Source organism: Deltaproteobacteria bacterium (assembly GCA_035063765.1).
Lineage (GTDB): Bacteria > Myxococcota_A > UBA9160 > UBA9160 > PR03 > CAADGG01.
This window is the reverse complement of the sequence record JAPSFT010000001.1, coordinates 1-110,255: the sequence shown is the minus strand read 5'-3', so window position 1 is coordinate 110,255 and position 110,255 is coordinate 1. Positions and strand designations below refer to the sequence as shown.

Here is a 110,255-nt window from a genome sequence, read left to right as displayed (position 1 = left end):
GAGGGGGTCGAGGCATGGCCGACCTGGGAGCGCGTGCGGCGGGCGCTCGCGGCGCGCGGCAGCGACGTGCGGCCGATCGAGTTCGCCCGCGGGGTCGTCGTCGCCGAGATGCAGACGGACGAGAGCAACGAGGCGCTGGTCGAGCGCCTGCGCCGAGCGGTTGGCGACTCGCTCGGGGTCGCGGTGGCGGCCTCGGCGCCCGGAACCCTGCGCCTGCGCATGGTCGCAGCGGCGTCCCCGGCGCTCGACGTGCCGGGGTCCGAGCCCGCCGCGGCACCTTCCTCCGACCCAGCCCCGGCGCCCGCCACGGACCCTGCCTCTCCGCCCTCTCCGTGACCCTCCGGCAGGGTTCGCGGATTTGACGAACCGCACCCAAAACGGTATCGACTGCGCCACGTTAGGCGGCTTTCTGGCACGTAGCTCAGTGGGAGAGCACTACCTTGACACGGTAGGGGTCGGCGGTTCAATCCCGCCCGTGCCAACCACGGCCTCCCTTCGGCTTCCCGCGCTCCCACGGACATCGAAGAGCCCCATCCCATGACCCTGCCGCGTTCATGAGCGAGATCTCGGTCCGCCTGCCGGACGGCAAGACCCTCGCCGTGCCGGAGGGCTCGACGATCCTCGCCGTGGCGGAGCGCATCGGCCCGGGGCTGGCGCGCGCCGCGCTCGCGGGCCGCGTCGACGGCCGCCTGGTGGACCTGCGCCTGCCGCTCGCGGGCGACTGCGCCGTCGAGATCGTGACCGCGCGCGACCCCCAGGCCGGCGAGGTGATCCGGCACTCGGCCGAGCACGTGATGGCCGACGCCGTGAAGCGCCTGTTCCCGAACGCCCAGATCGACGTCGGCCGCAGCGACCACAGCGAGAAGTTCCAGTACGACTTCCTGGTCGAGCGCCCCTTCACGCCCGGGGACCTCGAGCGCATCGAGGACGAGATGCGCCGCATCCTCGCCGAGGGAGCCACGTTCACCCGGGAGGTGGTGGATCGCGCGGAGGCGAAGGCGCGCTTTGCGGGCCTCGGCGAGCACCTGAAGGTGGCGCGCATCGACGACATCCCGCACGGCGAGCCGATCACGATCTTCCACCACGGCGGCTTCCAGGACCTGTGCCGCGGCCCGCACGTGCAGCGCGCCGACCAGATCGGCGCGGTGAAGCTCGTCGAGCTGGCCGGCGCCTACTGGAGGGGCGACGAGCGCAACCCGATGCTCCAGCGCGTCTACGGGACCGCCTTCGCCACCCCGAAGGAGCTCGACCAGCACCTGGCGCGGATCGAGGAGGCGCGCCGCCGCGACCACCGCCGGCTCGGCCAGGAGCTCGACCTCTTCCACGTGGACCCGCTCTCGCCGGGCTCGCCCTTCTTCCACCCGAAGGGCGTCGTGCTCGTCAACGAGCTGGTCGGCTACGTGCGGAGCCTGTACCCGAAGTACGGCTTCCAGGAGGTGATCACGCCGCAGCTCTTCCGGGCCGAGCTCTTCAAGACCTCGGGCCACTACGAGAACTTCGGCGACGACATGTTCCGCTTCCAGGGCGACGAGGAGGAGGAGCTCTTCGTCAAGCCGATGAACTGCCCCGGCCACTGCGCCTTCTACAACACCGCGAAGCACAGCTACCGCGAGCTGCCGCTGCGCTACGCGGAGTTCACGCGACTGCACCGCAACGAGCGCTCGGGGACCCTGCACGGGCTGTCGCGGGTGCGCTCCTTCGCGCAGGACGACGCCCACGTCTTCTGCATGCCCGAGCAGGTCGAGCCGGAGCTCGCTCGCTTCTTCGAGATGCTCCGCGAGGTCTACGGCGCGCTCGGCCTCGACGACGTCCAGGTGTCGGTGTCGACGCGGCCCGAGCGCTTCATCGGCGCGCCCGAGGACTGGGACCGCGCCGAGCGGCTGCTGGTGCGCGCGGTCGAGGCGGCCGGCTACGCCTGCGGCATCAAGGCCGGCGAGGCGGTCTTCTACGCGCCCAAGGTCGAGTGCGACTTCCGCGACGTGATGGGCCGCACCTGGACCCTCGGCACGATCCAGGTCGACATGTCGGCGCCCGAGCGATTCGACCTGCGCTACACGGGGAGCGACGGCCAGGAGCACCGGGCGGCCATGCTGCACCGCGCGATCCTGGGCTCGCTCGAGCGCTTCCTCGCGATCTACCTCGAGCACACGGCGGGCGACTTCCCGCTCTGGCTCGCGCCCGTCCAGGTGGTGGTGCTGCCGATCGCCGAGCGCCACGCGGCGTGGGGCGCGCGCGTGCGCGACGCGCTGGCCGCGCGCGGGCTGCGCGCCGTCCTCGACGAGCGCAACGAGAAGCTCAACTTCAAGATCCGGGAGGCGGAGACGCAGAAGATCCCGGTGATGGCCGTGGTCGGCGACCAGGAGGTGGCGAGCGGGACCGTCACCCCGCGCCGCCGGCACGGCGCCCAGGGGGCGGCACAGGCGCTGGCCCTCGACGCCTTCGCATCCGAGCTCGCGGCCGCGGTGGCCGAGCGCCGGGCGAGGGCCTGAACCGAACCGTCCCGCGGAGGAACGCGCATCCGATTCCCCAAGCGAGGTGAACGCGACGTCCGGCCCGAGAGCGCCGAGCGTGTCAACGAGCGCATCCGCGCCCGTGAGATCCGTGTCGTCGACGACGACGGGTCGCAGCTCGGCGTGATGACGCCCTGGGACGCGCTCCAGAAGGCGCAGGAGCGCGGCCTCGACCTGGTCGAGGTGGCGCCCGGAGCCAATCCTCCCGTGTGTCGCATCATGGACTACGGGAAGTACAAGTACGAGCAGAAGAAGAAGCAGGCGGCCAGCAAGGCCAAGGCGCATGCCGCCACGCTCAAGGAAGTGAAGTTACGGCCGCGCACCGACGACCACGACCTGGATTTCAAGGTGCGGAGCGCGCGGCGCTTCCTGATCGAGGGCGACAAGGTCAAGGTGACGCTGATGTTCCGGGGCCGGGAGATCGTGCACACCAGCCTGGGCTTCGAGCAGCTCGATCGGGTGAAGGCCATGCTGGCCGACATCGCCAACGTCGAGAGCACGCCGCGGCTCGAGGGGCGGTTCATGTCGATGATCCTGGTCCCGAACCGCGACGCCATCGCACGCCTCGAACGGGCCCGGCAACAGGCCGACGGGACCGGGTCCGGCGAGCCGGGTGCCGGCGGGACGGAAGAGCAGGGAGCGCCGGCCGCCGAGCCGGCGCCGGGAGAGAACTGATGCCGAAGATGAAGACGCACCGGGGAGCGGCCAAGCGCGTGAAGCGCACGGGCACGGGCAAGTTCGTCCGCTCCCAGAAGGGGATGAGCCACATCCTCACCAAGAAGAGCTCCAAGCGGAAGCGCCACCTGCGCGATCGGGTGGTGGCCTCCGCGGTGGACCAGAAGCGGCTCGAGAAGCTGCTGCCGGGCTGAGCCCGGCGGCGCGAGCCGGCGCAAGGAAGGGTCGAAGCATGCCGAGAGTCAAGCGGGGCGTCGCGAAGCGGCGCCGGCACAACCGGATCCTGAAGGAAGCCAAGGGCTATTTCGGCTCGCGGCACCGTCTGTTCAAGGTCGCACGGGAGACCGTCGAGCGGGCCTGGACCTACGCGTACCGCGACCGCAAGCAGCGCAAGCGCGACTTCCGCAGCCTGTGGATCACGCGCATCAACGCGGCGGCCCGCGAGCACGGCCTGTCCTACAGCCAGCTCATGGACGGCCTGCGCAAGGCCGGCGTCGAGATCGACCGCAAGCACCTGGCGGAGCTGGCGGCGGTGGATCCGCAGGCGTTCGCGGCGCTGGTCCAGCGGGCGCGCGCGAAGACGGCCTGACCGGGACGGGCGTGGCGGCCGAGCACGCGAGCCTCGAGGCGCTCGAGGGGCAGGCGCGCGAGGCGCTGGCCGGGGCCTCGAGCCTGCCGGCGCTGGCCGAGGTACGCGCGCGCCTGCTCGGCAGGAAGAGCGCACTCGCCGCGGCGCTGCGCGGGATCGGGCAGCTCTCGCCCGAGGAACGAGCGCGCGCGGGCGAGCAGGCCAATGCGATCAAGACGCGCATCGAGGCGCTCGTCGAGGCGCGCCGCGCCGAGCTCGAGCGGGACGCGCGTGCAAGCGCGCTCGGAGCGCCGCGCCTCGACGTCACGCTGCCCGGCTGGCGCCCGCCGCGCGGTGCGCTCCACCCGGTGACCCGCGTCGAGCGCGACGTGGTGGCCTTCTTCCACGGGCTCGGCTTCTCGGTCGAGGAAGGGCCCGAGGTCGAGAGCCAGTGGAACAACTTCGAGGCCCTCAACATGCCCGCCGACCACCCGGCGCGGGACATGCAGGCCACCTTCTTCGTCGAGGGCGGCCACGTGCTGCGCACCCACACCTCGCCGGTCCAGATCCGCACCATGACCGGTCGCACGCCGCCCTTCCGCTTCATCGCGCCGGGCCGGGTCTACCGCTGCGACCGCAGCCCGCGTCACTCGCCGATGTTCCACCAGGTCGAGGGCTTCATGGTCGACGAGACGGCCTCGTTCGCCGACCTGAAGGGCATCCTCTACGCGTTCCAGCGTCACATGATGGGCGCCGACGTCGAGCTGCGCTTCCGCTCCTCCTACTTCCCCTTCACCGAGCCCTCCGCCGAGATGGACTACCGCTGCCGGATCTGCGCGGGAGCCGGCTGCGCCACCTGCTCGCAGTCGGGCTGGATCGAGGCCGGCGGCTGCGGGATGATCCACCCGGTCGTGCTCGAGCACTGCGGGATCGATCCCGAACGGTGGCAGGGCTTCGCCTTCGGCATGACGCTCGACCGCGCCGCGATGCTGCGCTGGGGCATCCCGAACATCCACCTGCTCTTCGACGGCGACGCCCGCGTGCTGGAGCAGGTCTGATGCGCGTGCCGCTGCGCTGGCTCGCGGAGTGGATCGCGCTTCCGCCCGAGCCGGAGCTGCTGGCGCGGCTCACCCAGGGCGGGCTCGAGGTGGAGGGCGTCGAGCGCGTGGGGCCCGACCTCTCGGGCGTGCGCGTGGGGCTGGTCGTGAGCCGCGAGCGCCACCCGAACGCGGACCGGCTCGCGCTCTGCCGCGTGGACCTGGGCGGCGGCGAGCCGGTCGAGATCGTCTGCGGTGCCCCGAACGTGGCGGCGGGCCAGAAGGTCGCGGTGGCTTCACCCGGTGCCACGCTCCCCGACGGGCGCAAGCTCGAGAAGGCGAAGATCCGCGGCGTCAGCTCCCACGGCATGATCTGCTCGGCCCGCGAGCTGGGCCTCGGTGACGACCAGGCCGGGATCCTCGTGCTCGATCCCGCGGCGCCGGTCGGCGCGCCCCTCGACCAGGTGCTGGCGGCCGGCGATCGCGTGGTCGAGATCGCGCTCACCCCGAACCGCGGCGACTGCGCCTCGCTGCTCGGGATCGCGCGCGAGGTGAGGGCGCACTTCGGAGGCGCCCTGCGCGTGCCGCCCTCCGAGCCGCCCGAGGCCGGGGCGCCGGCGGCCGGCTCGTTCCGGGTCGAGATCGCCGACCCGGAGGGCTGCGCGCGCTACGCCGGGCGGCTCGTGCGGGGGGTCCGGGTCGGCCCGAGCCCGGCCTGGGTCCAGGAGCGACTCCAGGCGGCCGGCCTGCGCGCGATCAACGTCGTCGTCGACGTGACGAACCTGGTGCTGCTCGAGCTCGGCCAGCCGCTCCACGCCTTCGACGCGGCGCTCCTGCGCGGCGGCGTCGTGCGCGTGCGGCGCGCGGTCCCCGGCGAGAAGCTCGCGACCCTCGACGGCGAGTGCCGCGCGCTCGAGCCGGGCGACCTCGTGATCGCCGACGCCGAGCGCGCGATCGCGCTGGCGGGCGTGATGGGCGGCGCCGAGACCGAGGTGGGCGAGCGCACCCGGGACGTCTTCCTCGAGAGCGCCCAGTTCGACCCGACCCGCGTGCGCCGTACGGCGCGCCGCCTGGGCCTCCACAGCGAGGCCTCCTATCGCTTCGAGCGCCAGGTCGACCGCGAGGGCGTGCACCGCGCCTGCGACCGGGCTGCGCGCCTGCTCGCCGAGCTGGCCGGCGGCCAGGTGGCGCCAGGGGTCGTCGAGGCCGCCGGCGCGCCGCTCGAGCCCGTGCCGATCCTCGCGCTCGATCCGGCGCGCGCGAACCGCCTGCTCGGCACGGCCCTCACGCGGGAGGAGATCGTCGCGCTCCTCGCGCGGGTGGACGTCGGGGTCGAGGATCCCCACGCGACGCCGCTCCGCTGTCGGGTCCCGAGCTTTCGCAACGACCTGCGCCGGCCGGTGGACCTGGTCGAGGAGATCGCCCGCATCCACGGCTACGACCGGATCCCGACCACGATGCCGAGCGAGCGACTCGCTCCGGTCGAGGAGGCACGCGCGCGCGTGCTCGCCGGCGCCGCCCGCGACGCGCTCCGCGCCGCGGGGCTCCTCGAGTGCATGACGCTGCCCTTCACGAGCCCGGCGGCGCTCGACGAGCTCGGGCTCGCCGGGGACGACCCGCGCCGGCGCCTGGTGCGGGTGCAGAACCCCCTGACCGAGGAGGAGGGCGCGCTGCGGACCACGCTCGTGCCCTCGATCCTCGCCGCCGTCCGCGGCAACCGGAGCCGGCAGCTCGAGCGGGTACGCCTCTTCGAGCTCGGCGCGACCTTCCATCCCCGGGCGCCCGGCGAGCTTCCCGAGGAGCGGCCGGAGCTGGTGGCGGCGATCGCGGGGAGCGCCGACGGCCTGTGGCAGGCGGGCCCGCCCGTCCCCGTCTACTTCGAGCTGAAGGGCGCAGCAGAGCAGGTGCTCGAGGCCCTCGGGCTCGGTGCCCGCTTCGAGGCCGGCGCCGGCGCGCCCTGGTGGCACCCGGCGGCCAGCGCCAGGATCGAGGTGGGGGGCCGCGTGGTCGGAGGGCTCGGCGAGCTGCATCCCGACGCCGCCGCCCGGCTCGGGATCGACGTCCCCTGCGCCGTGCTCGTGCTCGACCTCGCGGCGCTCGCCGCCGCACGGCCCGAGCCGCACCGCTTCGAGGAGCCGTCGCGCCATCCGCACGTGCGCCGGGACCTGGCCGTCCTGCTCCCGCACGGCGTGGCGGCGGCCCGGGTGCTCGAGGCGATCTGCGCGACGGCGGGCCCGCACCTCGCCGAGGCGGCCGTCTTCGACCGCTACGAGGGCCGCGGCGTGCCCGAGGGGCGCGTCAGCGTGGCCTTCCGGCTCGTGTTCCAGCGGCGCGATCGCACGCTCACCGACGCCGAGGTGACGCGGGCGCTCGAGCGGGTCGTGGGCATGCTGGCAGACCGCTTCCAGGGCGAGCTGCGACAGGGAGGCGACTGAGGTGGGGGACGACTCGATGGGAGGGCGGACCATGACCAAGGCCGAGATCGTGGAGCAGATCTACGAGCGGGTCGGCTTCTCGAAGAAGGAGTCGGCGGACCTCGTCGAGAAGGTCTTCGAGATCATCAAGGAGACCCTGGAGCGCGGGGAGAAGGTCAAGATCTCCGGTTTCGGGAACTTCGTGGTCCGCGAGAAGAACGCCCGCAAGGGCCGCAATCCCCAGACCGGCGAGGAGATCCTGCTCGAGGCGCGGAAAGTCCTCACCTTCAAGCCCAGTCTCGTGCTAAAGAACCTCCTGAACGAGGACAACCCCGAGCTGGCCGGCTCCGACGACGAGGAGGACGACGAGGAATAGCCGCGGAAGGGCGGGCTCGCGGAGGGGGGCTGCGAAAGCGATCGACGGGACGGGTGAGCCGCGCGGAGCCGGACGCAGGGGATCCGAAGAGGGGAGGGGCGCTTGGAAGGTCCTGCCCACGTGACACCGACGGGTGGCCCGGACGCCGCCGACGGGACGGCGCCCGAGAAGCGCTACTTCCGGATCGGCGAGGTGGCGAGGATCACGGGCGTGAAGCCGCACGTGCTCCGCTACTGGGAGTCCGAGTTCCGCTGGATGGCGCCCGCCAAGTCGCGCTCCAAGCAGCGCATGTACCGCCAGCGCGACATCGAGGTGGTCCAGCTCCTGAAGCGCCTGCTGCACGAGGAGCGCTTCACGATCGCGGGCGCGCGCAAGAAGCTGCGCGAGATGGGCATCCACCGCGCTCTCGACAAGCCGCAGCTGGACCTGGGCCTCGAGGTCGAGCCGATCGAGAGCCTGCGGCGCGTGCGCGAGGAGCTGCGGGCGATTCGCGCGCTGCTCTAGGCGGGCGGGGCCGGGCGGATGACTTCGCTGCGCCATCGGGTGCCGAAGGCGGCCGGCGGGCGCTCTGCGTGAGGCCGCCCGGCCGCTCGACCCCCGCGCTCGCCGGCGGCGCCGCGCTGGTGGCCCTGCTCGCCTGGCAGGGCCACCGCGTCGAGCATGCGTTGCCGGCCTTCGAGCGCGTGATCGCCGAGCTCGGACCCTGGGGACCGATCGGGCTGGCGCTCGCGATCGTGCTCCTCGGCCCGCTGCTGATCCCCGATTCGGTCTTCGGGGTCACGGCCGGCGCCTGCTTCGGCCTCGGCCTCGGGAGCGCCGCGTACTTCGCCGGTGCCTACCCGATGTGCCTGCTCGTGCAGTGGGCGAGCGGCCGCTGGCTCGGCGCTCGGGTGCTGCGGCTGCTCGCCGCGGAGCCGCGCCTGCGCGCCGTGGTCGCTGCGGCTCGTGAGGGAGGCCCGCGCCTCACCTTCCTGATCCGCCTGCTCCCGGTGAACCAGGCGCTGCTCAGCTACGCCCTCGGCGCGGCGGGGGCCCCGCTCCGCTTCGCCCTGCTCGGCAACGTCGCCATGCTCGCCCACATCCTCCCGACCGTGTACGTCGGCGCCGTCGCCGCCCACGTGACGCGGATGGCGGCGAGCCGTCACCGCGAGTGGGAGACCGGGGGTGTGCTCTTCGTCCTGGGTCTCGTGGCGTGCGTTCTCGTCACGATCCAGGTCACGCGCCGTGCCTGGGCCGCGATCGAGGCCAGGGAGCGCGCCGCCCCGGACGCCGCTCCGCGCGCACCCGCCGGGGCCTGAGGCCGCGCGCCGCCGCCCCGGCCATCGACAGCCCCGACCCCCGCCCGCTACACCCTCCCCGAGTCGGGCCGTAGCGCAGCCTGGTAGCGCGCCTGAATGGGGTTCAGGAGGTCGCGGGTTCGAATCCCGCCGGCCCGACCAATGCCTCCGGAACGAGCCGAGCGCGGCCGTTCTCTTGATCCCGCGCCTACGCGCCAGTCTCATTGCCAGTGACGATCACGTCAACGCTGCAATCGAGCACTTGGAGAAGCGAGATCAGCTGGTTCATGGACTTCCGGGTATTCGTCGTGTCGAGTAGGCGATAGAGCTGCGGCACGGACGTCTTGAGCCGTCGGGCCAGCTCGCGGCGGCTGAGGCCGCTCTCGTCGACGCGCTTCTTGGCCTCCACAGTGAGTTGATAGATGAGGAGGTCGCGGAGGTAGTTGGGATCCTCGTTGTACTCGAGCACCTGGTCGAGATGCACGGATCCTTCGTCACCGGACTCCAGGACGTAGGTGAAGGCCTCCCTTCCCAGCTCCTGGTCCACGTAGGCGTCCGCGACCCTGTCGGCCGAATTCGGCTGAGGCTCGGCCTTCACGTAGGGGAAGACGTAGGTGTCGCCGGAGTAGGTGACGACTCGGAACTCGCCCTTTCGGTTGTTCGCTTCGACCTTGCGGATCTTCACAGTGCGCCCTCGTTGTCGAGCTCGCGGATCAGCCGGCGGACCCTCGCTGTGGCCCGGCCCTTCATGGGCTGCCAGTTGTCCAGGTCCCATTTCACCACGAGCTTGCCGTCCCGGTAGACATGCACGTGGCGGGGGCTGTGGTCCCCCTTCCAGGTAAGGAAGACGTGGCCTCCCCGGCGGACCTTAGCCACTGGCAGATGTTACCAACAGTGGTATCGGTTGCAAGCTTGGACCGGAACGAGTGCAGGTGTCACCTGGCCACCCGGGTGGCTTCCTGCGTGGCCCGATCGGGCGGGGCGTTGGCCGGTGAGCCTCGCCGGACGCTACTCCCTTCTCGGATCTCGCCCACCCGAACCCCGGTGAACACGAGGAGTCGCACGGCAGCCAGGGCGGCCGGAAGCTCCGACTGCTGGCGCCGGGGGTCCTTGCCGGCCTCGCAGGACTCCTCCAGCCCCTTCCGGGCCGCGCCCCGGCGCGTCGGCTCGGCCGCGGAGAGGAAGCGCTCCCGCCGGTTCTCGGGATCGCGCCGGATGCCGCAGTCGCGCTCTCGCGGGGCTGCGGCGTCGACGGTACGCTTGTTGCGCTTCGCCATCCGACGTTCCTTCGCTCGCGACTTCCTTCGGTGAGTCGGTTCGCGTTCCGGGAAGGCCCAGGGCCAGCAATCGGGGCCGATTTCGATGATGTGGAGGCGTTCGGAGGCGTCGAGATGAAAAGCGGAGACATGCGAGAGGAATCGCACGCGAGCGCAACGTATCGCATTACTGCGTATGCCGATCGGGCGCGATGGGGTTCAGGAGCTCGCGGGTTCGAATCCCGCCGGCCCGACCAGCCACCGCCGTTGCCTCGGACTCCAACCCGGTCGTGACGTCGTTCCAGGACCAGCTCGATCGCCTCGGGGTCTCGCCGCGCAAGCGGGAGGCCCTGCTCCGTAACCACGCCTATCTGATGCCGAACCGGGTCGAGGCCTGGACGGGCGCCGGGATCCCGCTCGTGATCGGGCGGCGCGAGGGCTACCGGATCTGGGACGTGGACGGCCACGAGCTCCAGGACCTGCACCTCAACGGCGGCACCTACAACCTCGGGCATCGCCACCCCGGGATGCTGGCGGCGCTCGCCGGCGCGCTCGAGACCCTCGACGTCGGGAACCACCACTTCCCCTCGGAGGCGCGCGGCCGGCTGGCCGAGCGTCTGGCAGCCCTCACCCCGGGCGACCTCCACTACTCGGTGCTCACGCCGAGCGGGAGCGAGGCCAACGACGTGGCCATCAAGTCCGTGCGCCATGCCACGGGACGGCGCCGGATCGTGTCGCTCGGGGCGGGCTTCCACGGCACCTCCGGGCTCTCGGGCGCGGCGGGCAACGACGCCGACGCGGCCTTCTTCCTCTCCGACCACCCCGGCGAGTTCACGAAGATCCCCTTCGGCGACCTCGACGCCGCCGAGACGGCGCTGGCCCCGCGCGACGTCGCCGCGGTCCTGATCGAGCCGATCCCGGCGACCTTCGGCTTCCCCGTCCCGCCCCCGGACTACCTGCCGGGCCTGCGGGCGCTCTGCGATCGCTACGGGACCCTGCTCGTCGCCGACGAGGTGCAGACCGGACTCGGCCGTTCGGGGAGGCTCTGGGCCGTCGAGGCTTTCGGCGTGGAGCCCGACCTCCTGATCTCGGGCAAGGGTCTCGGCGCCGGTCTCTACCCGATCGGCGTCTGCGTCCTCGGCCGCCGCGCGGGCCGCTGGCTCCACGAGCGCGGCTGGGGCTACGTCTCGACCTTCGGCGGCTCGGAGCTCGGCTGCGTGGTGGCCCTGCACGCGCTCGAGCTCTGCGCCTCCGAGCAGACCGCGCGCAACGTGGCGGAGATCTCCGCCCATCTCGCGAGCGGCCTCGCGGACCTGCGCGCCCGCCGCCCCTACCTCTGCGACGTGCGCCAGCAGGGCCTGATCGTGGGCCTCGGCTTCGACGACCCGAACGGCGGCCTCCGGATGGCGGCTGCGCTCTACCAGGTGGGCCTCTGGGCGATGTTCGCAGGCTTCGACCGCCGCTATCTCCAGTGGAAGACGGGCCTCCTCGTCGACCGCGCCTACGTGGACGAGGCGCTCGACAAGCTCGAGACCGCGGTGAAGCGTGTCGCGGGCTGAGCGCCCGGCCTTCTACGCGCAGCCCGAGGCCGAGCAGATCCGCGGCCTCGAGACCCTGGCGCGCGAGGCCCTGCAAGCCTGGGCGCTCGGGGACGCCGGCCTCGCGCCCGTGGCCTACCGCGAGAACATGACCTTCCGCGTGGAGGCCGGCGCGCGCGGCCGCTTCGCCCTGCGCATCCACCAGGCCGGCTACCGCAGCGACGCCGAGATCGCGAGCGAGCTCGCCTTCATGGGCGCGCTGCGCGAGGGCGGCGTCGCGACGCCCGAGGTCGTGGCGGCGCGCGACGGCGCGCCCTTCGTCCGGGCGACGAGCCCGGCCGTGCCCGAGCCGCGCCAGTGCGATCTCTTCGAGTGGATCGAGGGCCGGCCGCTGCGGGCCACGGGAGCGGCCCTCTCGCTCCCGGACGAGGAGCTCGCGCGCGTCTACGCCGACGTCGGACGCCAGGCGGCCTCGATCGCCAACATCGCCGAGGCCTGGCAGCGCCCGCCGGGCTTCACGCGCCCGGTCTGGGACGCCGAGGGGATCTTCGGCGCGACCGCCCAGCTCGGCGACTGGCGGCGGCTCGCGCGCCTCGCGCCCGCGCAGCGCGCGCTCCTCGACCGCCTGGCCGAGCGCCTGCGCACCGACCTCGCCGCCTTCGGCCGCACCCCCGACCGCTTCGGCCTCTGCCACGGCGACTTCCTTCCCGAGAACCTGATGCTCGGCGACACGGGCCTGCGCCTGCTCGACTTCGACGACTGCGGGGAGGGCTGGACCCTGCTCGACTTCGCCACCGCCGTCTTCGACCTGCTCGGCGAGCCCTCCTTCGACGCCTGCCTGGGTGCCCTGGTGGCGGGATTCCGCGAGCGCCGCGCGCTCGCCGAGGAGCAGCTGGCGCGGCTGCCCACGTTCCTGCTCGCGCGCGCGCTCAGCTACCTCGGCTGGAGCGCCACGCGCTCGCACCTGCGCAAGGCCGAGGAGATCGCGCCGCGCCTGCTCGCGGCGCTCGAGGCCTTCGCGCCGGCCTACCTCGGGGAGAGCGGATGAGCGCCCGTCCGCCCGGCTACTACGAGAGCGCCCTGTGGCTCTACGCCGACGCCACGAGCTACGCGCCGGGCGAGACCGCCACCTTCTTCGTCTCGAGCCCGCGCTCGGACGCGCTCACCTGCACGGTCTCGCGCGCGGGCGCCGCCGAGCAGACGGTGGTCGAGCAGGGCGGCATCCACGCCGCGCCGCGGGAGGTGCCCGCGGACGCCTACCGGGCCGGCTGTGGCTGGCCGGAAAGCTTCTCCCTGCGCGTCGGAACGGACTGGCCGAGCGGGTACTACCGGGTCCGGCTGCGCGGGGGAGATCTCGACGCCGAGCACTTCCTCGTCGTGCGCTCGGCGAACCCGGGTGCGCGCGCGCGCCACGTCCTCGTGCTCGCCACCAACACCTACCAGGCCTACAACAGCTGGGGCGGCAAGAACCTCTACGGCAACGACGCCGCCTTCACCGACGGCCCCAACCAGCTCGTCCACCGCCCGGCGCCCGCGCCCGTCGTCGCCTGGGATCGCCCGTACTCGCGCTGCCTCCTCGCGCCGCCCGGGCCGGCGCGCATCCCGACGAGCCGCCGGCGCGGGATGGGCCAGGCCCTCGGTCTGCCCGATGCCGCGGCGGCGCTCGCGGTGGCGGGCGCCTCCCTCTGGGACCTGCCCGCCGGCTTCCTCCACAAGTGGGAGCAGCAGTTCGTGGCCTGGGCCGAGCGCCAGGGGATCGCGCTCGACTACCTGGCCCAGAGCGATCTCGATGCGAGGCCCGATGCGCTCGCCCCCTATCCGTCGTACCTGAGTGTCGGTCACGACGAGTACTGGACCTGGGAGGAGCGCGACGCGGTCGAGGCCTTCGTGGACGCGGGCGGTCAGGCCTCGTTCTTCTCCGGCAACGCGGCGTTCTGGCAGGTGCGCTTCGAGCGCGATGGCCGCGAGATGGCCGGCTACAAGTTCACGGCGCCGACCGACGATCCCGTCCTCGGCACCCCGCGCGAGCGGCGCGTGACGAGCCTGTGGTCCGACCCGCTGATCGGGCGGCCCGAGACCGCGATGACCGGCCTCAGCTTCGCGCGCGCCGGCTATGCGCGGGTCGGCTACGCGCTCTCGCGTGGTTCGGCCGGCTACACGATCCATCGCCCGGAGCACTGGTCGCTGGCCGGGACGGACCTGTTCTACGGCGACGTCCTCGGCGACGACTTCGCGCTCTGCGCCTACGAGACGGATGGCTGCGACTTCCGCTTCGAGAACGGGCTTCCGGTGCCGACGGGGGTCGGCGGGACGCCCGAGGACTTCGAGATCGTCGGCCTGGCCCCGGCGACGCTCGGCGAGCCGGCGCACACGCCGGGCGAGGGGCTCCTCGGCCGCGACGACGCGCGCTTCGTCGCCGATCGCGTCTTCGGCGGCGACATCGAGCGCGCCCTGCGCGGCCATGCTGCCTTCGGCAGCTTCCGCCGCGGGCGCGGGGAGGTCTTCAGCGCGGGCACCACCGAGTGGCCCTGGGGCCTCAGCGCTCCGGACCCCTTCATCGACCGGATCACGCGCAACGTCCTCGAGCGCGCCGCAAAGAGCGGAGCCCCGCGAGAGCGCCGGGCACGCTGAGCGCCCGCGCGCGCCGCTCGGCGGCCCAACGGCCCACGATCTGCACTACGGTCGGGTCCGATGCGAAGGGACACGCCCTTCGGGGCCTGGGTCGAGACCGACGTGCCGCCCCGGCTCGACGCGCTCGGCTGGTCGCGATGGCACCGCCTGTTCGTGATCGCGCTCGGGGTCACGTGGATCCTCGACGGGCTCGAAGCGAGCCTGATCGCGAACCTCGCGCCCACCCTGCGCGATCCGCGCGCGCTCGGGCTCTCGGCCGCCGAGGTGGGCTTCGCGAGCTCGGTCTACCTCGCGGGCCAGGTCGCCGGAGCGCTCGTCTTCGGCTACCTGACCGATCGCCTCGGCCGCAAGCGGCTGTTCCTCGTGACGCTCGGTCTCTACCTGGTCGCGACCGCACTCAGCGGGCTCGCGCCGGGCTACGGCGTGTTCCTCGTCTTCCGCTTCTTCGCCGGCGCCGGCATCGGGGGCGAGTACTCGGCGATCAACTCCGCGATCGACGAGCTCGTGCCCGCACGCATCCGCGGCCAGGTCGATCTCGCCATCAACGGGAGCTACTGGGTCGGCGTCGGCCTAGGCGCGGGGCTCACGCTGGTGCTGCTCGATCCCGAGCTGCTCCCGGTCGGGATCGGCTGGCGGCTCGTCTTCGCGCTCGGCGCAACGCTCGGCCTCGGCATCGTGCTCGTGCGCCGCCACATGCCCGAGAGCCCGCGCTGGCTCCTCAGCCACGGCTACCTCGCCGCGGCCTCCGAGACCGTCGATCGGATCGAGGCGCAGGTCCGTGGCCCCGGCGCCGGACGCCGGAGCGAGGTGGCGCCCGTGCGCGTCCGCGTGCACGGCCCCGTCGGCATCCCCCACCTGATCCGCACGCTCGTCCGCCGCTACCCGCGGCGCACGATCCTCGGCCTCGTGATGATGCTGGCGCAGGCCTTCCTCTACAACTCGATCTTCTTCAGCTACGGCCTGATCCTCGAGGCCTTCCACGGGGTACCCGCCGGCGACGTCGGCAAGTACGTGATCCCGTTCGCGGCCGGGAACTTCCTCGGCCCGATCCTGCTCGGGCGCTCCTTCGACCGCTGGGGGCGGCGCGTGATGATCCCCGCGACCTATGCGCTCGCGGGCCTGCTCCTGCTCGCGACCGGCGGGCTCTTCGTCGCCGGCTTCCTCGACGCGCTCACGCAGACCCTCGCGTGGTCGCTCGTCTTCTTCTTCGCGTCGGCAGCCGCGAGCTCGGCCTACCTGACGGTCAGCGAGCTCTTCCCGGTCGAGCTGCGCGGGATGGCGATCGCCGTGTTCTACGCCTTCGGCACGCTGGTCGGCGGCGTCGGGGCGCCCGCGCTCTTCGGCGCCCTCGTCGACACCCAGGACCCGAGGCAGCTCTTCGCCGGCTACGCGCTCTCGTCGGCGCTGATGATCGGCGCGGCGATCGTGGCGCGCGTGCTCGGCGTCGACGCCGAGCGCCGCTCGCTCGAGGAGCTCTGCGCCGAGCCCTAGCCGCGGGCGCTCCCGCGCTCTCTGCCGGCGTGCTCCTCGTGCGGGCGGGCGGCGCGGCGCCGGTGCCGGGCCGGCAGGTCGGGCGCGTGCATCCGCTCGCGGCTGTGGGCCCGCTCACAGCGCGCGCTCGCGCGGCGTGCGAGCCTCCTCGATCGAGGAGCCTCGTGGATGGCCCGCGATCACCTGATCCTGCTCGCCGTGCTCGTGGCGGCCCTCCTGCTCGCCGTCGCCGACCTCGCCCGGATCGGTGCCGGGCCCGAAGGGAGCGGGGTCGTGCACGCCGGCACGCACGCCGCCCCGGATCCCATGAGCGCTCTCGACCCGATCCGGGCTCGCACGCAGCGCGAGCGGTCGGCCGCGAGTGGCCTCGCGGTGGCCGGGCGGGAGGCGGACGAGCCGCCGGGCTCGCTGCCTTGAGGCGGCGGGAAGGGCGGCTCGGTGAGACGCTCGAGGCATCCGTCGTCGAGGGGCCGGGGGGCTCCTCAGGGCGGCCACCAGCGGTCGAGGGCGAGCACGAGCGCGATCGAGGCGGCGCACGCGAGCGCGGCCCCCGCGAGCGGCACCGGTTCGGGCGGCGCCGCGGGCGGCCGTCGCGAGGACGCGACGATGCCGGCCAGCGCCGCGAGCGCGATTGCCACGCCGAGCACCGGCGTCAGCGGGAAGGGCGCGTGCTCCCGCTCGAGGCGCCGCCGCTCCTCGGCGATCTCGCCCGGCGCGTGGGGCTGCTCCTCGAGACGGCGCAGCTCGGCGGCGATCCGGCGCTCGTGCTCGGGCTCGAAGGTCGCGGCGTAGACGGGATCCGCGAGCCAGCGCTGCTCGGCGCGCTGTAGGACGCCGTGGGCCGCGGCGGCGGCGAGCGCGGCGGCCGCCACGATCGCGATGCGCGTTCCGCGTCGCGGAGCCGCCACCCAGACCCCGATCCGCGCGCCGAGCCGGTGCCCCGCCACGAAGCTCGCCGCGACCAGCACGGCGCTCGCGGCGGCGACGAACGCGGTGCGCCCCGCGCCGAGCAGCCCGTGGAGGGTGCGCCCGTCGCCCGCGCCGTAGTGGACGCCCGTCGCCAGGTAGAAGAGCCCGTGGAGGACGAAGAGCAGGCCGATCGCCGTGGCGAAGAGGCCCGCGACGCCGCGCCGCCCGCGCACGAGCGCGAGCAGCGCGGCGCCGAGCGCGAGCTCGAGCGCGATCCCGCCGAGGTCGATCGCAAGCGTGCCGCCGAGGGACAGGGCCGTGCACCCGAAGGTCACGTAGCCGCCGCCGAAGAGGAAGAGCCGCAGGCCGGTGAGCCGGCAGCCGAACGCCTCCGCGACCGCGCCGTGGCCGAGGGCCTCGTGGAGCACGAGGCCCAGCCGGCTGGCGGTGAGCCCGACCAGCGCGAGCAGCGCCGCGAGCCGGAGCGCGTTCAGGCGTCCCGGTCCGTCGCCGGCACCTTCGTGAAGTCCGCCGGGCGCTTCTCGAGGAAGGCCCGGAGCGCCTCGACGTTCTCGGGCGAGCCCACGCGCACCCGGAAGGCCGCGTCCTCGCGGGCGCGCGCCGCGCGGATCCCGTCGCTGCGGACGGCGAGGAGCAGGCGCTTGGTGTAGCGGAGTGCGCCGAGCGGCTGGGCCGCGATGCGCGCCGCCAGCGCCTGGAGCTCCGGCAGCAGCCGCGCGCGCGGGAGCACGCGGCTCGCGAGCCCGAGCTCGCAGGCCCGCGCGGCGTCGATCCACTCTGCGGTGTAGAGCAGCTCGGCGGCGCGCTGGTGCCCGAGCTGGAGGGGGAGCAGGAAGCTGCTGGCCGCCTCCGGCACCACCCCGAGCGGTACGAAGGGCGCCCGCAGCCGCGCCTCCTCGGCCATCCACACCACGTCGCAGTGCAGCAGCAGCGTGAGCCCGATCCCCACGCCGACGCCGTTCACCGCCGCGAGCAGCGGCTTGTCGAAGGCCACGAGCTCGTCCATGAAGCGCGGGAAGCCGGGGCCCTCGCTGCCGCCCGGGGGCTTCGCCATCTCCCCGAGGTCCTGTCCCGCGGAGAACGCTTCCCCGGCACCGGTCACGACGACGCTGCGCACGCGATCGTCGGCGCGCGCGTCGCGCAGCGCGGCGGCCCCTTCGTGCCACATCGTCTCGTCGAAGGCGTTCTTGCGCCGCGGGCGGTTCCAGGCGAGCGTCAGCACGCCCTCCGCGAGCGTCTCCAGCACCGTCTCGCGCGCCACGCCGCCCCCTCCTCCTTCGAGGTGGAGCAGCGTAGCGGCGCGCGAGAACGGGCGCCGCTCAGGCGCCTTCGCGGGTGCGCGCGAAGTCGGCGCCGTACTCGGGCGGAAGCGTCAGCACCTCGCGCGGGAAGCGCTCGACGAGCATCTCCACCACGTCGCGCACCGACACCACGCACACCGGGCGACCCGCGCGGTCCACCACCGGAACGTGCCGGAAGCCGCCGACGCTCATCTTGTTGAGCACCCACGCGATGCTCGCGTCCTTGGGCAGCGACTCGGGATCCCGGGTCATCACCTCGGCGAGGGGCAGCGTCGCAGGATTGCGGCCGCGGTCCACGATCCGCAGCAGCACGTCGCGCTCGGTGAAGATCCCGACGACGCGGGTCTGGTTGCTCCCGTCCTCGGTGACGAGCACGCAGCCGCGGTGCTCCTTCTGCATCGCCCGCATCGCCTGGGTGACGGTGTGGGTGGGCGAGAAGAGGAGGGGGAAGCGGGTGGGCAGGTGTCGGGTCGGGGCGCGCAGCAGGCTCGCGTCGAAGCGGTTCGGCGCGGCGGACTCGCTCTCGAAGTAGCCCTCGTCCTCGGAGAAATCGTCGTCGTGCGGGGGGTTCGAGGCCATGATGCTCTCCCGTCGTTCGTCGATGGGCCCCAGCATACCCCTTCGAGATGACGTTTCGCCCACCCAAAGCGAGGTCCGTGGCCGCGGGGTACGCTCCCGCGCCGCGGAGGAGGGGGACGATGGCCGCCAAGCCGCTCGCGGAGCTCTTCGAGCGGCAGGCCCGGCGCTGGGCGATCGCCGGTGGGGCCGGCATGCCGGCCTCGCGCGGCGCCGTCGTCTCGGTGTCGCGCCAGCCCTGGGCCGGCGGCGACGCGGTGGCCGAGCGTGTCGCCGGCTGGCTCGACTACGGCCTGTTCGGGCTCGACGAGCTCCGCGAGCTGGCGCGCGACCCCGATCTTCGCGACCGACTGGTCGGGCCGCTCGCACCCGAGGTGCGTGCCGCCATCGAAGCGCGCACGCGCGCGGTCTTCGGCGATCTGGACCCGGCCGAGGCCCGGGAGCTGGCGGGGGTCGTGGCTGCGCTGGGGGAGCGCGGGATGGCGGTCGTGGTCGGGCGCGGGGCGATCCCGATCCTGCCGCGGGAGCGGACCTTGCGGGTGCTCGTCGTGGCGCCGCACGAGGAGCGGGTGCGGCGGCTCGGGGCCGGGCGCGGTCTCGCGCCCGGCGCTGCTGCGGCCGAGCTCGCACGCGAGGACGCCGGGCGCCTCGCCTTCCTGCGCGATCGCCTCGGGGTGTCCGGGGACGACCCGTGCCTCTACGACCTCGTCCTCAACACCGGGACGCTGGCCACCGACGCCGCCGCGGCGCTGGTCGTCGAGGCGGTCCGGCGGCGCTTCCCGCCGGGGGCCGAAGGCGGCTCGTGAGCCGCCGCGAGGTCGGCGGGACTGCCCCGTGAACCGCGGCCCGGCTTCGCGCGTAGAACGATCGTGGAAGCGAGGGCGATCGAAGGCTCCCGCACCCATTCGCGCCCGACCGGAGGGACCCATGGCCACGAAGCGTTGCCCCTACTGCGCCGAGGAGATCCAGGCCGAGGCGATCAAGTGCCGCTGGTGCGGGAGCCGGCTCGGCGGCGGCCCGCGCGACCCGGGCGAGTGGCACCGCGGCCACGGCGAGCGCAAGCTCGCAGGCGTGTGCGCCGCCTTCGCCCACAACCTCGAGCTCCCGGTGACCGCGGTGCGAGCCGTCTTCGTGCTCGCCACGCTCTTCCTGCACGGGATGGGCCTGCTCCTCTACGCGGCCTTCTGGTTCGTGCTGCCCGACGGACCGGGCCAGCGCTCGGCCTTCGATCGCGTCCTCGACGTGGTTCGCGACCTGCTCGGTGACCACGGCCGGCACCGGAGCGGTCCCGCGGTGCGGCGCGACGATCGCGACGGCCAGCCGGACGAATGGAGTCCGACGAGGAGCTGATGGCGGCGGTGGCACGAGGCGACGAGCGGGCGCTCGGCGCGCTCGTGGACCGCCACGCGGCGCGCATCCATGCGCACCTCGTGCGGATCTGCGGCAGCCGCGACGATGCCGACGACCTGCTCCAGGACACCTGGCTGCGGGTCGCGCGCGGCGCGCGCACCTGGCGGCCGGATCGGCCGGTGCGGCCCTGGCTCTACGGGATCGCCTCGCATCTCGCCACCGATCTGTGGCGGCGGCGCGCGGTCCGCACGCGCGCCGTTGCCGCGCGGGCGCACGAGCCGTCGCGGCCCGCCGAGTCCCCGCTCGAGGGGCTCGCGCTGCGCGAGCGCGTGGCGGAGCTGCCCGAGCGGCTCCGCGAGGTGGTGTGGCTGCGCTTCTACGCGGGGCTCGACGAGGCCGAGATGGCCGCCGCGCTCGGCATCCCGCGCGGAACCGTGAAGAGCAGGCTCCACGGCGCGCTCCGCGCCCTGAAGGACGGCTGGGAGGACGGGACGTGAGCTGCGAGACCGTGCAGGCGGCGCTCGACGAGGCCGCGGTGGAAGCTCCTGGCATGCGCGCACACCTCATCGCGTGCGCCGCATGCGCGGCGCACGCGCGCTTCCTGCACGCGCTCGCTGCGGCCACCGCGAGCCCCGCTCCGCCGCCGTCCCCGGGGCCCGAGCTGCTCGCCCGCACGCGGGTGCGCGCCGTGCGGGCGCTGCGCGCCCATGCGCCGGCGCCCGGCGGCGGCGCGTTCCGGCGCGAGCTCGCGGGCGCCCTCGCGGTGCTCTCGGTCGGGCTCCCGCTCGTGCTCGCGCACGCCTGGCTGGTCGCCGAGGGCGCTCTCGCGCTGCTCGGCGGGATCCTGCCGCCGCTGCTCCTCGACGGGCTCGGCGTCGCCTACTTCGGCTCGCTCGCCCTGGCCGTGGGGACGCTCTACGCGCTGGTCCCCCTCTGGCTGGCCACGATCCGGAGCGCACGTACGCCAGGTGCCGGCGTCCTGGAGAGTGGAACATGAGCGACCTCGACCTGCCCGTTCCCGGCGAAGCACCCGGCACGCAGCGCTGCCCCTGGTGCGCCGAGACGATCCGCGCCGAGGCGGTGAAGTGCCGCTTCTGCGGCTCGGCGCTCGAGCCCGGCTCGATGCGCTTCGTCACCGAGCCGTGGCTGCGCCCGCAGGAGGGCCGGATGCTCGCGGGCGTCTGCGCGGGCCTTGCCGAGCGGTTCGGGATCTCCGTCACGCTCGTGCGCCTCGCCTTCGTGCTCGGCGCCTTCTTCACCGGCGGCATCTTCGTGATCCTCTACCTGGCGCTCTGGCTCGCGATGCCCCCGGAAGGCCGTAGCAGCTAGGAATTCCAGGAACTTCAGCGGTCAACTTGCGAATCCCCCCGCGCTGCCCCAAGCTGCGGCGCCGGGGGGGGCGAGGTGGAAACCGCAGGCGCGGAGCTGCGCGGCGCGCGCCGGCGCATGGTGGAGCGGCTGGCAAGCGGCGGGGTGCGGGATCGGCGCGTGCTCGCCGCGCTCGAGTCCCTTCCGCGACACCAGCTCGTGCCCGAGGCCCTCCACGCCCAGGCCTATCGGGACCACGCGCTGCCGATCGGCGACGGCCAGACGATCTCGGCGCCGTCCACGGTCGCGCGCATGAGCGAGGCGCTCGAGCTCGCCGGGCGCGAGCGGGTGCTCGAGATCGGCACCGGCTCGGGCTTCCAGGCGGCGGTGCTCGGCATGCTGGCCGAGCGGGTCGTCTCGATCGAGCGGCTGCCGCGGCTCGCCGCGGCGGCGCGGCGCGCCCTCGACCGGCTCGGGATCCGCAACGTCGTCGTCCACCTGGGGGACGGCTCGCTCGGACGCCCGCACGACGGCCCCTACGACGCGATCGTGGTGACGGCCGGCGCGCCAGACCTGCCGCGCCCGCTGCTCGCGCAGCTCGCGCCGGGCGGGCGCCTGGTGGCGCCCGTCGGGCCGCGCGGCGGGCAGCGGCTCGTGCGCGTGCGGCGCACGGGTGAGGGCCGCCTGCGCGCCGAGACGCTCGGGCCGTGCCGCTTCGTGGACCTCGTCGGCCGGCACGGATGGGCCGCGTAGCACGGGCCCACGCGGCGCTCGCGCTCGCTGGCCTCGCCGTGCTGGCCGGGAGCGCGGGCTGCCGCTCGAGTCCGAAGGGCGCGGGCCCCGGCGCCTGGTACGTGGTCCGTGCCGGCGACAACCTGTGGCGCATCTCGCAGGCCACGGGGACGCCGGCCGAGGTGATCCGGCGCGTGAACCGGGTCGACGACGTCCGCACGCTCCAGATCGGCCAGCGGCTCTGGGTCCCGAAGGGCGACGGCCGCACCGGCGCTCCGGCGGTGAGCGCCGCGGCGTCGCGCGGCCCCGACACGCTCGAGCGACGCGAGGGCTGGGGAGGCGACTGCTCGGACGCCGCCCGGGAGCACGGGCTGCGCTTCGAGTGGCCCGTGCTCGGCACGCTCACCTCGGCCTACGGCGAGCGCCACGGGCGTCCCCACGACGGGATCGACGTCGCCGCCCGGCGCGGCACCCCGATCCACGCCGCGGAGGCCGGCAAGGTCGTCTACGCGGGCGACGAGCTCGGCGCCTACGGCCGCGTGGTCGTGATCAAGCACCTCGGGAGCTGGGCTACGGTCTACGCCCACAACGACGACAACCTCGTCGAGGAGGGGGACTTCGTCGAGCGGGGCGATCCGATCGCGCGCGTCGGGCGGACCGGAAACGCGACGGCGCCGCACCTGCACTTCGAGATCCGGCGCAGCAATCGCCCGCGCGACCCGCGTGTCTGCCTGCCCTGAGCGTTCCCACGAGAGAGGAGCCCCGTGCCCGACGCCGTCGATCTGCGCGCCTTCGTCCGCGACGTTCCCGACTTCCCGAAGCCCGGCATCCTGTTCCGCGACGTGACGCCGCTGCTGGCCGACGCGCGCGCCCTGGCCGCCGCGGTGCACGGCCTGGTCGAGCCCTTCCGGGGGCGTGGCGTCCAGAAGGTGCTCGGCATCGAGTCGCGCGGCTTCGTCTTCGGCCCGCCCGTCGCGCTGGCGCTCGAGGCCGGCTTCGTGCTGGTGCGCAAGGCCGGCAAGCTCCCTTGGAAGACCCGGCGGGTCACCTACGACCTCGAGTACGGTAGCGACACCGTCGAGATGCACGAGGACGCGCTGCGGCCCGGCGAGCGCGTGCTCGTCGTGGACGACCTGATCGCGACCGGCGGCACCGCGGCGGCAGCCGTGCAGCTCGCACGCGAGGCGGGCGCCGAGGTGGTGGGCTGCTCGTTCCTGGTCGAGCTGACGGCCCTCGGCGGCCGGGCGCAGCTCGGCGTCGAGGACGTCCAGGTGCTGCTCCGCTACTAGAGCCGGGGCGGGGCGCCTGATCGACGGGGCGAGCCGCGGTATCCTCGCGGGCCGCGGCGCCAAACCATCCACGGCCGCCCAAGGAGCTCCGACATGCTGCGCGCCCGCCCGCTCCCCGCCTTCCTCGTGCTCGGCCTCGCGCTGGCACCGCTGCTCGTCGCCCCGCCGGCCGCCCGGGCCGCCGAGGCCAAGCGCTACGGCGCCGAGGGCATGCTGCTCGGCTACGACGAGGCCCGGAGCGTCTTCAAGGTCAAGATCACGAGCCCCAAGGTGTCGGGCGGCTTCGGCAGCGGCGGCGTCGCCGGCAAGCCGGCCCCGGGCCTGAAGAGCGGCGAGGAGCTCGAGCTCGAGGTGGTGCCCGAGGGCAGCGTGCTCAAGCGCACCGTCATCAAGGCCTCGAAGGGCGGCGGCCTCGACAACAGCGGCACCAAGGAGGGCTTCAAGTCGGCGGTCGCCGCGATCCCCACCGACCGCGCCGTCGTCTTCTCCTTCGAGCCGCGCGAAGGGGATCCCAGGTATCTGCTCAAGATGGTCCAGATCCGCATGTCGCCCGAAGAGATCCAGAAGCGCCTGCGCGAGATCGGCCTCTCCCAGGAGGAGATCGACGAAGCGCAGCGCACCAACACCGAAGGCGCGAACTAGAGCGGCGCCGCGATGACGGCCGAGCGCGACGGTGCGAAGGTCCGGCTGCCCCCGCCGCTCGTGTACCTGCTCGCCCTGCTCGTCGCTGGCGGGCTCCACGGGATCGTGCCCCTGCGGCTTCCGCTCTCGCCCGCCGCGCGGGCGGTGGGGGCGATGCTCGGTGCGGCGCTCGGCGTCGCCTTCCTGGCCGGCGCGCTCGGCCTCTTCCGCCGCACCGGCCAGGACCCGAAGCCGTGGAAGAGCACGCCCTCGATCGTCTCGAGCGGCGTCTACCGCCGCTCGCGCAATCCCATGTACGTGGGCATGGCGCTGCTGCTCCTCGCGATCGGCTGGGGCTGGGGGAACGGTTGGGTCCTGCTCGCGATCCCGCTCGTCCTCGCCATCGTCTACGCGACGGCGATCCGTCACGAGGAGGCCTACCTCGAGGCCAAGTTCGGCGACGAGTACCTCGCCTACAAGCGCTCGACGCGGCGCTGGCTGTAGCGCAGCGCGAACCGCGTTCAGCGCGGCCGAGCCGAGACCGGTCCGCGTCTACCGACCCTTCTGCAGCCGGTCGCAAGGCCCAGTGAATCGCCCGCCGACGAATCCCCGGGCGACCATGCTGCCGGTCGCATCGTCGATCACGTAGAAGCCCTCGGGAGCCACCTGCGCGGGGCACCCCGGCGGCGTGCGCAGGTTCACGAAATGGCCCTCCACACGTACGATCCAGAAGGGCGCCGTGCTTCCCGCTCGCCCGATGTCGTCCCCACGGACGCACTCCAACGCCGTGATCCGGCGCACGCCCGCGGGCGCGGCGCTGCCGCCGGCCCCGACGAGATCCGCGACCGTCGCGGCCGTCAGGCGCGGGTGCAGACCCGGCGCGATGGAACCGGTGTAGTCGTCACCCGCGAGCGCTGGCGCTCCGAGCACGAGTAGGGAGCCGACCCGCAGGGCGGCGAGGAGGAGACCAGGCACGGCGCACCCCCGTCACCTCTTCGACGCACGGGAGCGTCGTTCCGACTCGAACTCGAAGGAACGAGTCCACAAGCTGATGGGCGCTGCCTTCGGCTCCGTCCCCTTCGCTCACCCGAGAGGGATCGCCACGAGGATCGTTCGCAACGAGTCCCCACGGTCGCTAGCCTTCCCGCCTCCCGCCCCCGTAGCTCAGATGGATAGAGCAGCGGTTTCCTAATGGGCTCGAGTGTCTGACGCATCTCTGCGTCTCTACTCGACTTCCTGTGATTCCGCGGGGTTGCGCATCCCCTCGCAATGGCCTTACATGGCCCGGTGTGGCGACGAATGAGGGGAGTCCCCCCAGTAGTCCCCCCACCTGAGCGATTCGCCTCGGGGCTAGGCCGGCCAGCCGAACGGGAGCCGCTCCGCTCCCTGCCCCGAGGCTCCCACCGGAGCGCCGCGAGGAGCAGCGGCAGCGTGTCCGACCCGGAGATGCGACGGCTCCGCCGGATGGCGGAGAGCATCGGCCGCTTCCGCGGCCGCGCGCGAACGGCAGCGGCCTACCAGGCGCTCGGCCAGGCGATCGAGACCGGCGCCTCGCGCGCGACCGTGCTCGCTGCGCTGCGCGCGCTAGGCGAGGAGATGGCGGCCGAGCTCGGCCGCCTCCACGCGCAGGGCGACGATCGCGCGGCACGCGAGCGCCTGGCGCTCGAGGTGCTGGGCTCCGAGGCAACCGACCGCCAGAAGCTCCAGCGCGTCCAGCGCGCGATGGGCTGGCAGCGGCCCCGCAAGCGCGACCCGCGCGAGCTCATCGCCGCCTACCGCGCGCTCACGCAGGGGCAGGGCATCGTGCGCCTCGCGATCGAATCCGGCCCGCGCGCTCCGCTCGAGGTGGGCGTCCCGGGCTGCCCGCTGGCCCCAGGAGCCGCGATCGCCAGGCTCCGCGAGCTCTACGCGGCGAACAGTGAGAGCGCGCTCCTGGCGGCGCTCCACGCAGCCCGGGACCACGACCCGACACCTCGGAAGCCGCTGCCGCCGCGCGCACGATGAAAAAGGTGGCACCAAGTTCTGACGTGCACGCCGCGCGCAATCGGCGCAGTGTGCGCCCATGCCCCGCGACACTCGACCGATCATCGAGCGCGACCACGACCGCGCGACGCTGTCCATGCGCGGGGTAGAGCGCGTGTACGGCCTGTCGCGCGCGTACCTGGGTGAGCTGATCCGCCGCGGCGAGATCCCCGGCGTCCGGCGCGGGCGCGCGATCCGCGTCCTGCGCGTCGACGTCGAGGCGTGGTGGCGCCGCGAGGCCGCGCGCACGACGGCGCGCGCCGAGGCCGTCGCCGAGCGCGTGCTCGAGCGCGAGGCGAGGAGCGCGGGCTGAGACGAGTGACCCCGCCGCGGCGACGAGACCACGGCGGGGTCGAGGACACGGATGCAGGTGCCCGCAAGTGTAGCGCCGCCCCCCGACCGCGCGATCCCGTCGCCGGCGGAGTCCCTGCTCGGCGGCCTCCTCGTGGGGGGCGACCCCGAGCGGGTGCGCGAGGCGCTCGCGATCGCGACGCCCGCGGACCTCGCCGACCCGCTCCTCGCGCGGGTCGCGCAGGCGATGCTCGACCTGGCCGACCGCGGCGACCCGATCGACCTACCGACCCTACACGCCGCGATGTCGCGCGAGTCCACGGGCGACGCGCACCGTGCGGCGGTGCGGCTCGCCGAGCTGGCCGATGGCGCGGCGACGGGTGCGCACGTCCTGGCGCACGCGCGCGCCGTCCATCGCGAGGCGCTCGAGCGCCGCGAGCGGCTCCTGGCGGCGCGGCTCGTCGAGCCCGCGACGCCCGACGATCTGCGCGAGGTGGCGCGCCGGGAGCTCGGCGCGATCGCGTCGGAGCTGGGCGCGCAGGAGCCGCGCATCCGGAGCTACGTCGAGCTGGTGCCCACCCGCGAGCAGCTCGCCACGCTAGCCGCGGCGCCCTCGATCGTCCCCGTCGCGACGCATGTCCTCTACCCCGGCCTGACGACCGTCTACGCGGGGCAGACAGGCATCGGCAAGACGACCTCGATCGTCCGGGTAGTCGTGGACCTGATCTACGGCCGCGAGCCCTGGACGGGCCGCCACGACGGCCGCGACCCGATGCGCGCCCTGATCGTGAGCAAGGACGACACCACCTTGTCAATCGTCCGCAAGCTCGCCGCGCTCGCCCCGGACGGCGCATGGATGGACGGCCGCGTCGCGATCATCGGCAAGGAGAAGCGCGCGCTCCCGCTCGACGATCATGGCGTGGAGGTGCTCGGCAACACGATCGCGGACGGCCGCTACGACGTGTTCGTGATCGACCCCTACCAGCACTTCTTGCCGCCGGGACTGACCGTGAACGACGACGAGGGCGCGCGCCTCGCGATCGATCAGCTCGACCGGATCGCCGAGTCGCTCGGCCCGTCGGGCGTCCTGATCCACCACCCGCGCAAGCGCCCGCCGAAGGCGAAGCCGGCCGCCGAGCTGACGAAGGGCGAGCGGATGGAGGAGATCCGCGGGAGCGCCGTCCTGGCGCAGCTCGCGCGCAGCGTGGCGACCCTCTGGGAGATCGAGCCGGGCGTGCGGATGCTCGACGCGGTCGTCAACGACGTGCCCCCGCTCTCCGAGCTCTACTTCGCGACGGCGACCCACGGCGACCGTGTGATCCGCTGGGAGCTGGCCGGGCCGCCGACCTGCGCCGAGGCCGAGGCGCTCCGGGCACGCCTGCTCGACCTCGAGTCGGGCTCCTACACCGTGACCGACCTGGCGCGGCACCTGTTCGAGATCGCGCCCGAGAGGAAGCCCTCGGGCAAGCGCCGCACGGACGCGAAGGCGCTCGCGCGCCGGATCGCCGACGAGCTGCCGGATCGATTCCGCCTGCTGCCCGAGAGCGGCCTGGAGGTGCTCTGATGCTGGAGTGTCCCGCGTGTCCCGAGGTGTCCCGGACACTCGGGACACCCCCGGTGTCCCGGTGTCCCGAGGTGTCCCCTCCTACGGAGGGGGGACACTCGGGACACCCGAGCCGGGCCACCCAAGAGGGGGAGGTGTCCCGGCGTGACGACGCCCACCTGCCGCTCGTCGAGTGCTGCGCCTGCGACGAGCCGACCTTCCGCCGCCGGCACCCGCAGCTCGGGGCGCCGGTGCGCTGCACCCGCTGCGAGGCCCTCGAGACCGACCGCCTGCGTGGGCTCGCCGCCAGGCCGAGACCCCAGCCGCGGCGGGCCGGCGGGCGCAGGCAGATCGAGGCGCTCATGCGCCAGAGGGAGACACGCCATGACCGATGACCCGACGCCCCCCCAGGAGCCGACCCCGCCGCCGGTCGACCCGGGCGCCAGCGTCGCGCCGACGCTCGCGGCGGCGCTCGTGTCCGCCCTCGGCGAGCTCCGCAACGTGGCCGCCGACGCCCGCGCGGACGTCCGCACCGACAAGGGCAACTACTCCTACGCCTACGCGACGCTCGGCCAGGTGCTCGAGCTCGCGCGCCCGGTGCTCGCGCGGCACGCGCTGGCCATCGTGCAGATACCGCTCGTCGCCGACCCACGGAGCGCGGGCGTGCGCACGATCGTGCTGCACGCATCGGGTGCCGCGCTCGAGACGGAGCTCCTGCTACCCGTCACGCGCGCTGACGCGCAGGGGGTCGGCTCGGCCCTCACCTACGCCCGGCGCTACGCCTTGGCGGCGCTCCTTGGCATCGCGACCGACGACGACGACGACGGCCAGGCCGCCTGCGCGCCGCCCTCGCGGCGCTCGGCCGAGGCGCGCGAGGAGCGCGAGCCCCGGCGCCAGTCGCGCGCGCCGGAGCGGCCGGCGCGCAGCGGCGGCGCCGAGCGGCGCATCAGCGACGCGCAGCGTAGGCGCCTGTTCGCCGTCGCTGCCGAGGCCGGCACGGCGCAGGGCTTCGACCGCGCCGACGTCGAGGCGCGCGTGCGCGCGCTCCTCGCGACGCACGGCTACGAGCACTCCGGCGACGTGCTCGCGCGCGACTACGACGCGCTCGTGTCCGCGATCGCGGGCGCCTTCACCGACGGCCCGGGCGCGGCGGCCGCCAGCGAAGGGAACCCGTTCGACTGAAGGAGGGCCACGCGAATGCTCGCGCTCCTGGCGTGCCGTGATAGCCTCTGCCGTCAAGCAGCCGGCCGCGGTGGCGTGTCGCTCCCGGGAGGGAGCGACCCGGCCGCGGATCGGAAGCCGCCGCGAGGGCGGCGCCCGGGAGGGCGGCGGACTCGCGGGGCCGACGCGATGGGCTCGGGAGCCCAGCCCATCGCGACCCGAGGTAGCGAGACGACCCCGCGCGGGGGACCGCGCCGAGGAGCTCGCCGCCGGCGGGACGAGGGCTCCAGGCGCACCCTGCGCGCGATCGCGACTCCGCACCCGGCCTGGCGGCCGGCCCCGAGCGCGGCGAGCACAGCAACCCGCGCCGCAGCTCACCGAACGAGACTCATCCAATGAGCCAGCCTGGCGGGCCTCCGGCCCGGGGTAGCGTGGCGCGTCGCGTCTTCACGCTCGAGCTCGGCGAGCGAGCGTCGGGCGACACCGAGCGCGTCGTCGAGGCCTCGCTCTCGAGCGAGGAGCCGGTCGAGCGGGCGTACGGGCGCGAGGTGCTCCGGCACACCCGCGAGGCCGTCGACCTCTCGCGAGCGAAGCGGGGCCTGGCGCTCCTCTTCGCGCACGATCCGCGCGAGCCCATCGGTCGCGTCGAGGCGATCCGCCTCGAGGGCCGGCGCCTGCGCGGGCGCCTGCGGTTCGGGAACGGGCGCCGCGCCCGTGAGCTCTTCGCGGACGTCCTCGAGGGCCTCCTACCGGAGATTTCGATCGGGTACTCGCTCGACCAAGTCGAGCGCCAGGAAGGCGAGGAGCGCGACACCTACACGGCAACCAGGTGGACGCCGTTCGAGGTGTCGCTTGTGGCGATCGCGGCCGACCCGACCGTGGGCATCGGCCGCGCGCAGGAGAGGATCGAGATCATGGAACCCAACGGAAAGACTCCCGCGCAGCTCGAGCGCGAGCGGATCGCCGAGATCCGCGCGGTGGCGGAGCGATGGAACGTGCGCGAGCAGGGCGAGCGCGCGATCAACGAGGAGTGGGCGAGCGGCGACTTCAAGGCCTGGACGCTGAAGAACGCCGTGCCGCCCGCCAAGCCGCTCGAGATGCCGACCATCGGCATGGGCGGGCGCGAGATCGAGCGCTACTCGCTCGTGCGCGCGGCGAAGGCCTTCGCCTCGCGCGACTGGCGTAGCGCGGGCCTCGAGCTCGAGGCGTCCGAAGCGGTCGCGAAGCAGCTCGGCCGCGAGGCGCGCGGGTTCTTCGTTCCGCCGGACGTGCTGACGGCGCCGCAGGCGCGCACGATCGAGAAGGGCGGCGGCGCGGCGGGCGCGGCGCTCGTCGGGACCGAGCTCCTCGCGGGCTCGTTCATCGACCTCCTGCGCAACAACGCGGCGGTGCGGGCCCTCGGCGCGACGATCCTCCCGGGGCTCGTCGGCGACGTCGACATCCCGCGCCAGAGCGGTGCGGCCTCGGCGCAATGGCTCGCCGAGGGCGGCACGGTGACCGCCTCGGACTCCGGCTTCGACGCGGTCTCGATGACGCCGAAGACGGTCGCTGCGCGAACGAACGTGACGCGCAAGATGCTGCTCCAGGGTACGCCGGCCATCGAGCATCTCGTGCGCAACGACCTGGCGCTCGTCCTCGGCCTCGCGGTCGACCTGGCCGCGATCGCGGGCTCGGGCGCCGGCAACCAGCCGCTCGGCATCCTCGGGACGACGGGCGTCGGGAGCGTCGCCATCGGCGCGAACGGCGGGCCGCCCACCTGGGCGCACGTCGTGGCGCTCGAGCGCGAGGTCGCGGCGGACAACGCCGACGTGGGCTCGCTCGCCTACCTCACGAACGCGAAAGTGCGTAGCAAGCTCAAGACGACGGAGAAGGCCACGGATACCGCCGAATTCGTGTGGGAGCACCCGGCGGGCACGCTGCCCGGGTTCGGGCTCCTGAACGGCAGCCGCGCCGCGGTCTCGAACCAGGTGCCCTCGAACCTCGTGAAGGGCTCGAGCGGCGCCGTCTGCTCGGCCATCATCTTCGGCAACTGGCGCGATCTGCTGATCGGCGAATGGGGCGTGCTCGACGTGACGACTGATCCGATCACGCTCGCCGACTCGGGCGGCCTCGTGCTGCGCGCGTTCTATGACGTCGACGTGGCGGTCCGGCACCCCGAGTCGTTCGCGATCCTGACGGACGCAACGACCACCTGAGCGCGTCAGGGCCACCCGCTCGCGCCGGCTGCCCCCATCACGGCCGGCGCGGGCGGGTGAGCTCGAGAGGTACACACGGATGCAATGGGATCTGCCGCGGCTGCGCGCCGCCTACGAGACGCCCGAGCCGGTGCTGATCCCGCTGCGCGAGCTCGGCGCACTCCTCGAGCCCGAGCACCTGGCGGCGCTCCTGGCGGGCGGGCTGCGCCTCTACGGGGCCCTGCTCCCGCTCGAGGCGGAGCCGGTGCGCGCGGTCGAGGCACACGAGCTCGTCGATGCCTGCATCGACCTCGTCGCGCGCGAGAAGGGGGCGGAGCTTCTGGCCGACCCCGCAACGGCGCCGCGGCTCGGCGCGCTCCTCGCGCGCGGCCGGCTCCATTGAGGAGCAGCGAGGGCGGGTCCTTCCTGGGGGTTCGGAAAGCGGGTACGCGCGCGCGCCGGCTAGGCCTAGGCGCCGGCCCGCGAAACCCGTGTCCGTCCGTCCGACGCGAGGGGGTGTAGACCATGCGCCAGCGTGAGGCCGCGACGGCCCTCGGCATCAGCGAGCGGCACCTTCGGCGCCTCCTGGCCGACGGCATCGTGCGCCCGATCCGCACCCGCGAGGACCTGGCGGCGGCCCAGGCCGTGCTCGAGGCCCGGGCGCGCAGCCGCGAGGACGCGCGCACGGTCCGGCTCCGGGAGTGGACGCGGCTCGCGAAGGAGAAGGCCGACGCGCAGGCGATGGCGAACGAGCGGCTCCGCAGCGAGCTCGTCGGCGCGCAGGCCGCGCGCGAGGCTGTCGCCGGCGCGAGGGCGCACGTCGCCCGGCACCTCCGGGCGCTCCCTGCGCGGTGGGCCCCGCTGCTCGTAGGCCTCGCATCGGTGCCGGCGCTGCAGGCCGCCCTCGGCGAGCTCGTCCGCGAGGCGCTCGAGGCGCTCGCGACGCCGCCGCGCCCGCGGCTCGTGGCGCGCAAGCGGAAGGCGCCGTGACGATGGAGCTCAGCGGCGAGGACGTCCGCCGGCTCGCGGCGGGGCTCCTCGAGCACGCCGTGAACGACGCCATGCGGCCTCCCGGGCCCGCCGCGGCGGAGGCCGCCCGCGCTGCGGCGCTCGACTTCCTGCGCGGCCCGCGCTGCGAGTTCTGGTGCGCGGCGCTCGAGCTCGACCCGGAGGCGATGCGCGAGCGCTTGCAGGCGCGAATCGAGGGGCGCTCCTAGTGCTGCGCGAGGCCGCGGCGGGCGAGCTCGGCGTCGAGCGCCTCGCGCGCCGTGCGCAGCAGCAGGCGGACCCGGTGCTGCGTCCACGCGAAGGGCGCCTCGGCCCAGTGTTCGCTCGCGAGGAGTGCGATGCCCGTGTCGGCGCGGCCCGGGCCCGGCCAGGCGACGTAGTGCTCGATCACGCGCCGCTGCCAGGGGTCGAGCGTCTCGAGGCAGCGGGCGAGCGTCGCCAGATCGGCGAGCGCCGCGGGCTCGCGCACGGTGCGTCCGCCCTGGATCGCGGCGCGCGGCACGAAGGCGAGCTCCCGGCGCCAGGCGCGTCCGCAGCGCGCGCAGCGCATGACCCATGCGCGCCCGCGCGCGCTGTGCACTTCGTGGCGCTCCTCGCCTCCGCAGGTGCAGCGCGCCGCGAGCAGATAGCCGCGCACGGCGGCGGCATCCTGGCTCCGCGGCGCCGAGAGACCCGCGCGCAGGCGGTGGTAGCGCCACACGGCCTGATCGGCGTTCAAGCCGCACCCCCCGAGCCCGAACGTGCCGGCGCACCCGAGATGCGCGCAAGGGGGGTTGCTGGGCTGGGCCGTTTCTGACGTAGCCTCTCACCCGACGGGTGCCCGCGGATGCGGCGCCGAACGAGGAGCAACCATGAAGGCGAAGCCGAAGGGCGCGAAGTACCGGAACCTGACCCGACGCGGGGCCGTGGTCTACTTCGAGGCCGTGCTCGACGGCCAGCGCGTGCGCTTCTCCACCGAAGAGGCCGACTGGGATGCGGCGGCGGCGGTGCGGGATGCCTACTTGCGGAAGCGGGCGGAGCGCGCCGGCCGCGAGGCCGCGCACACCTTTGGCGCCCTGGCCGAGCGCTACCTCAAGGAAGCGACCGGCCACCTGTCGGGCACGACGCGGGACGATCGCGACCGCGTGCTCGGCGCGGACGGTGAGCTTCGCCGCTACTTCGGCGCGATGCGCGCGAGCGACATCCGGCGCGCGACCCTGCTCGACTGGTGGTATCGCGAGGTGGAAGGCCGCGGGCGACACGAGCGAACGGGCCTGACGCTGCTTTCCGCGCTCTCGGGCGTGTTCGGCTACGCCGTGGACCTCGAGCTGATCGACGCGAACCCGGTCGACACGTTCCGGGGGACGCTCCGCCGGCGCCGCCGCTCGAAGCGGGGCCGGGCCGAGGCCGCGCAGGGCGGCAGCATCCGGCCGATCGAGGAGCCGGCGCAGCTCGGGGCGCTGGTGACCGCCTCGCGCGTGGAGTACGAGCGGCGCTTCGGGAACGGGCGCCCCCGGCGCGAAGCGCAGGCTTCGCACGTCGCGACCCTGCTCATGCTCGACGCTGGCCTGCGCGCTGGCGAGGTGGCCGGGCTTCGCTGGCGGGACGTGCGCTGGGGCGGGGACCCTGACGACGTGACCCGGGCGCTCGTGATCCGCGCGAGCGTGGCCCGGGGCAAGTACGAGGAGGCCCCGAAGAGCGGCCGAAGCCGGGAGGTGGCGCTCTCGCGCCGCCTGCGGCGGCTCCTGCGGGAGTTCTACGTGGCGCAGGGGCAGCCGGAGCCCTCAGCCCGCGTGCTCCCGGGCTACATCCACCGCAACTACCAGGGGCGGCACTTCGAGGGGATCTGCGCTGCCGCCGGGCTCGCGGGCCGAACGCCGAAGGATCTTCGCGATACGTTCGCCTCGCAACTCCTGACCGCGGGCATCCAGCTCGGGTACATCAGCGGCCAACTCGGGCATCAGGACGTGGCCACGACGGCGCGCCACTACGCCACCTGGGCCGGCGCCGGGGCCTACCGCCGGGCGCTCGAGGTGGAGCCGGGAGAGGTCCCGGCGGACCTGATCGCGCGAATCGAGGCGATCGAGTCCCCCCACAAGTCCCCCCACCTCGCGAAAACGGACGGAGCGTCAGCATGAGCGCTCGCGCCAAGTGCCCGACTTTCGTTAGGTTCTGGACTTCCGCCCCCGTAGCTCAGATGGATAGAGCAGCGGTTTCCTAAACCGCGTGTCGGCTGTTCGAGTCAGCCCGGGGGCGCCATCTGGCCGCCATGTGCCCGCCCGTCTGCCGCGGCTACGGGAGCGGGTCACAGGGCTGGGCGGCACCGCCCGGGATCTCGAACGGCTCGAAGCCGCCCCCTCTCACGAGCGTGTCGCACAGGCCGTCGCAGAAGCTGTCGATGCCGCCGTCGTCGAGGAAGGTCGTGATCTGGCGCACCTCGGCGGGGATCTGGAGCGTGCGGCCGTGGGGGTCGCAGGGCGAGCCGACGCTGCGGTTCACGAGCGGGGGGGCGAAGGCGGCGAGGGCGGGATCGGAGAGGTCGCCGTACATGCCGGCGTCGTACCAGGTGGTGGCGCCGACGAAGTGGGGGTCGCTCGGGTCGAGCGGCGGCGCCACGTCGGGGATGCCGGCCCGATCCGCGACCGAGGAGCCCTCGTCGCTCCGGGTGTCGGCGAGGTTCGGCAGGCCGAGCGTGCGGATCGCGATCTCGCTGGCCTCGTTCGAGACCACGCCGTCGAACTCGGCGACGGCGTAGAGCAGGTCCTTCGCCGCGCCGCTGCCGGGGAGCGGGGCGCGGGTCACGTGGTGCAGGTAGCCCGAGGGCTCCGCCGAGTCCCAGAGCTCCTCGGCGAGCCCGAAGAAGAGGGCCTGCACCATCGGGTCCGGGTTCAGGAGGTTCAGCGCGAAGTCGATCAGGCCGATCGCGGTCGAGCGCTGGATCAGGATCGAGAAGTTCGCGGCCGGCACGTCGAGCGCGACGTTGCCGACGTCGGGCGAGGTGGCCGCGAACCAGGTGCCCATGATCCCGCCGAGACTGATCCCGAAGTAGTCGAGCCGCTCGTTCGGCTCGGCGAAGACCTCGCGGCCGTCGGGGGTCTGGAAGGCGGGATCGCCGGCGAAGCGGCCCTCGCGCAGCATGCGCCCGAGCACGAGCGCGTTGGTCATGCCCTGGCGCAGCCGGTCGGGCAGGGCGCCGAAGTTGTTCGGGTCGAGCAGGATGGCCTGGAGGATGAAGTTGTCGAACAGGTGCTCGATCGAGAAGTCGTGGCTCGAGAGCCCCAGCCAGTCGGTCGCACCCGCGATGCGCAGGAAGTCCGGGCCGCCGTGGGCGAGCTCGATCGCGCCGAAGCCCTGCGGCGCGTCCACCACCGAGGCGCCGTTCCCGAACAGACCGTGGCCGGTCACGATCGGCCGCAGGGGGGGCGTGGCGGGGTCGAGGACGGCGCAGGGGATCGTGATCGCGAAGGGTGCGTCCATGACACCCTGCGGCTCCGGGAGGCCGTCCCCGTCGGCGTCGACGAGGCGGCCGCCGGTGGTCGGCTCGAGCAGGGGGTCCGAGGAGAGGAAGAGCGGGACCTGGAAGGTTCCGCGCAGCTGCCGCCAGGTGCGTGCGCCGGGCGCCGCGCAGTCGTGCGCGATCGAGACCTCGCCGCTCGCGCCGGGCGCGGCGAGCGGGAACACGGTGAAGGTCGGGCCGGCCTGGGCCTCGAGCCACGCGAAGGCCTGGTCGCGCATCGCGAGCATCGGGCCCGTGAGCTCCGCGTCGCTCTGCACCACGAAGTCGAAGGCGAGCACCAGCTCCGAGCGCCGCACGCCTGCCCGCCGGAGCCTTCGGAAGAGCCGCTCCATCGCGGGCCGGCGCGCCTCGAGGGCGGGGATGTCGCTCGGCCTCCCGTCGCGCAGCGCGGCGAAGGCGGGCTCGGCCTCGACCGGCGTCCCGTCCGGGTGGACGAGGTTGCGCATCGCCACGACGTAGCGGTGGCCGCCCTTCAGCGTCACGCCCGGGCGCAGGAAGAGCACCTCGCGCGCAGGCGACGGGCCGGCGGCGGCGCGGGCGTCGCGCTCGATCCAGTGGAGGACGGGCTTCATGCCGGCGCTGGCGTCGAGCAGCAGCGTGGGGCTGCGCCGGCCGAGCGACGTCTCGCCGTAGCTGCGCGAGTCGGGGAGCAGCCGCGAGGCGCCCGAGAGGGCCGGGTCCACGCCGCCCGGGAAGTGCATCAGCACCTGGACGCCGGGGCTGAAGCCGTCCTGGCCGCCGAAGGCCGCCGGGTGGAGCGGCTGCGAGAGGTCCGGCAGGGAGCCCTCCGGGTACTCGACCCGCACACCGGTCGCCGTGTCGGCGGCGACCAGGAAGCGCGAGGAGGGGAAGGGCAGCAGGCACTCGACGTCGTTCAGGATCTCGCACCGGTCGGGCCGATCGAGGGCGATCCGCTCGAGCGAGGTCCGGGCCGTCATCGGGACGCGCAGGAAGAAGAGGAAGCGCACGACGGCGCGCGCCTCGAGCTCGTAGGCGCCTGCGGGAAGGCCCGGAAGGCTTCCGGCCGCGGTGTGGCGCGGCTCGAGGGTGAGACCGCCGCCGGCGAGGTCGAGGACGGGCTCGCCGTCGAGGAGGACCTCGAGCGACTGCACGCGACCGAGCAGGGGCAGGTGGAGGCGTACCGCGAGGGGCTCCTCGCCGGCCAGGGAGAGGAGGCCCGGGGCGGGCGACAGGAAGCCCAGTCCGAAGACCCGGAGGAGGCCCTGGGGGTGGCAGCCGGTGGCGAGCAGGAGCAGGAGCAGGGGGGCGGCGAGCAGGGTCCGGGGGCGCATCGGGAGCTCCGGGAAGGGGGTCATGGGGGCCGGCCTGGGCCGGAATCGACCCGACGGTAACCAAGGCCCGGGCGGCGCGCGCGGGGCGGCCGGGCCGGGCTCAGGACCCGAGCTCGCGCAGCTCCACCGGCCGCCGCTCGCGCACGGAGCGCTCGGCGGCAACGCCCATCGCGACGGCGAGCGCCCCGTCCTCGACCGAGACCACCGGCCGCCCGCCGCTGCGGATCGCGTCGCGGAAGGCCAGGTGCTCGAAGAAGGTGGCGCCGTGGTGGGCGCCCGAGCCCGCGAGCCCCGGGTCGGGCGGGAAGGCGATCGTCGCGGGCTCGTCGCGGTCGCGCCGGGTGAGCACGAGGCGCTGCGCTGGCACGAAGGCCTCGGCCTTGCCGGCGTCGCCGGTCGCGGCCACCTCCATCTCGTGGGTGGAGTGCTCGGCGAACATGCACAGGTCGAGCAGCGCGCGGGCCCCGCCCTCGAAATCGACGATCGCGAAGGCGTTGTCGAGGATGTCGGGGACCTCGCCCCCGTAGCGCTCGTCGCGGTGATTCACGTCGGCGCCGCCCGAGGCATAGACCCGCAAGGGCCGCTCGCGCGCGATCAGGTTCATGAGATCGAAGAAGTGGCAGCACTTCTCGACCAGGGTGCCGCCCGTGTAGCGGGCGAAGCGGTTCCAGTCGCCGACCTTCGGCAGGAACGGGTAGCGGTGCTCGCGGATCGCCAGCATGCGCAGGCGTCCGATCGCGCCGCCGTGCACCTCTTCGACGAGGCGCGCGAGCGGACGGACGTAGCGGTACTCCATGCCCACCCAGACGATCCCCGGGTGGCGTGCCGCTGCCTCGACGACGCGCTTGCAGTCGCCGACCTCGGTGCAGAGCGGCTTCTCGACGAGTACGTGCTTGTGCGTCGCGAAGACCGCGCGCAGCACCTCGTGGTGGGTGTGGTTCGGCGTGGCGACCACGACCACGTCCACCGCTGCGCGGCGCAGGAGCTCGCGGTAGTCCGCGTACTCCTCGACCGCACGCCCCGCGAGGGCGCTGCGCGCCCAGCCGCGGCTGGTCTCGTGGGGATCGGCGATCGCCGTCACCTCGACACCGGGCAGGAGCGCGAGGCTGCGGATGTGCTCGCAGCCCATCATGCCGGTCCCGATCACCCCGTAGCGCAGCGTTTCGCCCGCCAACGCTCGTCTCCTCCGGCTGCTCGCCGGCAGGGGTGCGCGGGCCGGGCGGAGGACGAGCCTCCGTCCGGCCCCGTACGGTCACTCGGCCGGCGTCTCCGCCGCCGGCGGCGTTGCCGCCGCGGGCTTCACGATCTCGAGCAGCTCGACCTCGAAGGCGAGCGTCGCGCCGGGCGGGATCGAGCCCGGGAAGCCGCGGTCGCCGTAGGCGATCTCGGCCGGGCAGATGATCCGGGCCTTGCCGCCGACCTTCATGGTCTGGAGCGCCTCGGTCCAGCACGGGACCACGCCGCCGAGCTTGAACTGGGCGGGCTCGCCGCGCTTCACCGAGCTGTCGAAGACCTTGCCGTCGCGCAGCGTGCCGGTGTAGTGGACCTTCACGCTGTCGTCGGGGCCAGGGGAGGCGCCGCTGCCCTCCTGGATGGTGCGGATCACGAGCCCGGAGGGCTTCTTGACGGCGCCCGGCTCGGCGGCGGCCTGGGCGGCGAAGGCCTGACCGGCCTCCTTCTCCTTGGCGGCGGTGGCCGTGGCCCGCGTCTCCGCGAGCGTGCGGATCCGGGGGCCGAACTGGTCGAGGGGCACTGCCGACTCCTTGCCGGCCAGCTCGTCACGCAGCCCGGCCACCACGAAGTCGACCTCCTCGGGGCTCAGCGCGAACGGCTCGAGGTTGCGGGCGACGCTCACGCCGAGCGCGTAGAGCGTCTTCTCGTCGTCGGTGCCGGGCGCCTTCTCGGCCTCGGCCGGCGGGGCGAAGGCCGCCGCCAGCGCGAGCAGCAGAGCGGCCACGAACGGGCTGCGATGGGTCATGGGATCCTCCAGGGCGGCGGAGAGTAGCGGCGGGCATTGCCCGGACCATGGGAGGGAGGGCGAGCGTCGGCCGCCGGATTGCCCGCCTCCCCGCGACCCCCGAGACTGCGACGACCCCGAGGAGGTCCCCGATGCGCATGCTCTCGCTACCCGAGGCGGCCGCGCTGCTGCGTCCCGACGACACCCTGGCGGTTCCGCTCGGGCCGGGCCAGCCCGCGGCGTTCCTGCACGCGCTCTCGGCGCGCGACGACTGGCGCGGCCTCACGGTGTTCGGGGCGCTCCTGACCGATTTCTTCCCGCTCTTCACGCGCCCGGGTGTCACGCTCCACTCGGGGTTCTTCGGCCCCGTCGAGCGCGCGCTGCGCGCAGCCGGCCACACGGTCGCCTTCATCCCCGCGGACTTCCGGCGCTTCGCGCACCTGGCCCGCGCGATGGCGCCGCGCGTGATGGGGACGACCGCCGCGCCGCCCGACGCGGGCGGCTGGCTCTCGCTCTCCCTGCACGCCGGCGCCACGGTCGAGGAGCTGCACCGCTGCGGCCGTGACCCGGGCCGGCTCCTGGTGGTCGAGGTGAACCCCAAGCTGCCGCGCACGCTCGGGCTGCCGCCCGCCCACCGCCATGCGCTCCACGTGGACGAGGTCGACGTCGTGGTCGAGAGCGATCGCGACGTGGTGGCGCTGCCGGTCGCGGAGCCCGACGAGGTGGAGCGCCGGATCGCCGGGCATGCCTGCCGCTTCGTGCCCGAGGGCGCCACCCTCCAGACCGGGATCGGCGGCGTACCGGGACAGATCGCGCGCCTGCTCGCGGCCGGCAGCGGCGGCGACTACGGCATCCACACCGAGATGTTCACGGACGGGCTCATGGAGCTGTGCCGGAGCGGCAAGGTCACGAACCGCAAGGGTCTCTTCGACGGGATCTCGACCGCGACCTTCGCCCTGGGCTCGCGCGCGCTCTACGACTGGCTCGACGGCAACGAGTCGGTGCGCTTCCTGCCCATCGACCAGACCAACGATCCCGCCCTGATCGCGCGCAACCGCCGCATGATCTCGATCAACGGCGCGCTCTCGGTCGACCTGCTCGGCCAGGTGGTGGCGGACCGGATCGGGGACGAGGAGTACTCGGGGATCGGCGGCCACGAGGAGTTCGTGAGCGGCGCGGGGTTCTCGGAGGGCGGGCGTTCGCTGATCTGCCTGCCGTCGAGCGCCCGCACGCGGCACGGTGTGGTGTCGAGGATCGTGCACGGCTTCGCGCCGGGGGCGTCCGTCACGACGCCGCGCCACCAGGTGGACGTGATCGTGACCGAGTACGGTGCGGCCGAGCTGGCCGGCCGCACGGTCGCCGAGCGGGCGCGCGCGCTGATCGAGGTCGCACACCCCGCCGTGCGCGCCGCGCTGCGCGGGCAGCGCCGCGAGCTGCCCGTGATCGAGGCCCCGGCGGAGGGCGCGGCGGTCGCGGCGGCGAAGGGCGCGGGGCGATGAGCGGCGAGCCCGATCCGGAGCTGCCGCCCGGCTACGCGCGCGCGCTCACCGCCGTCGGCAGCGCCTCGCTCGCCGGGCTCCAGGGCCTCGAGTGGGCGCAGCGCCGCCTCCACCCGCCCGACGCGCCGCGCCTGCGCCAGCAGCTCGGACCGCTGCGCGACCGGCTCGCGGAGGCGCAGGAGGCCTTCGGTGCCGCCGAGGTCCCGCCCGCGCTCGTGCCCTTCCACGAGCAGCTCGCGGCGGGCGCCGCCGAGACCCTCGCCGCGCTCGCGCTCTTCCTCGACCCGGGGCCGCCGGCGGAGGCAGTGGCGCGCGTGCTCGGCAGCCTGCGCCGCGGCTGCCGGGCGCTCGAGGCCTTCTATCCACTGCGCGGCGTGCTCCCTCCGATCGGCCGGCACTTCGTCGAGCCGGGCTGGCACGGGCGGCTCGCGGCGCTCGATCCGCATCCGGCGCCGGCCTTCGGCGCGGGCGTGGGCCTGCACCGCGCGGGCTCGGACGGCGATCCCGAGGCGCGCGGCGGCTTCTCGCTCTACGTGCCCGAGTGGCTCGCCGGGGAAGCGCCGCGGCCCCTGGTGGTCGCGCTCCACGGCGGCGCGGGCCACGGCCGCGACTTCCTCTGGACCTGGCTGCGCGAGGCGCGCGGCCGGGGCTTCCTCCTGCTGGCGCCGACCTCCGTCGGCTCGACCTGGTCGCTCGAGGCGCCCCCGAGCGACGCCCTGCGGCTGCGCTCGATGGTGGACTGGGTGTCCGCGCGCTGGCCGGTCGACCGCGGGCGGATCCTCCTCACGGGGCTCTCGGACGGCGCCACCTTCACGCTCCTGGCCGGGCTCGACGAGGACGCGCCCTACACCGCCCTGGCACCGGTCGCGGGCGTCCTCCACCCGCTCAACCTCGCGAGCGGCAACCTCGGGCGCGCGCGCGGGCGCCGCGTCTTCCAGGTGCACGGCGCGCTCGACTGGCTCTTCCCGCCCGCGCTCGCGCGGCTCGCCCGCGACGAGCTCGAGCGCGCCGGTGCGGCCCTCGTCTATCGCGAGATCGAGGATCTCTCGCACACCTACCCGCGCGAGGTGAACGGCGAGATCCTGACCTGGTTCGACCCCTCCCTGGTGCCGCCCGCCGCCTGACTCAGGCCCGCTCCCCCGCGACGATCGCCTCGAGCTCGGCGAGATCGCGGACCACCCAGTCGGGCCGCGCGCCGGGGGTGCTCGCGCGCGCCGCGCCGGGGTCCGCGACCCGGCGCGTGATCCAGACCGTGCGCAGGCCGAGCGCCGCGGCGCCCTCCACGTCGGCGCGCAGGTCGTCACCGACGTGGATCGCCTCGCCGGGCGCGACACCGAGCGCGTCGAGCGCCGCGGCGAAGAGCTCAGCGCGCGGCTTGCGGACCCCGACGTCGTGCGAGATGGCGAGCGCATCGAGGCGCTCGCGCAGGCCCGTGCCGGCGAGGATCCGGTGCGCCGCGGGGCTCCAGCTCCAGTTCGAGCACAGGCCGAGCCGCACGCGCCCGCGCAGCCGGTCGAGGACGGCCGGGTGGTGCGCCGGCGTGCGCGCGATCCCGACCAGGAGGTCCATGTGCGCGCGGGTCAGCGCGTCCGCGAGCGTGCCCTCCGGATCGGACGCGCCGAGCCGCGCCAGCAGGTGGGCGAAGCGCAGCGGGGTCGGGAGCTCGCGTCCCTGGCCCCAGTACGCGGCCCGCAGGTCCCGGTCCACGGCGGCGAGGGCGGCGGCGAAGTCCTCGAAGGAGATCGACAGGTGGGGTCGCAGCGCCGCGTGGACGGCGCCGGCGGTGGTCGGCAGCTCGCGCCCGGCGACGGTGAGGCGCGGCAGGTCGGCGAGCGACAGGTCGACCAGCGTGTCGAAGAGGTCGAGCAGGACGGCGCGGATCAGAAGCCGCCCTCCCGTTCGACCCAGGCGCGCTCCTCGGGCGTCGAGGCGCGTCCCAGGGCCGGGTTGCGGTGCGGGAAGCGCCCGAAGCGCTCGATCACCTCACGGTGCCGGATGGCGTAGTCGAGGAAGCTCGCGAAGCGCGCGCGTGCCCGCTCCGGGGCGGCGGCGGCGAGGAGCCGGAAGCGCTCCACCGCGAGCTCCTGCGCCTTGCGGTCCTCGGCGTGCTCGAAGGGCAGGTAGAGGAAGACGCGCTCGCACAGGGCGAGCGCGAGGTCCTCGCCGCGGGTCAGGGCGGCGCGTGCGTGCGCCAGCGCACGGGCGTCGCCGGCGAAGGCCTCGGCCCGGCCGCGCTGGAGGTTGCGCGAGAGCTGATCGAGGAGGAGGACGAGCGCGAGCCGGCCGCGCGGGCTCCCGGCCCAGTCCTCGAGCCGGCCGGCGCAGGCCGCCTCGTGGAGCGCGCCGAAGCGGCGGCGCAGCTCGCCGTCGAAGGCCGCGTCCTTCGCGAACCAGCGCGCCTCGAAGGCGGGCGCGGCCAGGCCGTCCCCGTCGAGCGGCCCGAGCCAGAAGGCCAGCAGCTCCTCTGCGCGCGTGTCCATGGCCTGCCGAGGGTGACCGGCTTCGCGCGCGCGGGCCAGCCGGCATAGGATCGGCCCGGGCATCCGTCCGAGGAGGAGGCGCGCCTTGATCGAGCTCGAGCGGGTAGGGCGGCGCTTCGGCGAGGTCGTGGCGGTGCACGAGCTCACGCTGCGCGTGGCGCCCGGCGAGCTCGTGGCGCTGGTCGGCGGCTCGGGCTCGGGCAAGACGACGACCCTCAAGATGGTGAACCGCCTGGTGGAGCCGAGCCACGGCGTGGTGCGCATCGCTGGCCGCGACGTCCGCACCCTGCGCGCCCCCGAGCTGCGCCGCCGCATCGGCTACTGCTTCCAGCAGATCGGGCTCTTCCCGCACCTCTCGGTCGCGGAGAACGTGGCCGTGGTGCCGGAGCTCCTCGGCTGGGAGCGCGCGCGGGTGCGGCGGCGCGTCGCCGAGCTGCTGGCGCTGATGGAGCTCCCGCCCGAGCTCGCCCGGCGCCGGCCGGCCGCGCTCTCGGGCGGCCAGCAGCAGCGGGTCGGGATCGCGCGCGCGCTCGCCGGGGAGCCCGAGGTGCTGCTGATGGACGAGCCCTTCGGAGCCCTCGATCCGCTCACCCGCGACACCCTCCAGCAACGCTTCCAGGAGATCCGCCAGACCCTCGGGATCACGACGCTCTTCGTCACCCACGACCTGGCGGAGGCGGTCCTCCTCGCCGACCGGATCGCGGTGCTCGCCGGGGGGCGCCTGCTCCAGCTCGGGACCCCCCGCGAGCTCCTGCGGGCGCCCGCGGATCCCGTCGTCGCGCAGCTCGTCGCGACGCCGCGGCGGCAGGCCCGGGCGGTCGAGGCCCTGCTCGGGGACGCCCGCGCGTGAGCGAGCTGCTCGGCGAGCTCCCGCGCTACACCGCGGCGCACCTCCAGCTCTCGCTCGCGGCGCTTCTGATCGCGACGGCGGCGAGCGTCCCGCTCGGGGTCTGGGCCAGCCGGCAGCCGCGCGGGGGGCGCGTACTCCTGGCCCTCGTGGGCGCCCTCCAGACGATCCCGAGCCTGGCGCTCCTGGCCTTCATGGTGCCCGTCCTCGCCGCGCTCGGGGGCTGGAGCCTGCGCGTGCTCGGCTTCGCGGTACCGGCGATCGGGGTCGCCCCGGCGCTGCTCGCGCTCTCGCTCTACGGAACGCTGCCGATCCTCCAGAACGTCGTTGCCGGCCTCGCGGGCGTCGATCCCGGCGTGCGGGAGGCCGCCCGCGCGATGGGCATGACCGGCCGGCAGCGGCTCTGGCGCGTCGAGCTGCCGCTCGCGCTGCCGGTGATGATCGCGGGCCTGCGCACCGCGGCGGTCTGGGTGGTGGGGACCGCGACCCTCGCGACCCCGGTCGGCGCGCCGAGCCTCGGCCACTTCATCTTCAGCGGGCTCCAGACCCGCAACTACGCGGCGGTGTCGCTCGGCTGCGGGGCCGCGGCCGCCCTGGCCTTCACCCTCGACCGGGCGATCCGCCTGCTCGAGCGCGGCGTGGCCGGGCGCCGGCGCGGGCTCGTGGCCGCCGCGCTCGCGGGCCTCGCGCTGCTCGCCGCCGCCGCGAGCCTGCCGCGCGCGGGTGGGGGAGGCGCGGCCGCGAGCGCTCCGGCGCCGGTCGTGATCGGAGCCAAGACCTTCACCGAGCAGTACGTGCTGGCCGAGCTGCTGGCCGGCTGGATCGCGCGCGAGACGGGCGCCCCGGCGCGGGTGCTGGGCTCCCTCGGCTCGACGGTGCTCTTCGACGCGCTGCGCGCGGGCGAGATCGACGCGTACGTGGACTACACCGGGACCCTGTGGGCCACGGTGCTCGGCCGCAGCGGGCCGCCTCCCGCCCGCGCCGCGATGCTGGCGGAGGTGCGCCGCGCGCTCGCGGAGCAGGACGGGGTCACGCTGGTCGCGGCGCTCGGCTTCGAGAACGCCTACGCGCTCGCGATGCGCGGCGATCGCGCCCGCGCGCTCGGGATCGCGACCATCGCGGACCTGGCGCGCCACGCCCCCTCGCTCGCGATCGGCGCCGACTACGAGTTCCTGGAACGCCCCGAGTGGCGTGCCCTCGTCGCCGCCTACGGGCTCGCGTTCCGGAGCGAACGCAGCATGGACCCCTCGCTCATGTACGACGCGCTCGCGAGCGGGCAGGTCGACGTGATCAGCGCCTTCTCGACCGACGGCCGGATCGCAGCCCGCGGCCTCGTGCTGCTGCGCGACGAGCGGGGCGTGATCCCGCCCTACGACGCGGTGGTGCTGGCGGGCGCGCGGCTGGCCCGTGAGCGTCCCGAGGTGGTGCGTGCGCTCGCCGGGCTCGGGGGTGCGATCGACGCCCCGACCATGCGGCGCCTGAACGGCGCGGTGGACCAGGGCGGCCGCTCGCCGCGCGCGGTTGCTGCCGCGTGGCTGAGGGCGCGCACCCACTGACGCTGGCGGAGACCGAGCAGGCAGAGGCTGAGGAGCAACAGCGCGGCGGGTTCGGGCGTCGCGTGCGGCCTGTGCCCGGCCGTCAACGCGGCGCTCTCCGGTGCGAAAGCCGCTCGCGGCGCCAGGCTCACGAACTGCGCCTCCGCCGCAAACAGGTCCCAGCCGGGCGCGGGCGTTGCCGGGCCGTGCGCTGCGGGGGGCGCCACCGCCAGGCAGACGATGAGCAGGACCCCTGTGACGATCCGACGCGCCACGACGCTCCCCTCGCTACCGGTCCCGCTCCCCCCATCGGCGGAAACGGGCTCGGAACTGAGCGCGATGAGGGGGCCATCTGCGCGCGCAGGAGGCGGAAGGGGATCAGCAGGGCCCGAGCGGGGGGGGGGAACCCTCAGGCAGTCCGGTGCCGGGGTGCGGTCAGGGCCACGAGCGCGCAAAGGAGCGCGACCGCGGCGTGCGCCGGCGGCACGTCGGCGGCATTGGCGACTACGAAGGCCGTGAGGGCGGATGCCGCCGCGACGGCCGGCGCTACCCAGAGCATCGGCCGCACCTCGCGACACAGGTTGCGCGCCACGAGCGCCGGGAGCACCAAACATCCGAGGGTGTAGATGAGACCCGAGGAGCGGATCGAGAGGCCGATCGCGAGCCCGAGCCACAGCGCCACGCCGCGCAGCCAGCGCCGGGCCGGGATCCCGACCGCCGCCGCCATCTCCGGGTCCATCGCGAGCAGCCGGAGCCGGTCGCTCCAGCACGCAGCCCCGAGCATGCTCGCTGCCGCCAGGGCCGCGAACACCGCGAGTTCCCCTTCGTGGGCGCCGATCAGGGTCGAGAACATCAGCCGGTGCACCTCCTCGAGCCCGTGCGGGCTGTGCGCGAGCAGCAGCACCGGCAGGCTCGCAGCGGCGAGGAAGATCCACGCCGTGCGCGCCTCGGCGCCCGCCGCACCTGCGCGCCGCGGGCTCGCGGTCAGCAGCGCCGTCGTCACCGACGCCGCCACCGCGGCGACGTCGGCGGCGGCGCGCGATTCGAGCCACGGCCAGTGCGCCGCTGCGCCGAGCCCGGCGCCCCACAGCAGGGCTGCGATGCCGAGCGTCGAGGCCTGGCCGATCGCGGCGCCGAGGAAGACCTGCTCGCGCGCCACCACCCACACGCCCACCAGCGCGAGCAGCGCCGCCAGCGCCGTTCCCGCGAGATACGTGGTCTGGAACAGCGCCCAGGACTCGAGGAACGATTCGATCACGCGAGGCCCGCCAGCGCCGATCCGAAGGCGCGCCGCAGCTCGGGCCGGCCCAGCATCTCCTCGCGTGGCCCGGCGACCACGGTGCCGGCGTCCACCAGCGCGAGGTGGCTCGCGCGCCGCGCGGCCAGCGCGAGCCGGTGCGTGACGAAGAGCACCGTCACCCTCCGCTCGCGTTGGAGCGCGTCCACGACCTCGAGGAAGGCGTCCTCGCTGGGCGGATCGAGGCCCTCGGTGGGCTCGTCGAGGATCAGGAGGGCGGGCCGGCGCACGAGCGCCCGCGCCACCAGCGCGCGCTGCCGCTGGCCGCCCGAGAGCGACCAGTAGCTGCGCTCCTCGAGCCCCGCGAGGCCCGCGCGTGCGAGGGCCTCGGCGAGCTCGCCAGCGCGCGCGCGAGGCAGGCCGACCCGCCCGAGCGTCACGAACTCGCGGACGGTCGTCGGCAGCGTCGGGCTCAGCTCGCAGCGCTGCGGCACGAAGCCGATCCGCGCCAGGCTCGCGCGCTCGGGGTCGCGTTCGAGCCGCCCGCCCTGGAGCGGCAGCAGGCCCAGCACGGTGTGGAGGAGGGAGGTCTTGCCGGCGCCGTTCGGGCCGAGCACGAACCAGCTCTCGCCGGCGTGGACCTCCCAGTCCACGCCGGCGAGCACGCTGCGCCCGCCGTGGCCGATGCGCGCGCCGCGCAACGCGAGCACCGGCATCAGCGCGCCCCGACCAGCGCACGCACGTTGAAGTCGACCGTCGCCAGGTAGTCGTCGGTGCCCGGACGGCTGCCGGTCTGGTGGGCGAGCTCGACGATGCGCGCGCCCGTGCGTTCCGCGACGAACTCCGCGTGGCGCGGCGAGAAGTACGGGGTAGACAGGATCAGATTCACGCGTTCCGCCTGCATTTGCTCGACCACCTCCTGGAGTTGGCGCGTGGTCGGCGCGATGCCCGGCAGCGGCTCGAGCGCGGCCACCAGCTCGAGCCCGAAGCGCTCGGCCAGGTAGATCCACGCGCGATGGTCCTCCACCGCCTTGCGCGGCGGCCCGGTCCCGATCGCACCGAGCCAGCCCCCGAGCGACGCACCCGCCTCGGCGACCAGCGCCGGGAGCCGGCCTGCCTCGACGGCGGCCGCGATCTCGGCCGGCGTGCGCTGCCCCGCGAGCTCCGCGCCCACCAGCCGTTCGACGAGCCGGGCAGCGAACGCGTGGTAGCGCGCGGCGAACGCGCGCGCCTGGTCCGGACGCAGCGCCGAGAGCCGGTCGCGGATCGCGCCCGCGACGCGCAGCCCGTTCAGCGGATCCGGCAGGTAGTGCGGGTTCCCGAACGGGTGCACGTCGCCCATCGAGCGGTCGACCCGGGCCTGCGGCACCTCGCGCGGCACGATCGCCGTCGAGGCGTCGAGGGAGCCTGCGGCGCCGCGCTGGATGCGGGGGTTGCGGGCTGCGCCGAGCAGGGGGGGTAGCCAGCCGCTCTCGAGCCCCATGCCCACACGGATCAGCAGCTCCGCCCGGTGCAGCTCCTTCACGAAGCTCGGGCGCGGCTCGACGAAGTGGACGTCCTGGGGGCCCTTGGCGAGCGAGGTGACCTCGACCGCGTCGCCGCCCACCTGCCGGGCGAGGTCGGCGAGGTCCGGGGTGGTCGCCACCACCCGCAGCGCGTCGGCGCGGGCGCCCCCCGGCGCGAGCATGGCGACGAAGAGGATCGGAAGCGCGAGCTGTCGCAGGGTCATGGCGGCCTCCTAGTACGCGTGCGCCGCGTGGGCGCCGAACAGGAACTCGATCCCGGCCCACACGGAGAGCGCGTCGTCGAGCTCCGGGCCTTCGGTCCAGTCGTAGTTGGCCTGCAGGCGCAGGCGCGAGAACTCCGAGGGATGGAAGACCAGCAGCGGCGCGATCCGGGTGCGGTCGCTCCGGAACGGGTCGTCCTCGCGCGAGGCGAAGACCGGCGCGCCGTCGTCGAGCGAGCTGTCCTGGTCGAAGTCGTGGCCGCTGCCGCCCGCGTGCTCGACGCGGAAGCCAGCGGCCCAGTTGCGCCGGAAGCCGTAGAGGAGCTGCGCGTAGAAGCCCCAGTCCTCGAGGTCGTCGCTGCCGACCCCGACCAGGTCCTGGCAGTCCTCGTCGAGGCACAGGTCGAAGCCGTCGGCCTCGTAGCGGCGGCCCATCAGCTCGGCCTGGAAGGTCACGAAGGGCCAGCCGTGTTCGGCGCTGAGCGGACGCCACTTCACGACGACGTCGCCCCCCACGATGTGGGTCCTCCCGTCCGGCCCGGTCGCGTTCGGGCCGGTCACGTAGGAGACGCCGAGCTGCGCGCTCGTCGTGTCCGAGAGGTCGACGCCGTTCACCCAGCGCGCCAGGTAGAGCAGGTCCTTCGGCGAGCGCACGTCGACGTCGGCGAAGGGCCGCCCCCCGATCGGGCGCTCCTCGAAGGCCTCGTCGCTGGCCAGGAACGAGAGCATCGTCTCGCCGTTGGCGTTCTGCGCGCCGAGGTGGACCTCGGAGAACCACGGCACCGGGAGCAGCCAGCCGAGCCGCACGCCGGGCGCGCGCAGCCCGTCTTCGCCGAAGAAGCGCGTGCTCACGACGGGCTGGTCCATCCAGTCCCACTGGTGCGGGTGCTGGGGGTTGATGCGGCCGAACTCGGTGAAGAAGTGCCCCATCTCGAGCTGCGCGCCGCGCTCGTGGAGCCCGAAGGGCAGGCTCGTGGTGGTGACGAACGCCTCCTCGAGCTCGAAGCGCGATTCGCCCTCGGGATCGATGAAGTAGACCAGGTGCGCCTCGCCCGTGAAGTACGGGTCGACCGCGCCCGCCATCGAGAGCTCCGCCTGCTGCAGCGTGAAGCCGCGCCGGCGCGGGTCGTGGCCGCCGCCCTCGAGCAGCCCGAGCTGGTCGTTGGTGGCGTCCGACCAGCCGGCCGCGGCGAGCACGTCGAGCGAGAGGTCGAGGAGCTGGAGGCGGCCGCCGCCCAGCGAGAGCAGTGCGCCGTCGGGGGGGGCGCCGGCGATCGGCGCCGCCCCGGCGGGCGCCTGGGCGCCGGCCGCGCGCGCCTCGTCGCGCGCCGCGCGCACCTCGTCGGCGAGCGTCTCGACGGTGCGGCGCAGCTCGGCGTTCTCGCGAGCGAGGGCGTCGAGCTGCTGCTGGATCGTGGGCGGCACCGGCTCGGCGGCGCCGGCCTCCGTCGCACAGGAAAGGCACAGGAAGGCAATCGACAGGTGGAACGCGGAGCTCCGCATGGTCCCCTCCGGCGCGCGCCGTCATGCCGGCGCGCGCACGATGCGGGCGGCCGCGGCCACGCGCTCGAGGGCGCGACGCACGCGGTCGCCGGATGACTCGTGACGGGATTCGAGTCAGGCGATCGGGGACGGTGGGCCGCGGGGCGGACTCGGGAGACGCGTCTCGGTGGATGGAGCCGCCGGCGTGCGGGCCGCGTCGAGGCGGAGCGCCGGGAGGGCGAACGGCAGCGAGGCGATGCCGGGCGGCGCCGCCCCGGCGCGGGTCGCGCTCGTCTGGCAGGCGGGGCAGCCGGCGCCCCCGTGGGCCACGTCCGCCGCCGTGGCGTGGCCGGTGATCGTCTGCGCCGATGCTTCGGAGACGCCGTGGTGCTGGTGGAGCGGCGCGCCGAGGGCGAGGAGCGCGGCCGCCGCGAGCGCGGCTGCGAGCCGTCGCTGTGTGGCGCGCTCCGTCATTCCCTCGCGTCCGCTCGCCGCGGCGGGCGTCGCGCTAGCCGATCGCGCGGCGCAGGCGGCGCTTGAGCTCGAGGGCCTCGGGCGGAAGCCGGTCGTCGGGCGTGCCGAGCAGGAAGGCGTCGAGCCCACCGCGCTTCTGGACGGAGCGCAGCGCGCGCGTCGAGACGCGCAGGCGCACGGAGCGGCCGAGGCCGTCGGAGAGCAGCGACACGCTCTGGAGGTTCGGCGCGAACGTCCGGCTCGACTTGCGGTTCGAGTGCGAGACGTTGTGGCCGAACGACACGCGCGTCCCGGTGAGCTCGCAGCGGCGGGGCATCGGGGTCTCCTACTTCTTCTTGCCGTAGCGGCGCCGGAACTCGTCGACCTTGCCGCCGCGCGCGGCCTCGCGGAGCTGGCCGGTCCAGAACGGGTGGCTCACGGCCGAGACCTCGAGCCGGATCACCGGGACCTGCTCGCCGTCCACCTCGCGCGTCTCGCTCGAGCCCATCGTCGAGCGCGTCGTCCACTCCGTCCCGCTCGCGCTGTCGACGAAGATGACCTTGTGGTAGTCGGGATGGATGCCGGGCTTCACGGCGCGCTCGCTCCTACCAGCTCGACTTGCGCACGCCCGGGAGCTGCCCCGCCAGCGCGAGCTCGCGCAGCGCGATGCGGGAGATCCCGAACTTCTTGTAGTAGGCGCGCGCGCGGCCGGTGATCGCGCAGCGATTCTTCTTGCGCGTGGGGCACGAGTTGCGCGGCAGCTTCGAGAAGGCGAGCTGGGCGGCCAGCTTCTCCTCGATCGAGACCTCCGGGTCCTGGAGCTTCTGGCGCAGCTCGGCGCGCTTGCCGGCGTGCTTCTGGATCAGCGCCTTGCGGCGCAGGTCCCGGTGCACCTGGGAGGTCTTGGCCATCGGCGATCGTCCCTCGTGAAGAGCAGGCTCCGGCGCGACGGGTCCCGCCGGGGCGCCTGTAGATAGCAAAACGATCGCGCCGGCCCAGGGCCCCGGCACGCGATCCCGGGGCCGGGTCGTGGTCCCGGGACCGGGAGGGGTCATCCCGGCCGGGGCCGGAGCACGAGGGACACGAAGAAGCCCGCCACCGAGACCAGCACGATCGTGCCGCCGGCCGCCAGGTCGAAGGCGTAGGCGGCGGCGAGGCCCAGGACGCCGGCGCTCGCCCCGAGGGCCATCGCGAGGGCGAGCTGGGCCCGGTAGTGGGTGGCCCAGAGGGTCGCGGTGGCGGCGGGGACCACGAGCAGGGCCTCGACCAGGATCACGCCGACCAGCCGCACCCCGATCACCACGGTCACGGCCAGGAGCACCAGCAGCCCCGTCTCGAGCGCGGCCACCGGGTGGCCGTAGGCGCGCGCCACCTCCTCGTCGAAGGCCAGGAAGAGCAGCGGGCGGAAGCTGATCGCGAGCGCCGCCAGCACCGCCGCGCCGGCGGCCGCAAGCAGCGCGAGCTCGCCCGGCGTGATCGCGAGCACGTTGCCGAACAGGTAGCCGAAGAGGTCCTGCTGGTAGCCCCGGCGCAGGCTGAAGAGCACCACCCCGAGCGCCAGCGAGCCCGAGAAGAAGATCCCGATCACGGCGTCCTCGGACAGGCGCCCGCTGCGCGCGAGGCGCGCGATCGCGAGCGCCACAGCCACGGCGAAGACCGCCGCCGTCCCGAGCGGCGGCCAGCCGAGCACGACGGCGAGCGCGACGCCGCCGATCGCCGAGTGCGAGATCCCGACCCCGATGAAGGCCAGCCGGCGCAGCACGACGAAGAAGCCGAGGGCGCCGCACACCAGGCCGATCGCCGCGGCGGCCAGCAGCGCACGCTGCATGAAGGCGAGCTCCAGCATCAGGAGCGCGGGTCCGCGGAGGGCTTCGAGTGGTGCGCGAGCTCGCCCGCCAGGAAGTCGAACTCGCAGTGGTAGGCGGCGCGCAGCGCGTGGCTGTGGACGACGTCGTCCGGGTTGCCGTGCACGTGCATCGTGCGGTTGATGCAGATCAGCTCGTCGGCCACCGAGGCGAGCGCGAGGAGGTCGTGGGAGACCGCGAGCACGGTGGTGTCGAGGCCGCGCAGCAGCGCGTAGAAGGCCTGCTCGGCCGGCAGGTCGAGGCCGATCGTGGGCTCGTCGAGGACCAGCAGGCGCGCGCCCGCGCAGAGCGCCTGGGCGAGCATCACGCGCCGCTGCTCGCCGCCCGAGAGCCGGCCCACCGGCCGGCCCGCGCGCTCGAGCAGGTCCACGCGCGCGAGGGCGCGCTCCACCGCCTCGCGGTCGCCCGCGCGCAGGCGCCCGCGCCGGCCCATCGCCACCACGTCGCGGACGGTCGCCGGGAAGCCCGGGGCGATCATGTGTCGCTGGGGCACGTAGCCGATCTCGCCGCGCGCCGCGCCCGGCGGCCGCCCCAGCACCTCGATGCGCCCGCGCGCCACCGGCAGGAGGCCGAGGAGCGCGCGCAGGAGCGTCGTCTTGCCGGCGCCGTTCGGGCCCACCACGCCGACGAACTGACCCGTGCCCACCGCGAAGCTCACGTCCTCGAGCACGAGCCGGCCGTCGCGGAGCACGTCGACGTGCTCGAAGCGGATCGCGACCTCGCTCATGAGCTCCCGCCCAGCGCTCGCGCGAAGGCCCGGGCGTTCCAGCGCAGGAGCCCTTCGTAGCCGGCTCGTTCAGGATCCGTGGGGTCGCCGTTGGGATCGACCAGTATGGTGGTGGCGCCGAACTCCGCGGCCAGCGTGCGCGCCACGCGCGGGTCGAGCTGCGGCTCGATCAGGATCGCGCGCACGCCAACGGCGCGCGCCGCCGCGACCAGCTCCGCCAGCTCGCGCGGGCCCGGCTCCTCGCCGGGGGCCTCCTCGATCACGCCGATCTCCTCCAGCCCGTAGCGCGCCCCGAAGTAGCGCCAGGCGGCGTGGAAGGCCACGTAGGCGCGGCGCGGGCCCGCGAGCACGGCGCGCAGGTCGCGATCGAGGCTCGTGAGGCGCGCCTGGAGATCGGCGAGCCGCGCCGCCGTGTCGGCGGCGTGCGCGGGATCGAGGTGTTCCAGGCGGGCGGCGATGGCGGGCGCGAGCACGTCGCGCACCCGGAGCGGGTCGAGCCAGACGTGGGGATCGGACCCGCGCGACGCCGCGCCCGCCGCGGGCAGCGGCGCGAGGTCCGGCAGCTCGAGCAGCACGAGCGTCTCGACCGGGCGCCCGCTCGCGCCGAGCAGGCGCTGCGTCCAGCCGTCGAGGCCGCCCCCGACCGCGATCAGGAGCGCGGCTCGTGCCACCCGCACGACGTCGCCGGGGCGCGGATCGAAGGTGTGGGGGCTCGCGCCGGGCGGCACGAGGGTCGAGACGGTGAAGTGCGCGCCGGCGAGCTCGCGCGCGATCATCGCGATCGGCTCGATGGTGGCGACCACGCCGAGCGGCGGCGGCGGCGCGGCGTGCGCCACGCAGACCCGGGCGGCGAGCGCGATCGCGAGGAGAGACAGACGACGCAACCGACGTCCCCGTTCTTGCGTGGCAGGGGGGGCAGGATAGCGGTGGGGGGATCAGCGGCCCCGCCGGGCCAGCCGTTCGAGCGCCCCGAGCAGGTCGGGCGCGGGGCCCCGGACCGGCGCGAGGGGATCCTCGCCGAGCCGGCGCAGGCGCGCGAGCGCGTTGCGGATCGTGAAGCGCCGCGGGTCGAGGCGCGGGCCGAGCTCGCTCCAGCGCAGCGGCATCGAGACCGGCGCCCCGGGCAGCGCGCGCACCGAGAAGGGCGCCACGAGGAGCTTCCCGTGCCCGTTCTGGCCGGTGTCGACGTAGACGCGCCCGCCGCGAGCAGCCACGCGCCGCGCGAGCGTCGCGATCCCGGGGTGGCGCGCCACCACCTCGCGCGCGAGGAGCTCCGCGAGCGTGCGCGCCTTCGCGAAGGTGAGGCGCCCTCCGAGGGGCACGAGCACGTGCAGACCCGCCGAGCCGCTGGTCTTCGGGAAGGCCGGGAGCCCGATCTCGCCGGTGAGCCCATGGAGGGTACGTGCGATCGTGACGACGTCGCGGAAGGGTGCGCCCTTGGGGTCGAGGTCGAGGATGCACCAGTCGGGATGCGCGAGGTCGGCGACCCGGCTCGCCTGCACGTGGAGCGCGATGGCGCCGAGGTTCGCGACGTAGAGCAGCGCGTCCACGTCGTCCACGACGAAGAAGCGGATCTCGCGACGGCCGTGCTCGCTCCAGAGCCGCTCGCGCCGCACCCACGCGGGCGCCGAGGCGGGCGCGTCCTTCTGGAAGAACGCCTTGCCCGTGATCCCGTCCGGGTGCCGGACGAGCGTGAGCGGGCGGTCGCGCAGGTAGGGCAGGAGCCAGGGGGCGATCGCGCGGTAGTAGCCGAGCAGGTCGCCCTTGGTGAGGCCCTCGTCCGGCCAGAAGGTCTTGTCGAGGTTCGTGAGGACAAGCTCGTGTCCGGGCTTCGGTTTCGTGCTCTTCTCCTTCGGCTTCGCGGGACCTTCGGGCGCCCGCCTCGCGGGCCGGGCGGCGCATCGATCCCGGCGGGCCTCTTGTCCTCGCGCAGGCGCAGCAGGACGGGCTGGCGCAGGCGCCCGTCGCGGGTGCCCTCGGCGTAGCGCACCTCCGCCACGACGCGCGGCTCCACGACCGGCTCGGCGATCCGGCCGGCGCGCTCCGCCACCTGCGCGCCTACCGTTCGCTGCGCGAGGGATGAGCGGCGGGGGGAGCGCTCGCCCGGCCGGCCATCACCCGGTGATCGCGACCAGCAGGTCGAAGGCGCTGACCACGCCACGCAGCGCCCCGTTCTCGACGACCAGGAGCCGGTGCACGCGCCGCTCGCGCATGCGCCGGGCCGCCTCGGCGAGCGTCGCCGCGGGTGAGACCGAGAGCACCTCCCGGCTCATCAAGCGCGCCACCGGCACCACGCTCGCCGCGGCGGGCAGCGCCCCGATGTCGCGGTAGTCGTCGACGTCGCTGAAGAAGGCGCCCGCAGCCGCTGTGCTCGGGCGCTCGGCCTCGAGCCGGCCGAGGTCGCTCTGGGAGAGGACGCCCACCACGCGCCCGGCCTCGTCCACCACCGGCGCGCCGCCGATGCGGTGCGTGGCGAGCAGGCGCTCGGCCTCGCGCGCGCTGCTCTCGGGGCGCAGGGTCACGACGTCGCGCTGCATCACGCTCTCGACGGATCGCTCGGGCATCACTCCTCCGCTGGCTCCCGGGTCGGGTGCAGACGGCGGGCGAGGGAACGCGCCCGGGTCCGCCAATCCGGCTGATGGGTCTCGATGACGATGACGCCCGCGCGCGGCGGCTGGTAGTGGCGCTCGCTCCAGGCGAGCAGCTCCGGGCCGGCATCGGAGGGATCCCGGCCGGCGGCGGCGCGCGCCGCAAGGCGCGCGAGGGTGGTCTCGTGCGGGCAGCGCGCCTCGACGAGCACCGGCTCGATCCCACGCCCGCGCGCCCAGGCGAGCGCGGCCGCCCGGTGGCGCTCGAGGGCGTAGGTGGCGTCGAGGATCGCGATCCGGCCCGAGGCCGTGATCGGCTCCGCCCGTTCGAGCAGCGCCTGGTAGACGCGCTCCTTCGCAGCGCTGTCGTAGAGGCCCCGTGCGGCTCCGCCGCGCGCGGTGGGAGCGAGCCCCGCGAGCGCCTTGCGCACCCGGTCCGACGCGACGACGACGCCTCCGGCGGTGTCGGCCATCGTCTCGGCGACGCTGCTCTTGCCGCTGCCGACGAGGCCCCCGACCAGCACCAGCCCGCCCGCGCGCGGCGGCGCCAGGGCGCGCGCTGCGAGCGCGAGGTGGCGGCGCGCGCTCGCCGCCGCGGCGGCGCGCTGGCCGGGCTCGATCGCGCCGTCGTCGGCGGCGAGCGCCGCCACCTTCGCGCGCACCGCGGCCCGGTAGCTCACGAAGTAGTCGAGCACGCCGTAGAGGCCGAAGTCGTCGCGGGCGGCCGCGTAGCGGCGCAGGAAGCGCGCCGCGAGCTGCGCCCGGCGCCGGTAGCGCAGGTCCATCGCGAGGAAGGCCACCTCGGAGGCGGCGTCGATCCGACGCAGGTCGTCGCGGAACTCGATGCAGTCGACGAGCAGCGGCTCGGCGCGGCCCGGCTCGAACCAGACGTGCTGGAGGTGCACGTCGCCGTGGCCGTCGACGGCGCGGCCCTCGCGGCGGCGCGCCTCGAAGCGGCCGGCGTGGGCGTCGGCGAAGGCGCTCGTCCGCTGCTCGACCTGGCGCCAGGTCGAGCGCGGGAAGAGCCGGCCCGCGGCCGGCTCGAGCAGGCGCAGGTTGTCGCGCACGGGGCCCTCGATCCGGGCGCGCCAGGCGTCGGGTGTGAAGGGCGCGGGGACGCCGAGGCCGTGCTCGGCGTGGAAGCGGGCGAGCCGCTCGGCGACCGCGTCGAGGTGGCGCGCGTGGAGCGCGCCGCGCTCGAGGAGCGCGAGCGCGTCGTGCCCCGCCGGCAGCCGGCGCATCGCGACCACGTGTTCGTGCGGGTCGCGCGCCAGGGTCTCCTCGTCCGCGTCCGGGGCGAGCGCACCGATCCGGAAGCCGCCGGCGGGATCGGCCTCGACCGGGGCGACGCCCAGGTACACGTCGCGTGCGAGGCGGCGGTTGAGCCGGACCTCGCGGGCGCAGTCGCGATTGCGCTTCGCGCGCGTCGCGAAGTCGACGAAGCCGAGCGCGGCGGCCTTGCGGAGCTTCCAGGCCCGCGCTCCCGTCAGGTACACGTGCGAGAGGTGGGTCTGGACGTGCTCGACGCCCGCCGCAGCGCTCGCGTCGAAGGGGTGTGCCGCCGGCCGCGCGAGCGCCGCAGCGAGCCCGGCGGGGAGCGGCTCGACAGGGGGAGGCATGCGGCCTCTCCGTCAGGCGTCCTGCGCGTCCGACTTGAGCGTGAGGACGGGACAGGGCGCGGTGCGGATCGTGCGCTCCGCGACGCTGCCGAGCAGCACGTGCTTGAGCCCCGTGAGGCCGCGGGTGCCCATCACGATCAGGTCCGCAGCCACGCTCTCGGCAGCTTGCGCGATGGCATCTGCGGCGGGCCCCGTCACGAGGTGCGTGGTGCCGCGGATGCCGGCCGCCTCGAGGCGCTTGCGTCCCTCCTCGAGGCGCGCGAGGGCGGCTTCCTGGACCCCGTCCCAGACCGCCTGGGGGATCGCGACGCCGTAGGCCATCGTCACGGCGGCGGGCAGCTCGTAGGCATGGAGCAGGTGGACCTCGGCGGCGTGCTCGCTCGCGAGCTCGACCGCGAGCGCGAGGGCGGCGTCGGAGTGCTTCGAGAAGTCGAGGGGCACGAGGAGCTTGCGGAAGTGGCCCACGGATCCTCCTTCGGCGCGGTCGGGCGTACGGAAGGTCAGCACGGGGCAGGGCGAGCTGCGTACGGTGCGTTCGGCCACGCTGCCGAGCAGGGCGTGCTTCCATCCGCTCAGCCCGCGCGTGCCCATCACGACCAGGTCGGCGTGCAGGCGCTGTGCCGCCTCGGTGATCGCGTCCGCGGCAGGTCCGTGTGCGACGTGGGTCTCGCAGGAGACCTTCGCCTCGACGAAGCCGTGGGCCGCCTTCTCGAGCCGGCGCGCGGCTGCGTCGCGCACCTGCGCCAGCAGGCCGTCGGGCAGCGCGACGCCGTAGGGCGAGATCGTGCCGAGCGGCACCTCGTAGGCGTGCAGCAGGTGGACCGCCCCGCCGCCTGTGTGAGCCAGCGTGCGGGCCAGCTCGATCGCGGCGTGCGCGTGGGCCGAGAAGTCGGTCGGGACGAGGATCGTCCGGAAGCGGCTCACGGCACGAACCCGCCGCCGGGCGCGCGGCCGCGCCGCTCGCCGCGGCGATAGAGCGTGCGGCGGTTGATGCCGAGGATGCGTGCGGCCTGGACCTTGTTGCCGCGCGTGTACCCGAGCACCTGGTCGATGTAGAGGTCGTCGAGCTCGGCGAGCGTCAGCTGCTTGTCGAGGGCCTGGCGGACGAAGCCACCCGGGTCTTCGGCGGGTCCCTCGGGCCCGATCGCGGCGTCCGGCAGCGGCAGGTCCTCGGGACCGATCTCGGGTCCCTCGCAGAGCGCGATCGCACGCTCGATCACGTTCTCGAGCTCCCGCGCATTGCCCTCCCAGCGGCAGTGCTTGAGCCGCTCCATCGCGGCGGGCGTGAGCCGGAGCGCGCGGCCGTCGGCATGGCGCTCGAGGCAGGCGCTCGCGAGCGGGGGGATGTCGTCGGTGCGCTCGCGCAGCGGCGGGATCTCGATCGGGATCACGTTGAGCCGGTAGAAGAGGTCGCGCCGGAACCGGCCGGCCTCGATCTCGGCGTGCAGGTCGCGGTTGGTGGCGGCGATGATGCGGACGTCCACCTTCGCCGACGTGGTGCCACCCACCGGGCGCACCTCGCGGTCCTGGAGCACGCGCAGGAGCTTGCCCTGCAGGCCGAGCCCCATGTCGCCGATCTCGTCGAGGAAGAGCGTCCCGCCGCTCGCCTGCTCGAAGAGGCCGCGCTTGGTCACGTGGGCTCCGGTGAAGGCGCCCTTCACGTGGCCGAAGAGCTCGCTCTCGAGCAGGCCCTCCGGGATCGCGGTGCAGTTGATCGGGACGAAGGGCCGGCTCGCTCGGGCGCTCGAGAAGTGGATCGTGCGGGCCACCACCTCCTTGCCGGTGCCGCTCTCGCCGGTGATCAGGACCGAGCTGCGCCCGTCGGCGATCTTGCGGATCAGCGCGAAGATCTCGCGCATGGCGGCGCTCGTCCCGATCAGGTCGCCGAACGACGAGGTGCGGTCGAGCGCGCGGCGCAGCCGCCGGTTCTCCTCCTCGAGCGCCCGTCGCTCGAAGGCCTTCTCGAGCGTGACGAGCAGGGCGTCCTTCTGGAAGGGCTTGGTGATGTAGTCGGCGGCGCCGGCGCGCACGGCCTGGACGGCCGAGTCGATGCTCCCGAAGGCGGTCATCAGGATCACCGGCGTCTCGGGCCGGCGCTCGCGGATCTCGGCGAGCAGCTCGATGCCCGAGCGCCCCGGCATGCGGATGTCGGAGACGACCGCGTCGCAGTCGAGGTCGGCGAGGCGCTCTAGCGCCTCGTCGGCGCTGGCGGCGCCGACGCCCCGGATCCCCTCGTCGTCGAGGAGGGAGAGCACGAGGTCGCGCATGGCGGCGTCGTCGTCGACGACCAGGACGGACCGGAGGCGGGTCATCGGGGTATCCCAGGAGCACGTTACGTGCCACCCGCGACGCACGGGCGCTGCAGATGAGGTCACACGTATAGGGCAAAATGACCCGAATGTGACAAATCAGCTCACGACGCGCAGCCTCAGCATCGCACCCCTCCTGGCACACGAAGCGAGGCATCAGGCCCCGGATCTGGATCTCGCGCCGCCTCCGGGACGCCGGGAGGTGCTGGCACGCCGTCTGCACCTGCGGGCGGCATGGGGTTCGAGGGAAGCACGGGGACGTTCGGGGCCGAAGTGGCTCGGGTGATGCGGCGGCATTGGCTCTCCGTCGCACCGGGTGCCTCGATCGCGGAGACGCTCCAGATGATGCGGGTGGCGCGCCTGCGCCAGCTCCCGGTGGTGGCCGACGGGGTCCTGCGCGGCGTGCTCTCGTTCGCGGTCCTCGTCGAGGCCGCCCTTGCCGGCCGCTGCACGCGCGTCGAAGAGGTGATGTCGCCGGACACCGAGACGGGCGGGACCACGATGAGCGTCGACGAGGCGGCGGCGCGGATCGCCCGCTCGCGCACGGGCTGCCTGCCGATCGTCGAGCCCGGCCCGGACGGCCCGCGGCTGGTCGGCCTGCTCACCGAGAGCGACCTCCTGCGCCGCGCCTACGATCCGATCCGCCCCTCCGGCCCGGTTTGAGCGCGCAGCGGCAGCTCGATCACGAACTCGGTGCCGCGGCCGGGGGCGCTGAGCACCTCGATGCGCCCGCCGTGATCGGCGACGATGCCCTGGGCGACCACCAGCCCGAGTCCGCTGCCGCGGCCTGCCGGCTTGGTCGTGAAGAAGGGCGTGAACAGGTTCTCGAGGTCGGCGGCGGGGATGCCGACGCCGTCGTCGGCGATCCGGATCCCGACCGCCTGGCCATCCGAGGCCGCGACCGACACGATAAGGTGTCCACCGTCGGGCATCGCGTCGGCCGCGTTCAGGAACAGGTTCAGGAACAGCTGCTGGAGCTTGTCGGGATCCCCGTGGATCACCGGCACCCGGTCGTAGCGGCGCTCGATCTCGATCCCGTGGCGCCGCATCCGCTCGGACAGGAAGGCGAGCGCGTTGTCCAGCACCTGTGGGAGCTCGATCGGCACCAGGACGCGCTCGCGTGGCCGCGCGACGTCGAGCAGCGCGCGGATGATGCTCGAGATGCGGTCGATCTGCTCCAGGATCGTGCGCAGCCGCCATTGCGCCCGTTCGCCCTGGACCGCGCCGCCGAGCGCCTCCGCATGGCCACGGATCACCCCCATCGGCGTACCGATCTCGTGGGCGAGCCCCGCCACGAGCGTCGCGACCGACGCCAGGTCCTCGGCGGCGCGTGCGCGCTTCTGGGTCTGCCGGAGCTCCTGCTCCTGGACCTCGACCTCGCGCGAGAGCGAGCGGCTCACGGCGGCGAGCTCCCGGTTCAGGTGGGTGAGCCCTTCCCCGTGGCGCTCCACGTAGGACTCCATCGCGAGCTCGGCGTCGAGCAACAGCACCTTGACGAGGGCACTCAAGGTGCGCTGGACGAGCTCCGTGTCGCCCTCGCAATCGGAGGCGATCACCGGCGCCAGCAGCGAGAAGTAGAGCGCGTAGGCACCGAGGTAGTAGCGCGGGCCGAGTCCGACCTGGGCGTGCACGGCACCGATCCGGATCCGTTCCTCGAGGTAGGTCGCGTCGAGCCCGGGGGTCGCGAGGCTCAGGAGGTACTCGCGTTGCTTGCCCAGCAGGCGTTCCGTCACCGCGGGGTCGGCGAGCAGGCGCCGGGTCTCGTCGAAGGAGAGCAGGTGGCGGTAGAAGGCGGCGACGAAGCGGTCGGCGTGGCGCTCGAGCAGCGGCCCGATGCGGGCGAGCAGCTGCCGATCGTCCTCGGTCAGCCCCAGGTAGTCGAGCCGGTCGTCGAGCCCTTCCTTCACCAGCGAGCCAGTATCCTCCTGCACTCCAGGCGCAGCAAGGGGTTGTCCGGCGCGCACGAGGAGGGAGTTCGATGAAGGTCCGTGACGTGATGAGCACCGAGGTGGCGACCGTCCTGCGCAACGACCAGCTCGTGATCGCGGACGACCTGATGCGGCTCGGGCGCATCCGCCATACGCCGGTGCTCGACGAGGCGACGGGGGAGGTGGTCGGCGTGCTCTCGCAGCGCGACCTGTTCCGGGGCGCGCTGGCGCGTGCGCTCGGCTACGGCGCGCACGCGCAGCAGAAGGTGATGGGCATGTTGCTCGTCAAGGAGGTGATGACCAACGATCCGGTGACGGTCGAGCCCGACACCGCGTTGGTCGAGGCGGCACGCATCATGCTGGAGCGCAAGCTCGGCTGCCTGCCGGTGGTCGCGAAGGGCAGGCTCGTGGGCATCCTGACCGAGGGCGACTTCGTGCGCCTCGCGCTCGATCGCTGACGCTCGCGCGCCGCGCGCCTAGCTAGCGCGGAGCGGGCTCCGGGAGATAGGCCGCGATCAGCAGATCGGTCTCGGTGACGAGTCCGGTCATGACACCGTCGGGGCCCACGATCGGCAGGCAGCCGATCCTGTGGCGGATCATCCGGCTCGCCGCGCCGAGCAGCGACGTGCTCTCCGCGACCGTCTCGACCTCCGGCCGCATCACATCGGCGACCGCCACCGAGCGGAGGAACCCGCGCCGCGAAGCGGGATCGAGATCGAGCACGCTGCTGAGCGAGGCTTCGAGCAGGTCGCGGCTCGAGACGATGCCGACCACGTGGCCGTCCGGGCCCAGCACCGGCAGGTGGCGCACGCGCCCGACCTTCATCATCTGCTCCGCGAGGTCCAGGCGGTCGTCCGGGTGCAGACTCGCAAACTCGCGGCGCATGATGGTCGAGACGGGACGGTCGTAGAGGGGCATCGGCTCGGCGGCTCCCGGTCGGCTCCAGCGTGCGCGAGCTTGCACGAGCCATGCCCGGAGCGGGAGGGAGCCGGTGACCCGGCTCGCCAGGGCCAGCGCGACAGGTCGCCCCGCCGACAATGTCCTATGCGCCAGAACGCCACAACCGCCGACCCAGGGCGTCGCGGGGCTCACGGGCAGACGGGCATGGCGGTTGCACCAGCCCGGGTCGTCGATGGGGAGCTCGCGAAGGAGGGGCCGTGGCGATCGCCGACTACTGCCAGCGCGACGTCCGCACGATCGACGCGCGCGACACGCTGCGCGCCGCCGCCGTGCGCATGGCGGAGGAGGGAGTCGGGTGCCTCGTGGGGCTGCTCGGGTCGCACCCGCGCGCGATCGTCACCGATCGCGACCTCGCGCTACGCGTGCTGCGCGACGGACTCGACCCCGACACGACGCGGGTGGTCGATGCGTTCGGCACCGACCCCCTGGTGATGCACGAGACGTCGTCGCTCCGCGCCGCCGCGGCCCTGATGCGGCGCCGGTCCGTACGGCGGATCCCGATCGTGAACGCGGACGAGGAGCTGGTCGGCATCCTGAGCTCCGACGACATCCTGCGTCTGGTGGCGAGCGAGCTCGCGGGGGTCGCCGCGGCGGCCGCGGCCCAGGCCCCCGTGGAGCGGTCCCCCGGAAGACCCGGTCCGGCGCCGGAAGGGAAGTGACCCATGCGCACGCGTGACTACTACCGCACCGAGGTCGCGACCGCGCCGCTCGACGCGAGCGCCGCCGAGCTTGCGGGGCTGATGGGCGACTTCGCGGTCGGCAGCGTGGTGATCGTCGACGAGGCGGACCATCCGGTGGGCATCGTCACCGATCGCGATCTCGCCTGCCGCGTGGTCGCCCGCGCTGGCGCCGAGAAGCAGTGCGCCGCGGAGCTGATGAGCCGCCCGCTCGTCACGGTGAGCGCCGACGACCCGATCGAAGTCGTGGTGGAGCGCATGCGCACGGCCCGCGTGCGCCGCATCGTGGTGCTGCGCGACGGCCGCCTCTCGGGCCTGGTCACCCTCGACGACCTCGTGGTCGAGCTCGGCCGGGAGCTCGACGACCTCGGCGAGGCGGCGCGGCGCGCCGTCGAGAGCGGACGCCGGCGCGGGCAGCGCGAGCGCCGGCGCGTGGAGATGGAGGAGACGCTCACCGAGCTGCGCTCCTCGGTGGAGCGTGCGGGCCGCGACGTGGCCGACTTCCTGACCCGCGAGTTCGAGTCGCTGCGCGAGCGGGTCTGGCGGTCGCCGGACGCAGCGTCTCGCGAGGCTCCCGGGGCGGAGGCGCCGCCCCGGGAACGGCCGGAGGGCGGATCCCAGGAAGGGGCGCCGAGGGCGCCCCGAGCGGGGGGATGATGCGCACCATCGAGTGGCTGTCGCGGATGGAAGACGACGAGCTGGCGGAGCTCGAGCGGGGTGCCAGTCTGCGCCGCTTCGCGCGCGGCGAGCTGATCTTCGCGCCCACCCGGCAGCCCCAGTCGGTGTACCTGCTGCAGGCTGGCCTCGCCCGGATCTATCGTCTCTCGGAGGGAGGCGGTGAGACCAGCTTCGGCTACGTGGCGCCGGGTGAGGTCTTCGGGGAGCTGCCGGCCTTCGGCGAGTATCCGCGCGAGAGCTTCGCCGAGGCGGTGCGCGCGTCGGCGGTCTGGAAGATCCCGCGCGAGAACTTCCAGCAGGTGCTCGCGGCTCGCTCCGCGCTCGCCTTCCAGGTGAGCCTCCAGATCGGCGATCGGCTCAAGAAGATCGAGAGCCGGGTCGAGGACCTGGTCTTCCGCAACGTGCGCACGCGCGTCGCGCGCATGCTCGGGGAGCTCGCGGCCGACTTCGGGCAGACCGAGAACGGTCACCGCGTGATCGACATCCCGATCACCCAGAGCGAGCTCGCGACGCTGGTGGGAGCCACCCGCCAGACCGTGAACCAGACCCTGCGCGAGCTCTCCGCCGAGGGGCTCATCGGGCGCGACAACCGCCGCATCGTGCTCCTGCGGCCCGAACGCCTGCGCGAGCTGGTACACCAGACCGCTCCGGGCTGAGCATCAGGACCGGCCCGCGGCTCCCGGTGCGTGGTCGGCGAGCCAGGCGGCCACGACGGGGTAGATCTCGTCGGGCGCGTGGCGGCCGAGCACGAGATCGACGTGGCTGTACTCGTGGGCGAGGCCGGACGCGTGCCCTGCCACCCAGAAGGTCTTGTCGCTCGAGCCCAGTCGCTCGACCAGGCGAGCCAGATCTGCGGGTGGCGTCAGCCGGTCCCGGGCGCCGGCGATCACCAGCATCGGCACGCGGACCCGCTCGAGATGGTCGCCGAAGCTGAAGATCCGGTAGCGGTCGCTCATGCGTTTGGCGTCGTACCAGCGGGCGAATTCGATCAGCAGCGAGCGGGGCAGGTCCTCGACCCCGTGTCGCATCATGAAGCGCACCACGTCGAGGTCGAGGTTGTCGGGGTGCCAGAGCCAGTCGCGAACCAGCGTCGGTACGGTGCGGGCGATCGCGCCGGCGAGGGGCGAGCCGGCCCGCGCCGCGCAGCGCGCAGGAAGCCGCGCCGGCGCAAAGCGCAAGAGCCGGCGCAGCGCGATCCAGCGGTCGAGCGCCTCGTGGCCGATGTCGGTCATGCCCGGCGACGCGAGCGTGACGGCGCCGGCGAAGGCATCGGCGAGGGGCGTCATCATCGCGGCGTACGCGATCATCCCGCCGAGCGAGTGGCCGACCCACAGGAGCCGCTCCTGGCCGGTGAGCTGTCGCACCAGCGAGACCGCGGCCGGCACGTCGTGTTGGACGTAGTCTTCGAAGGTCCAGCCGTAGCTCGCGCGCGGGAAGCGCAGCCGGCGCCGCGACAGGCCCGCGCCACGCAGCTCGAGCACCCACACGTCCCAGCCCAGGGCCTGGAGATGGCGCGCGAGGCTCGCCCGGCCGGGCCCGTCCATGTTGAAGCGGTTCGAGCCCATGCCGTGACACAGCAGGAGCGCCGCGCCGTGGCCGCCGCGCGCCGGCGCGCGGTGGTGCAGGGCCAGCCGCCAGCCGTCACGCGTGCGGGCGTAGTGCAGGGTGGGTTCGGCCATGCGCGGTTGGATAGCGCTCGCGCGACTTTGCGTCCGCCTCGATGGCGCTAGGCTCGGGCTCGCGACGGGCTGTCTGCGACGGAGCGTACCGGGCGAGTGCCGAAACGAGCGGGTAGCGAGCTGGTGGTGGTCTCGAATCGGCTTCCGGTGACCGCGCAGCGCGGCCGCGAGGACGAGTGGGACCTGAGCCCGGGCGGCCTGGTCTCCGCCCTCGGACCGGTCCTCCGCAAGCGTTCGAGCACCTGGGTCGGCTGGCCCGGCCGCGGCGCGAGCGCGCCGCGCCGACTCGAGAGCCAGGGGATCCAGCTCCGTCCGGTAGCGCTCTCGCGCAGCCAGGTCGAGCGCTACTACGACGGCTTCTCCAATCGCACGCTCTGGCCGCTCTACCACGACGCCGTGCGGCCTCCCCAGTACCAACGGCCCTGGTGGGCCGCCTACGTCGAGGTGAACCGGATCTTCGCCGCGGTCGCGACCGAGGAGGCTGCCTCCGGCGCGATCGTCTGGGTGCACGACTACCACCTCCAGCTCGTGCCCCTCATGATCCGCGAGCAGCGGCCGGACCTGCGCATCGGCTTCTTCCTCCACATCCCCTTCCCACCCCAGGAGCTCTTCGCGCAGCTTCCGTGGCGGCGCCAGATCCTGGAGGGTCTGCTGGGCGCCGACGTCGTAGGCTTCCAGACCGTCGTCGGCGCACGCAACTTCTCGGTGCTGTGCCGGCGCTACGCGGGTGCCGAGGGGGCGCGCGACGAGCTGCGCCTCCACGGCCACGCGAGCCGCTTCGGGGCCTTCCCGATCTCGATCGACACGGCCCGCTTCGAGCGCGTCGCCGAGAGCCCCGAGGTGATCCGGATGGCCGCCGGGATCCGCGCCCGGCTCGGGCACCCCCGGCGCGTGCTGCTCGGCGTCGACCGGCTCGACTACACGAAGGGCATCGACGTGCGGCTGCTGGCCTTCGAGGAGCTCCTGCGCGAGAAGCGCCTGGATCCGCGCCAGTGCGTGCTGGTCCAGGTGGCCGTCCCGAGCCGCGAGGAGGTGGAGGACTACCAGGCGCTGCGCAGCGAGGTCGAGCGGCTGGTGGGCTCGATCAACGGGGAGTTCGGCGAGGTGGGCCGCGCCCCCGTCCACTATCTGCACCGCAGCTTCTCGCTCCCCGAGCTGGTCGCCCTGTACCGGACCGCCGACGTGATGCTGGTCACACCGGTGCGCGACGGCATGAACCTGGTCGCGAAGGAGTACGTGGCCTCCCGCGTCGACGAGCGCGGCGTGCTGATGCTGTCGGAGATGACGGGTGCGGCGCACGAGCTGCGCGGCGCGTCCCAGGTGAACCCCTACGACGTCGAGGGGCTCAAGGACGCGATGGTGGAGGCGGTCGGGATGCCCGAGGCGGAGCAGGAGCGGCGCATGGTGGCGCTGCGCCGGATCGTCGCGCGGCACGACGTCCACGCCTGGGCGCGCTCCTTCCTGGCCGGGCTCGAGCGATGAGCGACCTCGAGCGCCGGCTCGCCGCGCTGGCCCGCACGCCGGTGCTCCTCGTGGCGACCGACTACGACGGGACGCTCGCGCCGATCGTCCCGGACCCGGCGGCGGCACAGCCGCTGCGCGAGTCGGTGGTGGCGCTGCGCCAGCTCGCGGGTCTCGCCAACACCCACGTCGCGGTGATCTCGGGCCGCGCGCTGCGCGACCTGGCCGGCATGATCGGTGAGCCCGAGGACGTGCACCTGGTCGGGAGCCACGGCAGCGAGTTCGACCCGGACTTCGTGGGCTCGCTGCCGGACGAGGCGCGCGCGCTGCGCCAGCGGGTGCGCGAGGACCTGGCGGGGATCGCCGCGCGCCTGCCGGGCGCACGCCTCGAGGAGAAGCCCGCGAGCGTGGCCTTCCACTACCGCGAGGCGCCCGAGGATCTCGCCCAGGAGGCGCTGCGCGCCGTCCGGGAGGGCCCCGGCGCCCTCGAGGGCGTGTTCACGCGCCACGGCAAGAAGGTGGTCGAGCTGGCCGTGCTCTCCACCGACAAGGGGATGGCGCTCGCCCAGCTCCGCCAGCGCGTCGGCGCCACCGCGGTCTGCTTCGTCGGCGACGATCGCACCGACGAGGATGCCTTCGCGACGCTCTCGGGGCCCGATCTGGCCGTGAAGGTCGGAGAAGGCTCCTCGCTCGCGATCCAGCGGATCCCGGATCCGGAGGCCGTGGGGCGGCTGCTCGCGCAGCTCGCGGAGCTGCGCGCCGCGTGGCTCGCGGGCGCTGGCGCGGTCCCGATCGAAGACCATGCCTGCCTCTCCGACCAGCGCACCTTCGCGCTCGTGACGCCGGCCGCGCGGATCACCTGGCTATGTCTGCCGCGGCTCGACTCGCCGGCACTCTTCGCGGAGCTGCTCGGCGGCCCGGCCGCGGGACACTTCTCCGTGCTGGCCCTCGACGGCGAGCGCCCGCACGGGCAGCGCTGGATCGGCGACTCCTTCGTGCTCGAGACGCACTGGCAACGCTTCCGGGTGGTGGACTTCCTCGACGCCTCCGGCGGTCGCCCCCATCTGCGTGCGGGTCGGACCGACCTCGTGCGCCGCATCGAGGGGCAGGGTCGGGTCGGCGTCGAGCTGGCACCGCGTCTCGACTTCGGCCGCATCCCGACCCGGCTGCGCGCGCTCGACGGCGGGCTCGCGATCGAGCCGAGCAACGACCCGATCGTGCTGCGGGCACCGGGGGTACGCTGGACGATCGCGGACGAAGGCCCCCACCAGACTGCACGCGCCGAGCTCGACCTCGACGCGGGGCCGATCGAGCTCGAGCTGCGCTACGGAACCGGCAGCCTGCGGGCGAGCCAGCCCCCGGCCGAGCAACGCGAGCGCCAGACGGAGCTGTTCTGGTCGTCGTGGGCCGGCGGCCTCGTCGTACCAGGCGAGGGGGGCGAACGGATCCGGCGCAGTGCGCTCGTGCTGAAGGCCCTCTGCCACGGCCCGACCGGCGCGATCGCCGCGGCCGCGACGACCAGCCTGCCCGAGTACCCGGGCGGGATCCGGAACTGGGACTACCGCTACTGCTGGCTCCGCGATGGCGCGCTCGCGGCGGCCGCGCTGGTGCGGCTCGGCAGCACGAGCGAAGCGCTCCACTACCTCGGCTGGGTGCTCGCGGTGGTCGACCGGATCGCTGCGCCCGAGCGACTCCAGCCGCTCTACGGTGTCGGGGGCGAAGCGCTCGGCTCGGAGGCCGAGATCGGCGAGCTGCCCGGCTATCGCGGCAGCCGCCCGGTGCGGGTCGGGAACCTGGCCGCCCACCAGCTCCAGCTCGACGTGTTCGGACCGATCGTCGAGCTGGTGGCGCTGCTGGCCGAACGCGACGCGCCGCTCTCCTCGGAGCACTGGCGGCTCGTCGAGGGGTTGGTGGGGGCGGTGGCCGCTCGCTGGCAGGAGCCGGATCACGGGATCTGGGAGATCCGCCGCCCGCCGCGCCACCACCTGCACTCGAAGGTGATGTGCTGGATCGCGGCCGATCGCGGCGTGCGCATCGCCGAGCTCTACGGCCGGGAGCGCGCCGACTGGCGCGAGCTCGCGGACCGCATCGCCGCGGACGTCCTGCAGCACGGGTGGAAGGAGCAGCCCGGCGCCTTCACCGCGGCCTACGACGGCAGCGACCTCGACGCCGCCACGCTCGCGGTCGGGCTCTCGGGCCTGCTGCCGGCAGCCGACCCGCGCTGGCGCGCGACGGTGGAGGCGGTGGAGCAGGGGCTGCGAGAGGGGCCGACCGTCTTCCGCTATCGCGCGGACGACGGGCTGCCGGGCAGCGAGGGCGGCTTCCACCTGTGCAGCGCGTGGCTCGTGCAGGCCCTGTTGTCGCTCGGGCGCCGCTCCGACGCCCGCGCGCTCTTCGAAGCGATGGCCGCCTGCGCGGGGCCGACCGCCATGCTCTCCGAGCAGTACGACCCCGTCGCCACGCTCTCGCTCGGCAACACGCCGCAGGCCTACTCGCACCTCGCGATCATCGAGGCCGCCCTCGCGCTGGCTGCTTCGTCCGGCTGACGCTCGGCGCCCCGGAGGAGCTCCGTGCGCTACGGCCCTCGAACCCCTTCGCCACTCGACCGCGGCGCGCGAGGTCGGCGGAGCGCCGGGCCTCAGCGCCCGCGGATCAGGAGCTCGCCGATCTGCACGGCGTTGAGCGCCGCGCCCTTGCCGAGCTGGTCGCCCACCACCCAGAGCGCAAGGCCGCGGCCGCCCGGCACCGAGACGTCCTCGCGCACGCGGCCGACGAAGACGTCGTCCTGCTCGCTGGTCTCGAGCGGTGTCGGGTAGACCTCGGAGGCGGGGTCGTCGGTGACGCGCAGGCCCGGCGCGGCGTGCAGCGCCGCGAGCGCGGCCGCACGCGTCGCCGGCTTCGCGAGCTCGAGATTCAAGGACACCGCGTGGGAGCGGAACACCGGTACGCGGACGCAGGTGGCGGTCGCGCGCAGCGCCGGGTGGTGGAGGATCTTGCGGCCCTCCCACACGAACTTCATCTCCTCCTTCGTGTAGAAGTTGTCCTGCACGGCGTCGATCCGGGGGATCACGTTGAAGGCGATCTGCTTCGGCTGGTGCTTCACCTCGAGCGGGCGCCCCGCGGCCCAGTCGTGCACCTGCCGGTCGAGCTCCGCCATCGCCTGCGCGCCCGCCCCGCTGATCGCCTGATAGCTCGACATGACCGCGCGTTCGATGCCGAAGGCGCGATGCAGCGGCGCCAGCGCCATCAGCGCGACGATGGTCGTGCAGTTCGGGTTGGCCACGATCCCGGCGTGCCGGAAGGCGTCGTCCGGGTTGACCTCGGGGATCACGAGCGGGATGTCGTCGACGTACCGGAACGCGCTCGAGTTGTCGATCACGACCGCGCCCGCGTCGACCGCCGCCTGGGCGAAGGCCTTGCTCTGGCTCGCCCCCGCGCTGAAGAACGCGTGCTCGACGCCCTGGAAGGCTTGCGGCGTGAGCTCCTGGACGGGGATCTCCTCGCCGCGGAAGCGCAGCGTGCGCCCGACGCTGCGCTTGCTGGCGAGGAGCGTCAGCTTCGCGATCGGGTACGCGCGCAGCTCGAGCAGGCGCAGGAACTCCGCGCCGACGGCGCCCGTGGCGCCGGCGATCGCGACGTGCAGGAGCTGGGACATGGTTCCTCTCCGGTTGGAGACGGCTGCGCAAGATAGGGAAGGCGCTCGGCAATCGCGAGTCGGGAGCGAGGCCGCGAGGAGGCCTGCGAGGCTCGCCGCCGTCGGCGCCACGAGGGCCGCGAAGGCCCTCGTCGCGATCCCCAGCGACCTACGAGCCCTCTTCTCGGAGCGCGAACCCGAGCAGCGCCTCGAGCGCCGCCAGCGCCGCGTCCGGATCATCGACCTTGATCGTGTGCATGCCGAGCGCGCGCGCGGGCTTCAGGTTGCGGCCGATGTCGTCGAGGAACACGGCCTCGCGTGCCGTCACGGCGAGCCGCGCGAGCGCCCGCTCGTAGATGCGAGGATCGGGCTTGCGCAGCCCTTCGACCGCGGACTCGACGACGGCGTCGAAGTGGGTCGCGAGCCAGTCGCGCTCGCGGGTGCCGTCGCCCTGCCAGTTGTTGGTGAGTGCGCCGGTGCGCAGGCCGCGGCTCCGGATCGCGCGCACGGCGGCGAGCATGCGCGGGCGGGGCTGCGCGGCGAGCGCGATGCGCTCCATCATCGTGCGGGCCGACAGGGGATGGCCCGCCCCCGCGCACTCGGCGTCGAAGGCGGGGTAGAAGGCCTCGAGGTCGAGCTCGCCCCGCTCGAGCCGCGACCAGGCCCCGCCGGGCCCCGCCGCCACCACCAGCCGGTTCACGCTGCCCGGCGCGATTCCGAGCTCGCGCTCGTAGGCGGCGATCGCGTGGAGCGGCGAGCCCATCACGACCCCGCCGAGGTCGAAGATCACGGCGCGCAGGGGCGGCACGGGCCCGCAGGGTAGGGCAGACGGTGCGGAGCGCCCGCTGCTCAGTCGTCGCGCAGATCGATCACGGCGCCGTTCGCGAGCTCGCGCTCGCGCAGCGCCCAGAGCTCGCGCGCGACGGCGAGCGGGTCGCGGAGCTGGCCTTCCCGGTGCAGCGCGCGGAAGCGCCCGACCTGCGGGAAGTCGCGCGCGGCCGTCGCGCGGATCTCGGCCTGCATCGGCGTCTCGACGACGCCCGGCGCCACGCACAGGATCCGGCAGCGATTGCCGCGCCGCGCCTGTTCGGCGCCGGCGGTGCGTACCCAGTGGTCGGTGGCCGCCTTGCCCGCGCAGTAGCCGGACCAGCCCTCGTAGGGGCTGCGCGCGGCGCCCGAGCCGATGCAGAGCATCCAGCCGCGGGCACGGCTCGCGGCGAGCGCGCGCAGGAAGGCGTCGCCGAGGATCTGGGGCGCCGCGGAGTTGAGGAGCACGTTCATGCGATACGGCCCGGCCGCCGCCTCGCCCGCGAAGGCGATCGGCGTCAGCGTCCCCGCCGCCTGGACCAGGACCGCGAGCTCCCCCCCGAAGCGCCCGAGCTCGCGCGCGAAACAGGCCGCCGCGTGATCCCAGCCGCTCGCGGTCGCGAGGTCCACGGCGACGTGCTCGGCGGGCACCGCCCCGGCGGGCCCCGCGCGCCGGCTCAGGTTCAGGACCCGCGCAGCGGGCCAGGGCAGCGTCTCGATCAACGCCCGGCCGATCCCGCTCGAGCCGCCCGTCACGAAGACCAGCGGCGCCGTCACCGGCTCGCGCCCTCCGGGTTCACGCGGGCTCGTAGCCGAGGTTCGGCGCGAGCCAGCGCTCGACCTCGGCGACCGTCATCCCCTTGCGCGCCGCGTAGTCCTCGACCTGGTCGCGCCCGATCCGGCCGACCGTGAAGTAGTGCGCGTCGGGGTGCGCGAAGTAGAGGCCCGAGACGCTCGCGCCCGGCAGCATGGCGCCGGTCTCGGAGAGCGTGATGCCGAGCGCCGGCGCGTCGAGCAGCTCGAAGAGGCGGAACTTCTCGGTGTGGTCCGGGCACGCGGGGTAGCCCATGGCAGGGCGGATCCCCCGGTAGCGCTCGGCGATCAGGTCCGTGAGCGGCAGGGCCTCGTCGCGGCCGTAGCCCCACTCGCGGCGCGCCCGCGCGTGCAGCCACTCGGCGAAGGACTCGGCGAGGCGGTCGGCCAGCGCCTTCACCAGGATCGCCTGGTAGTCGTCGTGCTCGCGCTCGAAGCGCTGCGCCAGCTCGTCGGCGCCGATCCCGGCCGTCACCGCGAAGGCGCCCACGCAGTCGACGACGCCGCTCTCGACAGGCGCCACGAAGTCGGCGAGCGAGAGCAGGGGCTTCGTGTCGGAGCCCGCGGGCTGGCGCTGCTGGCGGAGCATCGGGAAGCGCGCCCGCTCGTGGCGGCGGGAGGCATCGGTCCAGAGCACCACGTCCTCCCCGTCGCGGTTCGCCGGCCAGAACCCGAAGACGCCGCGGGCCGTCAGGAGCTTCTCCGCGACGATCCGGTCGAGCAGCGCGCGCCCGTTCGCGAAGAGCTCGCGGGCCGCGGGTCCCTTCTCGGGGTGATCGAGGATCTGCGGGTACTTGCCGGGCAGCTCCCAGGCGTGGAAGAAGAAGGTCCAGTCGATCCAGCTCGCGATCTCGCGCAGGTCCGGGTCGCCGACGAGGCGCGTCCCGAAGCGCTCGGGGAGCGCGACCTGCTCGGGCCCGAAGGCGAGCGCCGCTCCGCGCCGGCGCGCCTCCGCCCAGGGGACGAGCGGACGCGCCGCGCCGGCGCCGTGCACCCGGCGCAGCCGCTCCTGCTCGCTGCGCGTCTGCGCCAGGAAGGCGTCCCGGCCCTGCGGGTCGAGCAGGCTCGCCACCACCCCGACCGCCCGCGAGGCGTCGAGCACGTGGACCGTCGGGCCCGAGTAGGCCGGCGCGATCTTGACCGCGGTGTGCTGCTTGCTCGTGGTGGCGCCCCCGATCAGGAGCGGCAGCGCGAGCCCGCGCCGGTCCATCTCCTGGCCGACCCGCACCATCTCGTCGAGTGACGGCGTGATCAGGCCGGAGAGCCCGATCGCGTCGGCGCCTTCGGCGGCGGCGGCGTCGAGGATCCGGTCGGCCGGCACCATCACCCCGAGATCCACGATCTCGTAGCCGTTGCAGCCGAGCACGACGCCGACGATGTTCTTGCCGATGTCGTGGACGTCGCCCTTCACGGTCGCCATCACGATCTTCCCGGCCGAGCGCAGCTCCGTCTGCTCCGCCTCCATGAACGGCGTGAGATAGGCGACCGCGCGCTTCATGGCGCGCGCGCTCTTCACGACCTGGGGCAGGAACATCTTGCCCGCACCGAAGAGGTCGCCCACCACGCCCATGCCGTCCATCAGCGGGCCTTCGATCACGTGCAGCGGGCGACCGAGCTTCTGGCGTGCCTCCTCGGCGTCCGCCTCGATCCAGTCGGTCACGCCGTGCACGAGCGCGTGGACGAGGCGCTCTTCCACGGGCCGCTCGCGCCAGGACAGGTCCAGCTCCCGCTGCTTGCCCTTGCCCTTCACGCGCGCGGCGAGCTCGACGAGCCGCTCGGTGGCGTCGGGGCGGCGGTCGAAGAGGACGTCCTCGACGTGCTCGAGCAGCTCCTTCGGGATGTCCTCGTAGACCACGAGCTGGCCCGCGTTGACGATCCCCATGTCCATGCCGGCGCGGATCGCGTGGAAGAGGAAGGCCGAGTGCATGGCCTCGCGAACCACGTCGTTGCCGCGGAACGAGAACGAGAGGTTCGAGACGCCACCGGAGACGAGGGCCCCCGGGCAGGTCGCCCGGATCCGGCGGGTCGCCTCGAGGAAGGCGAGCGCGTACTGGTTGTGCTCCTCGATCCCGGTCGCCACCGCGAAGATGTTCGGGTCGAAGAGGATGTCGGTGGGCTCGAAGCCGGCCTGCTCGGTGAGCAGGCGATAGGCGCGCTGGCAGATCGCCACCTTGCGCTCGGCGGTGTCGGCCTGGCCCTGCTCGTCGAAAGCCATCACCACGGCGGCGGCACCGTAGCTGCGCACGAGGGCCGCCTTGGCCAGGAAGTCGGCTTCGCCTTCCTTCAGGCTGATCGAGTTCACGATCGACTTGCCCTGCAGGCACTGGAGGCCGGCCTCGATCACCGACCACTTCGAGCTGTCGACCATGACCGGGATGCGCGCCGCTTCGGGCTCGCTGGCGAGGAGCTTCAGGAAGGTCTCCATCGCCTGCTCGGAGTCGAGCATGGCCTCGTCCATGTTCACGTCGAGGACGTTGGCGCCGCCGCGCACCTGGTCGAGCGCGACCGCCAGGGCCGCCTGGTGGTCACCGGCCCGCACGAGCTTCGCGAACTGCTTGGAGCCGGTGACGTTGGTGCGCTCGCCGACCATCACGAAGTTGGAGTCCGGGCGGACCACCATCGGCTCGAGCCCGCTCCAGCGCGGGAGCCGCTCGATCACGGGGATCGCGCGCGGCGGCACGTCGCGCAGCGCCGCGCCGATCGCCGCGATGTGCTCGGGGGTGGTGCCGCAGCAGCCGCCGGCCAGGTTCAGCCAGCCCTCGCGGCCGAACCCGGCGAGCAGGGCGGCCATGTGCTCGGGGGTCTCGTCGTAGCCCCCGAAGGCATTCGGCAGGCCCGCGTTCGGGTAGCAGCTCGTGAAGGTGCCGGCGACTCGCGACAGCTCCTCCATGTAGGGCCGCATGTCCTCGGCGCCGAGGGCACAGTTGATGCCGACGCTGAGCGGGCGGGCGTGGGCCACCGAGATCCAGAAGGCCTCGACGGTCTGCCCGGAGAGCGTGCGCCCGCTCTTGTCGGTGATCGTCACCGAGAGCAGGACCGGGAGCCGCGCGCCCTTCTCGGTGAACACGCGCTCGATCGCGAACAGCGCGGCCTTGGCGTTCAGCGTGTCGAAGATCGTCTCGACCAGCAGGGCGTGGACGCCGCCGTCGACGAGGCCGCGCACCTGCTCGGCGTAGGCGTCGCGGGCCTCCGCGAAGGTGAGCGCGCGGAACGCGGGGTCGTTCACGTCGGGCGAGAGCGAGAGCGTCTTGTTGAGCGGGCCGATCGCGCCGAGCACGAAGCGCGGCCGCTCGGGCGTGCGCGCGCCGAAGGCGTCGGCGGCCTCGCGGGCGAGGCGCGCGGCGGCGACGTTCAGCTCGTAGCAGACCGGCTCGAGCCCGTAGTCGGCCTGCGAGATGCGGGTGGCGTTGAAGGTGTTGGTCTCGATGCAGTCGCTGCCGGCCGCGAGGTAGGCCTCGTGGATCCCGCGGATCACCTCGGGCCGGGTCAGGGTCAGCAGGTCGTTGTTGCCCTGGAGGTCGCGGGGATGGTGGCGGAAGCGCTCGCCCCGGAAGTCGGCCTCGCTGAGCCCGTGGCGCTGCACCATCGTCCCCATGGCGCCGTCGAGGAGCAGGATCCGTTCGCGGAGGAGGGCGTCGAGGGAGATGTGGCTCATGGTCGATCAATATATCCGAATGAAGCGATGAATAAAGCCATGACGTTTGGCCCCGTGGGGATCACCAGACCGACCACTGTCCCGTGTGTCGTACCCACAGGGCCAGAGTGAAGTTCGTGACCCCGTGCGCGACGACGCACGAGAGCAGGTCCTTCCGCCAGACCCAGAGCCCCGCCATCAGGAGCCCGTAGGCCGTCGCCGCAGGCCATTCGGCGGGAGCATGACCGCTCGCGAAGGCGAGCGACGAGAGCACGAGGGCGGGGACCGTCCACCCCCCGGGCTCGACGTCGCCGGGACCGTGCTCGTGGAGGGCATCGCCCAGGGGCTCCTTCGCACCTGCGCGCCGCAGCCGGTCCCAGGTGACGGCGAGGCGCAGGAGCAGGCCGCGGAAGAGCATCTCCTCGAAGACCGCGACGACCGTCGTCGAGGCGAGCACCCGCATCCAGAAGGCCGCCGGCGACCAGGGCTCGCCGCCCGGCTCGTAGAAGGGCGCCTTGATCACGAGCCAGAGCGCCGTCCCGGCGACGCCCGCGGCGAGACCGGCTGCGACCGACCCCGCCGGCGAGCGGGGCCCCCGCAGCGGCACGTACCAGCGCCAGGCCCTGGCGATCCCGGCGGCGCTGGCGCCGATCGCGAGCGCGTAGGCCCAGGGCCTGGGCAGCAGCGTCTCGGGCAGCATGAGCGCGAGCACGTAGGCGAAATAGGGGAGCACGTAGGTGAACAGGAGCGAGTAGCTGCTGGGCTTCCGGGCGCTGCGCATGGCCCGGATGGTACGCGAGCGCCTCAGGCTCGCTGCGGCGCGCTCCGATAGGCCCGGCGTGGAGATCCCTCGCCCCGGCCCGATCCACTCGCTGCTCGTCGACGATCACGCGCTCGAGCAGCTCGACGTCTTCGTCGTCGCGCTCGGCGAGCGCATCGACGGCATCCAGGAGGCGGAGTCCGAGGGCCAGCTCGAGGAGGCGGCCAAGCGCGCGGCGGAGCTCGCGATCGAGGCGCAGGCGCTGGGCCTGCCGCCGCTCGCCGAGGCCGCCGAGCGCGTCGTCGCGAGCTGCCGCCTGGGCGCGGCCGGCGCCGCGCACGCGCAGATCGTCGAGCTGACCGAGGTCGTGACCCGCGTGCGCCTCGGTCACCGCGGGAGCGTCTTCTGAGGGGGGGGAACGCCGCCCGCCAGCAGGCGGGCCGCCCACGCGCGCGCGTCCGGCCCCGCCCGGCGCACCTGTCCCGGGCGCAGGCCGCGCGGGTCGAGGAGCTGCGCGTACAGGCCCCCGGCCGGTCCGGGGGCCAGCACGAGCGCGTCGCACGCGAGCGCCGAGGGCTCGAAGCCGAACGCGAGCAGCCGGGAGAGCAGGCCCGCCAGCGCCGCCCCTTCGGAGGGCGCCCCCGCGAAGGGCCGGGCCCCGCTCACCCGCTCGGCCACGAGGAAACACGCCCCCCCTCGACACAAGAGTGCGACAGGTGGGGGCGCAGCAGCACGCTGGGCGAGCACGAGCGCCGCGGCCCACACGCGCTCGGGCTCCGCGGGCGCGCCGAGCGCGGTGATCCACAGCCCGGTCGCCGCGCCAGGGGTGTCGAGGGCGGCCAGCGCCGCGGGGAGCGGCCCCTCGCGCCGCGCCCAGCCCCGGAAGCCGGGGCTCGCGACCGGCGCGAAGCGCCGGCTCGCCCGGGTCCCCGTCCGCAGCAGGTGCGCGAAGTCGCGGGCCGCGAGCCGCGCGTGGGCGGCCGCGACCGCGCGCCACCACGCGCGCGCGTGGCCGCCGGCATAGCCGCGCAGGAGCCGCATGCGGTCGCTCGCGCTCGCGCCGGCCAGGTGTCGATCGAGCCGCGCGAGCGCGAGCGCGCGGCGTGCGGGGGCCACCCGGCGCCCCACGCGGACCCGCTCGAAGTCGATGACGAGGACGCGCGGCTCCGGTCCCTCGCGCCAGAGGAAGTTGTTCGGCGCGAGGTCGTCCTGGTCGATCCCGGCGTCGTGGAGCACGCGGATCGCGGCCCCGAGCGCTCCCGCCACCGCCCGCCGCAGCCTGCGAGGCGCGCGTCCCCCCTCCCAGGCCCGCGCGAGATCCACGGCGTCCGCTACGAGCGGAACGAGCAGGAAGGTGGCCTCGAGCCGCCCGCCGCGTCGCACCGCGCCCGCCGCCAGGGGCAGCGGCGTCGGCACGCCGCGCGCCGCGCTCGCCGCCGCGCGCGCCAGCTCCTGCGCCGCGCCGCCGCGCCCGAGGCGTCGCGGAAGGGACGCCCCCGCGTAGCGCTCGACCTTCAGGAGGTGATCGGGCACAGGGCCGTCGAGGGCGAGCGCGAAGAGCGCCTTGCGCCGGCCCGCCTTGCGCGCGAGGGGAGCCGCCGCGAGCGCCGTGCGCAGCGCGGCCACCCGCTCGCGCAGGCGCGCCCGGGAGACCCCCGGCCCCGGGCGCCAGCGCGCGTCCTCGAGCCAGCGGGTGAGGTCGCCGGAGGTCAACGCTGCTCGAACTGCACCAGGGGCAGCTCGACGCGCGTGCCGCCGGGCGCCTCGAGCACGAGCCACAGGCGCCGGCGCGGGCCGAAGTCGACCAGCATGCGGGCCATGTCGGAGCCCTTCGGGATCTCGCCCGCCTCGGCATGGCCGCCCGCGAAGTCGATCTCGGGCAGCGAGGCGGGGTCGGCGGAGGCAGCGCCCAGGCGCAGCCGCCCGGAGACCACGTCGAGCCGGACGGCGCCGTCCCTCAGCTGCTGCTCGAACTCGCGCTGCGGCGTGTCGGAATGGGGACGCTTCGGCGTGTAGCCGACCAGCAGGCTGCCGACCAGGTTCGGCGCGTCGCCGCCGAGCGGGTTGCGGCAGCGTTCGGCGTCGCGCGCTTCGAGCGAGGAGAAGGTGATCCGGTCCACGCGCCGCTCCGACTGCGGCGGCCCGGGCGCGATCACGACCCTGCGCACACCGCGCCGCGGCTCGCCCGCGAAGGTGCAGACGAGCGGTGAGCGCCAGCCGCCGCGCAGCCAGTGCAGCACGAGGTCGGTCTCGTCGGGACCAGCCAGCGCCGGGGCGGCGGACCCGGCGAGGGCGAGCGCGAGGAGCGGCGCGAGGAGCCGGGAGGACAGGGGGCGGCCAGGGCAGGGCGACATCGGCTCGGCAGCCTATCACCGCCGGCGCCGGGCCGCGCGCTGGCTTCGCCCGGCTTCGCTTGACAGCGCGGGCGCCACTGGCGCAGGGTGCGGGCACGATGGAGTGCTTCGCGTGCGGTGCCGCGATCGGACTCGCGAGCGGGGAGCGGGTCGGCTTCCGCGACGCTTGCCCGCGCTGCGGCGCCGACCTCCACGCCTGCCGCAACTGCGCCCACCACGACGCGGGCGCCTACAACGAGTGCCGCGAGCCGCAGGCGGAGCGGGTCGCCGACCGCCAGCGGGCCAACCGCTGCGACTGGTTCGTGCCGGCCGCCGGTGGTGGCGCCGCCCGCGAGGCGGACCCCCGCGCGGGCGCGCAGGCGGCGCTCGACGCGCTGTTCCGCAAGCGCTGAGCCGCGGGCCACCCCCGCGCCCCACGCTCGCTCCGGCCCGGGACGCGGCCAGGTCGCGCCCGGCCGGGGGCGTCCGGACCCGCGGGCTCAAGCGCCTCCGCGCCGCGCCGATCCGGACTCCGTGCACGATCCGCGCGCCAAGGACACCTGGACGGTCTTCAAGATCATGGGCGAGTTCGTGGAGGGCTTCGAATCCCTCCGGCCGGTCTGGCCCGCGGTGAGCGTCTTCGGCGGCGCGCGCGTGCCCCCGGAGCACCCCTACTCGATCGAGGCCGAGCGGGTGGCCTCCGCGCTCGCCAAGGCCGGCTTCTCGGTCATCACCGGCGGCGGGCCGGGGATCATGGAGGCCGCCAACCGGGGAGCGCGCGAGGCCGGCGGCCAGTCGATCGGGCTCAACATCAAGCTGCCCTGGGAGCAGCGCGCGAACGACCACGTCGGGACCAGCCTGCTCTTCGACTACTTCTTCGTGCGCAAGGTGATGTTCGTGAAGTACTCGTGCGGCTTCGTCGGGCTGCCCGGCGGCTTCGGCACCCTCGACGAGATCTTCGAGGCCATCACGCTCAAGCAGACCGGCAAGATGCCGCCGTTCCCGGTGGTGCTCTTCGGCCGCTCGTTCTGGGCGGGGCTGCTCGAGTGGCTGAGCGAGGAGCCCGTGCGGCTCGGTGCGATCGCCGCGAGCGATCTCGCCCTCTTCCACGTCACCGACTCACCGCAGGAGGTGGCCGACCTCGTCGCGGAGCACTTCCGCAGCCAGCCGCCTGCGGTCCCGGGCGGGGCTACTCGCTGACGAACTCGAAGCGGGTGTGGCCGATCTGGATCTCGTCACCGGGGGCGAGCGGGTGGCTGCGCACGCGCTTGCCGTTGACCTTGGTCCCGTTGGTGGACTGGAGGTCCTCGATCGACCAGCGCTCCTGTTCCTCGTCGTAGAGGACGATCGCGTGCTCGCGGCTCGCGCCCTCGTCGAGCAGCGTGATGTCGGTGGTGGGATTGCGGCCGATCAGCGTCTCGCCGAAGCCGAGCTCGTAGCGCGTGCCCTCGAAGTCGCCGGTGCGGATCAGCAGCGCGGCCCGGCGGCCGGTCGCGGCTGTCGCTGCGGGTTGCGGCGGGACCATGGGGGCGGCGCTCCTCCGAGGCCTCACGATCCAGGGGGCGGGACGCTTCGCGCCATGCTGGATCGGCCGGGGGCGCGGAGGGCTTGAGCCGCGAGGCGCGCCTGCTACAGGCGGCGGTGGCGCAGGGCGGGCAGGGCGGTGCGGATGCGGTCCTGCTCCTCGAGGCGGCACTCGGCGACGATCGGGCCCGGCACGTCGGGCGCACGCGCCAGCACGAGGCCCCAGGGGTCCACGATCATCGAGCGGCCGTAGCTGGCGCGCCCGCCGCCGTGCTCCCCGACCTGCGCGGCGGCGATCACGAAGGCCTGGTTCTCGATCGCGCGGGCACGGAGCAGGACCTCCCAGTGGTCGCGTCCGGTCTCCCGCGCGAACGCGGCGGGCACGGCGAGGAAGCGAACGCCGCGTGCCGCGAGCGCGCGATACAGCTCCGGGAAGCGCAGGTCGTAGCAGACCGACAGGCCGATCCCGCCGAAGGGCGTCTCGACGTGCGCGATCCCGGCACCCGGCGCGACGCGATCGGACTCGCGGTAGACGAGGCCGCCCTGGGCGGAGAGGTCGACGTCGAAGAGGTGGATCTTGCGATACACCGCCGCGACCCGGCCCTCGGGATCGATCGCGAGGGCCGTGTTGTGGACACGCCCCTCCGCGCCGGCCGCCTCCGGGAAGGTGCCGCCGAGCAGCCAGATCCGGTGCTCGCGCGCGAGCTCGCGCAGGGTGCCCGCGATCTCGCCGTCGAGCCCCTGCGCGCACGGGATCGGCTCCCCTTCACGGCGCAGGAACGCGAAGTTCTCGGGCAGCGCCACGAGACCCGCGCCGAGCGCCGCTGCGTCGGCGACGTGCTTGCGCGCAGCGGCGAGGTTCGCCGCGACGTCGTCGGTCGAGGTCATCTGCACGGCGGCGACGCGCACGGGCGGAGCATACCGCGCCCCTCCGAGCGCGGGCGCGGACGGCGCTCGCTAGCGGCGGAACTGCGCCGGGTCGATCCCGGTCCGGCGGATCACGTCGTAGAAGTCCTTGCGGTCCTTGCGCGCGAGGCGCGCGGCCTGGCTGATGTTGCCGTCGCACAGGCGCAGCACGGTCTCCACGTAGCGGGCCTCGAAGGCGCGCTTCGCCTCGCGGAAGGAGGGGACGTGTTCGCTCGGCGCCGCCAGCATCAGGGCCTCGGCCGGGATCGCGCCGCCACCCGTCAGGCGCACGGCCTGGCGCACCCGCTCGCGCAGCTCCGCGACGTTGCCCGGCCATGCCTCCGCGAGCAGCGCCGTGCGCGCCTCCGCCGTGAAGCCGACCGCGGGGACTCCCGCCTCGGCGGAGGCCTGCGCCAGGAAGTGGGCGGCGAGCGGCAGCACGTCCTCGCGGCGCTCGGCGAGCGGCGGCAGGTCCACGGCCTGGTGCGGCGTGCCGAGCGGCAGCTCGCCGAGGTCGCGGTCGGTGGTGGCGATGACGCGCGTGCGCAGCGCCAGCTCCTCGCTCGCGCCTTCGGGGCGGAACGACCCCTGCGCGAGCGCGCGCCCGAGCGCGGTGCGGACTCCGGCCGCGAGCGCGTCGAGGCCTTCCAGCAGCAGGGTGCCGGCGGCGGCGCGCTCGAGGGCGCCCAGGTGCGCGCCCGGCAACGCCGGGTAGGTGCCCGCCGTGCAGCCGAAGAGCTCGCGCGCCTGCAGCGGCTCCGGCACCGCGGCGCAGGCGAGGGTCTCGAGCGGCGCGGCGGCGTCCGCGCTCCAGGCATGGATCGCGCGCGCCAGCATCGACTTGCCAGTGCCCGGTGCGCCCGTCACCAGCACGGGCTGCGTGCTGCGGGCGGCGAGGATCGCGCGGTCGATCGAGCGCTGCGCGGCACCGCTCGCGACCACGATGCGGTCCTCGCGACGGCGTCCCGAGCGCCGCAGGACCGGCGTCTCGGCGCTCGCTCCCGAACCCCGATCCACGGTTCCGATCGCTTCGATCGCTTCGATCGCTCCGAACGCCGCGGCGTTCTGCGAGGTTGCTCCCTCGGACATCGGTTGGTCCCTCCCACACCCCAGGCGGACGTGCCCGGAGGGAGGCTATGGAGAAACACAGGCGTTTGTCAATCAATTTGAGGGCTTGAGCACTGATTTTGCGAGGCCGGGGTTGACCGGGCCCGCGCCGCCGGCCCATGATGCGCCCGTTGCCGAGGGGGAGATCGCCACGGACCCGCGCGATCCGGCGCGAAGGGAGGCCGCGCAGAGGGAGGCCGCTCGGGGTGGGGCCGGGAGCCATCGCTTGCCGGGAACCCCGCAGGAGCAGCCCGGGGAGGCGCCGGCCGGGGCAGGGCAGGGGGGCCGGGTCCATCGGCTGCCCGACGCCCTGGTGGACCAGATCGCGGCCGGGGAGGTGGTCGAGCGGCCCGCTTCGGTCGTGAAGGAGCTCGTCGAGAACGCCCTCGACGCCGGGGCGACCCGGCTCCGGATCGACGTCCGGGAGGGGGGCGCCGCGCTGGTGGCGGTGAGCGACGACGGGGCCGGGATGACGCCCGAGGACGCCCGGCTCGCGCTCGAGCGCCACGCCACGAGCAAGATCGGCTCCGCGGAGGATCTCGCCCGCATCGCGACCTTCGGGTTCCGGGGCGAGGCGCTGCCCGCGATCGCCTCGGTCTCGCGGCTGCGGCTGCGCACGCGGGCGCGCGGCGCACCGGCCGGGTTCGAGATCGAGATCGAGGGTGGCAAGCGCACGGGCGAGCGGGCGGCCGGCGTGCCCGAGGGCACGCGCGTCGAGGTCGCCGACCTCTTCTACAACGTGCCCGCCCGGCGCAAGTTCCTGAAGACGGCGGCCACCGAGTGGAGCCACGTCGCCGACTGGCTCGCGCGCGCGGCGCTCGCCCTCCCGGCCGTCCACTTCGACCTGCGCCGCGACGAGCGCCCGGCCCTGAGCTGGCCCGCCGTGGCGGAGCCTCTCGACCGCATCGCCGCGGTGCTCTCGGAGCGCGAGGCCGAGGGCCTGGTCGCGCTCTCGGCGCAAGACGGCGCGCTGCGTCTGACGGGCTTCGCGTCGCGGCCGGACGCACATCGCCCGACCGCGGCAGGCCTGTACCTCTTCGTGCAGCGCCGGCCGGTGCGGGACCGGCTGCTGCGCCACGCCCTGCTCGACGCCTATCGCGACGTCCTGCCGCGCGGCCGCTTCCCCTCCGCCGTGCTCTTCCTCGACCTGCCGCCCCAGGCCGTCGACGTGAACGTGCACCCGGCCAAGTGGGAGGTGCGCTTCGCGGAGCCGAACGCGGTCCACCGGCTGGTGTCGCGCGCGGTGCGCGAGGCGCTCGGCGGGCGGCGCTGGATCGCGGTGGCGCAGGGCGCCGAGGCGCCGGCCGCCGGCCCCGTCGCGGCTCCGGCGGCGACGCCCGCTCCGCCGCTCGTTCGGGAGGGCGCCTCCGACTGGATCTTCGCCGGCCGTCCGCCCGCAGCCGTGGGGCTGCCGGCGGCTGCGGATCCTGTCGGGACGCCCCGGCTCCGCTTCACCGACCTCCCGCTCCTGGGACAGCTCCTCGCGACCTACCTGCTGCTCGAGGCGCCCGACGGGCTCGTGCTGGTCGACCAGCACGCCGCCCACGAACGGGTGCTCTTCGAACGGCTGCGCGCGGGCTTCCGCGAGCGGGCCGTGCCGCGCCAGGCGCTGCTCCTGCCCGTCACGGTCGAGCTCCCGCCGGGCCGGGCGGCCCGCGTCAGCGAGGCCGGGCTCGAGCGGATCGGCTTCGACGTCGAGCCCTTCGGCGAGGGCGTGCTCGCGGTGCGGGCGATCCCCGCCGAGCTCAGCGGGCACGATCCCGCCTCCCTCCTGCGCGAGGTCGCCGACCAGCTCGGGGCCGGTGCGGGCGACCTGCGCGCGCCCGAGGCCGTGGACCGCCTCTTCGCCTCGCTCGCCTGCCACGCTGCCCGCCGCGCGGGCGACCGCCTCGACCCGCGCGAGCAGCGCGCCCTGCTCGCGGCGCTCGACGCGATCCCTTGGGCGCCGACCTGCCCCCACGGCCGCCCCGTCGCGGTCCCCCTCTCGCGCGCCGAGCTCGAGCGCCGCTTCGCGCGCTCCTAGCGGCCGACCCCTACCCTTGGCGCCGATGTCGCCCCCGCCCCCGCCCGCGCCGCTGCCGCCCGTCGTGGTCGTGACCGGCCCGACGGCGGCCGGCAAGACCGCCGTCGCGATCGAGCTCGCCCTGCGCTTCGGCGGCGAGATCGTGAACGCCGACTCGGTGCAGGTCTACCGCTTCCTCGACATCGGCACCGCCAAGCCGAGCCTCGCCGAGCGCGCGCGGGTGCCCCATCACCTGCTCGACGTGGTGCGGCCCGACGAGCCCTACGACGCCGGCCGCTACGCGAGCGACGCCCGGGCCGCGGCGGCCGCGATCCACGGCCGCGGAGCGGCGGTGTTCCTGGTGGGCGGCACCGGCCTCTACATCCGCGCCTTCCTGGAAGGCCTGCTGCGCGACGCGCCGGCGGATCCCGGGCTGCGCGCCGAGCTCGAGGTCGAGGCCGCCCGCGCCGCGGCACAGGGCGATCCGCACCGCCTGCACCGCCGGCTCGCCGCCCTCGATCCCGAGGCGGGCCGCGCGATCCATCCCCACGACCTGCGGCGGGTGGTGCGCGGCCTCGAGCTCCTCGAGCGGACCGGACGGCCGCCTTCGGCGCTGCGCGCCGCGCACCGCTTCGCGGACCGCCCGTTCCGCGTGCTCCACCTGGTCCTCGACCCCGGCGTGGCGGCGCTCGACGCGCGCATCGACGCGCGCGCCGAGGCGATGATCGAGGCCGGGCTCCTGCGCGAGTGCCGCTGGCTGCGCGCGCAGGGCTACGGGCCCGAGCTGCGGCCGTTGCAGGCGATCGGCTATCGCCACCTGATGCCGGTCGTGGACGGCCTCGAGACGCTCGCGGGGGCGCTCGTCGAGATGCGGCGCGACACGCGGCGCTTCGCGCGCCGCCAGCGCACGTGGCTCCGCGCCGTCCCCGGCGCCGAGTGGGTGCACCCGGACGAGCAGGCCGCGATCGAGAAGCGGGTGGAGGAGTTCCTGGCAGCCGGGCCCGGCGCCTGAGCCGCGCGGCGCGGCTCAGAACTCGCTCGGTGCGATGTAGTCGAGACCGACGCGGGCGCGCGCGAAGCCCTCCTCGCCCGAGTCCCAGAGCGCGTTGTTCTTCTCGGCGAGGTCGAAGAGCGGCTCGAGATCGGCGTCGAAGGGGATCAGCGCGAGGCCGGGCAGGAACTCGATCGCGCCCGCCACCCCGCGCAGGACCGAGGCGCCCATGTTCACGCTCACCGCCCAGGCGACGCCGGGGAGGGGGTAGGCGATCTTCACGGCGTCGGTGTCGTCGCTCGAGCGCCACTGGTTGTAGACGGTGCGGGTCCCGACGTAGGGCGAGAGCGCCAGGTCGAACGGGAAGAGGAACAGGTTCTGGAGCGAGCGCTTGATCGTCGCGGTCGTCGCGTGCGCGGTGTCCGGCGCTCCCGCGACGAGCGGCAGGGCCAGGGCGGATGCGAGGACGGCGAGGCGGATGCAGCGCGCGGCGACGGGCACGGCGGTCTCCTTCTTGGTCGGAGTGGCCCGAGCGGGCCCGATCGGCTCCGATCGCAGGCGATCGGAGGGCGATCCGGCTCCCAGGGGCTGGCGCCCATGGGTCTTGCCCGCCCCCCCGGCAGGCCCGCCCCATCGGCCACCCGCGCGCGAGCCTACTTGCGCGCGCGCGCGATTGTCAAGAAACTCCGCCCCCTTCCGGAAATTCCCGCCATGCCTTCCGCGCTGCTGCCGATCGTCGCCATCGTGGGCCGCCCCAACGTGGGCAAGTCGACGCTCTTCAACCGGCTGGCCGGCCGCCGCCGCGCGCTCGTAGACGACCACCCCGGCCTCACCCGCGATCGCATCGTCGAGGAGGTGGAGGCAGGGGATCGCCGCGTGCTGCTGGTGGACACGGCCGGCCTCGAGCCGCTCACCGACCGGGACGGGGAGGGCGAGGACCTCCACGCCGCCGTCCAGGCCCAGGCACGCGCGGCGGTCGCCGAGGCCGACGCCGTCCTCTTCGTGGTGGACGGGCAGGCGGGGCTCCTGCCCGGGGACGAGGCGATCGCGCGCGAGCTGCGGCGCACGAGCCGCCCGCTCGTGCTGGTCGTGAACAAGCTCGACGCCCCCCGCCACGATGCCGCGCTCGGCGAGTTCCACCGGCTCGGCTTCGCGAGCGTGCGAGCGGTGTCGGCGGAGCACGGGAGAGGGGCCTGGGACGCCTTCGAGGATCTGGTGGGCGCCCTCCCGGTGTCGCCCGGCGAGGGCAAGGAGGAGGCGAGCGGAGCCCTGGGCGACGCCGAGCCCGTGCGCATCGCGCTCGTCGGCCGCCCGAACGTCGGCAAGAGCTCGCTCGCCAACCGGCTCCTCGGCAGGGAGCGGATGGTGGTCTCGAACGTGGCGGGCACCACGCGCGACGCGATCGACCTCGAGATCGAGCGCGCCGACGGCCGCTACGTGCTCGTGGACACCGCGGGCCTGCGCCGGCCGGGCCGGCGCGACCGGGTCGGCGAGAAGCCGAGCGCGCTGATGGCGCTGCGCGCGATCGAACGCGCCGAGGTGGCGCTCGTCGTGACGGACGCGAGCCAGGGCTTCACGGAGGGCGACGTCCAGCTCGCCGGCCTCGTGCGCCAGCGCGGCTGCGCGGCCGCGATCCTGGTCAACAAGTGGGACCTGGCCGGCGACGACGCCGAGGCCACGCGCCGCGCCCGCGAGGCGATCCGCGAGCGGCTGCGCTTCGCCCCCGACGTCCCCGTGCTGACCGTCTCGGCGCGCACGGGCCTGCGCCTGCCGCGGATCTTCCCGCTCGCCCGCCGCCTCGCGCGCGCCACGCGGCTGCGGATCCCGACCCCGGAGCTGAACCGCTGGCTCCAGGACGCGGTGGCGGCGCACGAGCCCGCGATGGCCCAGCGCGGCCCCCGCAAGCGGCCGCTCAGGTTCTTCTACGCGACCCAGGTGGCGCAGCGCCCGCCGACCTTCGTCCTCTTCTGCACCGAGCCGGCGGCGGTGAAGGAGTCCTACCGGCGCTTCCTCGAGAACCGGCTGCGCGAGCGCTTCGATCTCGAGGGCGCGCCGGTGCGCCTCCAGCTCCGCGCACGGCGCAGCAAGGAGGGCTAGGGGGGGCTAGACTGCGCCGCTCCTCGGGCGGCAGGACGGCCTGCTCCCAGATCCCAGGAGCCCTCGGAGACCCCTTGGCGCAGCACCACAAGGACGCCCATCCCGACACGCTCGCCCAGCTCGAGTCGCTGGGGGACCGCCTCGCGCACTGGGTCTCGGCGAACCCCCTGATCGTGCTCGGCACGGCCGGCGCCATCCTGCTGATCGCAGCCGGGCTCGGCGGGGCGCGCGCCTGGCGGGCGTCGTCGGCGAACGAGGCTTCGGCGGCGCTCGCGACGATCCAGCGCGAGTACGTCACGGCGATGGGCGGCGAGAGCCTGGGCGCCGAGGTGCCGGAGCCTGCGAATCCCGAGACCGCGCGCCAGGTTCGCACCGACTTCGTGGAGCGCTTCGCGCGCTTCGCGCGCGAGCACGAGGGAACGCCCGCGCAGGCGCTCGCGGCGCTCGAGGCGAGCCGGATCTACGAGGCGCTCGGCGCGCCCGAGCCCGCGCGTGCGATCGTGCAGTCCGCCGCCGACGCGCTCCCGGAGGACTCGCCCATGCGGGGCGTCGTCCTGCAGCGGGTGGCCGCGCTCGCCGAGGCGGCCGGCGACTACGAGGCCGCGGCGCGCGCCCACCTCGCCGCCGCGGACACCCCTGGCTATCCGCTTCGCAGCGAGGCGCTGGCCGACGCCGCCCGCACGTGGGCCGACGCCGGCAGGCCCGACGAGGCGCTCGCGCTCTACGCGCGCCTGCAGGTCGAGGCCCCCGACTACCGGATGCCGCCGTACATCCAGGCGCGGCTCGCGGAGCTCCACGCGGGCACGCAGCCAGCGGAAGGCGGAGCCGCGGCTCCGTAGCGCGGCCGGAGGCAGGAGGCGCGCGATGCGAGCTGCGCACTCGGAGCACGGGCGCAGCGAGCGGGTTGCGGCGTGCCGGCTTCGCTCGCGCGCCGTCGCGAGCGCCGCCTCGCTGCTCCTCCTCGCCTCGGGTGCCCTTGCTCCCGCGGCGGGCGCGGAGCCGGTGCTCCTCGACGTCGTGACGTCGAGCGGGGACGGTGCGCAGCGGGTCGAGGCCTCGCAGCGGCCGGTGGAGCCCGTGGCGCCGGGCGGTGCCGCGGTGGCCATCGCGCTCGATCGGCCGCGCCAGCGCCTCCGCGGGGTCGGTGCGGCCCTGACGGAGTCGTCGGCGTGGCTGATCGCCGGGCTCCCGGCGGCCGAGCGGCACGCGCTGCTCGCGTCGCTCTTCGATCCCGCGCAGGCGGGCGTCTCGGTGGTGCGGCTCGCGATCGGCGCGTCCGACTTCTCGCTCGAGCACCGGAGCCTCGCCGAGTCGCCGGTCCCCGATCCCGAGCTCACGACCTTCTCGATCGAGCGCGACCGCCAGTGGGTGATCCCCGTGCTGCAGGAGATCCTGGCGATCCGGCCCGACGTCGAGATCATGGGCAGCCCGTGGAGCGCGCCGGGCTGGATGAAGGAGGGGGGCTTTTTCCTCCTCGGCAGCTCGCTCGTGCCGGCGTTCGAGGACGCCTTCGCACGCTACCTGGTCCGCTTCGTCGAGGCGTACGGCGACGAGGGGATCCCGGTCGGGTGGCTCACGGTGCAGAACGAGCCGGCGGCGTTCCAGTCCACCTACCCCTCGATGGTGATGTTTCCCGACCAGCAGGCCCGGCTGCTGCGCGAGCACCTGGGCCCGGCCCTCGCCGAGGCCGGGCTCGCAACCCGCGTCCTGATCTGGGACCACAACTGGTGCGACGCGCGCTTCCCGGGCACCTGCGCGGGGCCGGCCCCACCCTCGTTCCCCTTCGAGGTGATGGCCGAGACGGGCCGCATCTTCCCGATCGCCGGCACCGCGCTCCACTGCTACGGCGGCGACCAGATCGTCGCGAACGAGGCGATCCACGACGCCTGGCCCGACCTCGAGATCTGGCAGACCGAGTGCTCCGCCGGCGAGTGGCTCGGCACGCGCGCGCAGGCCTTCCAGGCGACCGCGCATCGGATCCTGAACGACTGGAACCACTGGGCCAACGCCTCGCTGCTCTGGAACTTCGCGCTGGATCCCGACAACGGCCCGCATCTCGGCGGCTGCGAGACCTGCTGGGGCGTCGTGACGATCGACCCGGGCGACGGCTCGTGGGTGCGCGAGCTCGAGTGGGACGTGCTGGCGATCGTGTCGCGCTTCGGGCCCCCGGGCTCCGCGGTGCTCGAGACCTCGGTCACCCCGGAAACGGGGGCGATCGCGACCGGCGTCTGCAGCCCGGAGGGGCGCCCGGCGGCGATCGTGCTCAACCCGGGGCCGGCCGCGACGCTCACGATCGCGTTCGGGGACCTCCACGTGCCGGTCGCGGTCGGCGCCGCCTCGCTCAGCGCGGTGCGCGCGCCCGCGGGCGTCGCCTGCACGCCCGTGCCCGAGCCGGGCGGGGGCCTGCTCGCCGCCGCGGCGGTGGGCGCGCTCCTCGGCCTGGCTCGCCTGCGCAGGCTCTCGCATCGGCTATCCCCCGAGCAGGCCGATGGAACGAGACGGACCCCCGCGATCCGATCCCCTCGAGGCGGCGCTCGCGCCCGCTGACGACCGGCTCCGGCTCGACCGCTGGATCCCGCCCCGGTCGGGCACGCTGCCCCACGTCCGGATCGGAGGCCGCTGGTTCGGTGTCTTCTGGCTGATCCCGCTCGGCGGCCTGGTCCTCCTCGTCGCGATCGCGGTCGGCCAGGAGCTCCGCGAGCTCGCGCCCGTGCAGGCGTTCCTCGCCCGCTATCCGGGCACCGTTCGCTCGGTGCGGGCCGACTCCGCGGGCTATCCCGCGTGGCTGCGCGCGCAGCACTTCCTGAACCTGCTCTTCCTGACGCTCATCGCCCGCGCCGGTCTCCAGATCCTGGCCGACCACCCGCGCCTGTACTGGAACCGCGATTGCACGCCCGGGAGCGAGTGGTTCCGCTTCCAGCACGAGGTGCCGAAGGATCGGCTCTGGACCGCCAAGGACGACTCCGTGACGCTCCCCGGCTGGCTGGGCATTCCCGGCATCCGCCACTCGATCGGGCTGGCGCGCTGGTGGCACTTCTCCTTCGACCTGCTGTGGATCGTGAACGGAGCGGTCTTCTACCTGCTCCTCTTCGCCACCCACCAGTGGCAGCGGCTCGTGCCGACCTCCTGGGAGATCTTCCCGAACGCGCTCTCGACGGCCCTCCAGTACCTGTCGCTCGAGCTGCCGCCCAACGACGGATGGGTCGCCTTCAACGCCCTCCAGAAGCTCGCCTACTTCGTGACGGTGTTCGTCGCCGCACCGCTGGCGATCGTGACCGGCCTCCTCCAGGCGCCGGCCATCGCGAACAAGCTCGGCCGCTCCGGGCGGGCCGCGAACCGCCAGGCCGCCCGCTCGCTCCACTTCCTGGTGCTGTGCTGGTTCGTGCTCTTCGTGTGCGTGCACGTCACGATGGTCTTCGTCACCGGGCTGCGACACAACCTGAACCACATGTTCGCAGGGCGGAACGACGCGAGCCCGGCCGGCCTCTTGCTCTTCGCGCTGGCCATGGGAGCCGTGCTGCTGGTCTGGCTGGCAGCATCCCCCTTGACCCTCCGCTACCCGAGGCGGGTCCAGCAGGGGGGGCAGCGGCTGGTCGGGTGGCTCGCGGCCCTCGGCGAGTGGTGGGACGTGACGACCCGCTACCGCGAGTCCGAGGTCTCGCCCCATCTCTGGGTGAACGGCACGCCCCCGAGCTCACCCGCCTACGACGCCCTCCTGCGCGATCGCTTCGCGAGCTACCGGCTGCGGGTGGACGGGCTCGTGGAGGCTCCCCGGGAGCTCTCGCTCGCCGAGCTCCGAGCGCTGCCGAAGCAGGAGCAGATCACCGCGCACTTCTGCATCCAGGGCTGGTCGGGCGTCGCCCGCTGGGGCGGCGTCCCGGTCCGGGAGGTCCTGCGCCTCGTGCGTCCCCTCCCCGGGGCCCGCTTCGCCGTCTTCTACTCCCTCGCCTTGGGCTCCGAGGGCGGCCGCTACTACGACGTCCACTCGCTCGCGAACATGGGCCACTTCCTGACCCTCCTCGCCTACGAGATGAACGGGCGGCCCCTCGGGGTCACCCACGGGGCGCCCCTCCGGCTGCGCTGCGAGAACGAGCTCGGCTTCAAGCAGGTGAAGTGGATCGAGGCGATCGAGCTGGTGGCGGACTTCCGGCACCTCGGGGCAGGGCAGGGCGGCTACAACGAGGACCACGAGTTCTACGGCTACCGGGCCCCGATCTGATCCACTCCCGGCCGACCGGTCGGGCGGCGGCCTTTTTCCTTGCTACATTCGGCCCACCGGCGGACCGATCGGTCCGTCGAGCGCCCAAGGAGCAAGGAGCGTCATGTCCGACTTCCTCTCGATGTATTCGGTCCAGCACTGGCTCGAATCCTGTCCCCAGGGCTACCTGACGAACACCGAGTTCGGGCACGAGCCGGGCCAGAAGGAGCCCGAGGTGATCCTCGACAACGAGGTGCTGCTCACCGAGACGATCCGCACCACGGTGCAGCTCGTCGCCGGCGAGCGCTGTGCGCTCGCGGCCTCCTCGGGCCTCATCAACGCCGCTCCCGACGAGGCGAGCAAGCGCTTCCTCGCAACCCAGACCCTCGACGAGGCCCGCCACGTCGAGATCTTCACGCAGCGCCTCTACGACCTCGGGGTCAAGAAGAACGACCTCGAGGACGTGATCAAGCAGTACGCCAACCCGAACCTCGTGAAGTTCGCCGAGGTCCTGCTCGAGAAGGTCGACAAGAAGGACTTCGTGGCCGGCGTGGTCGGCCAGAACATCGTGCTCGAAGGCATGGCCTTCAGCGTCTTCGAGATGATGCAGGCGCTCTCGAACGACATGAACCCGAAGTTCGCGCGCACCCTCGCCGGCACCATCGCCGACGAGCGCCGCCACGTGGGCTTCGGCGAGAACCGGATCGGGTCGCTGATCCGCGAGCAGCCCGAGAAGAAGGCCGAGATCGAGCGCATGCAGAAGGACATGTCCTACTACATGCTCGCCACCTTCGCGGACTCGTTCCGGAACAACCCGATGGCGGCCGAGATGGACCGCCTCGAGGCCGAGGCCGGCCTCCCGCGCGCCAAGGCGCAGTACCAGGGCGTCGACCTCGCGACGATGCAGCCCGAGGACATGGAGCGCGTGCTGGCCGACACGGTGCTGAAGGAGTTCAAGATCCGGCTCGGCCGGATCGGCATCGAGTACCAGACGCCGCGCCAGCCCTAGCGCGCGGCGCGCAGCGTCCTTCGCCATCGCGGGCGCGGGGGCCGGCATCGTCGCCGGTCCCCGTGCTTCCCGCGATCCCGGGGATTGCGGCTCCCCGAGGCCCCCACCACGGATCTCAGGCGGGCGACCCCGTTCCCTCGCAGTGTCGTTTGATGGCGGCGAGCGAGAGTCGCACCGTCGAGCGCGCGAGGGGCGCGCCGATCAGCGTCTCGAGCAACGGACCGGCGAGGGGCAGGGTGCTCGCGAGCGACAGGTCGGCGGTCAGGTGCGTCGTCGCGCCCTCGGCGCGGAGCGTGTAGGTCTCGTCGAAGGTGAAGGGGCCGAGGTCGATCGACGAGCGCAGGGTCGCGGCGGGGACGACCTCTGACGGGCGATCGTGCAGGACCAGCGGCAGCGGCCCGAGCCGATAGCGCCAGCGGACCTGCTGCCCCGGTCGGGGATAGTCGGGCGGCGCGTCGATCGGCGCGACGATCCCGGTGTCCCAGGCCACCACCTCGGCTGGATCGGTGAGCGCGCGCCACACCCGCTCGGGGGCGGCCGTGATTGCGATCGTCTCGGCGAAGCGCCGCATCGGTTCGGTTCCTTCTCGTCGGGACGTCGCGGTGGGTGCGCGGCTCGGGGGAGCAGGAACCGCAGCGTCGGGGGCACCGTCTCCTGCTGGCGCCTGCGGCCGATGATACCCGCATCGCTCGAGCAGGGATGGCGGCCGATCCGCGCGGGGGCATCGGACGCCCCCGCGAGCTATACCCGCGGGATTGCCGGCCGTTTCGGGGACGGCGCGGCCCCGCGAGAGGCGTGTTCGGCGATCCGCCGATCCGGGTGCAGCGCTGGCACGGGTGTAGCGGCGGAGGTGGGGGCATGGGGTCGGCGTGGGCACGGTGGATCCTGGTTCTGGCAGCCTGCGCTCCGGAAGGCGCCGCCCACGCGTCCGATCTCCTCGCGGACCTCGGGGCGCCCGTCTACCTGGAGGACTTCGCGGGTGAGAGCGCATTCCCGCTGACGCCGGAGGTGGACACGCCGGGCTTCGGGGGCATGGTCGTCCGCCGCGAGGGGGATCCGCTCCCGCTTGCGCCGACGGTGACGGGCGGCGAGATGCTGATCCGGCTCACGGAGCCGGAATCCTCGAGCGCGCTCGTGCAGTTCTCCGGCGGCGCAGTGCCGGTCTCCTTCGCCGAAGGGGTCCCGATCGGGGTGCGCGGCCGCTTCGACGGCTTCGAGGTGGTCGAGACCGGGCAGTTCCTGGCCACGGGCGTGACGCTCTTCGACACCGCCATCGCGAACGGCGCCGCGGGCTACCTGCTCGACTTCCAGGGCGGCCCGCTGCGGCTCGCGGTGAGCAACCTCTCCCCGATCGGGCTCGCCGGCTACGACGACGTGTTCCTCACCGAGAGCGCGGACGAGGCGATCCGCGCCGGCGACGCCTTCGAGATCGAGCTGCGCTTCGACCAGACCGCACGCACCGCACAGGCCGCGCTCACCGTCGGGAGCGAGGGGTTCGAGACCGAGGCGACGAGCAGCGCGAGCTTCGACGCGATGGAGCCCGACCAGGCGTTCGTCGTGAGCCACGCCACGAACAACGGCCCGCCGATCGCGGCGGTCGCGGCCGACGTGCAGGACTTCGCGATCTTCGTGCCGGAGCCGGGTGCCGGCGCCGCAGCCCCGGCCGCTGCCTTCGCGCTCGCGGCCGCCGCAGCGCGCCGCGCCCGTGCGCCGCGAGCCTCGCGGGCCCACCGGCGACCCGTGGCGGCCCACGAGGAGCGCGGTCGCACGTGAACGGTTCGGATCGCACGCGGTGCCAAGCCGCTCGGAGGAACCCGATCGATGTCGTCTCGCCGCCACCGCGCACTCTCGCTCGGGCTGCTCGCCGTACTCGTCGCGTCCACCGCGCAGGCCGCGGTCGAGGCCGGGCCGATCCGGAATCCGGCGACGGGCCACGACTACTACCTGCTCTCGCCGAACACCTGGGCCGCTGCCGAGGCCGAGGCCAACGCGCTCGGCGGCAACCTGGTCGCGATCCTCGACGCGGCCGAGAACACCTGGGTCTGGGAGACCTTCGCCCCGATCCACGGCGGGCCGCTCTGGATCGGGCTCAACGACGTCGAGGAAGAGGGCACCTTCGTCTGGACGAGCGGTCGCCCCACCGCCTACACGAGCTGGTGGGTCGCCGGCGGGCAGCCGAGCGGCGACGGCAACGCGGTCGAGCTGAACAACTACCTCTGGAACGACAACTCCGGGAGCACGGTGTTCCGCGCCGTCGCCGAGGTGGTCCCGCCCGGCCCGGTCACGGTGCAGGTAGACTGGAGCGCGGAGGTCGATGGTTCGGTCGGTCCCGGCGTGCTCTCGGGCACCTTCGGGACCTTCGAGGTCGCGAGCGAGGGGCTCGTCTTCCCGCTCCCTGCCGGCGCGACGCTCACCGCCAGCGCGACGGGCTTCAGCGGCGTGTTCTCGAACCAGGCCTACGTGCTCGACCTCGACGTCGGCGGCCTTGCGATCCGCTTCGACGGCCTCGACCCGATCACGACGACCCTGGTGAGCGCCGAGAGCGCCGAGAACGCGATCCGCTACGGCTACTCGGTGCCCTGCGGTGGGTACGGCTGTCGCGTGATCCTCGAGCGCTACGTCACGGCCGGCTTCGACCTCGTTCGCGCCGCGCGCTTCGACTACGCGACCCACTTCGAGAACTGGTCGAGTGGCACGCCCGCCTACCACTACACCGTCGTCCCCGAGCTCGGCGCGGAGGCCGGCTGGATCGCGCTCGCCGGGCTCGGTGCGCTGCGCGCAGCGAGGCGCCGGCGCTCCTGAGGCGGGGCTCGATCGGTATGCCCGTGGACCCGGAGCCTTCATCCCGGCGTACCGGGATCGTTGCTCTCTCTGTGTGTGTGATGTCCGATAAGATTCATTATGTCAAATCACCAGGAAGTCGGGTTCAGGGCCTCCCGCTTCCGGCTCCGTCGTTGCAACGGGGGGCTTCTGTGCTACTCCGCCCGCCGCCTTCGAGCCCCCGGGCAGCGACCAGACGACGTGACGCAATCCATCGAGCAGCTCCGCGAGCGCTTCCGAGCGTTCGGGCAGGATCACGTGTTCCGGTTCTGGGAGGAGCTGGAGCCCGGGGAGCGCCGTGCGCTCGCCGAACAGGCCTCCCGGCTGGATCTCGGGGAGCTCCAGCGGAGCTTCGAGCACACCCGCCAGCTCGCGGGCCCTGGGACCTGGAAGCTCGAGCCGGCAGAGGTCGAGGCCCTTCCCTCCCACGGGGGTGATCCCGGCCGCCGGGCGGAGGCGCGCGAGCGGGGCGAGGCCCTGCTTCGCGAGGGGCGCGTGGCGGTGATGGTGGTGGCCGGCGGCCAGGGGACCCGGCTCGGCTTCGATGCGCCCAAGGGGGTCTTCCCGCTCGGTCCGGTGACGGGCCGCACGCTCTTCGAGCTCCAGGCCCAGAAGCTCCACGCCGCGCGCCGGCGCTGGGGTACGCCGATCCCCTGGCTCGTGATGACGAGCCCCGCCACCGACGCGCCCACCCGCGCCTTCCTCGCCGAGCAGGCGCACTTCGGGCTGCCCGCCGAGGACGTCGTGTTCCTGTGCCAGGCGACGGCACCGGCGCTCGACTTCGAGGGCCGCCTGCTGCTCGAGGCGCCCGGTCGGATCGTCGAGAGCCCGAACGGCCACGGCGGCGCCTTCCAGGCGCTCGCGGACTCCGGCGCCCTTGCCGAGCTCGCGCGGCGCGGCATCACCACGATCTCCTACTACCAGGTGGACAACCCCCTGGTGCCGCTCGCCGACCCGGTCTTCCTGGGGCTCCACGCGCTCGAGGGCGCCGAGATGTCGGCGAAGGTGGTGCGCAAGGCGGACCCGATGGAGAAGGTCGGTGTGGTGGCGCGCGTCGATGGGCGGATCGGCGTGGTCGAGTACACCGAGATCGACGACGAGCACCGGCACCTGCGCGATGGAACCGGCGCGCTCGTCTACTGGGCCGGAAGCATCGCGATCCACGCGCTCGACGTGTCGTTCGCCCGGCGCGTCGCCGCCGACGCGGAACACCTGCTCCCCTATCACGCGTCGGCGAAGAAGATCCCGTTCGTGGATCCGGCCGGCCACCGCGTGCGACCCGCCGAGCCGAACGGCTACAAGCTCGAGCGCTTCCTCTTCGACGCCCTGCCCGCGGCCTCGCGCGTGGCCATCCTCGAGATCGAGCGCGTGGACGAGTACGCGCCCGTGAAGAACGCCGAGGGTGGCGACTCGCCCGAGACCTCGCGGAGCGCGCTCGACGCGCTCGCGCGCCGCTGGCTCGCGGCGGCGGGCATCGAGGTCCCGCGCGACGCATGGGTGGAGCTCGACCACGCCCGCATCGACGGAGAGGACGACCTGCGCGCGCTCGGCGTTTGCAGCCTGCCGCACGAGGCGATCCGCCTCGCACCGAAGGGGGGGTGATGGCGACGAAGAAGAGCAGCTCGAAGGCCACCGCCAGGAAGCCGGCCCGCCCCGAGAAGAAGGCGGCCACGAAGCGCAAGCCGGCGGACACGCGGAAGGCGGAGGCGAAGAAGCCGGCGGCGAAGACGAAGGACGCGGGGAAGGCGCGCACGCCCGCGTCCGCGCCGGCGCCGGTGAAGCCGCAGAAGCCCACCCGGACGGGTGATCGAGCGGCCCGCGCCACGACGCCGCCCGCCAAGGAGACGAAGGCGGCGACGCCGTCGCCGGCGTCGCGCCGGCGCGAGGCTGCGCCGCCGCCGCCGCCTGCGCCCGCACGGAAGCGCTCGGGTCCGCCGCGGACCGTTGCCGTCACGGTGGGCAGCGGCGTCGGCTCGAAGCTCGGGACCAAGTGGAGCTGCTACCAGTGCGGCTCGCGCTTCTACGACCTGCACAGGCCCGAGCCGCTGTGCCCGAAGTGCGGCGCCGACCAGCGCCAGCGCCCGAAGGTCAGCCTGCAGTCCGCTCCGGCCCCGCCGCCGCCGAAGAAGCAGCCGCGTCCGATGGCCCCGCTGCTCGACGACGAGGACGACGGGACGGTCCGCTACGACGAGGAGTTCGACCTCGGCGTGCGCACCGATATCGACGACGCCGAAGAGGACCTCTTCCCGACCGGCGAGGTCGAGGACGAGGAGCCCTTCGGGGGGCCCGAGGAGGAGTAGGCTAGAAGCTCGTGAGCCGGCGCAGGTGCACGCTCCAGGCGGAGCCGCCCTCGCCGCCGCGCGCGCGCAGCTCGGCCTCCACGTCGCGCAGCGCCGCCTCGCCCTGCCCGAGCTCGGCCCCGGCCTCGCGGCGCTGGCCGCTCCGGCGGCGCACGCGCTCGTACTCGTCGATCTGCTCGCCGAAGAAGCCCTGCTCCTCGGTCGCAACGCGCTGGCCGCGCGCCGCGTCGTAGCGGCTCGAGAGCTCGGCCACCTCGGCACGATAGGCCTCGGCCAGGGCTTCGAGATCCGCCGTCGTGTAGCCTGCGAGCGGGCGCTTCGCGCGCTCGGCCTGCTCGGCAGCGAGATTGCGCCGGTAGTTCCACGCGCCGGCCGCGGCGAGGACCAGGAGGATCCCGAGCAGCAGGCCGGCGCTCACGCGCCCGTCGCGGCGCATCCTCGTCATGGTGCCCTCCCGGCGCCCTGCATCGGCGCGCCGGCCGGCGGCCTTCAGTGCGGTGCGGGCTCGCGCCAGGGGCCGGGCTCGTGGTCGCGCAGGAAGACCGCGAGCTCGGCGCGGGTCGGAAGCCCGCCCTGGGCGCCGAGCGCCCGGCAGCTGATCGCGGCCGCGGCGTTGGCCGCCTGCAGGAGCGCCTCCGGCGCGAGCCCCTCGAGCAGACCCCAGGCGAAGGCGGCGTGGAAGACGTCGCCGGCGCCGGTCGTGTCGCGGGGCGTGATCGCGAATGCGGGGCTCGCGATCTCGCGCTCGCCGAGGCGCGCGAGACAGCCGTGCTCGCCGAGCGTCGCGACCGCCATCCGCGCCCCGAGCGCGACCAGCCGCGCGAGGCCCCCGCGCACCCCGCCCGCGCCGCCGAGCGCCTCGGCGAAGCCGCGCGACACCACGGGGAAGTCGGCCGCCGCGAGCAGCGGCTCGAGCTCTGGCCCCCCGGCGTCGACGTCGAGAACGACCGGCACGCCGAGCTGCCGTGCCGCCCGCGCGGCGTGGGTCGCGGCCGCCGGATCCTCGCCGTCCAGGAGCAGGCAGCGCGCGCTCGCAAGCCGCGCCGCCGGCAGGTCCGCGGCGTGCAGGCGCAGGCGCGGATCGCGATAGCCGAGCACCGTGCGCTCGCCGCTCGCGCGGTCGACGAGGATCACCGCGAGCCGCGTCGCGGCGCCCGCCACGCGGCGCACCCCGGCCACGTCGACGCCGGCCGCCTCGAGCGGGGCCAGCGCCACGGTGGCACCGATGTCGCTGCCCGTGCTGCCGACGAAGGCGCCCCGCAGCCCGAGCCGGGCGGCCGCGACCAGCGCCGTCGCCACCTGCCCGCCCGGCAGCACCTCGTAGGCCAGCATCGCGAGCTTGCCCCCGAGCGGCGGCAGGCCCTCGACCGTGCAGACGTGGTCGATCGAGCACTGGCCCATCCCGAGGAGGTCGAGCTCGAAGGGACCCGCGCGCTCGCGGAGGAGCGGGGTGCTCACGGCGCGAGCGTCCGGTACGCGTGGCGGCTGCGCAGGACGCGCTTCACGTAGGCGCGTGTCTCGGTGTAGGGGATCGCGTCCACCCACTCGTCCTCCGCGCGGGGGCCGGCAGCGAGCCACTCGGCGACCGGGCCCGGGCCCGCGTTGTAGCTGGCCACGGCGGGCGCGAGCGCGCCGTCGAAGCGCCGCAGCAGGCTCGCGAGGTAGGCGCTTCCGAGGCGCAGGTTCGTGGGCGGGTCGAGGAGCTGCGGCGCCGCGAAGTCCGCCATGCCGAGCTCGCGGGCCAGACGCGCGCCGGTGTCGGGCATGACCTGGAGGAGCCCGAGCGCGCCGGTGACCGAGATCGCGCCGGGCTCGTAGCGGCTCTCCTCGCGCATGAGGGCGCGCACGAGCGCGGGCTCGGCGCCGTCTGCGAGCTGCGCGGCGGCCAGCGCCTCGGGGTACGCCTCGGGCCAGGCGAGCCGCCAGAGCGCCGGCGGCCCGTTGACCGGCCCGCGCGCGAGCCGCTCCCCGTAGGCCGAGACGACGAGGCCCTGCGCCCCGCTCCAGTCGCCCGCCGCCGCGTGGAGGGTGGCGAGGGCCAGCCGGTCGTCGAGGCCGGCTGCACGGCCGTCGAGCGCACGCAGCTCCGCACGCGCCTCGTCCGTGAGGCCCGCTGCGACGAGGATGCGGGCGGCGAGCAGGGCTGCGCCGTCGAGCGCGCGCGTGCCCGGCGGCACCGGGGGCGGCGTGACGGGGGCCGTCTCGCCCTGCTGCGCGGCGCGCCAGCCGTAGTAGCTGAAGGGGTATTCGCCCGCGAGGGCCGCGAGCGCGCGCGCCCCCCCCTCCCCTCCCCGCGCCCGCGCCTCCCAGTAGCGCGCCTCGAGCTGCTCGATCGGGTCGCGCTGGCGCGCGGCGAGCGCTGCGAAGCGCGCCTGCGCCTCGCGCGGATCGCCGGCGCGCCAGGCCGACCAGGCGAGCTGCCGGAGCGCGTCGCTGGCGATCGCGTCGCTGGCGCTCGGGTCGCCCGCGACCGACGCGAAGAGCGTGCGCGCGCGATCGCTGCGCCCGCGCCCGGCGTGGAGCTGCCCGGCGAGCTGCCGCGCCCAGGCCGAGGTGCCCTCGTCCTGCTCGCGGCCGAGCGCCTCGAGCGCCGCCACCGCCCCCTCGACCGCTCCCCGCCGCGCCTGCGCGCGCGCGCGCCACAGGCGCGCCTCGGGATCGTCGCCGAGCGCGGCGAAGGCCGCCTCCGCCTCGGCATAGCGACGCAGCCGGAAGAGGCAGTCGGCACGGCGGCGCCGGGCATGCGCTTGCTCGGAGCCGCTCGCCCCGATCGCGAGCGCGGCGTCGTACTCGGCGAGCGCCGCCTCGCTACGCTGGAGCGCGTAGAGCCGATCGGCGCGCGCGCGGCGATCGGCGGCGCTGCCGAGCGGCGCTGCGGGCTCCGGCCCGAGCGCCGCCAGCCGCTCGCCGGCGACCCGCGCCTCCTCGCGCTCCGGCGCCTCGATCCAGAGCGCACGGAGCGGGACGATCGCAGCCTCCGTCGCGCCGGCCGCGAGGAGCGACTCCCCGAGGCGCAGGCGCAGCGTCGCACGGAGCTCCGCGTCGGGCCCGCTTTGCAGCGCCTCGGCCCACGCGCTGCGCGCACCGGCCTCGTCGCCCGCGGCGCGTCGCGCAGCGCCAAGCGCTTCGTACAGGCCCGCCAGGACGTCCGCGGATGCCGGACTCGCCGCGAGCCCGCTCCGCGCGGCGCGCTCGGCCTCGGCCGGCCGACCCGCGGCGAGCCAGGCCCGGGCCTCGAGCCGCCGGGCGCGCGCGGCCACGGCGGGCTCGGCGAGGGCCGCCGCGGCGTAGCGCTCGGCCGCGCCGGCGGGCTCGCGGGCGGAGGCGCCGGCGCGCAGCGCGTTCGCGGCCCGGACGGCCGGCTCGGGCAGATGCGCTCCGGCAACCTCGATCGCCCGGACCGGCTCCACCGGCCCGGCCGGGATGGCGCCGGCGGCACCCGCCCCGAGCGCGACGAGCACGATCCGCGCGAGCAGGCCTCCCATCGCCGCGCAGTGTGCCAGATGCTCGTTGTGACGCCCGGGGCTCTCCACTAGGTTCGCGCCACCTTGCAGCGGGCGCGCTCCATCGGATGGCGGCTCCTCGTCGCGCTCGGCCTGCTGACCGCCGTCGGCGGTGCGGATGCCGTCGCCGCCGAGAAGACCCTGCCCGGCCCGCTCGCCCCGGCCGCCGCGGCGCCCCCGGGAGCCACGCCTAGCGCCATCACCGCCGCCGCGACCTCGACCGCGCCGGCCCCGCGCCTCGCGCTCTGGGTGCCCTGCGAAGGGGCGGTGCGCGTGCTCGACGATCCGGCGCGGATCCCGGCGCTCGTCGCCGACGCCCGCGCCCTCGGCGCCACCGACCTGTTCGTGCAGGTCTACCGCGGCGGGCGCGCCTGGTTCAGCTCCTCGGTGGTCGATGCCGGGCCGCACCGCGCGGCGCGCGAGCGTTCGGGCGTCGACCCCTTCGCGGTGCTGCTCGCACAGGCGCACGGTGCGGGGCTCCGCGTCCACGCCTGGGTCAACGCGCTCTCCCTCTCCACGCGCCGTGATGCCGCGCTGCTCGCGAAGCTCGGGCCCGACGCCGTCATGGTCGACCGTCGCGGGCGCAGCGTTCTCGGCTATCCGGACCTCGACTTCCCGGAGCCCGACCGGCGCTGGTACCGGATGGGGACGCCCCAGGTGTGGCTCGACCCCGCCGTGCCGGTCGTCGGCGAGACGCTGGCGGCGCTGGTCGGCGAGCTCGTCGGGCGCTACCCGGCGCTCGACGGGGTCCACCTCGACTACATCCGTCACCCCGACGTGTTGCCTTTCATCCCCGGCTCGCGCTTCGGCGTGGGAATGGACTTCGGCTACGGCGCGGCCTCCCGCGCCCGCTTCCAGCGCGAGACCGGCCTCGTGGCGCCCTACGGCGACGGCCTCGGCAATGCGGACCGCTGGGACGAGTGGCGGCGCGAGCGGGTCAGCGAGGTGGTGCTGCGGATCGCCTCGGCAGCGCGCGGCGCCAAGCCCTCGATCGAGACCTCGGCGGCCGTGTGGGCCTACGCGGACCGCTCGTACCTCTCGCTCTACCAGGACTGGCGCGGCTGGCTCGAGGACGGGCTGCTCGACTTCGCCGTGCCGATGGCCTACACGCGCGACGACCGGCTGCTGCGCCAGCTCGCGCGCGCCGCCCTCGGTGGTGTCGGCGGCGAGCGCGTGTGGGTGGGCCTCGGGGCGTGGCTCTTCGAGAAGGATCCCGCCCGCGCGCGCGCCCAGCTCGACGCGATGCGCGCGCTCGCTCCCGCCGGGATCTCGCTCTTCTCCTACGACGCGCTCGCCGGGGCGCCCGCCCTCCGGGCGAGCCTGCTGCCCGCCCCGTCTCGTCCGCCGCAGCCCCCGCCCGCGCCGCCCCCTGCCTCGCCTCGCGCCCCGCCGGAGCCGGCGGCCGCCCCCACCGGCCCTCCGGCGCCGTGAGCGAGGACCCGCTCGCCGGCTTCGACTTCGAGCTTCCGCCCGAGCGCATCGCGCAGCGCCCGGCCGAGCCGCGCGAGTCGGCGCGGCTGCTCGTCCTCGCGCGAGAAGGCGCGGGGATCCGTCACCACCGGGTGTCGGATCTCGCCGGCCTGCTGCGCGCCGGCGACCTGCTCGTCGTGAACGCGACGCGCGTGCTGCCGGCGCGCCTGCGTGGCCGCAAGGCGAGCGGGGGCGCAGCCGAGGCGCTGGTGCTCGGCCCGGCCGCCGGCGCGCCCGGCCGCTGGCGTGCGCTGCTCCGCTGCCGGGGCCGCCTGCGGCCCGGGCTCGTCTTCCATTTCGGCAGGGAGGGCGAGGGCTTCGAGGCCGAAATCGAGAACCTGGGTGAGGACGGCGAGGTGACGCTCCGGGTGGGCCCCGGGATCGACCCCTACCGCGCCGGCGAGCCTCCCCTGCCCCCCTACATCCGCCGCTCCGCCCGCGATCCCGCCGACGACGCGCGCTACCAGACGGTCTTCGCGCGCGTGCCGGGGGCCGTCGCCGCGCCGACGGCGGGGCTGCACCTCGGGGCCGCGCTGCTCGAGACGCTCGCCGCCGCCGGGGTCGAGCGCGCGGAGGTGGTGCTGCACGTGGGGCCCGGCACCTTCCGCCCGCTGCGCCCGGCGGACCTCGCCGCGGGCCGCCTCCACGCGGAGCGCTTCGAGCTCCCCGAGCCGACCGCGGCCGCGATCGCGCGGGCGCGGCGCCGCGGCGGCCGCGTCGTCGCGGTCGGCACCACGACGACGCGCGTGCTCGAGGCGTGCGCCCGGACCGGCGGCGAGGTGGCTCCCGGATGCGGCGAGACCGACCTCTTCCTGCGCCCGGGCGTCCGTTTCGCGGTGGTCGATGCGCTGCTCACCAACTTCCATCTGCCCCGCTCCTCGCTGCTCCTGCTGGCGGCCGCGTTCGCGGGGCGCGAGCGGCTGCTCGCCGCCTATGCCGAGGCGGTCCGGGCGGGCTACCGCTTCTACTCCTACGGTGACGCGATGCTGATCCTCTGATGCGCCCCGGCTTCTCGTTCACGATCACCGCCCGCGACGGCCCGGCCCGCGCGGCCCTGCTCGCGACCCCGCACGGCGCCGTCGCGACCCCCGCCTTCATGCCCGTCGCCACCTACGGCGCGGTGCGCGGGATCGAGGCCGAGAGCCTGCGCGGGATCGGCGCCTCGATCCTGCTCGCGAACACCTTCCACCTGCACGAGCGGCCCGGCGAGGACACGGTGGCCGCGCTCGGCGGGCTCCACGGCTGGAGCGGCTGGCGTGGCCCGTGGCTCACCGACAGCGGCGGCTACCAGGTGACCTCGCTCGGCGATCGTTGCCAGGTCGGGGAGGAAGGCGTGGCGTTCTCCTCGCCGCGCGACGGCACGCGCCGCCTGCTCACGCCCGAGCGCGCGGTCGCGATCCAGGAGGCGCTCGGCCCCGACGTCGCGATGGCGCTCGACGAGTGCCGGCCGCTCGCCTGGCTCGGCACCGATCCCTCCGACGCCGAAGCGCGCCGCCGCACGGAGGCGAGCCTCGCGCGCACCCTGCGCTGGGCCGCGCGCTGCCAGGCCGCCCGCACGCGCCCGGACCAGCTCCTGTTCGGGATCGTGCAGGGGGGCGTCTTCCCGGCGCTCCGGCGCGCGGGCGCCGAGGGCACGGCGGCACTCGGCTTCGACGGCTACGCGCACGGGGGGCTCGGTCTCGGCGAGGAGGCCGCACGCCGCGCGGAGCTCGTCGAGGTGGCGCAGGAGGCGCTGCCGCCCGCGGCACCGCGTTACCTGATGGGCCTCGGCCGCCCCGAGGACCTGCTCGGCGCGATCGCGCTCGGGGTCGACCTCTTCGACTGCGTGCTCCCGACCCGCAACGGCCGGCACGGCGTGCTCTTCACGAGCGCGGGCGTGGTGCGGATCCGGAACGCGCGCTTCGCCCGCGACGGCGCGCCCGTCGATCCGGCCTGCGACTGCCCGACCTGCCGCCAGCACTCGCGCGCCTACCTGCGGCACCTGCTCCAGGAGAACGAGATCCTGGGCGCCCGGCTCGCCTCGCTCCACAACCTCCGCTTCTACTTCCGGCTCCTGGAGGGCGCGCGCGCGGCGATCGCGGAGGGGCGCTTCGCCCCCTGGCGGCGCGAGGTCGAGGCCGGGCTCCAAGGGCCGGGATAGCGCCCCCGCGGCCGCTCCTGCCGGCGCCCTGCACCTCAAGCGCATGCCGCCGCGCGCCGATGCCCCGGGCGGACGCCAGCGCAGGCAGGGGGGGAACCGTCCGCATGTCCGAGCCGCAGCCGTCGGGGCTCTTCCGCGGGGTCGTCGCACGCGCCGCCCTGCTGGCGGTCGCGATGATCGCGCTACCGGCGATGCTCGCCGCCGTCCTGGTGGCGGGCACGGGTCAGGCGTGGACGGGGATCGCCGCGGCGCTCGTGCTCGCGCTCGCCGCCGGGGGCGTGCTCCGGGCGCTGCTCGGGCGCGGCCTCGCGCCGCTCGAGACGGCGCTCGCGGTGTTGCAGCGGCTCGGCCAGGGGGAGGTCGGCGCGCGCGTCGAGCCGGCGCGGCTCGGCGCGTTCGCACCGGTGGGCGAGCAGGTGAACGGGATCGCCGAGAGCTTCGCCGCGATCGTGAGCCGCCTCCAGCACACGGCCGGCCGCCTCCACCAGCTTCCGATCCGCTTCGGCAACGGGCTCGCCGAGATCGAGCAGGCCAGCGAGGCCCAGGAGGGCGCCGTCGAGGAGACCGCCTCGCTGATGGCCGACATCAACGCCTCGATCAAGGGCGTGAACCGTGAGGTGGAGGCGCTCTCGAACGTGACCGAGGAGGCCTCGAGCTCGATCCTCGAGATGGGCTCCTCGATCGACGAGGTCGCACGCAGCGCGGCGTCGCTGCACCAGTCGGTGGACTCCTCGACCGCCTCGATCCACCAGATCAGCGCCTCGATCCGCCAGGTCTCCGAGAGCGCGGACTCGGTGGAGGCGATGGCCGAGGAGGCCGCCGCCGCGATCACCCAGATGGACCGCGCGATCCAGCAGGTCTCGGAGCACGTGCGCGAGGCCTCGCAGCTCACCGAGCGCGTGTCCCAGGAGGCCGAGGACGGCTCGGGCGCCGTGGCCGCCACCATCGACGGGATCGAGACGATCCGTGCGCTGACGCGCGACGCCCGCGACGTGCTCGAGCGGCTGGTGCAGCGGATCGGCGAGATCGGCGAGATCCTGACCGTGATCGGGGCGATCAACGAGGAGACCAACCTGCTCTCGCTGAACGCCGCGATCATCGCGGCGCAGGCCGGGGAGCAGGGCAAGGCCTTCGCGGTGGTCGCGAACCACGTGAAGACGCTGGCCCAGCGCACGGCCAGCGCGACCCAGGAGATCGAGCGGCTGATCGGCGCCGTGCAGGACGAGTCGCGCAACGCGGTCTCGGCGATGGGCAGCGGCATGGACGCGGTCGAGGCCGGGGTCGAGCGCTCGCGGCGCGCGGGGACGGCGCTCGAGACGATCCGCGCGTCGGCGCACCAGGCGAGCTCGCGCGTGTCCGAGATCGCGCGCGCCGCCACCGAGCAGACCCGCAACTCGGCGCACGTGGCCCAGGCTGCGCAGCGCACCAGCGAGATGGTGCAGCAGATGTCGAGCGCGCTCGGCGAGCAGCGGCGCGCGGGCGAGAACCTGCTGCGCAACGCCGAGGCCGCCCTCGAGCTGTGCCGCCAGGTCCACCGCTCGACCGAGGAGCAGCGCCAGTCGAGCCGCTTCGTACGCGAGAACATCGGCTCGATCACCGAGATGATCCGCGCCTTCCAGGAGAACACCGCGAGCCACTCGCGAGCCAGTGACGCGGTGTCGGCCACTGCCGGCCGGATCCTCGAGGTGACCCACAAGACCACCGCGAGCCTGCCGGCGCTGGCGGAGCTGGTCGCGGAGCTGCGGGTCGAGTCCGACGCGCTGGGCGCAGAGCTGGCGCGGCTCCAGTCCTCGTAGTCAGCCTCCTGGCGCGCCCAGCGCCTCGACCGCCACCGAGAGGCCCGCCAGGTACGGCAGGTCCTTGCCGAGCGCCGCCGGCACGATGCGCAGCTCGCGCGCCAGGTGCGGCCAGACGTGGGACGCCACCTGCTCGCGGATCGGGGCGAAGGCGAGCTCCTCGCCCGCCGCGACGGCGATCGTGCCGAGCACCACCACCTCGGGCGCCAGCGCCATCACGACGGCGGTGATCCCACGCGCCACGTAGTCGCACCAGCGCGCGAGCTCGGCGCGCGCGTAGCCGTCGCCCTCGCGCGCGGCCTGGACGAGCTGTACGGGCGTCACGTGCTCGCGGCCTCCGGCGAGCTGCGCCACGCGCCCGTCCTCGGGCGCCCGCGCGCGCAGGCGCCGGGTCCACGACGCGCCCCCCGTGTAGGCCTCGAGGCAGCCGCGCTGCCCGCACGAGCAGGGCTCGCCCTCCCACTCGACCGGGACGTGGCCGATCTCGCCGGCGCTCCCGAGGACTCCCCGGTAGATCCGGCCGTCGAGGATCAGCCCGCCGCCGATCCCGGTCGACATGGTGAGGAAGACGAGGTGGCGGAAGCCGCGCCCGGCGCCGAAGTGCCACTCGGCGAGGGCCGCCGCGTTGGCGTCGTTCTCGAGGAAGACCGGCACGCCGAGGGCGTCGTGCAGCACGGCGCTGATCGGCACGTCGCGCCAGCCCGGCAGGTTCGGCGGCAGCAGGACCACGCCGCGCTCGGGGTCGAGCGGCCCCGGGGCCGTGACCCCTACCCCCGCCACGTCGGCGATCGTGAGCCCCGACTCGGCGAGCGCGGCGCGCACGTCGTCGGCGATCCGCGCGAGGTCGCCGGCCGGGGAGCCCGTCGCTTCCGTCGGCCGGCGCCGGCGCGCCCGGATGGCGCCAGCCCGGTCGCCGACCCCCACCGCGATCTTGGTGCCGCCGATGTCCACGCCGACCAGGACGTCGGGCTGCCTGCTCGTGGCGATGCGAGAACCCTCCGGCGATGCGCAACCGTAGCGCGCGGAGACGCGCCGCGGGCCCGCTTTCCCCGCCTGCGGCTCAACCCCCCGCCCGGGCCGGCCGATCTATACCCAAGCGGCAGCACAGAGGGCTTCCGCGGCCAGGCGGCAGCAGAGGGCTTCCGCGGCCAAGCGGCAGCAGAGGGCTGCCGCGGCCAGGCGGTAGCGGGGGCTGCCGCGCTGCGGCGGCGAGGGGCTGCCGCGAGGAGGACCGCCGCATGCTCGATCGACATCCGCGCATCCGGACCCGCGTACTCGCGCTCGCCTTGCTGCTCGCCGGCGGTGGGCTCGCCTGCGCAACCACGCAGGAGCTCAAGGAGAGCGACTTCACCGAGATCCAGCGCCACTACACGAAGCTCGTCCGCTGGTCGCAGTTCGACCGCGCCCGCGCGTTCGTCGATCCCGAGGCGATCGGCTCCTTCGACACCCAGGCCGCCGCCTTCGGCCGGGTCCAGCTCACCGACTACGCGATCCGCGGCGTCGAGTTCAGCGAGGACGGCAGCACCGCGATCGTCCGGGTCACCTACTACGCGTACGTCCGGACCGCACTTGTCGCCTTCGCCTTCGACGAGGAGCAGGAGTGGAGCCGCCCCGACGGGCGCGCCTGGCGCGTCCGCTCGAGCTTCGCCCAGCGCGACGTCCAGCCTGGCGAGGGCATGTTCTGAGCCTCGCGCTCGCCAACGCACCGCAGGATCACGGTCGCCGCACGATCCTGGTGGTCGACGACACCCCGCTCCTGCGCGAGCTGGTGGCGCTCTTCCTCGCCCGCGCCGGCCGCATCTTCACGGCCGCGAGCGGCGAGGAGGCGCTCGCCCTGGCCCGCGTGATCCACCCCGACCTGGTGTTCGCCGACCTCTCGATGCCGGGCGTCGACGGCGCCGAGCTGTGCCGGCGGCTCAAGGGCAGCCCCGAGCACCACGACGTGCCGGTGGTCCTGCTGACCGGCCGCGATGCCGCCGGCGAGCGCGAGCGGGCGATCCGCGCGGGTGCGAACGACGTGATCCCGAAGCCGGTCGAGCGCCTCCCGCTGCTCGCCGCCGCGCGCCGGCTCCTCGATCAGCGCTCGCCGCGCGGGCTTCCGCGCATCCCGGTCGAGGCGCCGGTGCGGCTGCGCCAGCGCCGCCGCGAGTGGGCCGGGACCGCGCGCAACCTGTCGCGCGGGGGCGTCTTCGTCGAGAGCGCCGAGCTGCTTGCGGAGCACGCCGAGCTCGCGCTCGAGCTCGCGCTGCCCGAGACGCCGCTCGCGCTCGCCTCGACCGCCCAGGTGATCTGGACCCGCGCCCCCGACGAGGACGTCGCCGCAGGGATGGGCATGCGCTTCCTCGGCCTCGACCGCCGGACGGCACGACGTCTTTCGGAGTATGTCGAGGAGCGCCTGCCGGCGCCCCTCGCCTTCGCAGGAGGAGAACCGTGATCGCGAGGAAGGTGCTGCCGGGCGTGCTCGCCGGCCTGCTCGTCGCAGGCCTCGCCGCGCCGCTCGCCGCGGCGGCGCAGGCCGCTTCCGCGGCCGGCGCCGCGAGCGCTGCGCCCGACGCTTCGCAGGACTGGGCGAGCTGGATCCAGACGCTCGACGAGAGCGCGAAGAAGCTGCGCGAGCTGCGCCGCATCGAGGGCCAGCTCCAGGACGAGGTCGACAAGGCGATCAGCCGCCGCTACCCGCGCGGCGCCGAGAAGGAGCGCCTGCTGGCGGCGCTGGCGCGCGCGCAGGCGGACCTCGCCGAGGCCGAGCAGCAGCACCCCGAGCTCCTCGAGCAGGCGCGCCAGGCCGGCGTGCCGCAGGGGCTGCTGCAGGATTACGAGGATCTCGGCGCGGACACGCCGGCCTCGGCAGACGACGAGTAGTACGCGCGCTTCCTTCAGCGCTCGAGGTCGGACTCGCGGACGATGTCGCGCGGATTGAAGTGGTTCTTGGGTGCCTTTACGATGCTGAGGATCCGATCCCCCTGGCGGACGATCCGCGCACGCCGCGTGAAACCCTCCCAGTCCTTGATCTGCACTTCCTCGACGATCACCGGCGCTTGGTCCTCGTCGGGCCGGGCTCCCAGCTCGATTACCGGAAGTGTCTGCTCAGGGCGCTGGAAGCGGTAGCGGTTGCGGGTTCCCTCCTGATTGCGGACGCTGCGCCGAGTGGTCTCGGCGACGCCGAGGGCGATCCCGGTGACCGCAGGACCGCCCTCCTCGTCGGCCAGCACCGGCTGCTCGGTGGCGACCTCGGCAGGCGACTCGCCACGCAGCCTCGCGAGTCGATCGGCGAGTTGCTCGGCGTGGCGTCCTTGTGCATCCCCGTCGAGCGGCGTGAAGCGGCCGTATCCCTCGAGGCCCTCGGTCTCGATCTGCTCTGCCTGCCCGCGGTAGCGCTCGGGGACGCGCTTCGGGTCGTCGGCGAAGGCAAGCGTTCCGCTCTCGGTCTGCCAGCGGTAGAGCGTGCCGGCGCCGGCCGGCGCGCTCGCGAGCAGGATGGTCCCGGCCAGGAGCGAACGGGCGAACGAGGTGTTGCGCCACTGCATCGCGCGGATCCTCCGTCGGGGCGGAGAGAGCCCCTCGATGGAGGGGTGTCGCGATCCGTCACGGGGTGACGGGATTCGTCGCGAGCGGACGAAAAAAGGCATGCAGAGACGCGGCGCTCCGGCGGCAGCTTCGGGTGCTTCACGAGCCTTCCCGCAGCGCAAACGGGCGCTTCCGGCCCCTGCTCGCGCCGTTGACGCCCCCCGGGTCGCGCCCTACCCTGCCCGCCGACTTTGCTGCGGGGTAGAGCAGTCTGGTAGCTCGTCGGGCTCATAACCCGGAGGTCGTGGGTTCAAATCCCACCCCCGCTAC

At 74.5% G+C, this 110,255-nt stretch carries 116 protein-coding genes and 4 tRNA genes (1 of these 120 running past the window's edge); 71 read left to right on the top strand and 49 right to left on the bottom strand.

The window, feature by feature from the left end; all coding sequences use genetic code 11:
- The 12 genes from OZ948_00600 to OZ948_00545 all read left to right on the top strand — a co-directional run.
- A protein-coding gene (locus tag OZ948_00600) for a hypothetical protein (GenBank protein ID MEB2343222.1) crosses the window boundary here: on the top strand, positions 1–336 show its final stretch. 447 nt of this gene lie to the left of the window's left edge; the window shows 336 of its 783 coding nt (coding positions 448–783); the start codon falls outside the window, past its left edge; the stop codon is at positions 334–336.
- A 74-nt stretch (positions 337–410) separates the two neighbouring features.
- Positions 411–485 (top strand) — tRNA-Val (locus tag OZ948_00595).
- A 69-nt stretch (positions 486–554) separates the two neighbouring features.
- Positions 555–2,489: a threonine--tRNA ligase gene (thrS, locus tag OZ948_00590; protein MEB2343221.1), complete on the top strand. Its 1,935-nt coding sequence runs from the start codon at positions 555–557 to the stop codon at positions 2,487–2,489.
- Positions 2,490–2,516: 27 nt separating this feature from the next.
- Positions 2,517–3,185, top strand: a complete 669-nt coding sequence (gene infC / locus OZ948_00585; protein ID MEB2343220.1) for a translation initiation factor IF-3 — start codon at positions 2,517–2,519, stop codon at positions 3,183–3,185.
- On the top strand, positions 3,185–3,379 hold the full coding sequence (gene rpmI / locus OZ948_00580) for a 50S ribosomal protein L35 (protein MEB2343219.1): 195 nt from the start codon (positions 3,185–3,187) through the stop codon (positions 3,377–3,379). The genes infC and rpmI overlap by 1 nt, the downstream gene beginning before the upstream one ends.
- A 38-nt stretch (positions 3,380–3,417) precedes the next feature.
- Positions 3,418–3,774 carry a 50S ribosomal protein L20 gene (gene rplT, locus OZ948_00575; GenBank protein MEB2343218.1) on the top strand — a complete coding sequence of 119 codons (357 nt, stop codon included), beginning with the start codon at positions 3,418–3,420 and terminating at the stop codon, positions 3,772–3,774.
- A gap of 11 nt (positions 3,775–3,785) precedes the next feature.
- Positions 3,786–4,811, top strand: coding sequence for a phenylalanine--tRNA ligase subunit alpha (gene pheS, locus OZ948_00570; protein MEB2343217.1), 1,026 nt, complete (start codon positions 3,786–3,788; stop codon positions 4,809–4,811).
- Positions 4,811–7,225, top strand: coding sequence for a phenylalanine--tRNA ligase subunit beta (gene pheT, locus OZ948_00565; GenBank protein MEB2343216.1), 2,415 nt, complete (start codon positions 4,811–4,813; stop codon positions 7,223–7,225). The genes pheS and pheT overlap by 1 nt, the downstream gene beginning before the upstream one ends.
- 31 nt (positions 7,226–7,256) lie before the next feature.
- A complete protein-coding gene (locus OZ948_00560; protein MEB2343215.1) occupies positions 7,257–7,580 on the top strand; it encodes an integration host factor subunit alpha in 324 nt (107 codons plus the stop codon).
- Between the two features lie 102 nt (positions 7,581–7,682).
- A complete protein-coding gene (locus tag OZ948_00555; GenBank protein MEB2343214.1) occupies positions 7,683–8,084 on the top strand; it encodes a MerR family transcriptional regulator in 402 nt (133 codons plus the stop codon).
- Between the two features lie 68 nt (positions 8,085–8,152).
- Entirely contained in the window at positions 8,153–8,878 is a 726-nt protein-coding gene (locus tag OZ948_00550) for a hypothetical protein (GenBank protein MEB2343213.1), read from the top strand.
- 64 nt (positions 8,879–8,942) lie between these two features.
- A tRNA-Pro gene (locus tag OZ948_00545) sits at positions 8,943–9,019 on the top strand.
- Between the two features lie 46 nt (positions 9,020–9,065).
- Here the strand turns inward: OZ948_00545 and OZ948_00540 are convergent.
- The 3 genes from OZ948_00540 to OZ948_00530 all read right to left on the bottom strand — a co-directional run bounded on the left by OZ948_00540 (position 9,066) and on the right by OZ948_00530 (position 10,281).
- On the bottom strand, positions 9,066–9,542 hold the full coding sequence (locus OZ948_00540; GenBank protein ID MEB2343212.1) for a helix-turn-helix transcriptional regulator: 477 nt from the start codon (positions 9,540–9,542) through the stop codon (positions 9,066–9,068).
- On the bottom strand, positions 9,539–9,667 hold the full coding sequence (locus OZ948_00535; protein MEB2343211.1) for a hypothetical protein: 129 nt from the start codon (positions 9,665–9,667) through the stop codon (positions 9,539–9,541). The genes OZ948_00540 and OZ948_00535 overlap by 4 nt, the downstream gene beginning before the upstream one ends.
- A gap of 125 nt (positions 9,668–9,792) precedes the next feature.
- Positions 9,793–10,281: a hypothetical protein gene (locus OZ948_00530; GenBank protein MEB2343210.1), complete on the bottom strand. Its 489-nt coding sequence runs from the start codon at positions 10,279–10,281 to the stop codon at positions 9,793–9,795.
- Positions 10,282–10,403: 122 nt separating this feature from the next.
- Here OZ948_00530 and OZ948_00525 point away from each other — a divergent pair, with 122 nt between their 5' ends.
- From OZ948_00525 to OZ948_00505, 5 genes are all read left to right on the top strand, one after another.
- Positions 10,404–11,672 carry an aminotransferase class III-fold pyridoxal phosphate-dependent enzyme gene (locus OZ948_00525; protein MEB2343209.1) on the top strand — a complete coding sequence of 423 codons (1,269 nt, stop codon included), beginning with the start codon at positions 10,404–10,406 and terminating at the stop codon, positions 11,670–11,672.
- Positions 11,659–12,699 carry a phosphotransferase gene (locus OZ948_00520; GenBank protein MEB2343208.1) on the top strand — a complete coding sequence of 347 codons (1,041 nt, stop codon included), beginning with the start codon at positions 11,659–11,661 and terminating at the stop codon, positions 12,697–12,699. Before OZ948_00525 ends, OZ948_00520 begins: the two co-directional genes overlap by 14 nt.
- Entirely contained in the window at positions 12,696–14,282 is a 1,587-nt protein-coding gene (locus OZ948_00515; GenBank protein MEB2343207.1) for a DUF4350 domain-containing protein, read from the top strand. Before OZ948_00520 ends, OZ948_00515 begins: the two co-directional genes overlap by 4 nt.
- 60 nt (positions 14,283–14,342) lie before the next feature.
- Complete coding sequence (locus tag OZ948_00510; protein MEB2343206.1) at positions 14,343–15,773, top strand: MFS transporter; 1,431 nt, start codon at positions 14,343–14,345, stop codon at positions 15,771–15,773.
- A gap of 168 nt (positions 15,774–15,941) precedes the next feature.
- Positions 15,942–16,190 (top strand): hypothetical protein, encoded by a 249-nt coding sequence (locus OZ948_00505; GenBank protein MEB2343205.1) that lies wholly within the window; start codon positions 15,942–15,944, stop codon positions 16,188–16,190.
- A gap of 65 nt (positions 16,191–16,255) precedes the next feature.
- On the opposite strand, the gene OZ948_00500 is transcribed toward OZ948_00505, so the two are convergent.
- From OZ948_00500 to OZ948_00490, 3 genes are all read right to left on the bottom strand, one after another.
- A complete protein-coding gene (locus tag OZ948_00500) occupies positions 16,256–17,110 on the bottom strand; it encodes a hypothetical protein (GenBank protein MEB2343204.1) in 855 nt (284 codons plus the stop codon).
- A gap of 62 nt (positions 17,111–17,172) precedes the next feature.
- Positions 17,173–17,964, bottom strand: a complete 792-nt coding sequence (locus OZ948_00495) for an enoyl-CoA hydratase-related protein (GenBank protein ID MEB2343203.1) — start codon at positions 17,962–17,964, stop codon at positions 17,173–17,175.
- A 58-nt stretch (positions 17,965–18,022) separates the two neighbouring features.
- Positions 18,023–18,583, bottom strand: coding sequence for a CBS domain-containing protein (locus OZ948_00490; protein MEB2343202.1), 561 nt, complete (start codon positions 18,581–18,583; stop codon positions 18,023–18,025).
- A 119-nt stretch (positions 18,584–18,702) separates the two neighbouring features.
- Between OZ948_00490 and OZ948_00485 the strand changes: the two genes are divergently transcribed.
- The 10 genes from OZ948_00485 (at position 18,703) to OZ948_00440 (ending at position 24,384) form a co-directional block, all read left to right on the top strand.
- On the top strand, positions 18,703–19,386 hold the full coding sequence (locus OZ948_00485) for a cytidylate kinase family protein (GenBank protein ID MEB2343201.1): 684 nt from the start codon (positions 18,703–18,705) through the stop codon (positions 19,384–19,386).
- Between the two features lie 121 nt (positions 19,387–19,507).
- Positions 19,508–19,930: a PspC domain-containing protein gene (locus OZ948_00480; protein ID MEB2343200.1), complete on the top strand. Its 423-nt coding sequence runs from the start codon at positions 19,508–19,510 to the stop codon at positions 19,928–19,930.
- Positions 19,909–20,427, top strand: coding sequence for an RNA polymerase sigma factor (locus tag OZ948_00475; protein ID MEB2343199.1), 519 nt, complete (start codon positions 19,909–19,911; stop codon positions 20,425–20,427). Before OZ948_00480 ends, OZ948_00475 begins: the two co-directional genes overlap by 22 nt.
- A complete protein-coding gene (locus OZ948_00470; GenBank protein ID MEB2343198.1) occupies positions 20,424–20,927 on the top strand; it encodes a hypothetical protein in 504 nt (167 codons plus the stop codon). The genes OZ948_00475 and OZ948_00470 overlap by 4 nt, the downstream gene beginning before the upstream one ends.
- Positions 20,924–21,259 carry a PspC domain-containing protein gene (locus OZ948_00465; GenBank protein ID MEB2343197.1) on the top strand — a complete coding sequence of 112 codons (336 nt, stop codon included), beginning with the start codon at positions 20,924–20,926 and terminating at the stop codon, positions 21,257–21,259. Before OZ948_00470 ends, OZ948_00465 begins: the two co-directional genes overlap by 4 nt.
- 117 nt (positions 21,260–21,376) lie before the next feature.
- Complete coding sequence (locus OZ948_00460; protein MEB2343196.1) at positions 21,377–21,991, top strand: protein-L-isoaspartate(D-aspartate) O-methyltransferase; 615 nt, start codon at positions 21,377–21,379, stop codon at positions 21,989–21,991.
- Positions 21,979–22,710 (top strand): M23 family metallopeptidase, encoded by a 732-nt coding sequence (locus OZ948_00455; GenBank protein ID MEB2343195.1) that lies wholly within the window; start codon positions 21,979–21,981, stop codon positions 22,708–22,710. Before OZ948_00460 ends, OZ948_00455 begins: the two co-directional genes overlap by 13 nt.
- Positions 22,711–22,734: 24 nt before the next feature.
- Entirely contained in the window at positions 22,735–23,259 is a 525-nt protein-coding gene (locus OZ948_00450) for an adenine phosphoribosyltransferase (protein ID MEB2343194.1), read from the top strand.
- A 93-nt stretch (positions 23,260–23,352) separates the two neighbouring features.
- Positions 23,353–23,901, top strand: coding sequence for a hypothetical protein (locus tag OZ948_00445; protein ID MEB2343193.1), 549 nt, complete (start codon positions 23,353–23,355; stop codon positions 23,899–23,901).
- Positions 23,902–23,913: 12 nt separating this feature from the next.
- Positions 23,914–24,384 carry an isoprenylcysteine carboxylmethyltransferase family protein gene (locus OZ948_00440; GenBank protein ID MEB2343192.1) on the top strand — a complete coding sequence of 157 codons (471 nt, stop codon included), beginning with the start codon at positions 23,914–23,916 and terminating at the stop codon, positions 24,382–24,384.
- A gap of 48 nt (positions 24,385–24,432) precedes the next feature.
- On the opposite strand, the gene OZ948_00435 is transcribed toward OZ948_00440, so the two are convergent.
- Positions 24,433–24,855 (bottom strand): hypothetical protein, encoded by a 423-nt coding sequence (locus tag OZ948_00435; protein ID MEB2343191.1) that lies wholly within the window; start codon positions 24,853–24,855, stop codon positions 24,433–24,435.
- 456 nt (positions 24,856–25,311) lie between these two features.
- On the opposite strand from OZ948_00435, the gene OZ948_00430 reads away from it, so the two are divergent.
- The 9 genes from OZ948_00430 to OZ948_00390 all read left to right on the top strand — a co-directional run bounded on the left by OZ948_00430 (position 25,312) and on the right by OZ948_00390 (position 32,288).
- Positions 25,312–25,884: a hypothetical protein gene (locus OZ948_00430; protein MEB2343190.1), complete on the top strand. Its 573-nt coding sequence runs from the start codon at positions 25,312–25,314 to the stop codon at positions 25,882–25,884.
- A gap of 58 nt (positions 25,885–25,942) precedes the next feature.
- The gene (locus OZ948_00425) at positions 25,943–26,215 is read left to right on the top strand and encodes a helix-turn-helix domain-containing protein (protein ID MEB2343189.1); all 273 of its coding nucleotides are present in this window, start codon (positions 25,943–25,945) and stop codon (positions 26,213–26,215) included.
- Between the two features lie 51 nt (positions 26,216–26,266).
- A complete protein-coding gene (locus OZ948_00420) occupies positions 26,267–27,757 on the top strand; it encodes an AAA family ATPase (GenBank protein MEB2343188.1) in 1,491 nt (496 codons plus the stop codon).
- Between the two features lie 134 nt (positions 27,758–27,891).
- Entirely contained in the window at positions 27,892–28,131 is a 240-nt protein-coding gene (locus tag OZ948_00415; protein ID MEB2343187.1) for a hypothetical protein, read from the top strand.
- Positions 28,121–28,918: an ERF family protein gene (locus OZ948_00410; GenBank protein MEB2343186.1), complete on the top strand. Its 798-nt coding sequence runs from the start codon at positions 28,121–28,123 to the stop codon at positions 28,916–28,918. The genes OZ948_00415 and OZ948_00410 overlap by 11 nt, the downstream gene beginning before the upstream one ends.
- Before the next feature lie 410 nt (positions 28,919–29,328).
- A complete protein-coding gene (locus tag OZ948_00405) occupies positions 29,329–31,092 on the top strand; it encodes a phage major capsid protein (GenBank protein ID MEB2343185.1) in 1,764 nt (587 codons plus the stop codon).
- 79 nt (positions 31,093–31,171) lie between these two features.
- A complete protein-coding gene (locus OZ948_00400) occupies positions 31,172–31,474 on the top strand; it encodes a hypothetical protein (protein MEB2343184.1) in 303 nt (100 codons plus the stop codon).
- A gap of 122 nt (positions 31,475–31,596) precedes the next feature.
- Complete coding sequence (locus OZ948_00395; GenBank protein ID MEB2343183.1) at positions 31,597–32,061, top strand: hypothetical protein; 465 nt, start codon at positions 31,597–31,599, stop codon at positions 32,059–32,061.
- A complete protein-coding gene (locus tag OZ948_00390) occupies positions 32,058–32,288 on the top strand; it encodes a hypothetical protein (GenBank protein MEB2343182.1) in 231 nt (76 codons plus the stop codon). Before OZ948_00395 ends, OZ948_00390 begins: the two co-directional genes overlap by 4 nt.
- Here the strand turns inward: OZ948_00390 and OZ948_00385 are convergent.
- Entirely contained in the window at positions 32,285–32,797 is a 513-nt protein-coding gene (locus tag OZ948_00385) for a hypothetical protein (protein MEB2343181.1), read from the bottom strand. The two genes, OZ948_00390 and OZ948_00385, sit on opposite strands and share 4 nt — an antisense overlap.
- Positions 32,798–32,930: 133 nt before the next feature.
- Here OZ948_00385 and OZ948_00380 point away from each other — a divergent pair, with 133 nt between their 5' ends.
- Positions 32,931–34,196, top strand: a complete 1,266-nt coding sequence (locus OZ948_00380; protein ID MEB2343180.1) for a tyrosine-type recombinase/integrase — start codon at positions 32,931–32,933, stop codon at positions 34,194–34,196.
- A gap of 44 nt (positions 34,197–34,240) precedes the next feature.
- Positions 34,241–34,317 (top strand) — tRNA-Arg (locus OZ948_00375).
- A gap of 33 nt (positions 34,318–34,350) precedes the next feature.
- Here the strand turns inward: OZ948_00375 and OZ948_00370 are convergent.
- The 3 genes from OZ948_00370 to OZ948_00360 all read right to left on the bottom strand — a co-directional run bounded on the left by OZ948_00370 (position 34,351) and on the right by OZ948_00360 (position 38,845).
- A complete protein-coding gene (locus tag OZ948_00370) occupies positions 34,351–36,891 on the bottom strand; it encodes a hypothetical protein (protein ID MEB2343179.1) in 2,541 nt (846 codons plus the stop codon).
- Between the two features lie 76 nt (positions 36,892–36,967).
- Complete coding sequence (locus OZ948_00365) at positions 36,968–38,041, bottom strand: Gfo/Idh/MocA family oxidoreductase (protein ID MEB2343178.1); 1,074 nt, start codon at positions 38,039–38,041, stop codon at positions 36,968–36,970.
- Positions 38,042–38,119: 78 nt separating this feature from the next.
- A complete protein-coding gene (locus tag OZ948_00360) occupies positions 38,120–38,845 on the bottom strand; it encodes an FKBP-type peptidyl-prolyl cis-trans isomerase (protein MEB2343177.1) in 726 nt (241 codons plus the stop codon).
- 131 nt (positions 38,846–38,976) lie between these two features.
- Here OZ948_00360 and OZ948_00355 point away from each other — a divergent pair, with 131 nt between their 5' ends.
- Both OZ948_00355 and OZ948_00350 read left to right on the top strand, forming a co-directional pair.
- On the top strand, positions 38,977–40,323 hold the full coding sequence (locus OZ948_00355) for a 4-hydroxybutyrate CoA-transferase (protein ID MEB2343176.1): 1,347 nt from the start codon (positions 38,977–38,979) through the stop codon (positions 40,321–40,323).
- Entirely contained in the window at positions 40,320–41,447 is a 1,128-nt protein-coding gene (locus OZ948_00350; GenBank protein MEB2343175.1) for a phospholipase, read from the top strand. Before OZ948_00355 ends, OZ948_00350 begins: the two co-directional genes overlap by 4 nt.
- Position 41,448: 1 nt before the next feature.
- Here OZ948_00350 and OZ948_00345 read toward each other — a convergent pair whose 3' ends face one another.
- Together OZ948_00345 and OZ948_00340 are read right to left on the bottom strand one after the other, a co-directional pair.
- The gene (locus OZ948_00345; protein ID MEB2343174.1) at positions 41,449–42,192 is read right to left on the bottom strand and encodes an HAD family hydrolase; all 744 of its coding nucleotides are present in this window, start codon (positions 42,190–42,192) and stop codon (positions 41,449–41,451) included.
- 11 nt (positions 42,193–42,203) lie between these two features.
- Positions 42,204–42,803, bottom strand: coding sequence for a DUF924 domain-containing protein (locus OZ948_00340; protein MEB2343173.1), 600 nt, complete (start codon positions 42,801–42,803; stop codon positions 42,204–42,206).
- An 85-nt stretch (positions 42,804–42,888) separates the two neighbouring features.
- Between OZ948_00340 and OZ948_00335 the strand changes: the two genes are divergently transcribed.
- Entirely contained in the window at positions 42,889–43,653 is a 765-nt protein-coding gene (locus tag OZ948_00335; protein ID MEB2343172.1) for an ABC transporter ATP-binding protein, read from the top strand.
- Positions 43,650–45,206: an ABC transporter permease subunit gene (locus OZ948_00330; protein ID MEB2343171.1), complete on the top strand. Its 1,557-nt coding sequence runs from the start codon at positions 43,650–43,652 to the stop codon at positions 45,204–45,206. The genes OZ948_00335 and OZ948_00330 overlap by 4 nt, the downstream gene beginning before the upstream one ends.
- Before the next feature lie 388 nt (positions 45,207–45,594).
- Here the strand turns inward: OZ948_00330 and OZ948_00325 are convergent, their stop codons facing one another.
- From OZ948_00325 to OZ948_00250, 16 genes are all read right to left on the bottom strand, one after another.
- Entirely contained in the window at positions 45,595–46,443 is an 849-nt protein-coding gene (locus OZ948_00325; GenBank protein MEB2343170.1) for a metal ABC transporter permease, read from the bottom strand.
- A complete protein-coding gene (locus OZ948_00320; GenBank protein ID MEB2343169.1) occupies positions 46,440–47,138 on the bottom strand; it encodes a metal ABC transporter ATP-binding protein in 699 nt (232 codons plus the stop codon). The genes OZ948_00325 and OZ948_00320 overlap by 4 nt, the downstream gene beginning before the upstream one ends.
- Complete coding sequence (locus OZ948_00315) at positions 47,138–48,151, bottom strand: metal ABC transporter substrate-binding protein (GenBank protein MEB2343168.1); 1,014 nt, start codon at positions 48,149–48,151, stop codon at positions 47,138–47,140. The genes OZ948_00320 and OZ948_00315 overlap by 1 nt, the downstream gene beginning before the upstream one ends.
- Before the next feature lie 9 nt (positions 48,152–48,160).
- Entirely contained in the window at positions 48,161–49,651 is a 1,491-nt protein-coding gene (locus OZ948_00310; GenBank protein MEB2343167.1) for a hypothetical protein, read from the bottom strand.
- A 114-nt stretch (positions 49,652–49,765) separates the two neighbouring features.
- Positions 49,766–50,104, bottom strand: coding sequence for a hypothetical protein (locus tag OZ948_00305; protein ID MEB2343166.1), 339 nt, complete (start codon positions 50,102–50,104; stop codon positions 49,766–49,768).
- 34 nt (positions 50,105–50,138) lie between these two features.
- Entirely contained in the window at positions 50,139–50,420 is a 282-nt protein-coding gene (gene rpmB, locus OZ948_00300) for a 50S ribosomal protein L28 (protein MEB2343165.1), read from the bottom strand.
- A 9-nt stretch (positions 50,421–50,429) separates the two neighbouring features.
- Positions 50,430–50,675, bottom strand: a complete 246-nt coding sequence (locus tag OZ948_00295) for a type B 50S ribosomal protein L31 (protein ID MEB2343164.1) — start codon at positions 50,673–50,675, stop codon at positions 50,430–50,432.
- A 13-nt stretch (positions 50,676–50,688) separates the two neighbouring features.
- Positions 50,689–50,994: a 30S ribosomal protein S14 gene (rpsN, locus tag OZ948_00290; GenBank protein ID MEB2343163.1), complete on the bottom strand. Its 306-nt coding sequence runs from the start codon at positions 50,992–50,994 to the stop codon at positions 50,689–50,691.
- Between the two features lie 140 nt (positions 50,995–51,134).
- On the bottom strand, positions 51,135–51,929 hold the full coding sequence (locus OZ948_00285) for a metal ABC transporter permease (GenBank protein ID MEB2343162.1): 795 nt from the start codon (positions 51,927–51,929) through the stop codon (positions 51,135–51,137).
- Complete coding sequence (locus OZ948_00280; GenBank protein ID MEB2343161.1) at positions 51,929–52,675, bottom strand: metal ABC transporter ATP-binding protein; 747 nt, start codon at positions 52,673–52,675, stop codon at positions 51,929–51,931. The genes OZ948_00285 and OZ948_00280 overlap by 1 nt, the downstream gene beginning before the upstream one ends.
- Entirely contained in the window at positions 52,672–53,559 is an 888-nt protein-coding gene (locus tag OZ948_00275) for a metal ABC transporter substrate-binding protein (protein MEB2343160.1), read from the bottom strand. The genes OZ948_00280 and OZ948_00275 overlap by 4 nt, the downstream gene beginning before the upstream one ends.
- 51 nt (positions 53,560–53,610) lie before the next feature.
- A complete protein-coding gene (ligD, locus tag OZ948_00270; GenBank protein ID MEB2343159.1) occupies positions 53,611–54,756 on the bottom strand; it encodes a non-homologous end-joining DNA ligase in 1,146 nt (381 codons plus the stop codon).
- Between the two features lie 33 nt (positions 54,757–54,789).
- Positions 54,790–55,239, bottom strand: a complete 450-nt coding sequence (locus OZ948_00265) for a CBS domain-containing protein (GenBank protein ID MEB2343158.1) — start codon at positions 55,237–55,239, stop codon at positions 54,790–54,792.
- Complete coding sequence (locus OZ948_00260; protein MEB2343157.1) at positions 55,239–56,882, bottom strand: AAA family ATPase; 1,644 nt, start codon at positions 56,880–56,882, stop codon at positions 55,239–55,241. Before OZ948_00260 ends, OZ948_00265 begins: the two co-directional genes overlap by 1 nt.
- A gap of 12 nt (positions 56,883–56,894) precedes the next feature.
- Positions 56,895–57,806 (bottom strand): universal stress protein, encoded by a 912-nt coding sequence (locus tag OZ948_00255; protein ID MEB2343156.1) that lies wholly within the window; start codon positions 57,804–57,806, stop codon positions 56,895–56,897.
- A complete protein-coding gene (locus OZ948_00250; protein MEB2343155.1) occupies positions 57,803–59,194 on the bottom strand; it encodes a sigma-54 dependent transcriptional regulator in 1,392 nt (463 codons plus the stop codon). The genes OZ948_00255 and OZ948_00250 overlap by 4 nt, the downstream gene beginning before the upstream one ends.
- Before the next feature lie 282 nt (positions 59,195–59,476).
- On the opposite strand from OZ948_00250, the gene OZ948_00245 reads away from it, so the two are divergent.
- A complete protein-coding gene (locus tag OZ948_00245; GenBank protein ID MEB2343154.1) occupies positions 59,477–59,854 on the top strand; it encodes a CBS domain-containing protein in 378 nt (125 codons plus the stop codon).
- Here OZ948_00245 and OZ948_00240 read toward each other — a convergent pair.
- On the bottom strand, positions 59,821–61,098 hold the full coding sequence (locus OZ948_00240) for a protoglobin domain-containing protein (protein ID MEB2343153.1): 1,278 nt from the start codon (positions 61,096–61,098) through the stop codon (positions 59,821–59,823). The two genes, OZ948_00245 and OZ948_00240, sit on opposite strands and share 34 nt — an antisense overlap.
- A gap of 71 nt (positions 61,099–61,169) precedes the next feature.
- Here OZ948_00240 and OZ948_00235 point away from each other — a divergent pair, with 71 nt between their 5' ends.
- Positions 61,170–61,577, top strand: coding sequence for a CBS domain-containing protein (locus OZ948_00235; protein MEB2343152.1), 408 nt, complete (start codon positions 61,170–61,172; stop codon positions 61,575–61,577).
- A gap of 22 nt (positions 61,578–61,599) precedes the next feature.
- On the opposite strand, the gene OZ948_00230 is transcribed toward OZ948_00235, so the two are convergent.
- A complete protein-coding gene (locus OZ948_00230) occupies positions 61,600–62,037 on the bottom strand; it encodes a CBS domain-containing protein (GenBank protein ID MEB2343151.1) in 438 nt (145 codons plus the stop codon).
- A gap of 239 nt (positions 62,038–62,276) precedes the next feature.
- Here OZ948_00230 and OZ948_00225 point away from each other — a divergent pair, with 239 nt between their 5' ends.
- From OZ948_00225 to OZ948_00215, 3 genes are read left to right on the top strand one after another with little or no spacing between them, the layout of a single operon-like run.
- The gene (locus OZ948_00225) at positions 62,277–62,738 is read left to right on the top strand and encodes a CBS domain-containing protein (protein MEB2343150.1); all 462 of its coding nucleotides are present in this window, start codon (positions 62,277–62,279) and stop codon (positions 62,736–62,738) included.
- Between the two features lie 3 nt (positions 62,739–62,741).
- Positions 62,742–63,413: a CBS domain-containing protein gene (locus tag OZ948_00220; protein ID MEB2343149.1), complete on the top strand. Its 672-nt coding sequence runs from the start codon at positions 62,742–62,744 to the stop codon at positions 63,411–63,413.
- Complete coding sequence (locus OZ948_00215; GenBank protein MEB2343148.1) at positions 63,410–64,090, top strand: Crp/Fnr family transcriptional regulator; 681 nt, start codon at positions 63,410–63,412, stop codon at positions 64,088–64,090. Before OZ948_00220 ends, OZ948_00215 begins: the two co-directional genes overlap by 4 nt.
- Before the next feature lie 3 nt (positions 64,091–64,093).
- Here the strand turns inward: OZ948_00215 and OZ948_00210 are convergent, their stop codons facing one another.
- The gene (locus OZ948_00210) at positions 64,094–65,113 is read right to left on the bottom strand and encodes an alpha/beta fold hydrolase (GenBank protein MEB2343147.1); all 1,020 of its coding nucleotides are present in this window, start codon (positions 65,111–65,113) and stop codon (positions 64,094–64,096) included.
- A 96-nt stretch (positions 65,114–65,209) separates the two neighbouring features.
- Here OZ948_00210 and OZ948_00205 point away from each other — a divergent pair, with 96 nt between their 5' ends.
- Both OZ948_00205 and otsB read left to right on the top strand, forming a co-directional pair.
- Positions 65,210–66,595, top strand: coding sequence for a trehalose-6-phosphate synthase (locus OZ948_00205; GenBank protein MEB2343146.1), 1,386 nt, complete (start codon positions 65,210–65,212; stop codon positions 66,593–66,595).
- On the top strand, positions 66,592–69,120 hold the full coding sequence (gene otsB, locus OZ948_00200; GenBank protein MEB2343145.1) for a trehalose-phosphatase: 2,529 nt from the start codon (positions 66,592–66,594) through the stop codon (positions 69,118–69,120). Before OZ948_00205 ends, otsB begins: the two co-directional genes overlap by 4 nt.
- A 92-nt stretch (positions 69,121–69,212) precedes the next feature.
- Here the strand turns inward: otsB and OZ948_00195 are convergent, their stop codons facing one another.
- The 5 genes from OZ948_00195 to OZ948_00175 form a co-directional block, all read right to left on the bottom strand.
- The gene (locus tag OZ948_00195) at positions 69,213–70,229 is read right to left on the bottom strand and encodes an aspartate-semialdehyde dehydrogenase (protein MEB2343144.1); all 1,017 of its coding nucleotides are present in this window, start codon (positions 70,227–70,229) and stop codon (positions 69,213–69,215) included.
- Between the two features lie 148 nt (positions 70,230–70,377).
- The gene (locus OZ948_00190) at positions 70,378–71,016 is read right to left on the bottom strand and encodes an HAD family phosphatase (GenBank protein MEB2343143.1); all 639 of its coding nucleotides are present in this window, start codon (positions 71,014–71,016) and stop codon (positions 70,378–70,380) included.
- A gap of 41 nt (positions 71,017–71,057) precedes the next feature.
- Positions 71,058–71,792, bottom strand: coding sequence for an SDR family NAD(P)-dependent oxidoreductase (locus tag OZ948_00185; protein ID MEB2343142.1), 735 nt, complete (start codon positions 71,790–71,792; stop codon positions 71,058–71,060).
- A 19-nt stretch (positions 71,793–71,811) separates the two neighbouring features.
- Complete coding sequence (gene metH / locus OZ948_00180; GenBank protein MEB2343141.1) at positions 71,812–75,483, bottom strand: methionine synthase; 3,672 nt, start codon at positions 75,481–75,483, stop codon at positions 71,812–71,814.
- A gap of 61 nt (positions 75,484–75,544) precedes the next feature.
- The gene (locus tag OZ948_00175; GenBank protein ID MEB2343140.1) at positions 75,545–76,243 is read right to left on the bottom strand and encodes a CPBP family glutamic-type intramembrane protease; all 699 of its coding nucleotides are present in this window, start codon (positions 76,241–76,243) and stop codon (positions 75,545–75,547) included.
- Positions 76,244–76,301: 58 nt separating this feature from the next.
- Between OZ948_00175 and OZ948_00170 the strand changes: the two genes are divergently transcribed.
- Positions 76,302–76,631 (top strand): hypothetical protein, encoded by a 330-nt coding sequence (locus tag OZ948_00170; GenBank protein ID MEB2343139.1) that lies wholly within the window; start codon positions 76,302–76,304, stop codon positions 76,629–76,631.
- On the opposite strand, the gene OZ948_00165 is transcribed toward OZ948_00170, so the two are convergent.
- Entirely contained in the window at positions 76,610–77,935 is a 1,326-nt protein-coding gene (locus OZ948_00165; GenBank protein MEB2343138.1) for a hypothetical protein, read from the bottom strand. The genes OZ948_00170 and OZ948_00165 overlap by 22 nt on opposite strands.
- Entirely contained in the window at positions 77,932–78,576 is a 645-nt protein-coding gene (locus OZ948_00160) for a hypothetical protein (protein MEB2343137.1), read from the bottom strand. The genes OZ948_00165 and OZ948_00160 overlap by 4 nt, the downstream gene beginning before the upstream one ends.
- 98 nt (positions 78,577–78,674) lie before the next feature.
- On the opposite strand from OZ948_00160, the gene OZ948_00155 reads away from it, so the two are divergent.
- Together OZ948_00155 and OZ948_00150 are read left to right on the top strand one after the other, a co-directional pair.
- Entirely contained in the window at positions 78,675–78,968 is a 294-nt protein-coding gene (locus tag OZ948_00155) for a hypothetical protein (protein ID MEB2343136.1), read from the top strand.
- A 121-nt stretch (positions 78,969–79,089) separates the two neighbouring features.
- Positions 79,090–79,755, top strand: coding sequence for a TIGR00730 family Rossman fold protein (locus tag OZ948_00150; GenBank protein MEB2343135.1), 666 nt, complete (start codon positions 79,090–79,092; stop codon positions 79,753–79,755).
- On the opposite strand, the gene OZ948_00145 is transcribed toward OZ948_00150, so the two are convergent.
- The 3 genes from OZ948_00145 to OZ948_00135 all read right to left on the bottom strand — a co-directional run bounded on the left by OZ948_00145 (position 79,745) and on the right by OZ948_00135 (position 82,074).
- Positions 79,745–80,080, bottom strand: a complete 336-nt coding sequence (locus OZ948_00145) for an FHA domain-containing protein (GenBank protein MEB2343134.1) — start codon at positions 80,078–80,080, stop codon at positions 79,745–79,747. The two genes, OZ948_00150 and OZ948_00145, sit on opposite strands and share 11 nt — an antisense overlap.
- A gap of 104 nt (positions 80,081–80,184) precedes the next feature.
- The gene (locus OZ948_00140) at positions 80,185–80,988 is read right to left on the bottom strand and encodes a carbon-nitrogen hydrolase family protein (GenBank protein ID MEB2343133.1); all 804 of its coding nucleotides are present in this window, start codon (positions 80,986–80,988) and stop codon (positions 80,185–80,187) included.
- A gap of 48 nt (positions 80,989–81,036) precedes the next feature.
- The gene (locus OZ948_00135) at positions 81,037–82,074 is read right to left on the bottom strand and encodes a sigma 54-interacting transcriptional regulator (GenBank protein MEB2343132.1); all 1,038 of its coding nucleotides are present in this window, start codon (positions 82,072–82,074) and stop codon (positions 81,037–81,039) included.
- Positions 82,075–82,318: 244 nt separating this feature from the next.
- Between OZ948_00135 and mutL the strand changes: the two genes are divergently transcribed.
- On the top strand, positions 82,319–84,115 hold the full coding sequence (gene mutL, locus OZ948_00130) for a DNA mismatch repair endonuclease MutL (GenBank protein ID MEB2343131.1): 1,797 nt from the start codon (positions 82,319–82,321) through the stop codon (positions 84,113–84,115).
- A gap of 25 nt (positions 84,116–84,140) precedes the next feature.
- Positions 84,141–85,106, top strand: a complete 966-nt coding sequence (gene miaA / locus OZ948_00125) for a tRNA (adenosine(37)-N6)-dimethylallyltransferase MiaA (protein ID MEB2343130.1) — start codon at positions 84,141–84,143, stop codon at positions 85,104–85,106.
- Positions 85,107–85,121: 15 nt separating this feature from the next.
- Here miaA and OZ948_00120 read toward each other — a convergent pair whose 3' ends face one another.
- Entirely contained in the window at positions 85,122–85,586 is a 465-nt protein-coding gene (locus tag OZ948_00120; protein ID MEB2343129.1) for a hypothetical protein, read from the bottom strand.
- A 210-nt stretch (positions 85,587–85,796) separates the two neighbouring features.
- On the opposite strand from OZ948_00120, the gene der reads away from it, so the two are divergent.
- The 5 genes from der to OZ948_00095 all read left to right on the top strand — a co-directional run bounded on the left by der (position 85,797) and on the right by OZ948_00095 (position 92,389).
- Positions 85,797–87,182, top strand: a complete 1,386-nt coding sequence (gene der / locus OZ948_00115; GenBank protein MEB2343128.1) for a ribosome biogenesis GTPase Der — start codon at positions 85,797–85,799, stop codon at positions 87,180–87,182.
- Between the two features lie 74 nt (positions 87,183–87,256).
- Positions 87,257–88,021 (top strand): tetratricopeptide repeat protein, encoded by a 765-nt coding sequence (locus tag OZ948_00110; protein ID MEB2343127.1) that lies wholly within the window; start codon positions 87,257–87,259, stop codon positions 88,019–88,021.
- Between the two features lie 25 nt (positions 88,022–88,046).
- Complete coding sequence (locus OZ948_00105; GenBank protein MEB2343126.1) at positions 88,047–89,729, top strand: glycosyl hydrolase; 1,683 nt, start codon at positions 88,047–88,049, stop codon at positions 89,727–89,729.
- Entirely contained in the window at positions 89,671–91,401 is a 1,731-nt protein-coding gene (locus OZ948_00100) for a molybdopterin-dependent oxidoreductase (protein ID MEB2343125.1), read from the top strand. Before OZ948_00105 ends, OZ948_00100 begins: the two co-directional genes overlap by 59 nt.
- 103 nt (positions 91,402–91,504) lie before the next feature.
- Entirely contained in the window at positions 91,505–92,389 is an 885-nt protein-coding gene (locus OZ948_00095) for a ferritin-like domain-containing protein (GenBank protein ID MEB2343124.1), read from the top strand.
- A 115-nt stretch (positions 92,390–92,504) separates the two neighbouring features.
- On the opposite strand, the gene OZ948_00090 is transcribed toward OZ948_00095, so the two are convergent.
- Positions 92,505–92,960: an SRPBCC family protein gene (locus tag OZ948_00090; protein ID MEB2343123.1), complete on the bottom strand. Its 456-nt coding sequence runs from the start codon at positions 92,958–92,960 to the stop codon at positions 92,505–92,507.
- Positions 92,961–93,247: 287 nt separating this feature from the next.
- Here OZ948_00090 and OZ948_00085 point away from each other — a divergent pair, with 287 nt between their 5' ends.
- From OZ948_00085 to OZ948_00070, 4 genes are all read left to right on the top strand, one after another.
- Positions 93,248–94,162, top strand: coding sequence for a hypothetical protein (locus tag OZ948_00085; GenBank protein MEB2343122.1), 915 nt, complete (start codon positions 93,248–93,250; stop codon positions 94,160–94,162).
- Positions 94,163–94,210: 48 nt separating this feature from the next.
- A complete protein-coding gene (locus OZ948_00080; GenBank protein MEB2343121.1) occupies positions 94,211–95,191 on the top strand; it encodes a lectin-like protein in 981 nt (326 codons plus the stop codon).
- 219 nt (positions 95,192–95,410) lie between these two features.
- Positions 95,411–96,811, top strand: a complete 1,401-nt coding sequence (locus OZ948_00075; GenBank protein ID MEB2343120.1) for a UDPGP type 1 family protein — start codon at positions 95,411–95,413, stop codon at positions 96,809–96,811.
- The gene (locus OZ948_00070) at positions 96,811–97,509 is read left to right on the top strand and encodes an FYDLN acid domain-containing protein (protein MEB2343119.1); all 699 of its coding nucleotides are present in this window, start codon (positions 96,811–96,813) and stop codon (positions 97,507–97,509) included. Before OZ948_00075 ends, OZ948_00070 begins: the two co-directional genes overlap by 1 nt.
- Position 97,510: 1 nt before the next feature.
- Here the strand turns inward: OZ948_00070 and OZ948_00065 are convergent, their stop codons facing one another.
- From OZ948_00065 to OZ948_00055, 3 genes are read right to left on the bottom strand one after another with little or no spacing between them, the layout of a single operon-like run.
- Positions 97,511–97,954 (bottom strand): hypothetical protein, encoded by a 444-nt coding sequence (locus tag OZ948_00065; protein ID MEB2343118.1) that lies wholly within the window; start codon positions 97,952–97,954, stop codon positions 97,511–97,513.
- A 44-nt stretch (positions 97,955–97,998) separates the two neighbouring features.
- Positions 97,999–98,967, bottom strand: a complete 969-nt coding sequence (locus tag OZ948_00060) for a PfkB family carbohydrate kinase (GenBank protein MEB2343117.1) — start codon at positions 98,965–98,967, stop codon at positions 97,999–98,001.
- A complete protein-coding gene (locus OZ948_00055; GenBank protein ID MEB2343116.1) occupies positions 98,964–101,042 on the bottom strand; it encodes a lytic transglycosylase domain-containing protein in 2,079 nt (692 codons plus the stop codon). Before OZ948_00055 ends, OZ948_00060 begins: the two co-directional genes overlap by 4 nt.
- 15 nt (positions 101,043–101,057) lie before the next feature.
- Between OZ948_00055 and OZ948_00050 the strand changes: the two genes are divergently transcribed.
- From OZ948_00050 to OZ948_00035, 4 genes are all read left to right on the top strand, one after another.
- Complete coding sequence (locus OZ948_00050) at positions 101,058–102,443, top strand: family 10 glycosylhydrolase (GenBank protein ID MEB2343115.1); 1,386 nt, start codon at positions 101,058–101,060, stop codon at positions 102,441–102,443.
- Positions 102,440–103,480 carry a tRNA preQ1(34) S-adenosylmethionine ribosyltransferase-isomerase QueA gene (gene queA / locus OZ948_00045; protein MEB2343114.1) on the top strand — a complete coding sequence of 347 codons (1,041 nt, stop codon included), beginning with the start codon at positions 102,440–102,442 and terminating at the stop codon, positions 103,478–103,480. Before OZ948_00050 ends, queA begins: the two co-directional genes overlap by 4 nt.
- The gene (gene tgt / locus OZ948_00040) at positions 103,480–104,622 is read left to right on the top strand and encodes a tRNA guanosine(34) transglycosylase Tgt (protein ID MEB2343113.1); all 1,143 of its coding nucleotides are present in this window, start codon (positions 103,480–103,482) and stop codon (positions 104,620–104,622) included. Before queA ends, tgt begins: the two co-directional genes overlap by 1 nt.
- Positions 104,623–104,726: 104 nt before the next feature.
- Entirely contained in the window at positions 104,727–106,418 is a 1,692-nt protein-coding gene (locus OZ948_00035; GenBank protein MEB2343112.1) for a methyl-accepting chemotaxis protein, read from the top strand.
- On the opposite strand, the gene OZ948_00030 is transcribed toward OZ948_00035, so the two are convergent.
- Positions 106,419–107,369, bottom strand: coding sequence for an ROK family protein (locus OZ948_00030; GenBank protein MEB2343111.1), 951 nt, complete (start codon positions 107,367–107,369; stop codon positions 106,419–106,421).
- A 287-nt stretch (positions 107,370–107,656) separates the two neighbouring features.
- On the opposite strand from OZ948_00030, the gene OZ948_00025 reads away from it, so the two are divergent.
- The 3 genes from OZ948_00025 to OZ948_00015 are packed head-to-tail and all read left to right on the top strand — an operon-like array spanning position 107,657 to position 109,280.
- Entirely contained in the window at positions 107,657–108,103 is a 447-nt protein-coding gene (locus OZ948_00025) for a hypothetical protein (protein ID MEB2343110.1), read from the top strand.
- A 50-nt stretch (positions 108,104–108,153) separates the two neighbouring features.
- A complete protein-coding gene (locus OZ948_00020) occupies positions 108,154–108,852 on the top strand; it encodes a response regulator (protein ID MEB2343109.1) in 699 nt (232 codons plus the stop codon).
- A complete protein-coding gene (locus OZ948_00015; GenBank protein ID MEB2343108.1) occupies positions 108,849–109,280 on the top strand; it encodes a hypothetical protein in 432 nt (143 codons plus the stop codon). Before OZ948_00020 ends, OZ948_00015 begins: the two co-directional genes overlap by 4 nt.
- A 14-nt stretch (positions 109,281–109,294) precedes the next feature.
- Here the strand turns inward: OZ948_00015 and OZ948_00010 are convergent, their stop codons facing one another.
- On the bottom strand, positions 109,295–109,945 hold the full coding sequence (locus OZ948_00010) for a DUF4124 domain-containing protein (protein ID MEB2343107.1): 651 nt from the start codon (positions 109,943–109,945) through the stop codon (positions 109,295–109,297).
- A gap of 235 nt (positions 109,946–110,180) precedes the next feature.
- On the opposite strand from OZ948_00010, the gene OZ948_00005 reads away from it, so the two are divergent.
- A tRNA-Met gene (locus OZ948_00005) sits at positions 110,181–110,254 on the top strand.
- The last annotated feature ends 1 nt before the right edge of the window (position 110,255 follow it).

Excerpts from the sequence above, each read along its gene's own strand:
- thrS (MEB2343221.1), top strand. The coding sequence starts at position 555 with ATGAGCGAGATCTCGGTCCGCCTGCCGGACGGCAAGACCCTCGCCGTG.
- rpmI (MEB2343219.1), top strand. The coding sequence starts at position 3,185 with ATGCCGAAGATGAAGACGCACCGGGGAGCGGCCAAGCGCGTGAAGCGC.
- rplT (MEB2343218.1), top strand. The coding sequence starts at position 3,418 with ATGCCGAGAGTCAAGCGGGGCGTCGCGAAGCGGCGCCGGCACAACCGG.
- pheT (MEB2343216.1), top strand. The coding sequence starts at position 4,811 with ATGCGCGTGCCGCTGCGCTGGCTCGCGGAGTGGATCGCGCTTCCGCCC.
- OZ948_00560 (MEB2343215.1), top strand. The coding sequence starts at position 7,257 with ATGACCAAGGCCGAGATCGTGGAGCAGATCTACGAGCGGGTCGGCTTC.
- OZ948_00515 (MEB2343207.1), top strand. The coding sequence starts at position 12,696 with ATGAGCGCCCGTCCGCCCGGCTACTACGAGAGCGCCCTGTGGCTCTAC.
- OZ948_00510 (MEB2343206.1), top strand. The coding sequence starts at position 14,343 with ATGCGAAGGGACACGCCCTTCGGGGCCTGGGTCGAGACCGACGTGCCG.
- OZ948_00505 (MEB2343205.1), top strand. The coding sequence starts at position 15,942 with ATGGCCCGCGATCACCTGATCCTGCTCGCCGTGCTCGTGGCGGCCCTC.
- OZ948_00490 (MEB2343202.1), bottom strand. The coding sequence starts at position 18,583 with ATGGCCTCGAACCCCCCGCACGACGACGATTTCTCCGAGGACGAGGGC.
- OZ948_00485 (MEB2343201.1), top strand. The coding sequence starts at position 18,703 with ATGGCCGCCAAGCCGCTCGCGGAGCTCTTCGAGCGGCAGGCCCGGCGC.
- OZ948_00480 (MEB2343200.1), top strand. The coding sequence starts at position 19,508 with ATGGCCACGAAGCGTTGCCCCTACTGCGCCGAGGAGATCCAGGCCGAG.
- OZ948_00475 (MEB2343199.1), top strand. The coding sequence starts at position 19,909 with ATGGAGTCCGACGAGGAGCTGATGGCGGCGGTGGCACGAGGCGACGAG.
- OZ948_00465 (MEB2343197.1), top strand. The coding sequence starts at position 20,924 with ATGAGCGACCTCGACCTGCCCGTTCCCGGCGAAGCACCCGGCACGCAG.
- OZ948_00460 (MEB2343196.1), top strand. The coding sequence starts at position 21,377 with ATGGTGGAGCGGCTGGCAAGCGGCGGGGTGCGGGATCGGCGCGTGCTC.
- OZ948_00455 (MEB2343195.1), top strand. The coding sequence starts at position 21,979 with ATGGGCCGCGTAGCACGGGCCCACGCGGCGCTCGCGCTCGCTGGCCTC.
- OZ948_00445 (MEB2343193.1), top strand. The coding sequence starts at position 23,353 with ATGCTGCGCGCCCGCCCGCTCCCCGCCTTCCTCGTGCTCGGCCTCGCG.
- OZ948_00440 (MEB2343192.1), top strand. The coding sequence starts at position 23,914 with ATGACGGCCGAGCGCGACGGTGCGAAGGTCCGGCTGCCCCCGCCGCTC.
- OZ948_00425 (MEB2343189.1), top strand. The coding sequence starts at position 25,943 with ATGCCCCGCGACACTCGACCGATCATCGAGCGCGACCACGACCGCGCG.
- OZ948_00420 (MEB2343188.1), top strand. The coding sequence starts at position 26,267 with ATGCAGGTGCCCGCAAGTGTAGCGCCGCCCCCCGACCGCGCGATCCCG.
- OZ948_00410 (MEB2343186.1), top strand. The coding sequence starts at position 28,121 with ATGACCGATGACCCGACGCCCCCCCAGGAGCCGACCCCGCCGCCGGTC.
- OZ948_00400 (MEB2343184.1), top strand. The coding sequence starts at position 31,172 with ATGCAATGGGATCTGCCGCGGCTGCGCGCCGCCTACGAGACGCCCGAG.
- OZ948_00395 (MEB2343183.1), top strand. The coding sequence starts at position 31,597 with ATGCGCCAGCGTGAGGCCGCGACGGCCCTCGGCATCAGCGAGCGGCAC.
- OZ948_00380 (MEB2343180.1), top strand. The coding sequence starts at position 32,931 with ATGAAGGCGAAGCCGAAGGGCGCGAAGTACCGGAACCTGACCCGACGC.
- OZ948_00370 (MEB2343179.1), bottom strand. The coding sequence starts at position 36,891 with ATGACCCCCTTCCCGGAGCTCCCGATGCGCCCCCGGACCCTGCTCGCC.
- OZ948_00360 (MEB2343177.1), bottom strand. The coding sequence starts at position 38,845 with ATGACCCATCGCAGCCCGTTCGTGGCCGCTCTGCTGCTCGCGCTGGCG.
- OZ948_00355 (MEB2343176.1), top strand. The coding sequence starts at position 38,977 with ATGCGCATGCTCTCGCTACCCGAGGCGGCCGCGCTGCTGCGTCCCGAC.
- OZ948_00350 (MEB2343175.1), top strand. The coding sequence starts at position 40,320 with ATGAGCGGCGAGCCCGATCCGGAGCTGCCGCCCGGCTACGCGCGCGCG.
- OZ948_00340 (MEB2343173.1), bottom strand. The coding sequence starts at position 42,803 with ATGGACACGCGCGCAGAGGAGCTGCTGGCCTTCTGGCTCGGGCCGCTC.
- OZ948_00320 (MEB2343169.1), bottom strand. The coding sequence starts at position 47,138 with ATGCCGGTGCTCGCGTTGCGCGGCGCGCGCATCGGCCACGGCGGGCGC.
- OZ948_00315 (MEB2343168.1), bottom strand. The coding sequence starts at position 48,151 with ATGACCCTGCGACAGCTCGCGCTTCCGATCCTCTTCGTCGCCATGCTC.
- OZ948_00310 (MEB2343167.1), bottom strand. The coding sequence starts at position 49,651 with ATGCGGAGCTCCGCGTTCCACCTGTCGATTGCCTTCCTGTGCCTTTCC.
- OZ948_00305 (MEB2343166.1), bottom strand. The coding sequence starts at position 50,104 with ATGACGGAGCGCGCCACACAGCGACGGCTCGCAGCCGCGCTCGCGGCG.
- rpmB (MEB2343165.1), bottom strand. The coding sequence starts at position 50,420 with ATGCCCCGCCGCTGCGAGCTCACCGGGACGCGCGTGTCGTTCGGCCAC.
- rpsN (MEB2343163.1), bottom strand. The coding sequence starts at position 50,994 with ATGGCCAAGACCTCCCAGGTGCACCGGGACCTGCGCCGCAAGGCGCTG.
- OZ948_00285 (MEB2343162.1), bottom strand. The coding sequence starts at position 51,929 with ATGCTGGAGCTCGCCTTCATGCAGCGTGCGCTGCTGGCCGCCGCGGCG.
- OZ948_00280 (MEB2343161.1), bottom strand. The coding sequence starts at position 52,675 with ATGAGCGAGGTCGCGATCCGCTTCGAGCACGTCGACGTGCTCCGCGAC.
- OZ948_00265 (MEB2343158.1), bottom strand. The coding sequence starts at position 55,239 with ATGCCCGAGCGATCCGTCGAGAGCGTGATGCAGCGCGACGTCGTGACC.
- OZ948_00260 (MEB2343157.1), bottom strand. The coding sequence starts at position 56,882 with ATGCCTCCCCCTGTCGAGCCGCTCCCCGCCGGGCTCGCTGCGGCGCTC.
- OZ948_00250 (MEB2343155.1), bottom strand. The coding sequence starts at position 59,194 with ATGACCCGCCTCCGGTCCGTCCTGGTCGTCGACGACGACGCCGCCATG.
- OZ948_00245 (MEB2343154.1), top strand. The coding sequence starts at position 59,477 with ATGCGGCGGCATTGGCTCTCCGTCGCACCGGGTGCCTCGATCGCGGAG.
- OZ948_00235 (MEB2343152.1), top strand. The coding sequence starts at position 61,170 with ATGAAGGTCCGTGACGTGATGAGCACCGAGGTGGCGACCGTCCTGCGC.
- OZ948_00230 (MEB2343151.1), bottom strand. The coding sequence starts at position 62,037 with ATGCCCCTCTACGACCGTCCCGTCTCGACCATCATGCGCCGCGAGTTT.
- OZ948_00220 (MEB2343149.1), top strand. The coding sequence starts at position 62,742 with ATGCGCACGCGTGACTACTACCGCACCGAGGTCGCGACCGCGCCGCTC.
- OZ948_00215 (MEB2343148.1), top strand. The coding sequence starts at position 63,410 with ATGATGCGCACCATCGAGTGGCTGTCGCGGATGGAAGACGACGAGCTG.
- OZ948_00210 (MEB2343147.1), bottom strand. The coding sequence starts at position 65,113 with ATGGCCGAACCCACCCTGCACTACGCCCGCACGCGTGACGGCTGGCGG.
- otsB (MEB2343145.1), top strand. The coding sequence starts at position 66,592 with ATGAGCGACCTCGAGCGCCGGCTCGCCGCGCTGGCCCGCACGCCGGTG.
- OZ948_00195 (MEB2343144.1), bottom strand. The coding sequence starts at position 70,229 with ATGTCCCAGCTCCTGCACGTCGCGATCGCCGGCGCCACGGGCGCCGTC.
- metH (MEB2343141.1), bottom strand. The coding sequence starts at position 75,483 with ATGAGCCACATCTCCCTCGACGCCCTCCTCCGCGAACGGATCCTGCTC.
- OZ948_00175 (MEB2343140.1), bottom strand. The coding sequence starts at position 76,243 with ATGCGCAGCGCCCGGAAGCCCAGCAGCTACTCGCTCCTGTTCACCTAC.
- OZ948_00160 (MEB2343137.1), bottom strand. The coding sequence starts at position 78,576 with ATGTCGCCCTGCCCTGGCCGCCCCCTGTCCTCCCGGCTCCTCGCGCCG.
- OZ948_00155 (MEB2343136.1), top strand. The coding sequence starts at position 78,675 with ATGGAGTGCTTCGCGTGCGGTGCCGCGATCGGACTCGCGAGCGGGGAG.
- OZ948_00145 (MEB2343134.1), bottom strand. The coding sequence starts at position 80,080 with ATGGTCCCGCCGCAACCCGCAGCGACAGCCGCGACCGGCCGCCGGGCC.
- OZ948_00135 (MEB2343132.1), bottom strand. The coding sequence starts at position 82,074 with ATGTCCGAGGGAGCAACCTCGCAGAACGCCGCGGCGTTCGGAGCGATC.
- miaA (MEB2343130.1), top strand. The coding sequence starts at position 84,141 with ATGTCGCCCCCGCCCCCGCCCGCGCCGCTGCCGCCCGTCGTGGTCGTG.
- der (MEB2343128.1), top strand. The coding sequence starts at position 85,797 with ATGCCTTCCGCGCTGCTGCCGATCGTCGCCATCGTGGGCCGCCCCAAC.
- OZ948_00105 (MEB2343126.1), top strand. The coding sequence starts at position 88,047 with ATGCGAGCTGCGCACTCGGAGCACGGGCGCAGCGAGCGGGTTGCGGCG.
- OZ948_00100 (MEB2343125.1), top strand. The coding sequence starts at position 89,671 with ATGGAACGAGACGGACCCCCGCGATCCGATCCCCTCGAGGCGGCGCTC.
- OZ948_00095 (MEB2343124.1), top strand. The coding sequence starts at position 91,505 with ATGTCCGACTTCCTCTCGATGTATTCGGTCCAGCACTGGCTCGAATCC.
- OZ948_00090 (MEB2343123.1), bottom strand. The coding sequence starts at position 92,960 with ATGCGGCGCTTCGCCGAGACGATCGCAATCACGGCCGCCCCCGAGCGG.
- OZ948_00085 (MEB2343122.1), top strand. The coding sequence starts at position 93,248 with ATGGGGTCGGCGTGGGCACGGTGGATCCTGGTTCTGGCAGCCTGCGCT.
- OZ948_00080 (MEB2343121.1), top strand. The coding sequence starts at position 94,211 with ATGTCGTCTCGCCGCCACCGCGCACTCTCGCTCGGGCTGCTCGCCGTA.
- OZ948_00070 (MEB2343119.1), top strand. The coding sequence starts at position 96,811 with ATGGCGACGAAGAAGAGCAGCTCGAAGGCCACCGCCAGGAAGCCGGCC.
- OZ948_00065 (MEB2343118.1), bottom strand. The coding sequence starts at position 97,954 with ATGACGAGGATGCGCCGCGACGGGCGCGTGAGCGCCGGCCTGCTGCTC.
- tgt (MEB2343113.1), top strand. The coding sequence starts at position 103,480 with ATGCGCCCCGGCTTCTCGTTCACGATCACCGCCCGCGACGGCCCGGCC.
- OZ948_00035 (MEB2343112.1), top strand. The coding sequence starts at position 104,727 with ATGTCCGAGCCGCAGCCGTCGGGGCTCTTCCGCGGGGTCGTCGCACGC.
- OZ948_00025 (MEB2343110.1), top strand. The coding sequence starts at position 107,657 with ATGCTCGATCGACATCCGCGCATCCGGACCCGCGTACTCGCGCTCGCC.
- OZ948_00010 (MEB2343107.1), bottom strand. The coding sequence starts at position 109,945 with ATGCAGTGGCGCAACACCTCGTTCGCCCGTTCGCTCCTGGCCGGGACC.